Raw genomic sequence first — 103,984 nt, 5'->3', positions numbered from 1 at the left:
CTGCGCCAACGCCAAATTCACCAACCCCACATGCGACACCACCACACCCTTCGGCCGCCCCGTCGAACCCGACGTGTGAATGACATATGCGGCGTTGGTGACACGCAGCGGCGCCGTACGCTCGGCGTCGGTCACCGGGCCCGGTGTCTGCCGCGCCACCGCCGCCACGACCTCCGGGTCGTCCAGGGCGATCGCCCGCTCCCGGGCGTGCTCGGGCAACACCGTGCGGCCGGCCTCGGTGCACAGCACCGCAACCGGGTCGGCGTCCTCGAGCACCAGGGCCAGCCGGTCCGCCGGGTGCCGGGGATCCAGCGGGACGAAGGCCCCGCCGGCCATCGACACCGCCAGCAGCGCCACCACCGTGCCCGCGGACCGCTCGGCGACCACGGCGACCCGCTGCTCGGGTCCCACTCCCAGGGCGATGAGGTGCCGCGCCAGGCGGCCCACCTCGTCCTCCAACTCTGCGTAGGTGAGCGTCCGTTCGTCCGAGTCCAGGGCCATCGCATCCGGCGTCCGGCGCGCCTGCCCCGTGAGCAGGTCGGGCAGCGTCCCGGAGGGTGCTTCCGGCTGGATGTCCTGCCAGTCACGGATGACACGGGCCAACTCGTCGTCGGCCAGCAGTTCGAGGCGGGCCAGCGGCGCGTGCGGGTCGGCCGCGAACCCTTCGAGTACCCGTTGCAGCATGGCCAGCACCCGCTCGGCGTCGGCCCGGTCGAACAGGTCTGTCCGGTGGTCGAGTTGCAGCTCCATCCGCTCACCCGGCGCGACGATCAGGCCGAGCGGATAGTGGCTGGCGTCCCTCGTCCTGCCGTCCAGCCGGATGGTGAGGGCGTCAGGTCCGTCCGGCTCCGCGGCCGCCGAACGCGGATAGTTCTCGTACACCACCAGCGTGTCGAACTCCGCTCCCGGACCGGCGAGTTGCCTGATCTCGGTGAGTCCGAGGTGCTGGTGGCCCAGGAGACTCACCTGGCGCGCCTGCAGCGTCGAAAGCAGTTCGGCGACGGTGCTGCCCCCGGCCAGCTCGACCCGGACCGGCAGCGTGTTGATGAACAGGCCGACCAGCGAGTCGGCACCCGGCAGGTCCGTGGGACGCCCGGCGACGGTGGTGCCGAACACCACGTCCTGCCGCCCGGCCAGCCGGGCGAGGACCATCGCCCACGCGGCCTGCACCACCGTGGCCATGGTGACACCGCACTCGCGGGCCAGCGTGTCCAGCGCCCACGTCAGTTCCGCGCTGCACTCGGCGAGCACGGCCTCGGGCCTGAGCGGCGTCCGTGCGGGGTCGGCCGGGGCGACCAGGGTGGGCTCGTCCGCCCCCGCCAGCTCCGCGCGCCATGCGGTCCGCGCCGCCTCCCGGTCCTGACGGCCCAGCCAGGCCAGGTAGTCGCCGTAGGAGCGAATCGGGGGCAGTGCCCCGACGTCGCCTCCGGCCCGGTACACCGTCGACAGTTCGTCCACCAGGATGGGCAACGACCAGCCGTCGAGGACGATGTGATGGGTCGTCATCACCAGCCGGTGCCGCCGCTCGCCGAGGCGGATCAGCAGCAGCCGCAGCAGCGGGCCGCGCGCGACATCGAAGCCGACCGACAGCTCGGCCGCGGACAGCCGGGCCGCCTCGGCCTCCGCCTCGGCCTCCGGCAGGCCGCTCAGGTCGGCTTCCTGCCAGGGGAGTTCGGCATGCCGGGCGACGACCTGCACCGCCTGGCCCGACCTGCGCCGGCGGAAGCCCGCCCGCAGGGCGCCATGGCGGGCGATCAGGCCCTCCCAGGAGCGGCGCAGACGGTCGGCGTCCAGCGGCCCGTCGAGGGCGAGGGCCCGCTGTCCCGCGTACACGTCGGACGCACCTTCGCCGAAGGCCGCGTGGAAGAGCAGCCCCTCCTGCAGCGGGGACAGCGGCCAGATGTCTTCGATGGCGGTCCGAGTCCGGGTCATCGCGTAGGTCTCCTCACAGCGGTCACAGCTTCGGTTCGGCAGCGCGGACAGAGCGTCAGAGGTCAGGGGGGTAAGGGCAGGGGGTCAGGGGTCAGGGGTCAGGGGTCGAAGATCGGAGGTCAGAGGTCAGAGGTCAGAGGTCAGAGGCCATGGGTCGAAGACACGCACATCAGCCGTGGTCATCCGCGAACTCGGACTCCAGGGCCTCGATTTCGTCCTGGTCGAGATCGAGCAGCGCGAAGTCGGAGGGGGTGTGGCCGCCGGCCGCCGGATCGGCGGTATGCGCGGCGAGCCCCTCCAGTAGTTCCAGCCAGGCCCGGCCGAGGTGTTCGGCCCGGCTCCCGTCCAGCAGCGTTGCGGGCCAGCCGAGGGTGACGGTCAGCAGGGGTCCGTCCGGGGTGTCGGCCACGACGGCGCCGACCTCCAGCGGGTGCAGCACCGGCATGTCGGGATCCGCCGTACCGGACATCGCGCTGTCCCCGGCCGCCTGCCAGGCACGGACCGGACTCCCGCCCGGTCCGGCACCGGCGAACCGGCCCAGATAGTTGAAGCCGATCTCCGGCACGGGAAGGTCCGCCAACGCCCGTGCCGCATCGGGATTCGCCCAGCGCAGCAGGCCATGGCCCAGCCCGTCCCCGGGCACCGCCTGTACCTGTTCCTTCACCCGCTTGACCAGCACGCCGGCCGCGGCGCCGCCGGCCGCCGCGTCCTCCAGATCGAGTCCGGACACGTCCAGCCGCAGCGGATGCACCGCGGTGAACCAGCCCACCGTCCGGGATACGTCCATGCCCTCCGACAGCGGCTCCCGGCCATGCGCCTCGACCTCCACCAGCAGTCCGCCGGCACCGGCCTTCGGACACCACCGTGCCACGGCTCCGGCCAGCGTCGCCAGCAGCACCTCGTGCACCCCGCAGTGGAAGAGCGCTGGGGTACGGCCGACCAGGACGGCACTGCGGTCGGCGGGGATCGTCCACTCGCGGCGGGACAGGGTCCGTACGGTGTCACGGGCCGGGTCGAGGGGACGGGGTCCCACCACCGTGTGTCCGGCGGTCCCGGAGAGCAGGGCCAGCCAGTCGTCCAGCTCCGCCGCCCGTTCCGGGCTGCGCGCCGAGCGCTCCAACCCGCGGGCCCAGGAACGGAAGGAGGTGCCGGTCGGCTGCAGGACGGTTTCGGGCTTCCGGCCGGTGGCCACGGCCTCGCAGGCCGCCCGCAGGTCCGGCATCAGCACCCGCCACGACACCCCGTCGACCGCCAGGTGGTGCACCACGAGGACCACCCGTCCGATCCGGCCCGGACCGGCGTCCACCCACACCGCCAGCGCCATCACACCCGCCGCGGGATCCAGCCGCTCGACCGCGTCCCGGGCGGCGTCACCGGCCACGTCGTCCAGGCCGTCGTCGGAGACAGCGCCTGCGTCCACACGCAGGACTCGACCGACGCCTTCCGCACGGCCGACGCGTTCCGCATGGCCGACGCCTTCCGCACGGCCGACGCGTTCCGCATGGCCGACGCCTTCCGCACGGCCGACGCCTTCCGTACGGCCGTACGGATCCACCGTGCCGGGTTCCGGTACGACCAGTACCGGATCGTCGGGCCCGCCCTCGACCCGGGCCCGGAGCATGCCGTGCGCGGCCAGCACCGCTTCGAGAGCCGCCTCCAGCACCTCCGTCCCCAGCCCGGCGGGCGCGCCCACGGCCATCCACTGCGCGAACCGCGACCGCAGCGCGTCCGCGCCCATGGACCGCATCACCGGCGTCCACGGCACCTCGCCGGCACCGCCGTCCTCGGTCTCCTCGGATGCGTCCCCGGTCGCGACCGCCACCAGCGCGAGCCGCTCCGGGGTCTTCTCCTCGAAGACCTGGCGGGGCGTCACGGCCCAGCCTGCCCGCCGGGCGCGGGAGGCGAGCAGCATCGACAGGATGGAGTCGCCGCCCAGTTCGAAGAACCCGTCCCCGACGCCGACCCGCTCCAGGCCCAGTACCTCGGCGAACAGGGCGCAGAACGCCTCCTCGGCGGAGGTCCCGGGCGCTCTGGTGGCGACGGACACGACGGCGGGCGCGGGCAGGGCGGCTCGGTCGACCTTGCCGTTGGGGGTCAGCGGGAAGTCGTCCAGGACCACCACCGTCGACGGGACCATGTGCTCCGGCAGCCGCGTCGCCGCATGGGCCCGTACGGCGTTCACGTCCACCGAGCCGACGTCGTACCCGACGACGTACCCGACGAGCCTGCCGTCCCGCACCAGCACCGCTGCGCGCTCCACCCCCGGGTGGGCGGCCAGGACGGCCTCCACCTCTCCCGGCTCCACCCGGAACCCGCGGATCTTCACCTGCTGGTCGGCCCGGCCCACGAAATCCAGTTGTCCGTCCGCCGTCCAGCGGGCCAGGTCACCCGTCCGGTACATCCGCCCGCCGCGCTCGCCGAACGGGCAGGCGACGAACCGCTCGGCCGTCAGGCCCGACCGGTTCACATAACCGCGTGCCAGACCGTCCCCCGCGACATACAGCTCACCCGTGACGCCCACCGGCACCGGCCGCAGGCGTCCGTCCAGGACGTAGGTGCGGACGTTGGCCAGCGGAGAACCGATCGTCGGCGGCGCGTCCTCGCCCACGATGCCCTCACGCAGCAACACCGCCGTCGAGATCACCGTCGCCTCGGTGGGACCGTAGGTGTTCCACACCCGGGCACCCGCACGCCACTTCGCCGCCAGGCCGGCCTCCAGCCGCTCGGCACCCAGCACCCAGTTCCCGACACCGGGAACAGCCTCCGGCTCCAGCGCCCAGAGCAGCGACGGCACCACACTCGCCACCCCGATGCCACTGGCCTCGACCATGGCGGCCAGCGCGGAGGGATCCAGCCGCTCGTCGGACGACGCGATCGCCAGCGTGCCTCCCGCGGCCAGTGTCACCGCCACATCCAGCACCGCCGCGTCGAAGCTGAACGACGCGAACTGCAACGCCGTCACACCCGGCTCGACACCCAGGACAGGGCGCATGGCGGTGGCCAGGTTCGCCACCGAACCATGCCCGACCGCGACACCCTTCGGACGCCCTGTCGAACCCGACGTGTAGATCACATAGGCCAGCTGATCCGGATCGACGACGCCCTCGAGGTGATCGTCGGCTTCGGTCTCCAGCTCGTCGAGTCGGACCGTGTCGACATCCTCCGGCAGGCGATCCGCCGTCTCGGGCGTCACCAGCACCACACGCGCCTCGCTGTCGACGGCCATGTACGCCAACCGGTCGGAGGGGTACTCGGGGTCCAGCGGTACGTACGCCCCACCCGCCTTCCACACCGCAAGGATCGCCACCACCATCTCGACCCCACGCGGCAGACACAGCCCCACCCGCGACTCCCGACCCACACCACGCCCCACCAACCCACGCGCCCACACATCCGAACGCGCATCCACCTCCGCATACGACAACGACCGACCCCCCGACCACAACGCCACCGCACCCGGAGACTCAGCCACCCACCGCCCGAACCGCTCCACCACCGACGACGCACCCGCCTCCCGCGCCGTGGCATTCCACCCCTCCACCACCACGGCATGCTCGGACTCGTCCAGCAGCTCGATGTCGCTCAGCCGTGTCTGCGGATCGGCCGCCATCTGCTCCAGTGCCCGAACCAGTCGGCGGGCCGTCCGCCGGGCTCCTCGGTGTCCGAAGACGTCGGAGCGGTAGTCGAGGCGGATCGCGAGGCCGTCGGCCGGGGTGACCCCCAGCGCCATCGCGAAGTTGGTCGACTCCCGGAGCTCGGTGGCCGTGAGGGCGAGCCCGTCGGCGAGTGGCTGGGCGTCCAGGTCGCCCGGGTAGTTCTCGAAGGCCAGCAAGGTGTCGAAGGTCGCGCCGGGGCCCGCGGCCCGCTGCACCTCGCTGAGCCCGACATGCTGGTGGTCGAGCAGCGCCGACTGCCGCGCCTGCAACTCCTCCAGCGCCGCGGCCACCGACCGGGCCGGATCCAGTCGTACCCGCACCGGCACGGTGTTGATGAACAGCCCCAGCATCGCCTCCATCCCGGGAAGCTCCGCCGGACGACCCGCCACCGTCGTCCCGAACACCACCCCGTCACGGCCCGTCAGCTGGCCCAGCACCAGTCCCCAGGCCAGCTGTACCACGGTGTTCAGCGTCACCCCCGCCCCGCGTGCGACCCGTTCCAGCGCGCGGACGAGGTCGGCGTTCGCGCGCTCGCTCACCCGGTCCAGGACGACGGCTCCCGTCGCGTCCGAGCCGCCGGGTGCGACGAGCGTGGGCTCCTCGGCGTCCGCCAGTTCGGCCCGCCACGCCTCCAACGCGGCCGCGCTGTCGCGGCCGGCCAGCCACGCCCAGTACGGCCGTGTCGGCACGGGCGCGTCCAGCGCGTCCAGCGCGCCCGTCGCGTCCGCCCGGCCGCCGGCCGCGTAGAGCGCCCACAGGTCCCGCAGCAGCAACGGCAGCGACCAGCCGTCCAGCAGCAGGTGGTGGAGTGTCACCACCAGCCGGGACCGTCCGGCAGCGGTCCGGATCAGGGCCACCCGCAGCAGCGGGGGCGCGCCGAGGTCGAACCGCGTGGACCGTTCCTCGGCCGCCACCCGGTCCGCGGCGTCGTCGTCCAGTCCCGTCACATCGGCCTCGTGCCACGGCAGTTCGGCGCGTTCCACGACCACCTGTACCGGGCCCGCCGCGCCCGCCACCTGCACGAACCCGGCCCGCAACGCCGCATGCCGATCGATCAGGCTCTGCCACGACGCCCGCAGACGCTCCCCGTCCACCTCACCGTGGAGCGTCAGCACCATCTGCTCGACGTAGACGTCCACGCCGTCCTCGTCGAAGAGGGAGTGGAACAGCAGGCCCTCCTGCAAGGGTGCGACCGGCAGCACTTCCACCACACCCGGAACCGCCGCCTCGATCTCCTCCACCGCCGCCTGGTCCAAGGCCACCAGCGGAAAGTCCGACGGCGAATGCCCGCCCGCACCCGCCCGAACGTCCGCCACCAGGCTGTCGAGCGCGCCCGCCCACGCCTCCAGCAGCGCCCGCGCCCGTCCCTCGGGCAGCAGCCGCCCGGGCCAGGCCAGCACCAAGTCCAGTACCGGACCGTCCGCCGACACCCGTACGGATCCCAGGAGTTCCAGCGCGTGCATCACGGTGGCCTGCGCCGCGCTGCCCGCCGCGAAGCCTTTGCCGGTCCCCGTGCGGCCGAGGTAGTTGAAGCCGACCTGCGCTGCCGGCAGCTCCGCCAGCACCGGGGCCGTATCCGGGTTCAGCCGGCGCAGCAGGCCGTAGCCGAGCCCGTCCCCGGGCACCGCCCGCACCTGCTCCTTCACCCGGGGCACCGACACACCGTCGTCCGCGCCCAGCCGTACCGGGTGCGAGTCCGTGAACCACCCCACCGTCCGCGACAGATCCATCCCCTCGGACAGCGGAGTCCGGCCGTGGCCCTCGACGTCCACCAGAAGGCCGCCGGGCCCGGCCCACTCGGCCACCGCGCCCGCCAGCCCTGCGAGCAGCACCTCGTCCACACCGGTGTGGAACGCCTCCGGAACCTCCGTCGACAGCGCCGCCGTCACGTCCGCCGCCAAGGTCACCGACACCTCGCGAACCGTCGCGCCCACATCCACCGCCGGATCCAGCGGAACGTCCGTCAGCAGCACATCCGGGCCGTCATCACCCGCCACCACCGCCTGCCACGCCTCCAGCTCGGCCACCCGCTCCGGGCGACCCGCCTCCACCGCCAACTCCCGCGCCCAGGACCGGAACGGCACCGGCACGTCCTCGAGCTCCGGCTCGCGATCGCCGGTGCGCGCCTCGTACGCGGACCACAGGTCGGGCAGGAGCACCTGCCAGGACACCGCGTCGACGACCAGGTGACTGGCCACCACGACCAGTCGCCCGGGGACCTGGGGTCCCGCGTCCAGCCACACCGCCTGCACCATCACCCCGGCCGTCGGGTCCAGCCGCGCCACCGCGGCCTGGATCTCCGCATCCATCAGGGCCGCCGGATCCTGCCCGATCGCATCGACGCGCGCCACCAACCCGTCGACCGGCACCGCGCCCGCCGCCCCGGGCACCACCAGCACCCCGGAGTCCGCCACCAACCGTGCCCGCAGCACCTCATGACGTTCCGTCAGAGCTGTCACCGCGTCCCGCAGCGCGGCCTCGTCCAGCCGCGCGGGCGCCTGCACCGCGACCGACTGCACGACCGCGCGCACGCCGTCGGCACCGACCCGGTCAAGTACCTCCCGCATCACCGGTGTCAGCGGCACCTCACCGACCGCGGAGTCCGCCGGGCGAACCCCGTCCGCCACCCCGTCGACCGGCGTCACCACGGCGGCCAGCCGCGCCGGCGTCCGCAACTCGTGCACTTGGCGGGCACCGACGACCAGACCCGCCCGACGGGCCCGCGACACCAGCAGCATCGCCGTGATCGAGTCGCCGCCCAGCCCGAAGAAGCTGTCCCCGACCCCGACGGCGCCTGCCTCCAGACCCAGCACCTCCGCGAACAGCGCACACAGCGCCTCCTCGGTCTCGGTCGACGGGGCGCGCGTGTCGGCGGACCTTGAGCCGGGCGCGGGCAGGGCGGCCCGGTCGATCTTGCCGTTGACGGTCAGCGGGAAGGCGTCGAGGACGACGACCGCCGACGGCACCATGTACTCCGGCAGCCGGGCGGCGGCGAAGGCCCGTACGTCCTCGCCGTCCGCGGCCCCGACGGTGTAGCCGACCACCCGCCCGTCCCGGACCACCGCCGTGGCTCGCTCGACCCGCGGATGAGCGGCCAGGACGGCTCCGATCTCGCCGAGTTCGACCCGGAACCCACGGATCTTCACCTGCTCATCCGCACGCCCCACGAACTCCAACTGCCCATCCACCCGCCACCGCACCAGATCCCCGGTGCGATACATCCGCCCGCCCTCACCGAACGGGCAGGCCACGAACCGTTCGGCCGTCAAATCCGGTCGACTCACATACCCACGCGCCAGACCATCCCCCGCGACATACAACTCACCCGTCACACCTGCAGGAACCGGCCGCAGGTAGGCATCCAGCACGTAGGTACGGACGTTGGGAAGCGGGCGACCGATCGCCGGCCCAACGTCCTCACCCGTAATGCCCTCCTCCAGGAGAACCGCAGTGGTGATGACCGTGGCCTCGGTGGGGCCGTAGGTGTTCCACACCCGAGCCCCATCACGCCACTTCGCCGCCAGACCGGCCTCCAGCCGCTCCGCACCCAGCACCCAGTTCCCGATCCCGGAAACGTCCCCCGGCTCCAGCGCCCCCAGCAACGACGGCACCACACTGGCGACCTCGACACCGGAAGCTTCCAGCATTCCGGCCAGCGCGGAGGGATCCAGCCGCTCGTCCGCCGACGCGATCGCCAACGTGCCACCCGCAGCCAGCGTCACCGCCACATCCAGGACAGACGCATCGAAGCTGAACGACGCGAACTGCAACGCCGTCACACCCGGCGCCGCACCCAGCACCGGACACATCGCCGACGCCAGGTTCGCCACCGAACCATGCCCGACCGCCACACCTTTCGGACGCCCCGTCGAACCCGACGTATAGATCACATACGCCAACTGACCAGGCAGGACCTCGGGCAACTCACCCGCGCTGCCGTCCAGTTCCTCAAGCAGGACGGTCTCACCGCCCGACAATTCGGCCGTCTCCTCCACCACCAGCACCAGTTCGGCGCCACTGTCCGCGACCATGAACTCCAGCCGATCGGAGGGATACTCCGGGTCCAGCGGCACATACGCCCCACCGGCCTTCCACACCGCCAGGATCGCCACCACCATCTCGACCCCACGCGGCAGGCACAGCCCCACCCGCGACTCCCGACCCACACCACGCCCCACCAACCCACGCGCCCACACATCCGAACGCGCATCCACCTCCGCATACGACAACGACCGGCCGGCAGAACGAAGCGCCACCGCCGTGGGTGTCAATGCGGCCCACTCACGGAACCGCTCCACCACCGACGACGCGTCCTCCTCCCGCGCCGTGGCGTTCCACCCCTCCACCACCACGGCGCGCTCGTCGTCGGCCACCGTCGCGATCCGCCGCAGCGGCGCCGTCGGGTCGTCGGCGGCCCGCTCGACGAAACCGACCAGGGACCGGTGGACCGCCCGCACCCACGCCCGGTCGTAGCGTGCCGGGTTCGCCTCGACGACGATCTCGACGCCCGTGGCCGTGCGGTCGATCAGCACCCCGAAGTCCTCGACCAGGCGGGTCGACACGTCCCGTGCCACGCCCCGGCAGTCGCCGAAGGCCAGTTCGCCGGCCGACGGCAGGATGTTCACGTACGGGCCGAAGTGCCAGCGGTCGCCCTCCGGCCAGCCCAGCTCCCTGCGCAGCCGCTCGCCCCGGTACCGCTGGTGCCGGAGCAGTTGGCCGACGGCCTCGTCGGCGGTCCGGGCGAGGTCGAGCAGACCGGCCCCGGCCGGCACCGGGAATCGCAGTGGCAGCATGTTCGCCCTGGTGATGCGCGCCCGCCGGTCCCTCTCGCGCAGGCGCCCGGTCACGGGCAGGCTGAGCAGCGCCTCGGCCGACCCGGCCAGGCCGCTGACGAAGGCGCCGGCGGCGGCGAGGAGCAGCCGGGAGGTGCGCAGGCCGGCGCTGTCCGCCGCGGCGCGCAGCGCGGCCGCCGCGGCGGGTGCGAGACCGCCCGTCTCGCGCAGTACGGCGCCGCCGCCGGCTTCTTCGCGGAAGCCGGCGACGCCGGAAATGCGGGGGACCTCTGCCAATTCCGGCCGGTCCGAGAATCGGCCGGAGAGATACCGTCGGTCCTCGGTGAATTCGACCGAGTTCCGGTATTCCGCTTCTTCGTCGAGCATCTCGGTCAAGGAGACGTCATCGGAATCCGGATACACCCCGTCCCCGGCGAGTGCCGAATACACCTCGGCAACCCGGCGCGCCATGAGCGTGCACGAATATCCGTCGAGCAGGAGGTGGTTGTAGCCCTGGAACCAGCAGTGCCTGCGGGAATCGAGTCTGAAGAGCACGTGCGAGAAGAGCTGTTCTCCGAGCGGATCCTCCACACCGGCGAGTTCCTCGCGCATCCGGTTCTCGATCCACGCCCGCCGGTCGCCGCCCCCGTCCGGCACCTCGATGCGCAGCGCCGCCGGTCGCCGGGCGGTGTGCGGCACGGCGCGCACCCCGTCAGCCGCGTTCTCGGTGAAGTGCAGGCCCAGCACCTCGGTCTCCTCGACCGCGCGGTGCAGCGCGGCCTCGAACGCGGGCACGTCCAGCGGGCCCGTGATCTCGACGGCCTGCCCGACGCTGTACAGCGCACGCGGGCCGCCCAGTCGCTGCGCGTGCCAGATGCCCTCCTGGCTGTCGGACAGGGGAATGCCGCCACCGATTCGCTCGCTCATGCCTACCCTTCACCCTTATTCCGTCGCCATGGGCATGCAGGTGTGCCATACGCCATTTCGCAGGAAACGCAAGGCAGGAAGCTTCCGCTCGGAAAGCTTCCGGGAATACCGGTCCACGGGCCGGAATGCCCGCTGAAGCGCCGTCAATTCCCGGTGCAGCGCCCTCAAAGGCCGTTGGACGACCGGGTCGATCCCTCAGAACGATACCTATCGGACGGTGCCGTCCAACCTGCTGTTCTGGTCACTTGGACGCGATGGCGGCGCGTGTCTCCGGTCGGCCTTCGTATCGTTCTCCGCCCTTGACAAGGAGGGGAAAGGAGATGTCGACGACGAGCCCGCCCTCCGGCCTGGCGTGGGCGGTGAGTGTGGCGTCGTGGGCCGAGGCGATGGCCCGTACGATCGACAGGCCGAGGCCGTGGTGGCCGTCGCCCGCGGTGCGGTGCATACGCTGGAACGGCTCGAAGAGCTGGTCGACGCGGTCCTTCGGGACCTCGGGGCCGGTGTTGGAGACGGTGAGGACGGCGCGCCGGTCGTGGCGCCGGACGGTGATGTCCACGCTGCCGTCGGGCACGTTGTAGTAGGCGGCGTTGTGGGTCAGGTTGGCGACCAGTCGCTCCAGGAGCGCGGTGTCGCCGGCGACTGTCGCCGGTTCGGTGCGGTCCGTGATCCGTACGCCGTGCCGCTGGGTCTCCGGCACTTGGGTGAGCAGCACGGACTCGATGACCTCGGCCAGGTCGACGGGCTCGGTGCGGTCCATGCCCCGTTCGCTCACGGCCAGCGTGAGGAGGGATTCCAGCAGGGCTCCCTGGTGTGTGCTGATTCGCAGCAGGCGCTCGAAGTTCTCGCGGAACGCCTCGACGGTGGCGTCGCGGTCGAGGAGGGACTCCTCCAGGAGGGCGCGTTCCACCGTGAGCGGGGTGCGCAGTTCGTGGGCGGCGTTGGCGACGAAGCGTTTGTGGGACTCCAGGGCGGCTTCGAGCCTTTCGAGGAGCCCGTCGACGCTGTCGGCGAGTTCGCTGACCTCGTCGCGGGGGCCCTCGACGGCGAGCCGCTCGTGCACGTTGCTGGCGGAGATCCGGCAGATGCCGGCGGTGAGGGTGCGCATGGGCTGGAGGACCCGGCGGGCCAGCAGCCAGCTGAGCACGACGGAGATCGCCGCCATGATGGTGAGGGCGATGCCGGACTGCACGAGGAGTTCGTGCATCTGGGCGTCGTGCATCTTGGCGGTCTGCTTGCTCAGCTGGTCGTTGAGCCAGTCGGTGACGTCCGGTGGGGCCCCGGAGCCGGGGTCGGAGCCGGGCCGGATGATCGTCTGCGGTTGTGCACCGCCCTGCGGCGCCACGTGGAAGGCGGTGACGACGTTGTGGGTGGGGCGGTTGACGAGCAGGTAGGTGATGCCGAGCAGGACGGCGCCGGAGGCGATGAACAGCAGGCCGAAGAGCATGGCGAAGCGGACCCGGGCCCGGCGGGGCATGAGGCCGCGGATCAGGGCGCGCCCCCGGACGACGGCGGCCGAGCGGCGCAGCCGGGCACGGGCACGGGTCACGAGGGTGGTCGCCATGTCAGATCCGGTAGCCCTCTCCTGGCACGGTCTGGATCACGGAGCGGTCGACGAGTTTGGTCCGCAGCCGGTTGACCGTGGCCTTGACGGTGGTGGTGCCGGGGTCGGCGACCTCGTCCCACACCTTGGCCAGGAGTTCGTCGGTGGCCACGGTGCGTCCGCGGGCCCCGAGCAGGTATTCCAGGACCCCGAACTCCTTTGCGGTGAGCGGGAGCTGGGTGCCGGCGTGGCTTGCGGTGCGGCGGGCGGGGTCGAGGCGCAGGGGGCCGCATACGAGCTCGGGCTGCCGCACCGGGTGGGCGCGGCGGCCGAGGGCGCGGGTGCGGGCGAGGAGTTCGGCCCAGGCGAAGGGCTTGGCGAGGTAGTCGTCGGCGCCGAGGCCGAGGCCCTCGACACGGTCGGCGATGGAGGCGGAGGCGGTGAGCATGAGCACCTTGGTGCGGACGCCTTCGATGGCGAGTTCGGCGCAGACCTCGTCGCCGTGTACGTCGGGGAGGTCGCGGTCGAGGATGACCACGTCGTAGTCGACCTCCAGGATGAGGTCGAGCGCGGTCCTGCCGCCGTAGGCGGTGTCGACGGCCAGGCCCTCGCGACGCAGCACTCTGGTGATCGAGTCCGCGAGCTCCGTGTGGTCTTCCACCACCAGTACTCTCATTGCTCCCCCTACGAAACACGGGTCACCGACGGCAGGGTCCCCCACGCCGGGTCACATCCGGGTTACTCCGTTCACAGGCTGGCGTACCGCCTTGCCCCTCGCAACACCGTGCGGTGGCGTCAGATCCGGTAGCCGGCGTGCGGCAGTGTCTCGATGACGGGCGGGTCCCCGAGTTTGCGGCGCAGTCGGCTGACGGTGACCTTGACGGTGTTGCTGAACGGGTCGGCGTCCCGGTCCCAGGCACGCTCCAGGAGTTCCTCGGCGGAGACGACGGCGCCGCCGGCTGCGAGCAGCACCTCCAGGACGGCCATCTCCTTCGGTGACAGGTCGAGTCGGCGTCCGCCGCGCAGTGCGGTACGGCGGGCGGGGTCGAGTTCGATGTCGCCGCGGGTGAGGACCGGGGGCACGGCGGGCTGGTCGCGTCTGTCCAGGGCCTGGACGCGGGCGATGAGTTCGGCGAAGGAGAAGGGCTTGGCGAGGTAGTCGTCGGCACCGAGGCCGAGGCCCTCGACACGGTCGGCGAGGGTGCCGGAGGCGGTGAGCATCAGGACGCGGGACGGGCAGCCCTGCTCGACGAGGGCACGGCAGATGTCGTCGCCGTGCACGAGCGGCAGGTCGCGGTCCAGAACGACGACGTCGTACGCGCCGCTGGCGGCCCGGGTGAGTCCCTGCTCGCCGTCGTGCGCGAGTTCGACGTCCATGGCGTGCCGGCGCAGCCCCCTGGCAAGGCTCTCCGCGAGATCCCGGTGGTCCTCCACGATCAGTACGCGCATGTCCCCACCTTGGCAGCCGGAGGATCACACGGCGGTAACAGGGTCCGCGGGTGGCCGGTAACGGCCGTCCAGCCACGCGGAGTTGGCCATTCCGCCGCACGTAAACAGTTGGTCTAGTCCTCTTGACGGAGAGTCTGACCGGTTGTTTGGTATATACCAAAGCCTCCACGCCCCCTCCCCTCTCCACTCTCCCACGGGCCCCCGAAAGGGGTTTTCTGTCATGCGCCTGGCAAGATTCGCGGCCTCTGCCTGTGCCCTCGCACTCGCGGCCACCGGCGTCACCATCGCCCTGGCCCCCGCCGGCAGCGCCGCGGGGAGCAGCGTCTACTCCGTCGCTCCCTACGTCGACATGTCGAACGGTCAGGAAGGACTGCTCGACACCGCCATCACCGGACACGGGCTCAAGGCCTACACGGCGGCCTTCGTCCTCGGCGAAGGCTGCACCCAGATCTGGGGCGACACGCTCCCCATAGGCAACGACTCCTACACCGACCCCGAGATCGCCAGGGCGAAGTCCGAGGGCGCCTCCGTCATCATCTCCTCCGGCGGGGCGAGCGGTGAGCCGCTCGCCTGGACCTGCTCCACCCAGAGCAGCATCGACGCCGGATACCAGGCCATCATCAACGACTACGGCGTCACCCAGCTCGACTTCGACGTCGAGGGCGCCGCCATCGCGGACACCGCCGCCGCGGCCCGTCAGATGCAGGCGATGAAGGACCTCAAGGCGTCCAACCCGAACCTGAAGTTCTCCATGACCCTGCCGGTGCTGACGAGCGGGCTGACCGGCGACGGCGTCAACATCATCAAGGCCGCCAAGACCGCGGGCATCAAGATCGACGTGGTCAACATCATGGCCATGGACTACTACGCGGGCACCGGCACCGAGATGGGCCAGGCCGCGGTCTCCGCGGCCAAGGCCACGCTGGCGCAGATGCAGTCCGTCGACTCCGGCTACACCTACGCCAACCTCGGCATCACCCCGATGATCGGCAAGAACGACGACGGGTCCACCTTCACGCTCGCGGACGCCCAGACGGTGGAGAGCTTCGCCGCGCAGAACAGTGTCGGGCGGCTGTCGTTCTGGTCGGCCAACCGGGACCAGCCGTGCAGCGGAAGCGCCAACTCGCTGTCCACGTGCAGTGAGATCAGCCAGAACCCGCTCGCCTTCACCGACGCGTTCGTGCCCTACGAGGGCTCGGGCAGCGGCGGAGGCACCACCACCGACTTCTCCCTGTCGCTGTCGCCGGGTTCCGCCTCGGTCGCCCAGGGCGGTTCGGCGACCGCGACCGTCGCCACGGCCGTCACCTCCGGCAGCGCCGAGTCGGTCAGCCTCGCCGCCTCCGGCGCACCCTCCGGTGTCAGCGTCTCCTTCAGCCCCACATCCGTGACGTCCGGTGGCAGTTCGACGCTGACGGCGACGGTCGGCTCGTCCGTGGGCGCGGGCACCTACCCGATCACCGTCACCGGTACCGCCGCCACCGGCAGCCACAGCGCGACCTACTCGCTCACGGTCACGTCTTCCGGCAGCGGTGGGGGCGGCGGCGGAGGCTCGCTGACCAACGCGGGCTTCGAGACCGGCAGTCTGAGCCCGTGGACCTGCACGGGCGGCAGCTCGGTGGTCTCCAGCCCGGTCCACAGCGGCAGCCACAGCCTGCAGGTCACGCCGAGTTCCAGCAGCACCGGCGAATGCGACCAGACCGTCACCCTGTCCGCCAACCACACCTACACCCTCACCGCCTGGGTGCAGGGCCCGTACGCCTACCTCGGGGTCAGCGGCGGCGCCACCGCGAGCACCTGGTCCAACAGCAGCAGCTGGAACCAGCTCACGGTCAGCTTCACCACCGGCAGCAGCGGAACGGTCACCGTCTACACCCACGGCTGGTACGGCCAGTCCAACGTCAACGCGGACGACTTCACCCTGAGCTGAGTGCGGGCACATTGATGAGGGGGCCGGTTCCCCGGGCGTGTGCCCGGGGAACCGGCCCCCTCGTCCGTGCTGCCGTGCCGCCGTACGCCTTACTGGCCGAAGCCGTAGGCGAACAGGTGGTCGGTGCCCGAGGAGCCGGTCACCGGCAGCGTCACCGACGCCACCTGCTTGGACGGATCCAGCGGGACCTTCGTGGCGAAGACATAGGTCTTCACGCCGTCCCGGCCTCCGCTCCCGGTGTTCCGGTAGGCGGTGGTGACGGCCGTGGTGTCACCCGGCAGCGGCTTGCTCGGTCCGCCGTTGAGCGTCCAGTCCGAGAAACCGACCGTCGCCTGGGAGGTGGTGCCGTCGGTGTAGGTGACGGTCAGCGTGCCCGAGACCCCGCTGCCGTCGGTCGGCGCGTTGACCGCCGCGCCCAGCAGGCCCAGCGACGCCCCCGACGTGCCGGCCGGCATCGGGAGGGTCTGGCCGGCCATCTCCAGGTTGTCGAGCTGACCCGAGGTCACCGTCGGCCAGGTGTAGGAGATGCCGTCGACCGTGAGGGTGGAGCCGCTCGTGACGCCGGCCGCCGCCAGCGCGTTCTGCGAGTAGGCCCAGCCGCCGCCGTCGAAGCCGCCCGAGTAGGTGATGCCGTCGGCGTAGATGCCCTCGTTGGTGGCGTACGGCCACAGCGCGCCGGGCTTGGCGACGGCCACGCGGAGCGCCGCCCCGGACAGTGCCGTACCGGTGCCGTGGTCGGTGAGAGCGAAGGTGACCGGGTACGTCCCCTCGGTCGCGCCCGCCGTCACGTGGACCTTCGCCTCGGCGCTGCCCGAGGCGGGCACCGTCAGCGAGCCGGACGCGGTGTCGGGCGTGACGCCGGAGGGCGCCGTCGCCGTCCAGTCGACCGTGACGGCCTCGCTGCCGAGGTTGGTCACGTCGAGGGTGCCGTCACCGCCGGTGCCCGGCTGGAGGACCAGGCCGTTGGCGGGACCGGTCGCCGCCAGCACCCGGCCGCCGCCCGTGGTGTCCGACGGCGGCACCGCCGACGGACCCGACGCCCAGGAGGTGTTCGGCTGAGTGCCGAGCGTGTAGTCGAGCGTGCCCGCGCCCTTGAACTGCTGGAAGGTCAGCCAGGAGGCGTTCCATGCCTTGCCCTTGACGTTCAGTGACTGCACGTACGGCGCGTCGGGCGCGGCCTGCGGCGCGTCGATCTTCACCGTCTTGCCGTTCCCGAGGGTCACCTCGGCGACGGGGAACGCCGGGCTGCCGAGCACCAGGGTGTCCGTGCCCGGGGTCTCCGGGTACATGCCGAGCTCGGACCAGACGTACCAGGAGCTCATGGCACCCAGGTCGTCGTTGCCGAAGGAGCCGACGGGAGCGTTGAAGTACAGGTTCTGCTGGGCGTCGCGGACGGCCGCCTGGGTCTTCCACGGCTGACCGGTGTAGTCGTACTCCCAGGGGATCTCCACGCTGGGCTCGTTGCTCAGGTCGGCGTCGGTGCTGCCGGGGCTGGTGATGTCGTCGAGGAGGCTGTCCAGGTAGGACGAGTACGCCTTGGTGCCGCCGCGGGCCTGGATGAGCTCCTTCAGGTTGAACGGGACCATGGGGGTGTACTGGGCGGAGGTGCCCTCCACGAAGCCGTTGGAGGTGCCGGGGGTGAAACCGGTCGCGAACTGGCCGTCCTTGTTCCTGGCCTGGAGGTAACCGGTCTGCGGGTTGAAGACGTTCATCCAGTCCTGGGCGCGGGTGGCGAACTTCTCGTAGACGGCCGTCTTGCCCAGCGACTTCGCGAAGGCGGCGAGGGCGTAGTCGGCGGAGTCGTACTCCAGTTGAGTGGAGACCGGGCCGTAGAAGTTGCAGCAGTTGTAGTCGTTCTCGTCCAGCGGGAGGTAGCCCTTGGCGTCCCGCACCGGCTCGCCGGGGCGGTCGTTGTTCGGGACGGTGGCCTCGTGCTGGAGGGCTGCCAGGGCCTTGGACGTGTCGAAGTCCGTGGCGCCGAAGGCGTACGCGTCGGTGATGATGCCGGCGGCCGGGTCACCGACCATCACATAGCTCTCGCCGTTGTTCGAGGCCCACTTGGGCAGCAGGCCGGTCTGGTCGTAGCCGTTGAGCATCGAGGTGACGACGTCGCTGGCGACCTTGGGCTCGGTCAGCGCCATCAGCTGGGTCTGGGAGCGGTAGGTGTCCCAGCCCGAGTAGTTGGCGTACTGGGCCTTCTGCCCCTTGGCCAGTTTGTGGATCTGGTTGTCCATGCCCATGTACTGGCCGTTGTCGTCCGAGAAGACGTTCGGGTGCAGCAGGGCGTGGTAGAGCGCGGTGTAGAACTGCGTCTGCTGGTCGGCGGTTCCGCCGCCCACCTGGATCTTCTTCAGCACCGCGTTCCAGGCGTCGTGGTTGGCCTTCTCGACGGCGCCGACGTTCCAGTTCTTGATCTCCGTGCCGAGGTTGTCCGCCGCGTTGGCGTCACTCGTGTACGAGATGCCGACCTTCGCCGTCACCGTGGTGTTCGTCGAGGTGTCGAAGGTCAGGTACATGCCGTTCGCGCCGGTCGTGGGCGGCTGGGCGGCCTTTGCGGCCTTGGACAACCGGGACGCGGCCTTGGACAACCGGGATGCGGCACTGGCGCTGGGTGCCAGGGAGGCGGTGCCGGAGGCCTTGGCGGCGCTGCCGTGGATCGTCGGGGCCGGCTTCGCCGGGACGGTGAAGTGCTTCTCCTTCAGCGGCTTCGACGTGGACTTCTGCGGGGCCTGCTGAACCTTGCCCGCCTTCAGGGACTTGGCGTCGGGGGTGATGGTGCCGCCGACCCAGGTGCCGCTCGCGGCGAACAGCCGGTCGAACTTGATGTCGAAGTGCAGCGTGTACCGGTTGCTCGCGCCGCAGAAGTGGCCGCTGTCGATCGCGCCGCTGATCTCCTTGCTGTTCACCACCTGGACGCGGGTTCCGTCCACCTGTGTGGCGCCCCCGCTGAGCTTGAACAGCAGGTTCGCCTGCTGTCCGGCCGGGAAGGTGAAGGTGCCGAGACCGGCGCGGGTGGTGTCGGTCAGCTCGGTCTTCACCCCGTTGGCGTCGGTGACCTTGTAGGACCCGATGCCGGCCTTCTCGTCGCTGTGGCTGAAACCGACCGATGTGCTGCCGAGGTCGCCCGACAGCGCGCCGGTCACCGGCAGCACGGGCAGGTCGCCCGCGACCGGGCAGCCCGGTCCGGAGACGTGGGTGAGGCTGAAGCCGGAGAGCTTGTTGTCGGCGTACTCGTAGCCGCCGCCGTCGGGGCGGTTCGGCGTCGTGTCGGGGCCCCACTGCACCATGCCGGCCGGCATGTCGGGGCCGGGGAAGGTGTCCACCGCACCGGAGGTGCCGATGAGGGGGTTGACGAGGGACGCGGGGTCCGTCACGAGGGCCGGACTCGCCGTGCTCGCGGCCTGGGCGCTGCCGACCGTCGAGAGCGGCAGCGCTGCCATGCCCAGGACGCAGACCACGGCAAGGCGCCCGCGGAATCCTGCTCTGGTGGGGGGTGGTGCGGCTGAACGTCGGGGTCTCACCATCGGTTGCCTCCGCAGCAGTTCGTGCTTCGCACATCAGGTGTCGGCGCGCCGAGAAGCGCCGGAAAGCCAGGCGACAGGCAACGGATCGGGTCGCGCTCCCACGGCCTGACAACGTTGCCATACACGAGTGTTGAGTGAAACGCCTGCGCTTGCGGCATGTCAACGAGACCAACAGGACTTTCTGCGCGCGAAGTTCAAAGAGTGGGCCACGCCGGGATCAACGCCTGGTTTCCTTGCGGGAGTTACACCCACTCGGCAACGGCCCCGCGCGGCCCTACAGCCCCCGGGTGACGCGGCTCAGCGCGTCGGCGAGCTGTTCGCGGTGCCGGCGCAGCGCCTCGGGGGTGATGCCCTTCTCGGCCACGGCCCGGGCGAGGTCGTCGGTCGCCACCTTGAGCACGGCGCTCATGGTGGCGGCCCGCATACGGACGTCGAGCAGGTCGGCGGACCCGCCCGCACGTCCGGCGAGCACCTCGGCGAACGTCTCCTCCGCACGCTCCCGGAGCACCAGGTAGACGGCGCGCAGCGCGGGTTCGTCGTGGGTCATCCGGATCACGGTGAGCACCGCCTCGGCGTCCCCGTCGGACGACGCGTCAGGGGCGGCCCGGTAGGCGGCGCGCAGATGCTCCGTCAGATCGGCCTCGGGCGGCCAGGCGTGCAGGACCTCCTGGAAGGCCGCGACCGACTGGGTGAGCAGCGGCTCCACACAGCTTTCCTTGCTCGGGAACCAGCGCCACAGCGTGCGCTCCGAGACTCCGGCCGCCCGCGCTATCTGCCCGCCGGAGGTGGCGGCCACTCCCTGTTCGGCGAACAGCCGGACCGCGTGGCGGGAGATGTCGAGGCGCCGGCGTTGCCGTTGCCGGTCGCTCACCGGGGGCCGTCCCCGGCGGGGCGCTATCGGGCCGCTGTCCACCGTCACGTCCTCCATCGGGCGATCCAATCACGCCGGGGCCGCGGGGCGACTGGCCGAAAAGGTTATTGGCAGTCACTGACAATAAAGTGTTACGGTCGAAGTGCCGGAAGATCGCGTTCCGAGGTCCAGGAGGAGGACCATGAACGGTGCCGCCGAGCGTTCACGACTGCCCTTCGCACGGCCGAACGTGCTCGATCTCGCGCCTCTGTACGAGGTGCTGCGCCGGGAGGCGCCGATCACGCCGGTCACCACGCCGGCCGAGGATCCGGCCTGGCTGGTCACCCGTTTCGACGAGGTGCGCGAGCTCCTCGGCGACAAGCGGCTCGGCCGCTCCCATCCCGAGCCGGAACGGGCGTCCCGCATCACGACCGCCGCCGTGCAGGAGGGCCCGTCGGGCGACTACGCCACCGAGGAGGCCGACCACACCCGGATGCGCCGGCTGCTGACCCCGGCCTTCTCCGCCCGGCGCATGGTGATGCTCTCCGATCATGTACGGCACCTGGTCGACGGCTGCATCGACCGGCTGCAGGCCGAGCGGGCCGCCGCCCCGGACGGGGTGGTCGACCTGCATGCCGGGCTGGCCTTCCCGGTGCCGGTCGCCGTCATCTGCCGGCTGCTCGGTGCGCCCGAGAGCGACCGCGAACACTTCGCCGCGCTGTCGGCGCGCATGGCCGACTACGCCATCGGGGACGAAGCCGAACGGGCGCGGGACGAGTTCAACGACTACATGATCACTCTCGCCGAGGCCAAGCGCGCCCGGCCGGGCGAGGACGTCATCTCCGACCTCGTACGCGCGCAGAGCGCCGACGCGGACTTCGACTACGCCGAGATGATCAGGCTCTGCGTGGGGCTGCTGTTCGCGGGGCACGAGACCACCGTCAACCGCATCGGGCTGGGCACGCTCTTCCTGCTCACCCGCCCCGGCCAGTGGCGGGCGCTGACCGCCGACCCCGCCGGCCGGGTCAACGCCACCGTCGAGGAGATCATGCGCCTGGGCGCGCCCGGCGACCTCGGTCTGCTGCGTTACGCCCACACCGACGTCGACGTCGCCGGGGTCACCGTCCGGCGCGGCGACGCCGTGATCCTCTCCATCAACTCGGCCAACCGCGACGCGGCCGTCTACACCGACGCCGAGACGTTCGACCCCGACCGTCCGGAACGCAACCATCTCGGATTCGGCCACGGCGCGCACTTCTGCATCGGAGCGAGCCTGGCCCGCACGGAGCTGCGCATCGTCTTCACCGCCCTGGCCGAGCGCCTGCCCGGGCTGCGGCTCGCCAAGGACGTCGACGAACTCGAGGTCCGCACCACCCTCACCGGCGGGGTCAGCGAGCTGCCCGTGACCTGGTGAGGGCGGCGCACCCGTCGGGTCACCCCTCGTCGCGCAGCCGGGCCGCCAGGGAGGTCAGCGGCTCGGTCTCCTCGGTGTGCCCCAGGGCGGTGAGGCGGGACACCGCCTCGTCGAGGCGGGCCAGGGCGGGCGCGGGGCGTTCCAGGTAGAGGCCCTCCACGACGGCCGTGAGCCGGACGCACTCGGCCCACTCGCCGACGTGGTCCCTGTCGTGGGACTCGGGTTCGGGTTCGCCGAGGAGGGTGAGCGCCTTGTCCAGGGCGGTCAGGGCGGTCTCGTACTCACTGGCGTAGGCGTTGACCCGCCCGTGTTCGTAGGCCAGGGCACTGTCCAGGTCGCGGCCGCGAGACTCGTACCCCGCGGTGCGGGCCTCGTCGGCGATCCGGCCCGCGTCGGCGAGCAGCGCGAGGGCGTCGGCAAGGCCCTCGGCGCCCTGCCGCTCGGCCTGGAGGCGGGCGAGTTCGCGCAGGCAGTTGCTGAGCTGCTCGTAGCGCGGGTCCCGGGCGTGCGCGGCGAGAGCCTGGTCCGCGGCCTCGCGGGCCCGGCCGAACTCGCCGGACTCGGCCAGGAGTACGGCCGTCTCCGCGGCGATCATGGCATGGCTCCCCGGGTCGTCGTCCCAGCCCGCCGACTCGGCCGCGAGGGCGGCGAACTCCGCCGTCGCCGCCTTGAGGTCCTCCCCCGCGTGCAGCGCGCGGGCGCGGGCCAGACGCAGCTGGGCGACGAGCCGGTCGTCCAGCTCCCCGGCGGCTACGTCCGGTTCGGCCAGGAGGGAGTCGAGGAGCGCGATGCAGTCCTCGATCCGGCCCAGGTCGAGGCTGAGCTGCGCCGCGTTGCTGTAGGTGCAGAACGCGTCGAACCGGCTGCCGTGGCGCAGCTCCAGTTCCGCGGAGCGCGTCAGGTGCCGCAGTGCTTCGTCGGGGCGGCCCAGGTGCATGCAGGCCCTGGCCAGATCGCCGTGGAGGCCGGCCGTGTCGACCGTGTCGGCGGGCCATTCGGCGGCCTGGCGAACCGCCTCGGCCAGGTCCGCGTGCGCGGCCTGTGCGTCCTTGAGTCCGATTCGGATCTTGCCGCGCAGGCCGAGTGTGCGGGGCAGGTGCCAGGCCGGGCCGTGCGCCTTCAGCCGGTCGAGGAGGGCGTCGGTCTCCGTGGCCGCGGCGGGCAGATCGCCGACGATCGCGTACGAACTGGCCCGCAGCAGGTGGGCGGTGGAGACCTGCCCGGCGATGTCGTGCCGGGTGGCGAAGGCGAGCAGCAGGTCCAGCTCGGCGAAGACCGGCGCGATGTCCTCCTCGTTCCTCGACGTCTGCAGCCGCAGGCCGAGCGCGGACGTGCGCAGCCGCAGCAGCCGGGCCTCCTGGAACGGGGCCAGGCCGGGCGTCTCCTCGTGCAGACGGACGAGTGCCGCGTGGGTGGCGGTCAGCGCGGCGGCCTTCGTCTCGGCCCCCTCGGTGCCGTCGGCCTCGTCGGCCCCGTCGGCGCCCTGCGGGATGACCTGGGCGGTGGCGAGCAGGGCGCAGGCGCGGGCGAGCGCCGCGTGATCCGGCGCTCCGGCCTCGTCGTACCGGCCCGCGGCCTCCTCGTACAGAGCGGCGGACGCGTCGAACTCGTCCTTCTGGCCCGCCCGGCTCGCCTCGTCGTCCAGCAGGTCCGCGCGCAGCCGTACCAGCGGTCCCACGGCCGGGTCGTCGGGGTGGGCGTAGCCGGGGGAGGCAACGAGCGTGCGCAGCCGAGCCCAGCAGGCCGTCGCGTCCGGATGCCCCTGTTCTTCCAACTCCCGTGCCCGTGTGATGAGTTCGGGAAGGGACTCGGGGACGGCGGCGGACGCGGGAGTAGGCGCGGAGGCGGGGGCGGCTGCCGGGGTCACGTCGTCGAGGCCGCGGGTGCGCAGGGTCAGTTCGAGTGCGTCCAGGAGCGGGGCACGGTCGAGGCGGGCCCGGCGCCGGTCGGTGTGGGTCGTGGTGCCGTTGCGGGCGTCGAAGCGGGCGGCGAGGTCGTCGGCGCGGCCGCGGACCTCGGCGCGCAGGCCGGCCACCGTCCAGGTGCGGCCCGGGTATCCGGCGGCGGGCAGGTCGCCGTGGCCGAGGAGTTCGACGCGCTGGAGGAGGACCTCCACGCCGGTGAGGAAGCTGAGCAGGTCCAGCGGCGATTCGACCTCGTCGAACAGGTTCCGGTTCTCGGCGAGGAGTTCCAGGCCGCGTGCCTCGTTGCCGGTGAGCGCGCAGAACTCCAGGTGCCGGCCGACCTCGCCGGACATCGAGGGGTTGCGGCGGCAGGCGCGGTAGCCGGCCAGGTGCAGTTCGCGGGCCCGGTCGGCGCCGCCGGTGCGCAGCAGGGGGAGCAGCGCGTAGGAGACGGAGCGGGCGGGCTCCTCCTGGCAGGACTCCTTCCCGGCCAGCACGGGCTCCCAGGTGCGCAGCGCCCGCTCGTCGTCGCCCGCCGCGAGGTGGTGGCGGGCACGCTCGCAGATCTCGCAGGCCTCGCAGTCGCTGAGCCGGGTGCGGGTCCGTCCCGCCCACAGCTCGTAGGCCAGGTCGGTGTCCTCGCCGACGTGGGCGGCGAGGTGGTACGCCTGTCCGTAGTAGGGCTGGAGTCCGAGATCGGCCTTCTCGTACCGGTCGCGCATCTCGGTCAGCCACTGGCGCAGGCTCGCCAGGGGTATCTCGGGCAGGGCGAGCAGGGCGTTGGCGACCCACTTGAACCGCCAGAACAGGGTGTGCCGCAGCCGCTCGTCGAAGACGTCGGGCTGCTCGTCGAAGAGGGTGAGCACGCGGGCGAAGACGACGGGCGACTTCCTGGGCTCGGAGCCGTAGTTGTACGCCTTCTGGAGTGCGAGGAGCGCGTGGGCGAGCGGGCGGGGCTCCGCGAACTGCTCGGCGGCGTCGACGAGTTCCTCTGCGGTGACGGTGCGGGTGCGGCCGTAGGGGCGCCGGTCGTTCTCCTGGAGCGCCTGGTACAGCTCGTCCGTGTTCTGGGGATGGGGTGCGGTCGGCATCGTCAGCTGTCCTTGCGGAGGGCGTGGGCGAGGAGGTCGAGGAAGGAGCGGTTGATGAGGCTCGACTCGGCGGGCCTGAGCGGGCGGCGGGACAGCATCGCGGCCTGCCCGTAGAGGGCTTCGGCGCTGGTGCGGGCCAGTTCGGGCTCGTCGATGGTGACCGCGGTGCGGACCAGCGGGTTGAGCTGGTTCAGGATCAGCTGGGCCCGCGGGGCCTCCTGGCGCAGGTGGCCGAGGATGTCGCCCCACACGCCGCCCTGCTGTTCGCGGGCGAGCTGGGAGCGGGTGCGCTCGTGCCGGGCCTCGCGGCTGTCGAGGAGGAGGGCGGGGGCGGAGGCGGGCTGGAAGGTGCGCAGCGCGACGTCGCAGTCGAAAACGGCCAGGGCGTCGCGGGCCAGCGCGAGGTAGGCCGCGGCGGCGAGTTCCGTCTCCCGGTCGACGGGGTCGAGGTGGGCGGTGAGGGTGCCCGGGTCGAGGTCGGCGACGCTGACCTCGGGCCTGATCTCCGGCAGCCGGTGGACCAGTTCACGGTCGTAGGTGTAGCCGCCGTTGACGACGCCGAGCCCGGCGGCCGCGGCGATCGCCGCCACCTGCCGGAACTCCTCCACGCTGGCGGTCACGAGGACGGTGCGGTGGGTGCGCGCGAACTCGTCCAGGGTGGCGTGTCCGTCGGTGGTCTCGAACGGCAGCCACGGCAGCAGCATCCGCAGGATCTCGTCGTCGTGCACGGCCAGGGACTTGACGGCCAGGTGGTGGGTCTGGAGGAAGCGGCCGAGGAGGTCGGGGTCGCTGGCGGCGGTCCGGGCGATCCAGGCGCGGAGCCGTTCGGCGAGGGCGTCGCGGACCGCGGCGAGGGTGTCGTCCTCGTACAGGGACTCGCGGGACGCGGTCGGGCGCAGGCTCTCGGCGTCGAGGACGCAGCGGACGAAGAACGCCCACTCGGGCAGGATCTCCTCGGCCTGCTCGGACAGCAGCATGCCCTTGACGTGCACGCGGTGGCCGTGGCGGCGCCCGGCGGGCACCGCGTCGGGGAGCACGCAGGCGATGCCCTTGAGGCCCACTGCCGGCAGGTCGAGGTCGATGGTGTCCAGCGGGGTGAACCCGAAGACCTCCTCGCCGTACGCGGCCAGCGCGCGGGAGCGTGCGCCCGGCGTGGGGTAGGTACGCGCCCAGGGTGCGGGTTCGGGATTGACGGCCGCGCCGGGGCCGCCGGTGCCGTCGTCGAAGGTCACCGGGTGGCGCAGCAGGGAGCCGAAGTGCCGGGCCAGCGCGTGCACTTGGGCCGGTCGGGTCCACTCTCCCGCGTCGGCGCGGGGGGTGAGGGTGACGGTGGTGCCGGGGCGCGGGCGGGCGGCGGCGGGCAGGGTGCGGACGGTGTAGCTGCCGTCGCCGCGTCCCCGCCACTCCACGGCGGGGGCGTCCGGGGTACGGGCGGAACGGCTGACGACGTGGATCTCGTCGGCGACCAGGAAGCAGGAGAGCAGGCCGATGCCGAACTGGCCGATGAAGTCGGCGCGTTGCTCGGCGACCTGCTCGGCGCGCTTGCTGCTGCGGCCGATGGTGGCGAGGAAGGTGTGCACGTCGGCCTCGGTGAGACCGACGCCGTCGTCCTCCACCCGGACCACCGAACCGTCGGCGTACAGGCGGATGCCGAACGCGTCGGCGGGGGCGCCGGGTTCGAGGCCGTGCCGGGCGGTCAGCGCGTCCACCGCGTTCTGGAGGAGTTCGCGCAGGTAGACGCGGGGGCTGGAGTAGAGGTGGTGGGAGAGGAGGTCGACGAGGCCGCGCAGGTCCACCTGGAAGGTGCGGTCGGCGCCGGCCGGGCTCGCGGGGGTGTGGGGCAGAGTCATCAAGGCGTCCGGGGTGGAGTGGTCGAAGGGTGGCGGGAGAGACGTGCCGGGCGGTGTGAGAGACACCGGTGACGGCGGCCGTCGGCTCAGGCGCGGCGCCGGAAGCGGGCGTACGTCTTCTCCGGCTGCGCCATGTACGTCCAGGGCCACCGGGTGAAGGCGCCGTCCAGCTCGTGGTAGACGCGCGGGGCCACGACGCTCTCGGCGGCCAGCGCCAGGGCCATGGCGAAGATGTTGAAGTCCTCCTGCCAGCCCGGGCGCCGCTCGTAGTCGGGGTGGAGGATGCTGCGCTTGGCCAGGTCCTTCAGCTCGCCCTGGATCTCGGGGGTGTCGAGGCAGTTCTTGTCGTCCGACTCCACCCAGTCCTCGATGTGGGCCATGGCGACCGCGCAGCCGAGGCGATGGCCGTCGGGAGCGTCGGCGAACGCCTTGCGCGCGAACTCCAGGGCCTGGCCCGGCTCACCGTGCCAGCGCGGCTGGAGATGCGACACCCACTCGATGTGGGTCTCCAGGTCCAGCGGGTCGCGGCGCAGGGCGGCGTCGAGCCGCGCCTCGTTGACGGCGGTGCCCAGCGACATGCCACGGCCCGAGGTGAGCAGGCGGCGCCACGGCGTGATCCACTCCGGCCGCAGCTCGGCGGCTTCGAGCAGGTGCTCCTCGGCGATGTGGAGCCGCTCGTGGAAGATGCGCCACTGTTCCTGCGAGACGTTCGAGGCACGCGCGGAGGTGCGCGCCTCCCAGCCCCAGATGATGTGGCGCGAGCCGGATATGAGCAGGGCCGTCGCCCGGTGCTGCTCGTCCTCCTCGACGGCCCGGCCGATCCACTCCTCCAGCCCGTCCACGTCGGACAGTTCACCCAGCACCTGGTGGTCGCGGCCGAGATCGAAGTGGGCCGACGCCATCTTGACCGCGTCCCAGTCCCCCGACTCGGCGGCCACCACCAGCGCCATGACCCGGGTGTCCCCGAGGAACTGCAGCTTGTACACCCCGTTCTGCCGGCGCGATGCGGGCAGGGCATGCGGATCCGCCGCCGGTCTCTCCCCGCCTCTGCCGAACAGCTTGCCGAACATGCCGCGCCCTCCCCAGGTCCCGCGTGATCATTCCGGTGCAGCATAAGCGGCCCCACCGACATCGCCGCACAGGGTTTTCACCGGTGGCTCACGGGGGCCGGTCCCGCTCGCGCGCCCCTCCCCCGGCCTTCGACGATCAACCGAACAGCAAAGGCCTGTCAAAGGCATGGCCGCGCCGCCCCGCGCCCCACTCCAACCAGGGGGGTCTTGTCCGTACGATCAGGACCAGACCATGGGGAGATTCCGGGGAGATTCCGGGGAGGTTCCGGAGTGCTGTTCGACACCGGGAAAGTAGCTTTACGAGACGGGGAATTCGCCTCGTGGGTCCGGTCGCGACGTGCGGCGGCCCTGCTGACCCAGGAGGAACTCGCCGCACTGGCCGCCGTGTCGGTGCGCACGATACGCAACCTGGAGGCGGGGCGCGTCGGACGGGCACACACCCGGCGCCTGGTCGTCACGGCGCTGTCCGACCTGCCTCCCCAACCCCCGCCGGCCCCGGCCCCCGTCGCGGTGCCCGCCCAACTCCCGCCCGACGTGCCCGCGTTCACCGGCCGCGACACCGAACTGCGGTTCCTGGACGACCATCTGGCCGCCGCCACCGCGATCTGCCTGCTGTCCGGCCCCGCCGGAGTCGGCAAGACCGCGCTGGCCGTGCACTGGGGCCAGCGGGTCCGCGACGCCTTCCCCGACGGACAGCTCTACGCCGAGCTGCGCGGCTCCGTACCCGGCACGGGCCCGGCCACCACCGACATACTCGCGGCCTTCCTGCGCTCCCTCGGCGTACCCGGCGACGACCTGCCCCAGGCACCGGACGAACGGGCCGCCCGCTACCGCACCCTCCTCGCCGGGCGCCGTGTTCTGGTGGTGCTGGACGACATCGCGTCGGCTGACCAGATCCGGCCGCTGCTCCCCGGCACCCCGCGCTGCCCCGTGCTCGCCACCGGCCGGGGCCGCCTCGCGGACCTGGTCGCCCGGCACGGGGCGCACCGCATCGGGCTCGGCCCGCTGCCACCCGGCGACGCGCTGCGCCTGCTGCGCACCCTCGTCGGGGACCGGGTCGCCGCCGACAGCCATGGCGCCACCACCCTCGCCGAACGGTGCGGCCGGCTGCCGCTCCCGCTGCGCGCCGCCGCCGAGGCCGCCCTGACACACCCGGCGCTTCCGCTCTCCGCGGTCGACGTGGGCCTGGTGACGGCGGACGCCAGGGGGACGGGGGCGCAGGGGTGAGGTCGCGATGGGTGCCGCGGATCAGCCCCGCAGGAACGTGACCCGCTCCCCCGTCTCCGTCATCTGCCGGGCCAGCGCCCCCGCCGTGAACGCCGCCGGGTCCGTGCCCAGCCGTGTCGCCATCGCGTCGGCCAGTCGCCGCACCGGCACCGTGCCGCGCGGGCCGAGCGGCAAGGGGGCCGGCTCACCGGCGTCGGGGGCGGTGTCGGCCAGGCCGCGCAGCCGCTTGGTGAAGGTGCCCCCGGGCTGCGGTTCGACCCCGAAGTGCAGGGATTCCGGCTGCTGGTGGATGTCGAGACGGCCCAGGTCGCCCCGGTACAGGCAGAGCAGGACGCTCGGCGCCAAACGCTCCACCCGCACCGGCGTCAGCGACTGCGCCCCGGCCGGGTCGGCGTAGCCGTCGACCAGCAGCCCCGGATAGCCGGAGACCACGTCCGAGCGGATCAGCGCACCGGTGACCAGGGGGTGGTCCAGCGGCAGCGGATGCGCGGCGTCGAGCTCGGCGTCGGCCGTGCCCACCCGGCCGAGGCTGTAGGCGCCGTCCACCAGGTGGCGCATCCACTCCTGGTCCAGGTGGAAGAAGCGCACCGTCTCCACGGGCAGCAGCCGCTCGTCGGGGACGAGATAGCCGAAGGGGACGCCGTCGAGCCGGGCGAGCCCCGTCAGCCACTCGGTGACGCCGGACGGGAGCGCGTCGTCGATCGGCGCCACCGCCAGCGGGTGCGCGGCCGCCACGGTGCGTTTCCCGGCCTGGTCCCGGCGGCGCTTCCACTCGTACAGCGCCCCGGCGAAGCCCGTGCTGCGCAGCGCCAGCAGCCGTCCGGCCTCCCAGGCCGCGGCATGGCTGACGTCGAACATGCCGACGCCCGGGTGGTAGCGTAGCAGTTCGTCGGCGGCCCGGGCCGGGCCCTGGTCCGGGTCGGGGGAAGTGGCCGGTCCGATGGCGAACGGGCCCCGGTACCAGGCCACCGACCGGCCGCCGCCGCGCAGCCGGTGCCGTACCGGGACATAGCCCTGCCGCAGATACGTGTCGGCGTGCGGCTCGCCGCTGTCCGGCAGCCGCAGCGGGCTGCCCGCGTCGGTGAGCCCGGCCACCAGCCGGCCGAAGGTCTCCGCCTCGTCGAGGCAGGCGAACCGCCAGTCGGCCAGCGAGACCAGGCGGACCGGGGAGTCCGGCCCGCCGGGACCGAGATCGAAGTCGCCGCCTGCCGGGAACGCCGGGAACCGCCCCTCCAGCGAGACCAGGTGCACGGTGCTGGACGTGCCGGCCGGCGGCAGCCGCTTGCCGACCACCACCGCGCCGTCGGGCACGTCCCCGTCGCCGCGCCGCAGGTGTGCCAGCAGGGGCAGTTCGGCGCGGGTCGGCAGCAGGTCGGCCAGCAGGGCCTTGGGCACGTCGATGACCGTGACCTGGGGGTCGTCACCGGCCGGGAGCGCGGCGGGCACCGGGAAGTACGCGTCCGCGGTGCCCGTCGCCGCCGACAGGGGCATGACCCGCGGTTCGGGCCGCTCGTCCCCGGCGAACAGCAGCAACGCCAGCCACGGCAGCGGCGCGCCCTGACCGTGTACCGCCTCCGGAGTCCGCTCCCACGGCAGGCTGGAGCGGCTGAGCACCAGGTGCGGCAGCACATGGCTGTGGTCACCGGTGCTGCCGTCCGGCGGGAACACGGCCCCGACCAGCTCCGGCGGCAGCGCGAACCGCTCCCCAGCGACGGAGAAGGTCCGGGTCGCCGTGTACGGCTTGGGGTCGACGCCGATGGTCTGGGTGACCTTGACCGAGTAGTCCCCGGCGGCCAGCGAGGGCACCTGGTAGTCGACGAACAGCGTCCGGTCCGGCGGCGTCGTGCTCACTGCTCCACCCCCACCTGAGGTACGACCAGGAACCCGGCCGCGTCGAACCCGCCGAGATCCGGCGGGTCGTCGTCGGCGGCGCCGGTCAGCACCGCCGCGGCCACCGCCGACCGCACCGCCGCCGTGTCCGGGGCGGTGACAGAGTCCGCGATCGCCTGGCGGCGGGCCGCCGCGTCCCGCCCGTCCGGGACGAACGGCTGCCGGTCCAGCCACCGGTAGGCGTCCTGCTGAGTGTCCAGCGCCGTGGTGGCGCGCAGCACGGCACGCGGCAGATACGGCGGCGTGGCCGGCTCGGCCGGTGGCAGCGGCCGGATCGTGTACCCCGTCAGCAGGTCGTCTACCAAGGCGGGATCGGTCACGGACGGCAGCAGCCGGTCGCCCCACATGGCGGCCGGCAGGTTCTTGGTCACCGGTTGGTAGCGGAAGCCGTCGTCGGCGCGGCTGCCGTCGGCCCGGCGGATCTCGATGCGCTGGGTGGCCGCCACCGGGTTCTTGTGGTCCCGGCCGAGCGGCGCGATCCCGAACGCGGTCGCCGCGCCCGTGGTGTCCAGTGCCCGTCCGCCCTGCTCGGGGCCCCGGTAGGCGTCGTGGCTGGGGATGACCGAGTCGGTGCCCAGCACCAGTTCCAGCGGGTTGACGCTGCCCAGGTCGCCCTTGGCGGGTGCGCCGCCGGTGCCGGCCGCCCCGCCCTGGAGCACCACGGTGACCATGGCGTCGTCGGCCGCCGGCAGGAACGCCTTGCGGAACGCCGCCCAGTCGATCGGCCGGGGCCCGGCCCGGTCCCCCGCCCCGAAGGCCAGGTCGAAGGAGCAGATGCCGATGTCGATCGCGGCCCGCCCGCTGAACTCCGGTCCCCACAGGCTCACCTGGGCCCCGACCTGGGCCGAGACGGTGTGCGTACCGAAGAAGCTGAAGGTGTACGACGCCCCGATGTTCGCCCAGAAGTCCGCCTGGTAGTGGTACGGGCTCCAGCCGATCAGGAAGTCCATGGAGGCGTTGAACCACGCCTTGAGCGACCCGTCCTGCCAGGTCGCGCTGAAACTGCCGCCCGCCATCAGGGCCGACGGGGTCAGCGCGAAGTACGCCGACCCCTTCATCGTCAGCTGCGGTGTGACCTGCCAGGTGAACCCCAGCCTGGGGACGGCCGGGTAGTGGGCGGGGACGGTGAAGCGCGGGTGGTAGCCGCCGACGCTGAGCACGAAGTCGCCGTTGTGGTCCTCGCCGAACCACACTTGGAACGCGAAACCGCCGGTCAGCCGGCAGTCCCGGGACAGCAGATAGGAGTTCTCGGTCAGCTGGGCCCGCAGCGCGAAGTACCCCTCGTCGGGCACGAAGGTGGCGCGCAGCGCCAACTGCACCTGCGCCAGCGGTGTCGCCCCGGCCTTGACCGCGTCCGGGGACGGCAGCACCAGGGTGGCCAGCCCCAGCAGGTCGACCTCGAAGCGGTGCCCGAAGCCCACCGAGAGCAGCAGCACCGAGTCGATCATCCGGAACGAGCTGAAGTGCACGCCGATCGCCAGGAAGAAGTCCCCCGCCGACGGCGGCAAGTAGTCCTGGAGTGCCCGCAGTTCGTCGGCGAGCGCCCCCGGCGGCTGCGTCCCGGCGGCCTCGGCGACCAGCGGGAAGGTCGCGACGGCGGCCACGTCCGGGGCGATGAAACGCCGGTTGTAGCCGAACCCGGCGGCCAGTCCCTCGACGAAGAAGACCGGCGGCCCGCCGATCGGGTAGTCCAGGAAGGCGTACACGAACAGCGAGGGGCCTTCGGGCAGTTGGACGTACGAGCCCAGCGCGCCGAGCGAGAACGTCTTGGTCCGCAGCACCGCCTTGCCGCTGTAGGAGGGCAGTTCGCGGCCCTGGTAGGTGATGGTGTCGGCGAGGAACGCGCCGCTGATCTCCACCTCGCCCGAGCTGTACGACACCCCGAGCCCGCGGAGCTCGAACTGCGGTCCCCGGGCGGGGTCGGCGAGGTCGATGCCGATCGCGAGGCCGTCGAGGGTCAGGGCCAGCCCGGCCACGTTCAGCGAGGCGTCCAGCAGGAACGCCAGTTTGGCGGAGCCGCCGGGCGGGCGCTGGTAGGCGAAGCCGACGCGCTGGAAGGTGACCGGTCCGAAGGTGCGCTGCACCTTGTACCAGACCACGTTGTCGTCGGTCGCCTTCGGCTGCCCGGGGGCGGCCGCGGGGGTCTGGGGCTGGTCGGTTCCGGGCGCGGGCAGGCTCAGCGGCTGGGTGATCCCGCCCAGCTTCAGCACCGCGTCGGCGGTGAACCCGGCGGCCAGGTCCGCGGCCGCGGGCAGCGGGGCCACCTCCGCCGGAAGCAGGGTGTTCAGCCCGGCCGCTTCGGCGGCGGCCAGCGGCCCCGACACGGCAAGCAGCCGCAGCGGGTCGACCCCGAAGGTCCCGCCGCCGCCCGCGAACCGCTCGCCGACCAGGGGCAGGTCCGCCAGGTCGACGGTGCCGGCCAGGTCGGCGCCGAGCACGTGGACGCCGGTGAGCCCGGCCTTGTCGAAGGCGAACAGGGCGTCCTTGAGGTCGACGGTGATGCCGTCGGGTATGTATGCGGCGGCGGACGGCGACACCGCCTCGACCAGCCGTTTCAGCGTGGGCGCCGGGCCGGTGCCGGTGCCGTGGCGGTAGGTGGCGACGAACCGCTGGGCGTCGGGGCTGTCGGCGAACCGGACCGTGAAGGCGTAGGCGGTGCCGTCCACGTTGACGGTGAAGTCGCCGCTGTAGCGCCGTTCGGCGGTGTCGATGGTGACGGTGAGGTCCAGTTCGGTCGACCGGTCGACCGGGAGGGTGACCTCGGCGGTGACGAACAGCGCGCCGGTGCCGGTGCTGTAGCGGACGCCGACGTTCTGCACGGTCAGCCCGGCGAGGGGCGCGGGGAGGGCGAGTCCGGCGTAGTGCCGGGCGAGGTCGTCGGCGAGGTCCCCGATGGGGGCGGCGACACCCGGGCCGGTCTCCCCGGCGAAGGTCCAGCCCTTGGCGGGGTCGGGGTCGTGTGCGGCGGAGACCAGGACGGAGGTCGAGCCCACGTAGAAGTAGGCCAGGGCCGAGAAGGTGGTGGCCGCGTCCTGGTGTTGCAGTTGGAAGGAGACCTGGGTCAGGACCAGCCAGTCGGCGATCTGCCAGTCCGCGTCGAGCACGATCCGGCCCTCGTAGGCCAGTTGCCGCTGGTCGTCCGGCAGTGTCATGGAGAAGGTGAACGCCTGGACGGTGATGTCGGGCAGATGCCCCGCGTCCTGTTTGGTGAAGTGCTGGTAGACCTCGCGGATGTGGAGCGGCGGGTCGTCCTCGCGCAGTCCGCCGGAGAGCGTGCGGGATTCGGAGACGACGCTGAGTTCGAGCGTGCCGTACTCGCCGATGGCGACCAGCCCGGTGACGGAACCCCGCACCCTGCGGGCGGATGTCAGGGGCTGCTCCACCTGGAGGACCACGTCCACCGCCTGCAGAGTCAGCAGGTCCGGGACGATCGTCCACTCCTCCTGGGTCTCCAGCAGGACCCGTACGGAGTCGACCAGTCGGTCGCCGCCCGGGGTGAGGGTCACGGCCAGTTCGGCGAGCACCACCGGTAGGACGATGCCGGGCCCGATCGGCAACGACAAGCCCCCGGGCCCGGCCAGCGCCGCCACGTCGGACAACGGGAGGGCGCCGACGTCGCGGAAGTCGGCGGTCAGTCGGATCAGCCGTCCGTCACCGGAGACGTCCGTGTACACCAGTACCTGGTGGCTCTGCCCGGACGCGGTGGTGAACGGGATGACTCCGGTGATCCGCAGGAAGGCCGGGACGACCAGGTCGATACGGGCGTAGTCGAAACGCGGGTTGCCGTAGATCTCGTACCGCAGTCGCTCCACGGTGAACAGGCCGAGGTCGACCCGGCCGCCCGTCGGCCCGTCCAGGACGATGTCGGGCACGGTGGAGGTCGGTACCCGGGACCCGGGCAGCCCGGAGAGCATGCGTATCCCGCCGTCCAGGGCGTGCACGGCACCGGGCAGCAGCAGGTCGACCACCGCCAGCCGGGTGCCCACGATCAGGGTGCCGGTGAAAGCGGCGGCGCCGCTGCCCGCCTCGGCCAGTTCCGCGGCGGCGACGGCGGCGGAGTCCACGTGCAGCCGGGGCGCCGTGAACCGCTGGCCGTCGAAGAACGTGCCGCGCAGCACGGGGAAGTTGACGGCGAAGGACCAGTTCTCGTCGCCCTCGGCGTCCAGCACGGCCACCACCGTGCCGCTGTCCTGTGCGGGATCCACGGTGAGTGCGGCGGTGACGGTGACCATGCCCAGGAACGGCGTGGCCGCGCCGGCCCCGGCCACGGTGACGCCGTTCGCGGTGGGGGTGGCGGTGGCCGCGGTGAGCACCAGCCGGCCGCCGTCGAGCAGGCGGCCGAAACAGCCGGACGCGGCGGTCGGCAGCAGCCCGGCCAGGTCGAGGTCGAGGCGGCCGTCGTGGAGCACGGCGGCGACCGCGGACTGCAGTTCGTCGGGGGTCACCGGGCGTCCTCCTCGACCGCGCCCCGCAGCCCGCCGCCGATCGGTTTGGCCACGATGTGGGTGTACGGGGTCTGGTGGAGGGGGTAGCCGAGGATCGCGTCGTACAGGCTGCCGGTCCCGCTGGGGGTGGGGGTGAGACCGTTGATGCCCAGCGGGCGCTGGGCGCCCGACGTCGACGGAGGCGCGGTCACGGCGGCTTCCTCGGTCGCGAACCCGTGCCAGAACTGGAGCGGCAGGGTGCCGTGCGCGTCCGGTGGCGTGGCGGGCAGCCTCGACTTGAACTCGTTGAGATACCGGCGCACGGCCGCCCACCGGGGGTGGTGGTAGATGCTGTACTGCCGCCCCGAACTGATGACGGCCGTCTTGGCCTTCGCCGTCTCGATGAGGCTCCGGGTGGACGAGGTCTCCCCGCTGCCGTGGTGCGCGACCCGCAGCAGGTCCAGACCGGATATGCGGGCCGCGTGCTTGTCGACCAGGAACTGTTCGGTGCTGACCGTCGCGTCGCCGCAGAACAGCAGCTTCTTGCCGTACGCCTCCACGAGCGTCACGATGCTTCCGCAGTTGCTGCCGTCCGCGTCCCCGTCGTCGATCTTCATGTCATTGGTGTCCTGGACCTTGGGGTAGGAGTCCCGCGCCAGCCCGGCGGCCAGGACGGACACCGTGCAGTTCGGCTCGACCAGGATCTTGATCAGGCAGTTGCCGGTGTCCCGGACGTCGATGGTCCCGTCCGCCGCCCCGTAGGCGGTCTCCCCGTCGGCGGTCCTGAGCGCGACCTCCGTGGTCGTACGGCCCCCCGGTGTCCAGCGGCAGAAGACCTGCTTGGGCAGGCCCGTCCGGGTGGGGTCCTCGGGCAGCGGCCTGATGATGTCGAGCAGGCGCCGGCGGGCGGCCCGCTGGTAGTCGCCGTCCTTCCCGCTGAAGTAGACGCTGCCGACCTTCATGTCGGGCCGCAGGCAGCGCACGACCTCGTTGTGATGGTCCTTGTCCGGGTGCGTGAGGATGAGGATGTCGAGGTACTTGCCGGCTCCCAGGAAGCCGCTCACGGCATCCGCCAGCGCCGTACGCCGGAGTTCCTTGAACCCGGTGGTGTCGTTGACGACGGTGGCGTAGATCCCGCAGTCGATCATGATGCGGTGGCCCCCGGGTGTGGTGATCAGGGTGCAGTCGCCCTGGAGCGCGTCCAGGCAGTCGACCCTCAGGTCCCCTTCGTCGACCTCGTCCGTCGTGATCGGCTCACCCTCGGCGACCAGCGTTTCGGCGACCTCGCCGGCGTCCTCCAACTCCGCGGTGTCCACCTCGGCCTTCAGCTTCTTCGCCTCGGTGCGGTCGGTGTCGACGGTCAGGGGAGGCGGTGCTCCCCGCTTGCGGCTCCTGGTCCCGGGCATCACGACGTCACCAGCCTCAGCGTCCAGGTGCCCCCGCTCCGGCTGTGCGGGATGTCGTACAGCTCGACCTGGAGTTCGCCGGACGACAACTGGTTGAGGACCTCCGCGTCGTGCAGCCGCAACAGCAGCCCGCCCAGGTTGAGTTGCTGGGCGTACACGGTGGACGTGTAGAGGTCCACCAGGGCGTCGCTGGTCAGGTCGCCGGTCTTGAGGTGGAAGCCCTCGGGGCGGGCCTCGATGCGGTGCCAGAAGTTGTTCCACTGGTGGAAGCGGATGCTGGGGTTGGTCTGGGTGGTCGACTGGGCCTGGAAGAGCTCCAGGAAGAGCAGGTTGCCGGCCGGCGCGTCGACGATGTCGCGGCGCAGCTGGACGTGGGCGGAGGCGGCCGAGACGGTGAGCGGGTTGGGCGGCGAGGTGGTGCCGATGCCGACGTTGTTGCCGATGGGGTTGAGGGCCAGCGGCTTGATGCCGTGCGACTGGATCCAGCTGTAGGTGGTGTTGTAGCCCATCCGCAGGTTGGAGTTGGTGCCGTCGGTGGGGCCGAGGATGAGGCTGCCGGCGTCGGGGGCGCCGGGGGCGTCGATGATCTGCAGTTTGGCGTGCGGGGTCGTGGTGCCGAGTCCGGCGCGCTGACCGGCGAAGAGCAGGGGCGACTTCTCCACGGTGGCGGCGGTGGCGGCGTCGGCGTAGCCGGGCACGTTGACGTAGTTGACGTACACCTGGGCCTGGCCCAGGGAGGCGGGCGCGACGATGCCGCCCAGGGTCAGTTCGAGCCAGCCCGTGGGCGGCACGGTCACCGTGCGGGGCACGGTCAGCTTCCACTGGAGGCTCTGGGCGCCGATCTCCCGTACGGGCTGCGGGAAGGCGGTGACGGGGAGCGTGCGCGCGTCGGAGGTGCCGGTGACGGCGAGGGTGGCGGCGGGTGCGGACCCGGCCGTGAGGAGGGCCCAGTCCGTGGACTCGCCGGCGTGCTCGACGTCCACGGCGACGACGACGGCGGTGGCGCCGTCGGCCCCGTCGCCGCTGTCGGCGGTGCCGGTGAGGGTGATGGGCTGGTCGTGGGAGGCGTTGGCGATGCGCAGCCTCAGGGTGTTGGGCGTGGATCCGTCGCTGAGCACCCGGTTGCCGCCGGAGAAGGCGGCGCGCAGCGGGATGTCGGTACGGCCGAGGTGGTTGACGATGTCCAGGAACTGGAGCCGGGAGCCGGTCAGTTCGTCGGTCTCGCCGGTGAAGGACAGCTGCTGGTAGCCGAGTTCGACGCGGGTGCCCCGGGTGCCGCCGCGGCCGTCGGCGTTCATGCCCGTCAGGGGCAGGGTGAGGTGGGCGCCGGGGCGGAGCGGGGCGGGGGTGGTGCACAGGAAGTAGAGGGTGTCGCCGCCGGTGCCGGTGTCGGGGGCACGCAGCAACTGCCAGCCGGGGGCGGTCAGTACCGGCTCGGGGGTGGTGGCGAGGGTCTGCGGGCGGAACCGCAGCGCCAGGTGGTGGTTGCCGGCCGAGACGGGGCCGGTGAGCGGGCGGAGGGTGATCTCCTGCCGGGAGGTGTTGGTCACGGTCAGCGTCATCGGCTGGCCGGAGAGTCCGTCGTCGATGAACAGGACCGGGTGCTGGTCCTGGTTGGCGAGTTCGAAGTCGACCGGGTGGCTGCGGACGAACGCGGCCAGCTCCGCCTCGTCCTCGGCCATGTCGAGGCGGATCTCGGCCTCGGTGAGCGGGCCGTCGTAGACCCTGATGTGGACGAGGCGCCCGTCGTAGTGGCCGGCGGGGCCCTGGCCCTGCGCGAAGCGCCCGACGACCAGGGCGTCGGCGGCCGGGCCGGGCGCGGCGCCGGCGGGCAGCGGGCGTTCGGTGACGAGGGTGCCGTTGATGTACGTGCGCACCACCTGCCCGTCGGAGGTGGCGGCGATGTGCGTCCAGGCGCCGGGCGGTACGGAGCCGGGCGGGGCGGCAGCGGTGGCGGCCCCGGCGGCGCTGGTGTGGTCGACGGAGCCGTCGGCGGCGAGGGTGAGGGTGAAGACCTGGGCGGTGGTCGCGGCGATCCCGGCCCGGTCGGCGGGGAAGTGGCCGGGGTTGATCCAGGCCTCGGCGGTGTACCCGGCGGTCAGGGCCAGCCTGGGGGTCCGGCCCAGGGTCAGGGCGTCGGCCGCGCCGTCCAGTGCCAGGCAGCTGCCGAAGCGCTCGTCGGGAAGGCTCTTGGGGGCGCCCTCGGGGGCGCCGTTGAGGTGGTTGTCGGAGGCGTCGACGACGCCGTCGTCGGCGAGGACCTCGTCCAGGTGCCAGTGCAGGATGAGATCGGCGGTCGTCATGCCGGGGTCCCCCCGTCGGCCGGTTGGTTGGCGAGCTGCTTGTGGGCCTGCTCCTGGATGGCGGCGATCAGCTGGTAGACGCGGGCGAAGGGCAGCTGGCCCAGCGCTTCGAGGACCAGGTTGGTGTCGTCCAGGCCGAGGCTGAGGGTGATGCGGGGGGCGGTGTCCGGGGGCGGCGGCGTCGCGGGCATGGGTGGTCTGCGTCCCTACTGTCGGTCGGCGTTCGTCTCGTTCGGATGGGTGCTCGTCACTGCCGGTCGGCGTTCGTCGTCGGGCGGGGCCGCAGGGTCAGCCAGCCTTCCCGGGCGGTGGGCCGGGCGGCGAACGAGGCGTCCTGGCGCGGCTGGGCCAGCGCGGGCCGTTCCAGGAGTACGGTGAGCGCGTCGGCGTGGCCGGTCAACGCGGCGGGCAGCGGGGGGCGTTGTTCGGCGGGGGTGACCAGTGCGGTGTCGTCGTCCAGCGGCGCCAGCCAGCCCGCGTCGGCCAACTCCCGCCACAGGGACGGCTCGCCGGGGAAGGCGGCCAGGACCGCGGCCCGGTCGATCAGCGGCTCGCTGCCGGTGCGCAGCCAGCCGGTGCCGGACGGGGCGTCACGCTCCAGCCAGCACCAGACGAAGCCCGGCTCGTCCGGCAGCGGGAGGTCGGGGGCCGCGGCGGTGCCGTCCCCGAGCACGGGGGCGGTGAGGAAGGCGATCTCCAGCGCTGCAAGGGCGTCCCGGTAGTGGGCGTCGGGGATGCGCAGCGATTTCGCCGGGAGGATGCCGCAGCAGGCGTGCACGGCGCCGCGCGGGTCGACCAGCATGGTCAGCGCCTGGACCGGGGCGTCGATCGCCTGGAACAGCGCCGCGTCCTCGGTCTCGTCCCCGTCGGTCACCGCGTGCAGCACCGGGCCGAGCCGCCCGTCGGGTTCCTCGGGCCAGTAGCCGACCAGCCCGTCACCGAGCCGTCCGTGGTCGCCTAGCCGGACCGGGAACCGTACCCGGGTGAAGCCGTTGGACTCGCTGCCGCTGCGGCGCAGGTCCTGCCGGAAGACGTTCCAGTCCTGGTGGACCGCCCGGCGCCCGGCCAGTTCCAGGCTCACGGTGGCCCGGACCACCGCCACCGGGCGGCTGACCAGCAGCGCCCGGTTCCGGTTCAGGGCGTAGTCCTCGGGTTCGATGGCGGCCAGCGCCTGGTCCAGGGTGCCCAGGAAGGCGGCCACCCCGTCGGGGCCCGAGTCGCGCAGCCGGACCACGACCGCCCGCAGGTGCGGGTTGCCGATGCCGTCCACCGGCACCGGGGCCCGGCCGGGGGCGGGCTGCCACAGGGCGGGGGCGCCGGTCGGCCCAGGGTCGCCGGTCGGCCCGGGGACGTCGGTCGGGCCGGGGACACCGGGCAGGGCGTAGACCGCCCCGAGCGCGCTCCCGTCGGCGGCGTGCACGGCCACGCTGCCGTCGAGGTGGTTGGCGAGCAGCCAGCCGCACACGGGCGAGGTGGCGGGGACGTCGTTCATCTCGGCGAGGTCGCTGTCGGCGTCCAGCCAGCGCAGCGACAGCCGGGCCGGCTGGGCCAGCCGGGGCGGCAGGTCGACCCAGCCGGGATGCCCCGCGACCCTCAACTGGCTGGTTGTTCCGACGGTTTCGACGGGGACGTCCCGTACGGTGCCGAACGTGTCGACCATGCGGAGCCGCAGCAGCCGCAGCGCTCCGGCCCTGATGGGGTTGAAGTCGCTGAGCGGCTGCGGGGTGTAGCGGCTCTCGCCGGCCACGGCGGGGGCGACCTCGGTCTCGGTCACCGCCCGGTGGTCGGGGAAGCCCAGCGGGTCGGCGACCGGCAGCTGGCGGGTGAGCCGCCGCATCAGCAGCGCGTCGTCGAAGCCGCCGAGCGCCTGGGCGAGGTTGTTCTGTTCGTTGGCGGCCAGATGACGGTGGACGGCGACCAGGGTGACCGCCCGCTGATCGGCCTTTCCGGACGCCAGGAACCGGTCCAGGGCCGGCTCCGGGTCGGCGGTGAACGCGTCCTCCGTGACGGTGCCGTCCAGCGCGGCCAGCACCGGCCCGGCCAGGTAGCGCAGGATCCGGGCGGCGAGCAGCGGCCGGGCCGAGGGCGAGAGCACGGCGCCGCCGGTGTAGACGTTCGCGCCCTTGGCCAGCACCGCCCCGCCCGGCGCCCGGGGACGCAGTTCGGCCTGGTCGGCGGGCAGTGTGTAGGCGGCGGTGATGAAGTCGGTGCGGAAGTCGCGGTCGGCCGGGTCGAGGTTGCCGTTCGGGCCCGCCGGGAAGAACTCCGCCTCCCAGTGCAGCAGGAGCGGATGCCAGGGCTGCGTCTCCCAGACACGGGTGAGCGCGGCCAGGCCGGGGAGGGCGGCCACCGCGTCCCGCAGGGCCCCGACGGCCTCGGAATCGGCGTCGGCGGGGATGGCGCCGTCCATGACCTGGCACTCCAGCAGCCCGTCCTGCCCGAAGCGGTCGGACGGAGTCGCGGCCGGGCCGGTGAGCAGCACCACGGGCTCGTTCGGCAGGTAGTACTGCGGGGCCGGGCCCGGCAGCAGCCGGTAGCCGTCGGGCAGTACGGCCTCGGCGGCGGCCCGCGCGGCGTCGCGGTCCCGCCCCAGGGCCTCGGCTCGGGCGGCACGGCGGGCGATGACGGCGGCCTGGCGACTCAGGTGGAAGAGCACCTGGTCGGGGTCCGGGTAGCTGTCCCGGCTGGTGTCCGGCGGGTAGACGCACAGCATGTAGCGGTACCAGTCGGCGTACAACTCCTGGCGCAGTCCGGTGAGTTCGGCGGCCGCCCGGTCGCAGGCCGCCTGTGCGGTGTTCAGCGTGTTCAGCGCGGTGCCGGCGGCCCGCGGCAGGGCGGTCAGGTCGGCGTCCGCGCTCTGGCCGGCCCGGTCGTCCGTCACGGTCCACAGGTTCCCGGACGGCACGGCCCGGAAGGTGTCGGCGTGCCGGGCCTCCAGGAGCTTCAGCCCGACGTCCAGCGGCGCCGACTCCAGTTCCTCGGCGAAGGCCAGCGCCTCCAGCAGGTTCTCCAGGTCGTCGGCCGAAAGGCCGGTGTCGCCGAGCGCGGCGCCCAGATGGGCCGCGAGTGCCTCCGTCGGGGTGTTGCCGACCCACACCCCGGTGTCGTCGACCGCGATGTCCTGGAGCTCCTGCGCTCCGGGCGCGAACGCGATCCGCCCCCAGCACACCATCCGGTCCGGTCCGGCGCCGCTGTCCGCCGCGGCCGTCCAGCCGAGGGCGGTGCGCAGCACGTCGGCCCAGCCGGTCCCGGCATCCCGTGGCGCCCCCAGCGCGGCCGCCAGCACGTCCTGGCCCGGGTCCTCGTACCAGCCCAGCACGTCGTACGTCACGTCCTGCGGCGGCACCCCCTGGAACTCCGGGTCGTGCAGCCCGAACACGCTGTGGCAGTGCGGATAGAACGAGGCGAACGTCGGCTCCCCGTAGCCCACCGCCGTCAACGCCCGCAGATACCTTGCCCGTTCCGCCGGGTCGGCCGAGCCGGTCCGCCCCGCCGGCCGCCAGGCGGTCAGCGGCACCCGGCGCCCCAGCAGCCGGTACGGCAACCGCTCGGGCCCGTCCATCTGGTCCGCGATACAGGGGTACGGCACCCCGCCCGCGTTGTCCTCGGCCAGGAAGTCGCTCTCGACCACCCACTGCTGTGCCACGGCGCCGCCCGCGCTGCGGGTCACCAGCCAGCGGTTGGGCCCCACCGGCCCCCCGTCCACCGCGCCCGCCGCCCCCGCCGCACCCGCCGCACCCGCCGTGTCCTGCGACGCGGCCAGCCGGGTCAGCGCGTCGGGCAGCGACCAGTGCAGATGGACGCCCGCCTTCAGCCGGAACCCCTGGTCCTGGAACGGCACCGACAGCAGCGTCTCGCTGACGTACGGCAGGTCCGCCTGGTGGTCGTGCCCGTCGGCGGGGTCCTGGTACGGCAACCGCGTGAAGTCCGTGAATGGCTCCGTGACCTGGCGCTCCCCCGCCAGGCAGAGCGCGTCCAGATGTACGGGTACGACAAGCAGCCTGCCCAATGCGATCCCCCCAGCTCCGGCCTCCCGAAGTATGCGCACAGCGTCCCGCCCGGCAACGAGGCAGCAGACAGGCAAGAGAACGGCATTCCGGCGGGGCGGTGCTCCCGGCAACATGCGGATCCGCACCGGGAGATGAGCGCCGGAGACCCCCTGCTATGGTGCGCCGATGTCTTCGATCAAGCAGTTCCAGGTCACCTTCGACTGCGCGGAACCCGAGCGCGTCGCTCGCTTCTGGTGCGAGGTGTTGGGGTACGTCGTACCGCCGCCGCCGAAGGGGTTCGCCACTTGGGACGATTACGAGCGCTCCCTGCCTGCCGAGGAACAGGGTTCATGGTTCGCCTGCACCGATCCCTCGGGTGTGGGCCCTCGTCTGTACTTTCAGCGCGTTCCCGAAGGGAAGGTAGTCAAGAACCGGGTGCATCTCTGCGTGCGGGTCGGCACCGGACTCCTGGGGGAAGAGCGTCTGGCCGCGCTTGAGGCCGAGTGCGCACGGCTGCTCCCGCTCGGCGCGGTGCGCGTGCGACTGCTGTACGACGGCGGCGACGACTCGTGCATCGTGATGCAGGACATCGAGGGCAACGAGTTCTGTCTCGACTGAGGATCGCGAACGGCAGGTCGGACGTGTCCCAGCGGCTCCTCCCGCGCCGACCGACCTGTACCGCTCGCCGGACGGACGGGTGAGTCCTCTGACGGGAAGGAGCGCTACCCTCCCGTATCAGCTGTCAGGAGCCGGCTACGGTGACCTCCGGCAGTGTCCTCAAGGGGCGGCCGGACGGTCCACGGCGTACACCGTGACCGGGTTGCCCTGCAGAAGGTCCGCTCGCCGCGGCGCGAACCCCAAGCGCTCGGCCACCCTGGCCGACGCCTCGTTGCCCGGCCGTATGAGAGCCGTGAAGTAGGCGTCGTCAAGCGTGGCGAACCCCCACTCCAGGCATGCTTGAGCGGCCTCGGTCGCATACCCGTGACCCCAGTGATCCGCTCGAAGGGTCCACCCCAGTTCCACCTCGTCGAACTGCTCCCAGTACTGCAGACCGCTTCGGCCGATGAACTCCCCGCTCGACTTCAGCTCGATCGCGCACAGGCCATGGCCTCGCTCAGTCCACTGCCGTTCGATCGCGGTGAGTCGCTCCAGTGCCCGTTGACGCGAGTAGGACCCGACAAAACGGTTGACCTGCGGGTCCGCATGGAGTTCGACAAAGACGTCCACGTCGGACACGTGCAGAGGCCGCAGGAGCAGTCGCCCGGTCTCGATCACGCGTCCGAGCATAGGACTCGCCGCCGCCCCGACCGGGGCAGTCGCCGCAACAGCCCATCACGGCCCGTCACGGCCCGTCACATAGGGAGCGAGAACAGCCGCACTGCCCCTGAGGGCCAGCGGGCGTCGTCGCGCAGGGGGGTCACCATGGTCCGCAGTGGCATGGTGACCAGGCGGTCCTCGGGTTGTTCGACGAGTACGTCCCTGTCGAGCGGATGCCATCCAAGGCGCTGGTAGAGCGGCACCAGGGGAGGTCGGCAGAACAGGAGTGCGTGCCGAGGACCCATCGTGCGGGCGTGCTCCAGTGCGGCTGTGACGACGAGCCGCGCCAGCCCCCGCCCTTGCATGCGGGGTGCGACGGCCACCCCGCCGACGCCCACCACCTCTGTCTCGGCACCGTCGATCGCGACAGGCAGTCGCAGCAGGCCGGCGTGTGCCACAAGCCGGTCGTCGTGTCTGATGCCGAAGTGGTCTTCTTTCGGCAGCCAGGTCAGACCGGTCGAGGCGACACCGAAGGGATCATCGCCGGTGCCAAGGATCTCCTCCTGGTCAGCCTTCGTGTAGCCGGGTAGCCGCACCACAGTCGGTGCCACGGACGATCGGTTCTCAGACATCCCCACATGGTGATCTCTCCACCGGGCACGGGCCAAGCCATTCCCCAGCCGATCCGCGCCGCCCGGTGCTGGGGCAGCACCATGCTGATCTTCGATTAAAGAATCTCGCGCGGTTTCTGTTACGGCGGCGCCGGCGGCGGACCCTCCCTGCATATGGACACCTTCTCTCCCACCCCGGAGCCCTCCGTTCCCCTCTCCCACCGCGCTCCGACCTGGACGCGCCGCAAGCTGCTCGGCGCCACGGCGGGCGGCACCGCGATCGCGGCACTCGGCACGTTCGGCGTCCGCCGCTTCGCCTCGGCGGCCGATGCGAACGCCGGCGCCGTCGGTGACGTCGTGGGCAAGGTCACCGTCGGCTACCAGGGCTGGTTCGCCTGCAAGGGCGACGGCGCGCCGATCAACGCCTGGTGGCACTGGGCCCCCAACAGCGCCTCGACCCCCTCCCCGTCCAACAACGGCATCAAGGCCTGGCCGGACATCCGCGACTACACCAAGACGTACCCGACCGCCTTCGCGAACTTCGGCAACGGCCGCGCTCCGGGCCTGTTCTCCTCCTACGACCAGCAGACCGTGAACACCCACTTCCTGTGGATGCAGCAGTACGGCATCGACACCGCCGCCCTCCAGCGTTTCAACCCCACCGGCGGCGAGGGCCCGACGCGGGACGACATGGCGCAGAAGGTACGCTCCGCGGCCGAGGCCTACGGCCGGAAGTTCTACATCATGTACGACGTCAGCGGCTGGACGAACATGCAGTCGGAGATCAAGACCGACTGGACGAACAAGATGTCCGCGCACACGGCCAGTTCGGCGTACGCGACGCAGAACGGCAAGCCGGTCGTGTGCATCTGGGGCTTCGGATTCAACGACGACAAGCACGCGTTCAGCGCGGACGCCTGCCTCGACGTCATCAACTGGTTCAAGAACCAGGGCTGTTACGTCATCGGCGGAGTACCGACCTGGTGGCGCACCGGTACCGGCGACTCCCGCTCGGGCTTCTCGGACGTCTACCACGCACTCAACATGATCTCGCCGTGGCTGGTCGGCCGGATCGGCACCTCCTCCGACGCGGACAACTTCTACACCAACGCGACCGTCCCCGACGTCGCGGACTGCGCCTCCCACGGCATCGACTACCAGCCCTGCGTCCTGCCCGGCGACGTCTCCGAACGCCAGCGCGCGCACGGCGACTTCATGTGGCGGCAGTTCTACAACATGGTGCGGGCCGGGGTGCAGGCCGTCTACATCTCCATGTACGACGAGTACAACGAGGGCAACCAGATCGCCAAGACCGCCGAGACCCAGGCATGGGTCCCCACGGACGCAGGCCTGCTCGCCCTCGACGAGGACGGCACCGCCTGCTCCTCCGACTACTACCTGCGCCTCACCGGCGACGGCGGCCGCATGCTCAAGGGCGACCTCGCCCTGACCGCCACCCGCCCCACCACCCCCTACGTCAACGGCACCTCGGCCGGCACCCCCGCCACCGCCACCGTCACCCTGAAGGCGCGGGCCAACGGCAAGTACGTGACGGCCGAGAACGCGGGCGCCTCCGCCCTGATCGCCAACCGGGACTCGGCCGGCACCTGGGAGAAGTTCGACCAGATCGACCTGGGCAACGGCAACATCGCACTGCGCTCACGCGCCAACGGCCGGATCGTCTGCGCGGACAACGCGGGCGCCTCCGCGCTGATCGCCAACCGCACGGCCATCGGCAGCTACGAGACCTTCCAGCTGGTGAAGAACTCCAACGGCACCGTCAGTCTGCTGGCCGCCGCCGACGGCAAGTACGTGACCGCCGAGAACGGCGGCGCCGACCCGCTCATCGCCAACCGCACCGCGATCGGGACCTGGGAGCAGTTCGACCTGACGACGGTCTAGGCGCGTCCGCGCCCGTCCTGGCCGAGCGCGTCGAGCAGACGGCGTGGGCACGACGCGCCGGCCAGGACGGCGGGGACGGTCGGGCATCAGGCGCCGAAGACCTGGAACTCCGAGACCTGCCCGGCCGGCCAGCCGTTGTTCGCCGTGAAGGTGAGCCGTAGGTAGCGGGTGGTGGCGGTGGACGGGAGCGTGAGGGTCGCGGTGTTGCCGGTCGCCGGGTCGAAGGTGTAGCCCGCCGAGGCGAGCAGCTGGGCGAAGGTGCCGCCGTCCGTGCTGCCCTGGACGGAGATCGTCTGGGTGCGGGTGGTCCAGGCGGTTGCCGGGGGGAGGTTGAGGACGATCCGTCTGACGCCCGTGGAAGCGCCCAGATCGACCTGGACCCACTGCGGGAAGGCGTTGTTGGCGGACTCCCAGTAGGTGTTGGTGTCGCCGTCGGTCGCGTTGGACGAGGCGTAGACCTGGGTGTGGCTGCTCTCCGAGGTGGGGCGGTGCAGGGCGAGGTTGGTGGTGCTGGAAGGGGGATCGGTGGTGACGGTGACCTGGTTGGAGGGCTGCGACACGTTTCCCGCCGCGTCGTAGGCGATGACGTCGAAGGTGTACGCGGTGGCCGCACCGAGTCCGGTGACGGTGAACGAGGCGGCGCCGGTGGTGCCCACCTGGGTGCTGGTCGAGCCGGACACCTGCAGGACGCGGTAGCCGGTCACGCCGACGTTGTCGGTCGACGTGTTCCAGGCCAGCGAGACGGAGTTGCTGGTGTGCCCGGTGACGGTCAGGGCACCCGGCGCGGCGGGCGGTGTGGTGTCGCCGCCGGTGGGGACGACCGGCTGGGTGGGGCGGGTGGCGGTCAGCGCGATCTGCCCCTTGAGCATGCGGCCGCCGTCGCCGGTCAGGCGCAGGTAGTAGTCGGAGGAGCAGGCGGTGCCGTCCTCGTCGAGGGCGAGGAATCCGGAGTTGGTGGGCACCCATGCCTGGGTCTCGGCGGTCTTGGCGATCTGGTTGCCCTCGTTGTACTCGTCGAACATCGAGATGTAGATGCCCTGCACCCCGGCCCGCACCATGTTGTAGAACTGCCGCCACATGAAGTCGCCGTGCGCGCGCTGCCGGCCGGAGACGTCGCCGGGCAGGACGCAGGGCTGGTAGTCGATGCCGTTGGCGTTGCAGTCGGCCTGGTCGGGGACGGTGTAGGTGTTGTAGGCGTTGTCGGCCTCGGTCACGTTCCCGATGGCGCCGACCATCCACGGCGAGATCATGTTGAAGGCGTGGTAGACGCCCAGGAAACCGGGTTGCGAGCCCCCGGTCCCCGTCCGCCATTCGCGCGGGACGCCACCGATGACGTAACACCCCTGGCCCTTGAACCAGTTGACGACGTCGAGGCAGGCGTCGGCGGTGAAGGGGTGGTTGGGGTCGTTGAAGCCGAAGCCCCAGATGCAGACGACCGGCTTGCCGTTCTGCTTCGCGTAGGCGGAGGACGCGGTGTGCGCGGACATCTTGTTCGTCCAGTCCGTCTTGATCTCGGACTGCATGTTCGTCCAGTTGGAGACGTCGTACATGATGTAGAACTTCCGCCCGTACGACTCGGCGGCGCTGCGCACCTTGGTCGCCATGGCGTCGCGGGTGGGGCCCTCGCCGCCGGTGGGGTTGAAGCGTTGCAGGCCGGCGGTGTCGATGCCGTTCTGCTGCATCCACAGGAAGTGGGTGTTCACCGTCTGCTGGTCGTACGAGGAGAACAGCGTGGCGGGCTGGCCGTTGCCGAGGGCGGCGTACGACGTCTGGTACGTCTTGGCGAAGTCACGTACATCGGGCCAGCACTTGATGTTGGTGTTGGTCGGGGACGGCGACTGGCCCCAGTTCTGGCTCCAGTGCCACCAGCCGTTGATGGGCGCGCCGTCGCCGATGCAGGCGAACCAGCCCTGGTAGCCGACGCTGATCTTGCCGACGACGTCGCCCGGCGAACTGGCCGCCGACGCGGGCTGGGCGAGTACGGTTTCGGTGGCGCCCACGGTTCCCACCGCGGTGGCCGCGATCGCGGCCCGTAAGAAGACTCTGCGTGTGACACCCATCTGGACTCCTCTGGTCGAGTGGCCTTCGGTGGTCGGTGCCGCCGGGCGCACTCGCGCCCGGCGGCACCGACCGATCGGGTCAGGTGTTCCAGACCTGGAACTCGGAGACCTGGCCGGCCGGCCAGCCGTTGTTCGCCGTGATGTTCACCCGGAAGTACCGCTGGGTGGTCGCGGTGAACGTGATGGTGACCGTGTTGTTGGTGGTGGGGTCGAAGGTGTACGTGGCCGACGACTTGATCGTCGAGAAGCTTGAGCCGTCGGTGCTGCCCGAGAGGGACAGCGTCTGGTTACGGGCGCCCCAGGTGGCGGGGAGCTGGAGGACGACGCGGCTCGCGCTCTGCGCGGATCCGAGGTCGACCTGGACCCACTGCGGGAAGGCGTTGTTGGCGCTCTCCCAGTAGGTGCCCTGGTTGCCGTCCGTCACGTTCGACGACGGGTAGACGTCGGTGTGACTGGACTCCGTGGTGGCCGCGCCTGCTGCCAGGTTCCTGCTCACCGTGCCGGCCCCGGTGCCGGTCAGCGCGACCGTGGTCGTGCCGTTCGACGCGTTGCTGGCGATGCCGAGGTCGCCGGTGCGGGTACCGGACGCGGTGGGCGTGAACGTGACGGCCACCGTGCAGGAGGCCCCTGCTGCGATCGACGCCCCGCAGGTGTTGGTCTGCGAGAAGTCGCCCGTGACGGTGATGCCGGAGACGGTCGCGGCCGCGGTTCCGGTGTTGGTCACCGTGACCGTCTGCGCGCTGCTCGCGGTGTTGAGCGCCTGAGTGGCATACGTCAACGAGGTCGGGCTGGCCGACAGGGTCGCGTTCGAGGAGCCGCCGTCGCTGGGGAACACCTCGAAGTCCGACAACTGGGCGGCGTTCCACCCCGTGTTGGCGGTGATGTTCACCCGCACGTATCTCGCCGTGGCGGCGCTGAACGTGATGGTCACCGTGTTGTTGTTGGAGTTCGGGTCGAAGGTGTACCCGGCCGATGCCTTGATCGTCGAGAAGCTGGAGCCGTCCGTGGACCCCTGCACCGACAGCGTCTGCGTGCGAGCCGACCACGCCGTCGCCGGCGGGAGCTTGAGCACGACCTTGCCGACGCTGTAGTTCTGGCCGAGGTCGACCTGGGCCCATTGCGGGAACGAGCCGTTCGTGCCCTCCCAGTACGTCGAGGCGTCCGGGTCGGTGAGGTTCGAGGCGACGTACGGGCTGTTGCTCGAACTCGCCGACGCCGGCCGCCCGGCGGCGATGTTGGTGGCGCTGTCGATGCCGCTGCCGGTCAGGGAGACGACGGTCGGGCTGTTGTTGGCGTTGCTGGTGACGGTCAGGTTGCCGGTGCGCGATCCGCCGGCGGTGGGCTTGAATCCGACGGTCACCGTGCAGGACGCGCCGACCGCGAGAGTGGAGCAGTTGTTGGTCTGGCTGAAGTCGCCGGTCGCCGCGACGCCCGAGACGGTCGCCGATGTGGTGCCCGAGTTCGTCACCTTCACCGTCTGTGTGTCGGCCGAGGAGCCGACCACCGTGGCGGCGAAGGCCAGGCTCGCCGGGTCGGTGTTCAGGACCGGGCCGGGCGCGGTGCCGGTACCGGAGAGGGTGACCGTGTTGGTGACCCCGCCCGCGTTGACGGTCAGAGTGCCGCTGCGGCTGCCGGTCGCCGTCGGCGCGAACTTCACGCTGACGGTGCATGATCCGTTCGCCGCGATCGACGAGCCGCAGGTGTTGGTCTGGGAGTAGTCACCGCTGGTGGAGATCGACGAGACGGACGCGGCGGTGCTGGTCGGGTTGGAGACCGTGACGGTCTGTGCATCGCTGGTCGAACCGGTGGGAACCGAACCGAAGTTGAGCGCGCCGGGGGTGGCCGTCACGCCTTCGGACGGGTAGGGCGGGTAGACCGGAGCCGGCCACCCTCCGCAGTAAGGCGTGCCGCTGATACCGGAGTTGCCGCCGCCGTCGGTCACCGTGAAGCTTCCGACCGAGCAGCTGTACACCGGGGAGGAGTAGCCGACGCCGGTGGCCGTGACGTTGGTGAACTTCGCGGCGCCGCCGGTCTGTTCCTGCAGGGCGAAGGTTCCGGTGCCGGCGATGGTCACGTTGTTGAGGTTGACCCCGCTGATGGTGCCCTCGACCCACTGGACCGCCTCGTACGGGCTCTGCTGGATCAGCGCGTTGGTCACGTTGATCGGGCCGGTGATCGCGCCCTGGCTGCCGTCGAACCACAACGCGCCGACACCGAACTGCCAGTTCGGGTCGAGGCTGCCGTCCCGGATCATGGTGTTGTCGGAGATCGTGGTGGTGCCGACCGGCGTCGAGGAGAAACGTTGCCCCACGTGGATGCCGCCACCCTGGGTGATGCCGCTGTCCACCACCCGGTTGCCGCTGACGGTGTTGTCGTGGCCGCCGTAGATCGCGATGCCGTTGGCGAGGATCTGCAGTGACACGGTGTTGTTGGAGATCGTGTCGTTGGCGTCGGCTCCGATACCGGAGTCCGCCCAGGTGGCGATGCCGTCGTCGCCGGTGTTGCGGATGTCGCTGTTGGTGACCTTGGAGTTGGTGACGGCGCCGTGGAAGTTGATGCCGTCGGCGGTGGTGTCACGGATGCGCATGCCGGTGAACGTCAGCCCGTCCATCGGACCGTCCATCCAGGCGCCGACCTTCATGTGGTCGATCCACACGCTGGAGACGGTCGAGTTGCTCATCGCGCCACCGATGCCGTTGACCTGGGCGCTGTCGTTGCGCTCCTGCACATCGCCGAAGATGGCGAAGTTCTGGAGGTGCACGCCGGTGCTGGCCGAGGGTGCGGAGTTGCCGTAGAAGCCGGGGGCCGTGCCGGTGACGGTCGAGTACCACATGCCGGCGCCGGCGATCGTGACGTTGTTGACGCTGATGTGGCCGGGGATGTTGTAGGTGCCCGGCGGGATCCACACGGTGCCGCCGGGTCCTGCCGCGCTGATCGCGGCGTTGAACGCGCTGGTCGCGTCCGCCGCACCGGTCGAGTCGGCGCCCTTGCTGGTCACCGACACCGACCCGGAGGGGGCGGCCAGGGCGGCGCCGACCTGTTCGAAGTCGGCGAAGTCGATGGTGTAGGAGGAGGCGGTGTCCCCCGAGTCGACCTGCAGCTTGAAGGTCGTGCCCGCCGGATAGGTGGTGGAGAACAGGCGGTGGGCCTCGTCGAAGAAGTGGTGCGGGTTGCTGCCCGGCGTGTTGGTGAAGGGGTAGCTGCCGTAGTACCAGCTGTAGGCGTTGGTCAGGGTGAAGTCGGGCTGCTTGACGCCGTTGATGTACAGGGACAGCGCGGCGGTGTAGACCGAGCCGCCCGAGGTGTCGGGGATGCTGTACCGGAAGTTGATCGAGTTGGTCGCCACCGGCGTGGTGAACGTGACGTACTGGCCGGTGCCCTGGAGCGTCGTCGCCTTTCGGTACGACGCCTCGTCGGCCAACTGGCCCTGGGTGTAGCTCGGGCCGATGGGTGTGCCGTTGGTGGCGGAGTTCTCCGCCTGCACCTCGACGTACGGCAGGCTCGCGCCGCTGCCGCCGGTGGCGGCGGCCGCCGCCAGGGCGGGTTGGACGGCCAGAGCGACGATGCCGACGGCAGCCACCATCGCGGTGCTGACCGCCCAGACGAGGGCTCGTCTCAGATCTCGGATGGAATGGAACACTTACCACTCCTTTCATCAGGACATGCCGGAAATGCCCTGCTGACACCGCCAGAGAGGGAGGGACGTGGCGCAAGGGGAGACGGGAGGCAGGGGGAAGGCAGGGGGTGCTGATGACGCGAGGGGGACCGTAATGTCCTCGACAGGGCCGCGCAAGAACTAGACAGAACATTGCAACAATAAAAATTCAGCCTGCAAGATCTAATGTGCCGCGTTGGGGCTGCAGCCGGCACCCGGCCGCACACATGGCGGTGCCGCCGGACGGGGAGTCCGGCGGCACCGTGGAGAGGGTGGGGTCAGGTGGTCCAGATCTGGAATTCGGACACCTGGCCCGCGGGCCAGCCGTTGTTGGCGGTGATGGTGACGCGGTAGTAGCGCTGGGTGGTGGCGGGGAAGGTGAGCGTGACGGTGTTCTTGGTGCTCGGGTCGAAGGTGTAGGCGGCCGGGGACTTCAGGGTGGTGAAGGTGGTGCCGTCGGTGCTGCCGGCGAGGGTCAGGGTCTGGGTGCGGGCGCCCCAGGCGGCGGGCAGCTGCAGGACCACGCGGGAGGCGCTCCGGGCCGAGCCGAGGTCGACCTGGACCCACTGCGGAAAGGTGTTGTTGGCGCTCTCCCAGTAGGAGCCCTGGTTGCCGTCCGTCACGTTCGACGACGGGTACACGTCGGTGTGGCTGGACTCGCCGGTGGGTTTGCCGGCGGCGAGATTGGTTCCGGTGGTGCCGTTGTCCGCGGTGAAGCCGAGGTGGTTGATGTTCCAGCCGCCGGTGTCCTGGCCGAGCGTCAGGACCTGCCGCCCGGCGGGCAGGGTCACATGGGTGGTCACGGTGGCCCAGGTCTGCCAGTCGCCGGTGGCGGGCAGGTCGACGGCTCCGGTGAGATCGGTGCCGGCGGCGTCCGACAGGTGCAGCGCGCCGGCCACCGCGGACGGGGCCGCGACGCGCAGGCCGAGGGTGTAGGTGCCGGCCGTGGCGACGTCCACGGTGTAGCGGAACCACTGCCCGCCGCCGGTCCAGCCCAGGTTGTAACCGCCGCCGGTGTCCGAGGTGTTGTCCAGGTCGACGCCGTCGGCGCGGTAGGAGTTGGCGTTGCCGTTGACGGAGGTGACGTTGTAGGCCACCCCCTGGCCGCCGGTGTCGTAGTCCTCCGCCTGCACCGTGCCGGGCACGGCGGCCGGGGTGCCGCCGTAGGGGCCCTCGGGAGCAGGCGGCGGCCAGTGGTTGCCACTCAACGCCGCGACGAACCCGGTGGAGTTGTTGACGAAGGCCGAGGCGCCGGCGGTGAGCCCGGTGACCGTGTTGCCGGTGATCGTCGCGGAGCCGGTGGGCGCCGGGTAGAACGACGGCGAGATCGCGATGCCGTTGCGGCCCGGGGCGTTGACGGTGTTGTCCTGGAGCAGGGTGTCGGTCGAGGTGGAGAAGGCGATCCCGTCGTAGAGGGAGTCGGTGACGGTGTTGCCGGTCACCGTGACCTTGTCGACGATCCCGGTGTTCTGTCCGTCGCCGCCGTTGCCGACATGCAGGGCGGGCTGGCCCTGGCTGTAGGCGTTGCCACCGGAGCGGACCACGGTGTTGCCCGTCACGGTCGCGGACAGCAGGTCACTGCCGTTGACACCGAAGCGCCCGGCGCCCAGACCGATGTAGCGGGCCGTGTCGCTGATGTAGTTGTTCTTGACCTGGTGGCCGCTGCCCCCGTAGATCCCGACACCCTTGCCGCCCCACGGTGCGATCGAGGTGTTGTCACTGACGGTGACATTGCTCATCGGGTTGTAGTAGGTCCTGGAACCGTCGCTGTTGGTGTTGTAGTTCACCGAGTTGATGGCGATCGCGTCGTCCCCGGTGCCGCGGACGAAGTTGTTCGTGACCGTCAGGTCGTTCCCCGTGTCCGCGCCCAGCGACACGTTGTTGACGTTGATCCCGTCCGCCCAGATCGAGGTCAGCCGGCTGTTCCGTACCGTCCCGCCGGTGCCGGAGGCCCAGAAGCCCGACATGGTGTGCTGGGTCCAGATGCCGTCGGCGAGCCAGTCGGTGCCGGTGGTGTCCATCGCGCCGCCGTCCCCGCCGATGGTGCTGCGGCTGACGGCGTTGGCGTCGATGTGGAAGTTCCGTACGGTGCAGGAGGTCAGGTCGAACAGTGCCGCCAGCGGCGTGCTGTTGGGGACCGGGACGTCACGGTAGACCGTGCTGTACCAAAGGCCCGCGCCCGCGATGGTGATCCCCTGTGCGTTCAGTCCCTCGGTGCCCTTCACGTAGAAGGTGCCCTGGGGGATCCACAGGGTTTTGCCCTGCTGCTGGGCCTGGTCGATGCAGTTCTGGATGGCGGCCCGGCTGTCCACCGACTGGCCGTCGGCCGCGCCGTTGGTCGGCGTGTTGTCCGCCACCGCACCGCAGCTCGTGATCGAGATCGAGTTCGCCGGCTGCGTCAGCGGCGCCGGCGGCTGCTCCACGTCGACGGAGTCCAGGTCGTAGAAGGACGCGCTGTTGTCGGAGTCCTTCCGCAGCGAGAACGTGGCGCCCGCCGGGATCGGGGACCCGGTGACGAAGGTGTGCGACTCGTCCCAGAAGACCCTCGGGTCGCCGTCGGCCGGGTTCTGGTTGTCGCTCGTGTTGTAGTTGCCGTTGCCCTCGTACACCCAGCTCTGCCGCGAGTTGAGGTTCAGCGCCTGCCGGAACACCCCGTTGACGTACAGGTTCAGCGTCCCGGTGAGACCGCCTCCGGACGCCGAGTCCGGGATGCCGGCACGGACGTTGAGGAAGGAGATCGGCTGCCCGGTGGTGTTCGTCCACTGCACCGACTGGCCCGTGCCGTCCAGGTGGACGTACGAATGGCCCGAGGCCTCCAAGGCCGCGCTCGAGTACTGCGTCGTCGGCGCCGAGGTCAGCGACCGGACGGCCGCACCTCCGGCCGGCGTTCCCGCCTCGGCCTCGTAGACCGAGAACGGCGTCGTCGCACCTACCGCCGTGCTGGCCGCCGCCTGCGCCTGCGCCTGCTGTGTGGCTGCGGCCGGTAAGACGGACACGCACATCGCGCCGACCGCGGCGACGGCGGCCGCCGCCAGTCGCCGGGGTCTGGGAATCGTCAGCATGTGAAGCTCCTTCGAGGAATGCGGGAAACCGGGGCCCTGACCGTACAGAGCACCCATTCAGCCCGCTAGATTCCGACGAAGTAAAGAATGAATCACGCAGGTTCTCGCAAGTTCCTTACTCGAAGTCCGCAAATCCTGGATGCCGCACTGGGCCGAACCGAGGACCGAGAGGAATGCGCAGAGCTCGCCCCCGTCCCGACGTGATCGGGTGCCCTCGGGTTCGCCCTTCACCTGGTGATCTGCTATTCAGAGGCGCCCGCTCATGTGCCCGCCACGGACTCGGAGCGATGCCCTTTCACATAGGAGGACTGCTTGATGAACGACAGGCCCTTGACACTCATGGCGGTACACGCACACCCCGACGACGAGGCCACCGGAACGGGAGGCGTCCTCGCGCGGTACGCGGCGGAGGGCATCCGCACGGTCCTCGTGACGTGCACCGACGGGGGTTGCGGTGACGGACCGGAAGGTGTCAAACCGGGCGATCCCGGGCACGACCCGGCGGCCGTCGCCCGGATACGGCGTCAAGAACTCGAGGCGAGCTGCGACATCCTGAAGATCGGTCACCTGGAGATGCTGGACTACGCCGACTCCGGGATGATGGGCTGGCCGGCCAACGACGCCCCCGGATCCTTCTGGCGGACGCCCGTGGAGGAGAGCGCTGCCCGACTCGCGGAACTCCTGCGGCGCTACCGACCCGATGTGGTCATCACCTACGACGAGAACGGCTTCTACGGCCACCCCGACCACATCCAGGCAAACCGCGTCACGATGGCCGCGCTGGCGATGACCGCGCCGACACCGAAGGTGTACTGGACGACGGCGCCCCGCTCGATGATGCAGCGGTTCGGGGAGGCCATGCGCGAGTTCGGTGCGGACGTGCCGGAGCCCGATCCCGCCGAGGCCGCCGCGATCGCGGAGATCGGACTCCCCGACGAGGAGATCACCACCTGGGTGGACACCACCGCGTTCGGCGGCCAGAAGTTCGACTCGCTGGCCGCGCATGCCAGCCAGGGCGAGAACATCTTCTTTCTCAGGATGGGCCGGGAGAGGTTCACCGAGTTGATGGGCGTCGAGACCTTCGTACGCGTCCAGGACACCACCGGCGCGGCCGTGCCCGAGAACGACCTCTTCGCCGGACTGCGCTGATCCGCCCGCCCACCGGGACCGGGGCCGCGGGTCGGGCGCCTCGGCTCCGGACCCGACGGGGTCGGCGGCAGAGTGGGATCAGCCGCCGGCTTCCCGCGCCACGCGCTCCAGGCGGCTCCGGTGGCCCTCCCACCACTCCTGGTCCCCTGGTGGCAGGTTCTCCTTGCCGTACAGGTATCCGACGGACCCGTCGATGAGCTCTCGCACGATGTCCGCGTGGCCGGCGTGCCGCTGGGTATCGGAGATCACGCGCACCAGGATGTGGTGCAGCGTCACCTCTCGGCGTTCCTCCGGCCACCACGGGACGTGACCGGTGGCGTCGAGGGCGAGCGTCGCGATCGTGCTGTCGGAGTGCTCCCACGCCTGGCGATACAGACCGACGATCTGTTCCCGCGATTCGTCCGCACTGGCCCACATGTCCGAATTGGGCTCCGACTCCTCGGTATACCACCAGGACGGCGGTTCCGCTTCGAAGAACGGCCTCCCGAAGGTGTCACCGAAGTACCCCAGCTCCACGCCGGCTACATGTTTGACCAGCCCCAACAGGTTCGTGCCCGTGGGTGTCAGCGGACGGCGGACGTCGTACTCCGAGAGGCCGTCGAGCTTCCACACCAGGGCGTCACGCGCCTCTTGCAAGTACCGGAGCAGGTCCGCCTTCGGGTTCGCCTCGATCATGCCGGGCAGTCTCCCACCCGGCGCTGACAGCCGGGTGGGACGGCCGGATTGACCCGCGGGGCAGAGCCATGCTCCATTCGGTCATGAGACGAGCATGAGACGACGTCCAAAGCCGAGGTCAGTGGCGTAGGAGTGGTGGTAGCCCCCGAGGGGTCGGGAGGCAGTCCCCCTGCAGATCCGGTGGCCTGCCCGCTGTCGGCGCGGTGCGGCCATGCCCAGACTCAGCGGCATGACGTTCTCCATCGACGATCCAGTCGCGACCGCACCGCTCGCCGCCCCTGCGCGGCCCTCCGGTCCCGGCAGCGACTTCGCCAGACTCTCCCGACGCATCAGCGAGGCAGGCCTGCTGGACCGGCGCCCGGGCTACTACACGGTGCGGCTGGGCCTGGTGATCGCGGCTCTGCTGGGTGGCGGGGCGGCCTTCTTCGCGCTCGGCGACACCTGGTGGCAGCTGGCTGTCGCCGCCGCCATGGCCCTCGCCTTCGGCCAAGTGGCGCTCGTGGCGCACGATCTGGCCCACCGGCAGGTCTTCCGTAGGCGCCGCCCGAGCGAGACATGGGGCCGCCTCTTCGGCAACCTCGCCATCGGCATGAGCTACGGGTGGTGGATGAACAAGCACACCCGTCACCACGCCAACCCCAACCACGAGGAACTCGACCCCGACGTCGCTCCGGACCTCTTGGTGTGGTCCGCCGACCAGGCACGCGACAGCAGCGGCCTGGCCCGGTTCATCGGCGGCCACCAGGCGTTCCTGTTCTTCCCACTGCTGACGCTGGAGGGTTTCAACCTGCATGTGTCGAGCCTGCGGGCGCTGCGCTCGCCGTCCATGAAGAACCCGGTGCTGGAGGGCGCGCTGCTCCTCCTGCACCTGGCGGCCTACCTGTCCGCGCTGTTCCTGGTGCTGTCTCCCGGCAAGGCCGTGGCGTTCCTCGCCGTGCACCAGTGTCTCTTCGGTGTCTACCTCGGCTGTACGTTCGCCCCGAACCACAAGGGCATGCCCACCTTCACCGGCGACGAGCGGCCCGACTTCCTGCGGCGTCAGGTGCTCACCTCCCGCAATGTGAGGGGCGGTCGGTTCACGGACATGATGCTGGGCGGGCTCAACTACCAGATCGAGCACCACCTGTTCCCGAGCATGCCCACACCTCATCTGCGACGCGCCCAGGTGATCGTGCGGGAGTACTGCGCGGAGATCGGTGTGCCGTACCACGAGACCGGCCTGCTGCGGTCCTACTGCGAGGCCCTCACGCACCTGCACCGGGTGGGAGAACCCATCAGGCGGCAGCGCAAGGCGTCTTGACCGCGCTGCGAGTACGTGGCCCGTTGCGGGCTCTCAGTCGTCCGTGGCCAGAACCTTCACCAGTGCCTCGACGGCGACCACGACCTCCGGGGTGGCCAGTACGAGCACCGGATCAGGGGTCTGCAACAGGAATCCGCTCCAGACTCGGAAGACAGCGCTGCCGTCCGCGCCGTTCTTTGCGAAGGAGATACATCCCGGCAGATATCTCACGTCGTCCCGCCCTCCGGGCACCCCGGGCGGAGGACCGTCCAAGAACCGGAGGTAGTTATGACTGGTGGATGGATACCACCGGCTCAACGCACTCGCCCGGGAGGCCAGCGCCAGTTCCTCCTCGACAGGAGGCACCCACGAGTCCGTGCCACGCAGCAACGCATCATGGGCCCGCGCGCATTGCATCTGCCAATCCCAGTCATCGTCCAGCGACCATCGGGCGTCCTCTGCCATGCGCCGAGTCTGGCCGAACTCCTGAGTGCGGGTAACCCCCGACGACCCCGTCGTCACCGCTCTCGCCCTCCGGCGGGTGGCCCGCTCGACGCCGAGTCGGGCGCCGGACACGGAACCGACAGGGTGCCGGTGATGCCGGACACAGCCGGCCGACCCTGCTCAGGTGGCTGCTGAGCAGAGTCCCCTGGGGCGCAGACGCATCTCCGTGATTCGGGCGGTGTCCTTCGGCGGGTCAGATCACTGGGACGGGTTCCTCCAGAGCCGCCAGCACCGCGGCCGGAAGCTGGATGTCGGCGGCCTCGATGTTCTGGGCGAGATGCTCGCGAGTCGATGTGCCGGGGATGAGGCAGATGGTCGGGGAACGGTGCAGCAGCCAGGCGAGGGCGATCTGCCGGGCGGAGGCGCCCAGGTCCGCGGCGACGTCCTCCAGGACCTGGAGCTGGAGGGGACGGAACCCTCCCAGCGGCCAGAAGGGCACGAAGGCGATGCCCTGTCGGGCGCACCAGTCCACCAGGCTGTCGTCCAGCCGGTGGGCGATGTTGTAGTGGTTCTGGACGGCGACCACGGGTGCGATCTCCTGCGCGGTCCTCACCTGGTCCATGCTGACGTTGCTGACGCCCAGGTTGCGGATCAGCCCCTGGTCGCGCAGCTCGGCCAGCACGGTGAACGGCTCGATGATGTCCGCCGGTTCAAGGGTGTCGGTCATCCGCAGGTTGACCAGGTCGAGCGCGTCCAGGCCGAGGTGTTCCAGGTTGTCCTGGACGGCCCGGATCAGCTCGCGACGCGAGAGCACGACGGGCCAGCCGCGGTCGGGGCTCCGGCGGGCACCGACCTTGGTGGCGATGTGCAGTCCGTCGCGGTAGGGGTGAAGGGCTTCACGGATCAGCCCGTTGACGAGGTGAGCGCCGTAGTAGTCGCTGGTGTCCAGATGGGTGAGCCGGCACACGCTCCAGGACGGCCGTCTCGTGGCCATCTGAACCGCGGGCAGGCCGGCATGCATCTCCTGCCTGCCCGAGCCGTTGCCGCCACCGAGTCCCTCGTCCTGGACCGCCGTATCCGCCTCGACTGCCACCGGCGGTCGACGCCTCGCCCCGCTCTCAGCCGACCGCGGAACACGGCCATGACAACGGAAGCGGCGGCTTCCCGGACCGGCCCGAGCCCACCGCGGCCGTCGGTGGGCTCGGATCGTCCGTGCGGCTGTTTTCCGTTACTTCCCGAATGCCTGTCGGAACGCGGCGACGGTCTCGTCGTCGGCCCCGTTCGCGCCGCACACCGGGACGACACCGTTCTCGGCGGCCACGATGTAGCGCTCACCCTCCGAGAACGTCAGCGTCTCCGGCCGGCTCGTGTCGCTGTCGAGCACGACCGTCTCCTTGTCGCCGCCCTTCAGCCAGGAGTCGACGCGGAAGGTGACCGTGGAGCCCTTGATGGAGGTGACCGTTCCCACGAAGAGGGTCGGGTACCCGCGCAGGGTGTCGGGACTGGGTGCCGCACACTTCTGGCTGCCGAAGCCGCCGGCGGTGGTGAGTGTCAGGGGGCCGGCCGAGGCCGGGTGCCCGTTGCCGTTGTTCGCCATGACTCCTCCGGCGATGCCGCCGCCGAGCAGAAGCAGACCGGCCGCCGCCGCGAGTCCGAGCAGCTGACGGCGGCTCCGTCGCGCGGTGGTCTTCACGGGGGCCGTATTGCCGGTCTGGAACGCGGTGTCGGTGGTCAAGATGTCCTCCACAAGTCGGTCGATGTCGGGCAGCGGAGCATGTGGGGTCAGCGCCGGGTCCGCGGACTTCAGCCGGGCCAGCAACTCGTCGTCATTCACTGACCGCTCCTTCCTTCATCCCTCTTGTGTCCGGACAGTTCGTCATGCTTTCGAGTTAATTGCGTGGCGAGTTTCTTTTTCGCCCGGTGCAGCCGGATGCTCACCGCGTTGGACGTCAGCCCGGTCGCCTCCGCGATCTGCCGGGGCGCCAGCCCCTCCCACGCCCACAGCCGCACCACCTCGCGGTCCAGCGTCCCGAGGGCGGCGAGCGCGGCGTACAGATCGCTGTGGTCGGTGCCCCCGGCCGGCTGCTGCTCCTGCGTCCGGATCAACCGCTCCACCAGCCGGAGCCGGCGCCCGTCGGCACGGCGGGCGTTCGCCAGGCAGCCCCGCGCCACCCCGTAGCACCACGGCAGCACGTCATCGGGGTCGGGCGGGGAACCCGGTGCCTGCCCCAGGCCGGGGACGTCGTCGATACGGCGCCACAGCACCAGCATCGCCTCCGCCAGGATGTCGTCGACCATGTCGGCGCTCGTCCGTCGCAGCAGATACCGGTGCAACGGTTCCGCCACCACATGCGCCAGTCTTTCGAAGCGCGCCCGCTGCCTCTGGCGCGACTCCTCTTCCGTCATGGATTCCACAACCCGTCCTGTCCGGCACATGCCGGATCCTGTCAGGCGAGGGCGTACGGATCCGTACCCGGTTCGGGACGTCGACCACGGTCCGCTGCCAGTCCCCGCGCGACAGCGCTTCGTTCTGAAACGATCAGCAAACCCGGGAGACCGTCCCCGTGACGGGGGCGAGAGCGACAAGGCGCGTGACCTGGGCGCGGCGGTGAAGGCCGCGGTCGGTCCGGTGATCTCGGCCGGATCGGCCAGTAAGCGGGAACCGAAGGGCTTGGGGCGCGACCGGGTGGTGTGCACGCAGAAAGTGCCTGTCGAAGGCGGAACCCGGATCAGGCTCACCCCGATTCCCGCGCCGAGGCTCTTCCTCTGCGCCGGGTACCACGGCACGCCCAGGGAGAGCAGCGCCAGCAGGGGGTTGGCGGCGGTGCACGAGTCCAACGCCATGGGGGACATCGGCATGGTCGCGTGTGCAGCGCTAAAAGACGCCCACCCGCTGTTCGGGCAAGGCCCGAGAGCCGAGAGCGGCAACGCCGTCTCGCGCCTCTCGTGTTTCTCGCGCCTCTCGTGGCCGAGACGATCGGCCTGCGGGCTTCACGTTCTCGACGGCCTCGGCCGAGACGGTCACGTCTGTCATCAGGTGTCACTTCCTGCTCAGAGCTCCGGCGTTGACCGTACGGACCCCACGCCGGAGCTCGGCGTGAGGGCAGGGTCCGGGTCGCTGGGGTCCGGACCCTGCCGTGTGCCGTACAGCGTGCGCCGTTCAGTGACGGGGGACGCGAGCGGTCACGGGATCTTGCTGAAGTCCGCCTGGATCGTGCGGTTGGCGTCCATGGTGATCTGGTACTCGGTCGTGCCGATAACCGGCAGGCCGTCGACCTCCCAGCCGGTGAACCGGTAACCGGCGGCGGGCTGGGCGGTGACCGTCACCTGCGTCCCTGGGTCGTAGGGACCGAACTCACTGACGGTGATGGTCCCGCCCGCGGCCGGGTTGGTGGACAGGCCGAGGGTGTGCCGGCCCACGGCCTTCGAGGCGCGGTAGCCGGCCACGATGGGGGTGCTGACCTGGGCGGTGGCGGCGTTGTTGTTGTTCGCGTCGCCCAGCGCCTGCCCGCCGATCTTGTTCACGGTGTTGGAGTACTGGTTGATGACCTTGCAGTTCTGGGGGGCGCAGGCCGAGGAGTAGGCCATGAGTGTGTGGTGCAGCTTGTCGGCGGTGACCCATCCGTAGTCGGTGGTGCCGGCCGGCGGCGTGTAACCGCCGTCGATCAGCGTCTTGCGGTCGTGCTGCAGGCCGAGGTTGTGGCCGATCTCGTGCGCGAGGTTGTCCCACTCCTTCACCGACAGGACGCTGGTGACGGAGTAGGCGAGATTGTCGGTCGTCGACGTCGCCGGCAGGGGCAGATCGGCCTGCCCGGAGCTGTTCTCGATGGGAATGGAAGCGAGGAGCGCCACCAGGTCGGCGCCGAACTCCTCCCGCTTCGCGTGTGCGGTGGCGCCGAGGGTCGGGTCCTGGGGGTTGGTGAGCTTCGCCATCATCTGCCCCGCGGCCTCGTCGGGCACGCCGGACGGCGCCGTCTCGTACGAGTTGACGACGTGCACGCTGGCCGGCACATGGCTGGTGGCGAAGGCCTTGTTGAGCTGGCTCACGCCGTAGCGGATACGGGCCTGCACCTCCGTGACGCCGCCTAGCTCGGCGACGGCGGGGGGGGTGTACGGGACGACGACATCGATGGCGACGGGGTTGGAGATGTCGACGGCCTTCGGCTTCGTCCGACCGGGGTGGGTCCGTGGGGCCGTCGTGACAGTGTCGACCCCGTGCCCGCTGGGTGGCAGCTTCAGGGTGTCGATCTCCGTCAGGCTGTACTCGCCGGGATGCTTGGGCAACGGCTCGAACAGATAGTCCTTGAAGCCGATCTCGATGACGCCTTCCAGGGTGACCGGGCCGCGCTTGCAGGCTCCCATGATGGACAGGGAGACCGTGTCCTCGGTCCGCTTCGGGTCGTGGCCGTCCCAGTACACGGTGCCGTCCGCGTCCTTGTGCAGGTAGTCACGCTCCGCGGTGATCTTCGGTCCGTCGTGGAAGAGCCGGAACGTACGGAGCTCGGGGACACCTTCCTTCTGCTTGCGGCACAGCCCGGCGAATTCCTTGGCGTCCGCGCGCAGGACGGCGCTCCGTACCACCCACGGCTCATGGGTGCCGCCCGCGGCGAACGCGGCGGGGCTGGTCAGCGTCAGGGGGAGGGTGCTCAGGAGAGCGGACGCCGCGGTGCAGGCGGCGAACGTGGGACGGCGCATGAGGGACATCAGCCTCTCTATTGGGAAATATTCGCCTCATAATCGGATGATCGGCACGTATCGATTCATCGAACGCGCGCGGGAGAGGGATTCCGACGGTGAGGTTCACCCGGTCATCCGCGCTCCGCGTTCGGCGTTCGGCGTTCGGCGGACGGCCGAAGCCTGTCCTGCCCTGTCCGGCTGCTCGATCACGTGTGGGGCAGCTTGGGCCCGTACCCGTGGTCCTCACCGGCCGCGGGACGACGGTCGCGTCAAACGAAGTGATTGGGCTGCTCGGATGCCGTTAGGCTGCCCGCGGAGGTCGCCCGTGGGGATGTCGTTGCTGTACGAGGTCTTGGAACCGCTGCCGGACGCGGAGAGCGCTCTGCGTCGCGCACGCGAGCTCCTGAGGGATTTCGCCGATTGGGCGGACGACCCGGACATCCCGGAGATCGGCCAGGTCGTCACGGCGGAGCAGTACGTTCACGCGCTCAGGTTCTTTCGCGAGGGCCGGTTCATGACACGGGCCGGCAGGCGCTTTCCGGAGACGGGCCTGGAGGACTTCTGGAGGCGGCTGCACGCGCTGGGCGTGCCGCGTGGCGAGAGTCCGTACGAGGTGCAGGTGGAGCTGAAACCCGAGTTTGAGGGGCTTTGGCCGCTTCCCCCGGATATATGTCTGGAACCGATTCGGGACGCCTGGCCGCCGCTCGTACTCTCCCGCCTGGAGGAAAACTGCAGGGAGGCCGACATCGACGCCCTGGTCGCGGATGTCGGCCCGTTGTCCTTCGACGTGGGCTGGTACGCCGCGCTGCGCGGACTGCCCTCCAGCAAGCTGTGCGGTGTCCAGCTGTGCCTCAACAGCGTCTGGACATCCCAGTGCGCCGAGCCGGCGCAGGGCACGCACGGTGTCTACCTCTCCATCGGAACCAAGAACCGGGACGTACAGGACGAGTGGCTCGCCGCCACTGGCCTGCCTCTCGGCGAGCCTCTGCTGGGTTGGTAGCCGTCAGCTCGTGTCGGCCCCGGTCTCCCATCTCTGACCCACGGGTCAAAGCAGCTGCGGGGCTACTTGCCCCCTTCCCATCAGAATGAAGTGCCTGGCCCGGCGGGCACGCAGGGCGAAGCTGCGATTCCGACTCGACGGTGGAGGACAGGGGCGTCTGATGACGCGGTGGCATCTCTTGCGGGGGAACGTCCTGATCGGTGAGCTCAGTGAGTACGGCTGCGATCAGCCGTTCTTCCTGGCACGCTTCACGCCGGGGCCAGGCTGGGAGAGCGTGAGGGCGTTGTTCGAGGCATTGGCGGCCCTCAGGGGCCCGGACCCGGATGGATCTCGGACCGTCGCTGCGCTCAAGCCATTGCAGGACTTGGAGCTCAGACTGGTTCCGGTTGACGGCCGGCAGCCTTCGCTGCAGGTCCTCAAGAACTGCATGCTGCGTATCGACGGGTCTGAAGCTCGCCTCCGCTACTGACCCGGTGGTTGGCGCGTCTGCCGAAGCCGTCGTGGACAGATGAGGCCACAAGCCAGTTCGAGCAGTCCGTGGTGGAGGTCGGCGCGTCGCTCGTAGCGGACGCGGAGCCGTCTGAACCGGTGCAGCCAGGCGAAGGTGCGCTCGACCACCCACCGCACCTTGCCCAGCCCTGGGCCGTGGGCGCCACCACGCCGGGCGATCACCGGCTTGATACCGCGTCTCCACAGCAGGCGGCGGTATCTGTCGAGGTCGTAGCCCCGGTCTGCATACAGCCGCCGAGGCCTGCGGGGCCGTCCTCGAAACCCCCGGATCGTCGGCATTGCGTCCAGCAGAGGCGGGAGTTGTGTGCCGTCGTGGCGGTTACCGCCGGTGAGCGTCACGCGGAGCAGAGTCCCGTGACGGTCGACGGTCAAGTGCTGCTCGTTTCGGCTCGTGCCGCCCTTGCGGGCGTCTTGTACGTCAGGAGCCGACCGCAGTAGGAGCCACGCGTTGCCACAGGTCGTCCGGAACAAGATGAGCAATCCGGGTCATGAAGGGGCCGCTTGTGAATACGCTCGGTGACGGCGAAGAGGTCGGGTGAAACGGACCGCGACGGATCGGCAGGGTCTGCCGGGGTGCCCTAGATCTGTCCGCGCCGCACTGTCTGGCACCCGATCCGGAGGTCCGTCTCCCGTCCTTGTCGATCCCGCCTCCTACCGGCCGGTTCAACAGCGCCGCCAGTGGGCGAAGCCGTGCTCGCCGCAGCAGTGAGGAAGGAACGGAGCCGTAGGTCGGCTGCGGGAGCGACGATGGCGTCGCCAAGGGAGACGAGCCCCGGAACGGGTCCGGAGAACTCGGTTGCCTGGATACCCCTCTTCGAAGGCCGGCTCTGCCACAGGGCACTGCCGCCCCTCACGCCGAGACGACAGGAGAGCCGGCGTTGGCGGGTGGGCCAGGTGCCATGTGCGCTTTCGCCCACCCGGTACCGGCATTCCGCATGCACCACCAAATTTCCGGTATGCGAGAACAGCCGGCGAACCGGGCAAGGCATGTCACGCGCTTTTCAATTCGATTTAACCGCCGCGAAAAAAGCGTCGTCGGAGTTACCGACAGACGACACGACAGGCGACAGAGATTTTACCGACAGAACGGCTCACCGGCTCCCGCGTCGATCACCCCAGCGATCGACGCACGGTCGGCCACGACAGCTGCACCCCCGAGCGCAAGCTACTGGCCAAGAACATATCTCCAGAACAACCCCACGAAGATATGACTTAGGTCACGTTTAGCAGTCCACCGGACCTCAAACCGACCCCAACAACCCACGAAGAGTTCCGCCCGGAATGGGAGTCAATCGCTCCGCTAAATATGTCCGTTGCCCGAAGGCGAGTGGCCGGTATTTACTGGCCCCACCCAAGAGAACGCGGACACTGATCGGCACCCCCGCCTCAACCAAATGATCAAGCTGATATGAAGCGGAGTCGAAGGAATGCCTGCAACCGGAGCGCTGGTCGCCTTGGAGGGTTTTGACGGCCTGCCCCCGAGAGACACGGAACTGTACGAGCGCGAGGAGCAGTTATCTCTCCTCCACAACCTGCTGCAGGACTCTCTCCAGGGGAACACCCACCTGGCCGTCGTGAGCGGGGCCGCCGGCCACGGAAAGACCGAACTTCTCGACGCGTTCGCCGCACAGGCCCAGCACCTGGGGGTGGTCCATGTCGCCGCGACGGCCTCCCGTGCCGAGCAGCCCGTCCCGTTCGGCGTACTGGCCCAGCTGTTCCAGGCGATGGACCTGCCCCAGCACATCGGCTCCCGTGTGTCCCGCCTGCTGGACCAGGCCATGGGCTCGGGCGGCTCGGCGCCGCCCCACGAGCCGGGGTCCATACCCCCGCAGCTGTTCCACCAGATGGGCACGGTCCTCCACGATCTCGTGGAACTCTCGCAGCCCCTGCTGATCATCGTCGACGACGTCCAGTACGCGGACGCCCCGTCCCTGCTGTGCCTGTCCACCCTGGCACGCCGGCGGCGTACGGCCCCCCTGCTGCTCGTCCTCAGCGAGCACCCCTCCCCGCAGTCCGCCAGCGTCCTGCTGAACGCGGAGCTGCCGCCGGAGCCGCTGTCCCACCGGGTGCTGCTGCCTCCCCTGTCCCGCGGCGGGGTGCGCGCCCTGCTGGCCAGGCGGCTCGGCGAATCCGCGGCCTCGCGCCTCGCCGAGGACTGCCTCGCCGTCACGGGGGGCAACCCGCTGCTGGTACGCAGGCTGATCGAGGACACCGTCGCGCGGGGAGAACCGTTCGCACTGCATGCCGGCCCCCGTTTCGAGCAGGCCATCCTCGACTGCCTCTACCGTTGCGATCCGTATGTGCGCACCGTCGCACGGCAGATGGCCGTCCTCGACGACCCGGAGTACATCCCGCTTTTGTCCCGGCTGCCGGACGTGGACCCGCGGTACCTCTCCCTGACACTCGGCGTCCTGGAGGAGACCGGCTTCCTCAGGGAGGGCGCCTGGCGCCATCCGCAGGCCAGCGCGGCCGTCCTGCACGAGATGACCGCCGAGGAGCGCGCCACCCTGCACACGAGGACCGGAACCCTTCTCTTCAAGAACGGCGCTCCGGTGACCGCGGTGGCCCACCACCTGGTCGCCGCCAGCCGGATCGACAACGACTGCGCGGCGAGCGTGCTGCTGGAGGCGGCCGAGGAGGGCCTCGCCACCGGTGACACGGCTCTCGCGTTGAACTGCCTGTCCATCGCCTACCAGTACGGCCGGAGCGAGCAGCACCGCGCCACCACGACCGCGATGCTCTTCCGTACCGAGTGGCGAGCCGATCCACGCACCGCGGCCCGCCGTATCCCGACGCTCGTGGAAGCGGCGCGGGAGGGCCACCTGTCGGGACGGCACGTCTCGGCCCTGGTCGACGCCCTGCTCTGGTTCGGCCGTCCCGAGGCGGCACTCGACGCGCTGGAGCGGATGGAGCGGTACGCCTGGCAGCGGCAGGACGTGGAGGCGTCCGCGCATCTTCAGACCCGCCGCGCCACGCTCGGCCTGCTGTATCCGGCGACGGCGTACGGCGACGGCGCCTCCGCCCCGGTCCTCGGGGAGGACGGTCCGCGGTGGGCGTCCTCCCGGAGCCAGGTCCTGAGCGAGCTGATCCGCGTGCTGCAGGTGGGCCCCAACACGCCGTCGACCCTGACCGCGGAACAGACGCTGGTCAGCCACCAGTTGACCGACGAGACCGTGCCGAGCCTCGCCGCCGCGATCGACATCCTGCTCATCAACGGCCGCCACGCGTCGGCCGAGCGGTGGATCGACACGCTCGTCTCGGTCACCCGGAAACAGTCGGCATCCGCTTGGCATGCGCTCTTCACCAGCCTGGAGGCCAGGCTGGCCCTCCAGCGCGGCAACCCGGCCAAGGCCGCACGCCTTGCCGAGGCGGCCTTGGCCGAGATCCCCACCGCGAGCTGGGGCGTCATGATCGGCCTGCCGCTGAGTGTCGCGCTCGAGGCCCACAACCTCCTGGGCGCGCACGGCGCCGCCCTCGCCCAGCTCCAGGCACCGACCCCGGACGCGATGTTCCAGACTCCGCTGGGCCTGCGCTACCTGCGCGCCCGCGGCCGTGCCCTCCTGGGGAACGGGCAGTCGCAGGCGGCCCTGGACGACTTCCTCGCGGTCGGCGAGCTGGCCAGACGCTGGCGGATGGACGTTCCCGCGGTGCTGCCCTGGAGAACCGACGCCGCCCTGGTGCATCTGCTGCGCGGCGACACCGCGCGGGCGCGGGAACTGGCCACGGAGCAGCTGGGTCTGGTGCGCCAGGACCAGCACCAGGTACGCGCGGTGACCCTGCGGGTCCTCGCCGCGACCGCGTCCCCGGAGGAGCGCGGCACGCTGCTCGGTCATGCGCTGGAGGCGGCGCAGCAGTGCGGCAACCCGGTGGTTCTCGCGTACACGCTCCACGAGATGGGCCGGTACGACCAGGAGGCGGGCCAGTACAGCAAGGGCCGGATGGCCCTGCTGCGGGCCCGCCAACTCGCCGAGGAATGCGGCGTGCAGTTGCCCGCCCGCACGCTTCCGGAGGCACCGCGCGGACAGCAGCCGCCCGCCGTGGTGGGCGGCAGCGACGAGCTGGTCGGCATGCTGAGCGACGCGGAGATGCGGGTGGTCACTCTGGCGGTTCGCGGTCACAGCAACCGGCAGATAGCGGCCAAGCTCTTCGTCACGGTGAGCACCGTCGAACAGCACCTCACCCGGGTGTACCGGAAGCTGGGGATCAAACGGCGGAGCGATCTCACGCTCGCCCTGCACGGAGGCGACTACGCCCGCCGCGCCTCCTGACGCGGGTCCGGCCGGGCGCGGCGACCACGGCGGGACCGGGCCTTCGCCGTACGCCGGCGGCGGTGCGGGCCTGGAGCCTGCCGCTCCAGGCCCGCACCGAAGCGCCGTTCAGGCTCGGCCGGGGCCGGCGGGGAAGGGCGTGAGAGCCCCACGGATCTCGCGGGCCACCGCGTCGGACTGTCCGTCGAGGTAGAAGTGGCCGCCCGGAAGGACGCGCACGTCGACGTCGCTCGTGGAATGGGCCCGCCACGCCGTCGCGTCCTCGATCGTGGCGACCGGATCGGCGTCGCCGACCAGCACGGTGATCGGGCAGCCGATCCGGGCGTCCTGCGGTGCGAGGCGGTACGTCTCGATCGCCCTGTAGTCGGCCCGCAGCGCGGGTAGGAGCATGGCCATCAGCTCCTCGTCCGCGAGGAGGGCCTGGTCGGTGCCGCTCAGGCGCCGCAGCTCCGCGATGATCCCGGCGTCACCGCGCAGATGGACCCGGTCGTCCCGGCGCAGGGAGGGTGCCCGGCGGGCCGACGCGAAGAGCCGTACCGGGCCCGCCGTGTCCGGCCGCCGCTCGTAGCGGCGGGCCACCTCGAAGGCGACGACCGCGCCCATGCTGTGGCCGAAGAACGCGCAGTCACGCGGCAGTTCGGGGCCGAGCGCCCCGAACACCGCGTCCGCCAGCTCCTCGATGCTCTCGGCCGGGGGATCCTGGCGCCTGTCCTGGCGGCCCGGGTACTGGACCGCAACGACTTCCACCTCGGGAGCGAGCGCCCGGGAAAGCGGGACGAACGAGCTCGCCGCACCTCCTGCGTGCGGAAAGCAGACCAGGGTCGCCGAGCTGCCCGAAAGCGGAGTGAATCGGCGCAGCCAGTCGCTCGTGTTCTCGGTCGGCATGTTCACGGACACAGCGTAGGACGGTCCCAAAGCGGTCCGGAACCCCTACCCGCGGGCTGGGACCGGAATATCGATCCGACCCGCCGGCTTGTGGCACAACCCCTCTTCCGACCCCTGAAAGCAGCCCCTACTCCGATATTCGGCACCCCCAGATCGGTCCGTGAGTGCTTGTCCCGGTCGCGTCGGCCGGGTGAGGGTTGAGGGCGTATCTGCCATCGTGACGGCCGGCTTCCGGATGGCCGGGGACCGGCAGGAAGGAAACTGCGTACCCGTGAGAAACGAGCGAGAACGTGCGCGCCCGATAAAAGAGGTGGAGGCCGAGGAGCTGCTTCAGGGAATCTGCTTCAAGAACGGTCCCCCACGGCGTACCGGTGTGGAACTCGAATGGTTGCTGCACGACCCCGAGGACCCGCTCTGTCCCGTGGGTCCCGAAAGGCTCTCCCCGGCGGTCAGCTCGAACTCAGCTCTCCGCCCCCCTCGCTGGACGACTGCATCGCGGTCGTGGACAGTGATCTCGCCCTGGTGCGAGGCGGGCTGAAGGGCCACGGACTCGTGCTCACGGGTCACGGGTCACGGGCACGACCTGTGGCGCGCGCCGCGTCGCGTACTGACCGAACCTCGCTACGCGGCGATGGAGACCTACTTCGACAGGTCCGGGTCCGCGGGACGCTCCATGATGTGCGGCACCGCCTCCGTGCAGGTGTGCGTGGACAGCGGAGACGACACGGACGGACCGCACGGCTACCGGTTCCGCTGGCGGCTGGCTCATCTCCTGGGACCCGTGCTGGTGGCGGCCTTCGCCAACTCCCCGCTCGCCGGGGGCAGGCCCGCCGGGTGGAAGTCCACCCGTCAGCGCGTCTGGGCCTCGCTCGACCCCGCGCGCACCCTCGCCCCCGCGCCCGCCGCGGACCCCCGTACCGCCTGGGCCTCCTACGCCTTGGACGCGCCGGTGCTGTGCGTCAGGACCGACGGCGCTGACTGGACCGCACCACGTTGTTCCCGCCGGTCCGCCCGCGTGGTCACCCCGGCACGACGACCACAGGGCCGCTGCCGCCTGCGTCGCAGGCGGCAGCGGCCCTTCCAGTGGCGCACGAGCGGAAAGGGTTCGGGACCCGCGGCCGGTACGGGGGATTCCCGGCCACGGGTCCCGAGTCGGTGACGAGGTGTCCGGAGCGGCACCTCGTGGTGTGGTCGCCGCGTCAGCGGGAGACGGGCGCCTCGGCCTCCTCCGCAGCCGGGACGGCCGGCTGCTGGGCGGGAGCCTTCTTCAGGTTCAGGGCGGCCAGGGCACCGAGCAGCGCGGCCGCCGCGGTGACCCAGCCGGCCGTGCGGAGACCGTCGACGACGTCGGCGGCACTCGGGGCCGGCGCACCGGCGGACAGGTCCAGGCCGGAGTTGGCGATGACCAGGATGACGGCCAGACCGACGGCGGCACCGATCTGCTGGGCGGTGGAGGCGAGCGCCGAGGCCACGCCCTGCTCGGCCGGGTCCACCCCGGCACCGGCGGTGGCGAAGATCGAGGTGAAGGCGAGACCGCCGCCGAAGCCGTAGATGGCGACTCCGGGCAGCACCGCCCAATAGCTGCCGCCGGTGACCATGCCGAGCGCCATGGCGCCCATGCCGATGCCGTAGATGAGCATTCCGAGCGAGAGCGTCCCGCGCAGACCCGTCTTGTTCAGCATGGAGGCGGCGATCTTGCCGCCGGCCAGCATCGCCAGCACACCCAGCGGCAGGAAGGCCAGGCCGGCCTCCAGGGCGTTGTAGTGGAGGATGTTCTGGATGTAGGTGGTGAACAGGTAGTAGCCGCCGCTCAGGGCGCTCATGTGCAGGAACGCCACCATCATCGAGGTGATGAGGCTGCGGTTGCGGAACATCCGCAGCGGTGCCAGCGGGGCGCTGGTCCTGGCCTCGATGGCGAAGAACGAGGCGATCAGCAGCAGACCGGCGATCAGCGAGCCGAGCACGCGGGGGGCGGTCCAGCCGTACTCGGGGCCGCTGACCAGACCGAAGACCACGAGCGTGGCACCGATGGTGACCACCAGGGCGCCTGGGATGTCGAAGCCCTGGCGGGGGCCCGTACGCGGGGCGTCGGGAGCGAGCAGGCTGGGCACGCCGAGCAGCGCGACGGCGACCAGCGGCACCATGAAGAAGAAGACCCACTCCCAGCCGAGGCTCTGGGTGAGCACACCGCCGAGCAGCGCGCCCGCGGCGAGACCACCGCTGCCGGTGGCACCCCAGACCGCGAGGGCCCGGTTACGGGCCGGTCCCTCGTCGAAGCTGGTGACGATCAGGGTGAGCGTCGACGGGAAGAGCAGCGCACCGCCCAGACCCTGCACGGCGCGGGCCGCGACCAGCACCTCCGCCGAGCCGGCGAGACCGCCGACCAGGGCCGAGGCGCCGAAGAGGATTAGCGCGGTGACGAAGACGCGACGGGCGCCCAGACGGTCGGCGGCGCGACCGCCGAAGAGCAGGAAGCCGCCGAAGGCGACCGCGTAGGAGCTGACGACCCACTGCAGGGTCTGCGGCGAGAAGTCCAGGGCCTTCCCGATGTCCGGCAGCGCCACGAAGACGATGTTGTAGTCGACGGCGATGATGAACTGGGCCAACGCCAGGAGCGCGAGCCTCAAGCCCGATCGCTGATGCGAACTTACGGAACGTTCCACTGGATGTAAGCCCTTCTGCAAAGGATCGTCCCGGCCGCGGGTCGGCCGGCGAAACGGGGATTGAGCGGCGAGTCAGCGCATGCAAGAAGGAGAACGGCAGACCGTTCGCTGCATGTCGTTCGATTGCTGAGCAGTGTTCAGAGTTAACACTGGAGATATTACTGACACACCGTTGACTGTCAAGCGAACGGCGCTCGGCCCCGGTCCGCAAGCGCGGTCCGGGGCCGAGCACTTGAGGGGGGATCAGGCGGAGACGGAGGGGGCGATGACGATCGGCAGCTTGCCGATCACCCGGAGGGAGATGCCGGGCCACCGCTCGACCGGCTTGTCGTCGAGGCGTATGTCGTACTCGAGGAGGGCGGCCAGCGCCTCCTGCGCGATCATGCGCGCGACCGGAGCGGCGACACAGAAGTGAATGCCGTGCCCGAAACCGAGGTTGCGGCTCTGGGTACGGCTGACGTCCAGCCGCTCGGGGTCGTCGAAGGCGGCAGGGTCACGGTTGGCGGCGGCCATCATCACGACGACGTACTCGCGGGCCCGCACCGGGATGCCGGCCACGTCGGCGTCCTCCAGGGCCGTCCGCGTCACCATGGCCAGGGTGCTGTCGGAGCGCAGCAGTTCCTCGACCGCCGAGGGCACGTGGTCCGGGTGCGAGCGCAGCCACTCCACCTGCTCCGGGTGACTCAGCAGGTTGTACACCTGGTTACCGATCAGGGCGGCCGTCGCGCCGAAGCCCGCTGCCAGCAGGTTCATCAGGAGCATGGCCAGCTCCCACTCGGACAGCCGGTCGCCCTCCTGCTCGGCCCTGGTCAGTTCGCTGATCAGGTCATCGCCCGGCTCGGCGCGCCGGGCGGCGACCAGCTCGATGCCCGCGTTGATGAAGACGTCACGGGCGGCGTTGCGGCCGACCTTCTGATCGTCGGTGAGGGTGAAGCCGGGGTCGAGGCCCCGGCCGCTCTCCATCGTGTTGGCGAAGAAGAGCGGGTGGTAGTGCTCGGGGATGTCCATCATGTCGCCGAGGACCTTGGCCGGCAGCGGACGGGACAGTACCTCCTGCAGGTCCACACGGCCGTCGGGGCTCTCCTCGACCGCCTTGGCCAGCAGCTCCCGTGCGTACTGCGCGGCCTTCGGGCGAAGCAGGTTCATCATCTTCGGCGTGAACGCCTTGGACACCAGACCGCGAATTCGCGTGTGGTCCGGCGGGTCCATGAACATGAGGATGCGACCGGACTCGCCGCTCGCGGGGTTCTCCACGAACTGGTCGGCCACCATCGGGTTGACCCCCCAGCCGAACCGGGGGTCCTTCATGACCGCCGCGGCCTCCTCGTAGCCGAACACGGCTACGACCCCGCCCGTGGTCCGGAAGGCCGAGCCGGACTGCTCCCGGATCTTCCGGTAGTGCGGAAACGGATCGGCATGGAAATCAGGGTCGAACGGATCGAAGGGAAGCGTCTGCCGAGCGGCTTCCGGGTTGTACGTGATGACATCGGGAATTTTTCCCGTCGCCGCCTCGCTCATATCCACATCCCACTTCCCTGAGAGTCGTTTTCCTAGGATCTGGAAACTACTGACTCTCACCCCCTATGACCAACCCCTCTCACGGATCCCGGACGTTAGGGGGTGCCCGGGTGAAATCTGGGGTTGGCAGTAGGGGTGACCTGCCGATAGCTTCGCCAGGAAATTCGCAGGATATAGCATTTGGCACTCGTTGACATGAGGTTCCGTATGGAAAAGGAAAGCCGCACGGGAACGGTCACAGAATACCCGGAGGTCCTGGGCGGATTCGACCTGACAGATCATTCAAGATTTGCCGAGGGAATTCCGTACGACCTGTTCGCCAGGCTCCGGCGTGAGGCACCCGCGCTGTACCACCCTGCCGGCACGCTGCCGGACGGCGAGGGTTTCTGGGTGCTGACCCGGCATGCCGACATCGCGGCCGCGTCGGTGGACCCGGTCTTCTCCTCGCAGGGCGGCGGCGGCCGGGCCGGAGGCGGCTCCCACCTGGAGGACCTGCCTTTCGGCGGCGGCCTCACGGGCACCGTGCTCGCCATGATGGACAACCCCCGGCACGAGGTCTTCAAGCATCTGCTCGGCCCGGCCGTCGGCCGGGCGGTGTCTGCGCTGGAGCCCGAACTGCGGGCCGTCGCCGCCGCCCTCGCCGACGATCTGGTCGGGCGCGGTACCGGCAACCTCGTCGACGACTTCTCGGAGCCCTTCTCGCTGCGTTCCGTGGCGCTGCTGCTCGGCGTGGAGCGCGAGGACTGGCAGAAGCTCACCGAATGGGTGCACACGGTCCTCGGATTCACCCACCGCAGGACCGGAAAGGTGGACGACGAGTCGCGGGCCGTTTACGCGAGCCTGCGCGGTTACTTCACCACGCTGCTCGAAACGAAACGCGCGCACCCGGCCGACGACCTGGGCACGGTGCTCGCGATCGGGGAACTGCCCCTGGAATCCGGTCAGCCGCCCCTCACCGAAATGGAGCGGGAGGCCAATGCGAGCGTGATGCTGGTCAGCGGTTTCGAGCAGCCCCGCAACACCATCGCCGGCGGCCTGCTGGCTTTCGCCCGGAATCCCGACCAATGGCGGGAGCTGCGGAAGGACCGGTCGCTGCTGCCCACCGCGGTCGAGGAAGTACTGCGCTGGCTTCCGGCGAATCCCTACAACCGGCGCACCCTCACCCGGGATGTGGAACTGCACGGTCGACACATGCGGGCCGGCGAGAAGGTGACGCTCTGGTGGCCCGCCGCCAATCGCGACGAGGCGGTGTTCCCGGACCCGGACCGTTTCGACGTCCGGCGCGACCCCAATCCGCACCTCTCCTTCGGTCACGGCGTGCACTACTGCCTCGGCGACGCCTTCGGCCGGCTCGAGATCCAGCTGGCGCTGGAGGCTCTGCTCGACCGGGTCGAGGAGATCCGGCTGACGGCACCGGAGACGTGGGCGCCCAACAACAAGCACACCGTGCTGCTCGACGTTCCCGTGGAGCTGGTCCCCGCGGAGGACGCGTGACCACCGCGGCCCTGAGTTTCGTCGATGCCCTGTACTCGGGACGGCTCAGCCGGGACCTGTTCCGGTACCCGGTGCAGAGCGCCTCGGACCGGGCGGAGGGCGACGCGGCCGTGGCCGGGCTGACGGCGTTCCTGCGCGACCGGCTCGACCCCGACCAGGTGGACCTCACCGGCACGCTGCCGGAGGGGTTCCTCGACGACCTGCGCGCGAGCGGGTACCTGAAGCTGCGCCTGGGCATGGAGATCGGCGGCCTGGACCTGTCGGCGTACAACGCCTTCCGTGCCATCGAGCACGCCGCCGACCACTGCATGCCCGCGGGCCAGATGCTGGCGATCCAGGCGGGCGTCGGCGCACCCGCGCTGCTTCCCGCGCTGCCGCCGGGTCCGCTGCGGGAGTTCGTCGCCAAGCAACTCGCCGACGGAGCGGTCTCGGGCTTCGGGCTGACCGAGCCGGCCGGCCAGAACAACGCCTGGCCCGGCACGACCGCCACCCGGTCCGCCGACGGCTCGGTCTACGTCCTCAGGGGCGAGAAGGTGTTCACGGGTCACGGTCCGGTGGCGAACCTGCTGCCGGTCGCGGCGACCGAACACACCGAGGACGGGCGGAGGTTGTGCATCTGCTTCGTGGACACGTCCGCCGCCGGCTTCGAGGTGACCTCGTCCATCGAGTTCACGGGCAGCCGGGGCCTGCCCAACGGAGCACTGCGGTTCGACGGCTTGGAGGTGCCGGCCGAGTACGTGGTGCGGAGCGATCCGGAGGACCCGCGTTTCCCCGACCGGATGGCCTCGGCCGTCCTCATCGGCCAGCTGTACTTCACCGCGGCTCCGGCTGTGGCCATCGCCAAGCTGTGCCGTCGCTGGTCGGGCGAGTTCGTCACCCGGCGCAGGATCAACGGCCGCGCGCTGAGCGAGTACGACGAGATCCAGCGGATGCTCGGCGAGACCCTGGCCGAGGTGTACGCCATGGAGAGCGTCGCCCAGTGGAGTCTCCTCGGCTCGGGGCCGGAAGAGCGCTGGTTCGAGAGGCTGACGGCCAAGAACCTGGCGGTGCGGACCTGCTGGCGGATCGTGGACCGGACGGTCTCGCTGTACGGCGCGGAGGGCATCGAGACGCTGCCGAGCAAGCTGCGACGCGGTGCGGTCCCCGTGCCGCTGGAGCGCAGGCTCAGGGACGCCCGGGGACTGCGCATCGCCGGCAACGTGGACTTCCAGCTGGACAGCCTGGCCGCTCGACGCGTGCTGACCTGGTTCGCCACGAGGACCGAGGACGAGTCCGGGGCCCTCGCCCGCGGACTCGGTGCGGAACACACGGACGAGGACCGCCTGTCCGGGGCGAACGCGGCTCATCTGGCAGCGGTACGGGAGCAGGTGCTGCGGTTCCACGAGGTCTGCCGTGAACTGACCCGCAGCCATCCCCGGCAGGAGGATCTCTTCGAGCAGGAGCACACCGTGATCCTGCTCGGCCGGGTCGCGGCGGAACTGTTCGCGATGTACGCGGTCCTCGCCAGGGCCGGGACCGAGCAGTCCTGCGACGACGGCGAGCAGGACGGTCAGCGGCTCGCGGACGTGTACTGCACCTCGGCCCGGCATCGTCTCGCCGACCACTGGCGACGGCTCGGCATGGTCACGGAACCCGACTACGCCGGGATCAGCACCCGTTGGCTGGCCGAAGGGCTGACCCGACTCCGCAACGAGGCCTGACCACACACGGAACGGCCGGGGGCGCGTCGCGCGGGCGACGCCCCCCCGGCCGTCCGGCAGCTCAGCCCGCGACGACGCCCTGCGGGTCGCCGACCGCGACGTGCCCCAACGACCTGGACAGGTCGGCCAGTTCGGCGCGGTACAGCTTCTCCGGGTCGCGCACCTGAGGGCTCAGGTGGCCGTAGACCTCCAGGGAGACAAGGCCGTGCATGCGGCCCCAGACCCGCAGCGAGAGGGCCACCGCCGCCGGCGGCAGATCGGGGAACGACTGGCGGATCAGCTCGGCGAACTCGGGGGCGAAGTCCGACCAGGTGTGGTCACTGCCGATGTACAGGTGCTGGGCCTTGGGCCAGGCGGCGGCCACGATCCCGGTGAGCACGGCGCAGGAGCGGTGCTCCGCCTCCGCCGCCGCACCGCCCTCCGGCGGCTGGTAGTCGGGCGCCGCTTCGCCGTACACCAGCCGGAACTCCTCCGGGTTGGCGACGGCCCAGTTGCGGTAGGTCTGGCCGAACGCCATCACCTGGGCGGCCGCGTCGTCCTGGGGGCACTCCTCGATGGCGGCCTCCAGGGCGGAGGCGAGGTCGCTGTAGACGTCCGCGATCAGCACGCTGACGAGGTTGTCCCGGGTGTCGAAGTAGCTGTAGATCGCACCGGCGGTCATCCCCATGTCACGGGCGATGGCACGCAGCGAGATCGCGGCTGTCCCGCTGGAGGCCATGTGCTTGAGAGCTGTGGCTTTGATTTCCGCCGTCGTGGCCTCGCGAAGACGCGTCCTCCGGCTCTGAGTCACCTGTCCCATGCTCTGCATCTTAGCAGTGTTGAAACATAAGCGGTCCACTCTGATTTTTGACAGCATTCAATTGACACGCTCAGTGTAGTTAGTGAACGCTGTTCAGAGAGCGATCGCTTGCATCTTCCCATGACTGTCCGCGACAGTCCTGCTGAAAGGCTTACGCCGATGAGCACCAGTCTCACCAACGCCCCTGCCGCCGCAGGCGGCACCCTCCGGCTGGGGGATGACCTGACCGTCAACCGGCTGGGATACGGGGCCATGCGACTCACCGGCCCAGGCTTCTGGGGCGAGCCGGCCGACCCCGACGAGGCGGTCCGCGTGGTCCGTCGCGCCGTGGAGCTGGGCGTGAACTTCATCGACACGGCCGACGCCTACGGCCCGTTCAGCAGCGACCGGATCATCAAGGAGGCGCTGCACCCCTACGCCGACGATCTGGTCATCGCCACCAAGGTCGGTCTCACCCGCCCCGGCCCCGACGACTGGCGCCCGGTGGGACGCCCCGAATACCTGCGCCAGCAGACCGAGCTGAACCTGCGCCACCTCGGCCTGGAGGCCATCGACCTGCTCCAGTTGCACCGCATCGACCCCGCGGTGCCGCTGGAGGACCAGGTCGGCGAACTGGCCGAACTCCGCAACGAAGGCAAGGTCCGGCACATCGGGCTGTCCGAGGTGACGGTGGAGGAGCTGGAGAAGGCCAGGGCGATCACCTCGATCGTCTCGGTGCAGAACCTCTACAACCTGGCGGAGCGCAAGTCGGAGGACGTGCTGCGCTACGCCGAGCAGCACGGCCTCGCCTTCATCCCCTGGTTCCCCCTCGCCATGGGGCAGCTGGCCGGGCCCGACAGCCCGCTGAAGGCGGTGCTCCAGGACCACGACGCCACCCCGGCACAGCTCGCCCTCGCCTGGCTGCTGCGCCACTCGCCGGCCCTGCTCCCGATTCCCGGCACCGCGTCGGTCGCGCACCTGGAGGAGAACGTCCGCAGCACCTCGATCCAGCTGTCCGACGCCGCCTACCAGGCCATCACCGACGCCTGCTGAGACCGGAGACCCATGCCCACGGCACAGCCCGGCCACCGCGTGGTGGCCGTCCGCGGTACACAGACGGTGAGGGTGCGCATCCACGGCCGTCCGGTCTCCTCGTCGGACCGGCCCGTGCTGGTCTACGAGACCGGACTGCCGGTGCGCTACTACCTTCCTCCGGAGGACGTGGACCTGACACTCTTCGACCCCTCGGACACCCGCACCACCTGTCCCTACAAGGGTGAGGCGTCGTACTGGTCGTTCCGCGGGGACGAGGGGACCGACGGAACGGCGCAGGGCCACCCGGACGTGGCGTGGTCCTACGTCGATCCGATCGACGCGGTCCCCGAGATCAAGGGGTACATCTCGTTCTACGGCGACGTCGCCGAGATCGAGGTGACCGGCGCACCTCCGGAGGCCCCGGCCATGTGAACAGGGCGAGGGGGGACTCCGCGTCCCCCCTCGCCCTGTCCGTCTCCTCGGCGCCTACACGGTCCAGGTGTCCCCGCCGGCGAGCAGGGCCGCCAGGTCGCCCTTCCCGTGCAGTTCGACGGCGGTGTCGAGCTGGTCGGCCATGAGGGTGTCGTAGACCGGCCGTTCGACGTCCCGGAACACGCCGATGGGGGTCGGGTGGTGCAGACGGGAGAGAGCGAAGGCGCGGGTGGGGTCCGGGTCGTGGGCGTCGTGGACGATCTCCTCGCCGTCCGGGGCGAGCCGGTAGGGCCGGCCCTGTTCCAGACGGAGCAGGGCGCTGTCGCGGGTGGCGGGGTCCTTGAGAGAGTCGAAGGCGCCGTCGTTGAAGATGTTGCAGTTCTGGTAGATCTCGATCAGGGCGGTGCCGGGGTGGGCGGCGGCCGCGCGCAGCACCTCGGTGAGGTGTTTGCGGTCGGAGTCGATCGTGCGTGCGACGAAGGACGCTTCCGCGCCGATCGCCAGCGATACCGGGTTGAACGGTGCGTCGAGGGAGCCCATCGGTGTCGACTTGGTGATCTTGCCGACCTCGGAGGTCGGGCTGTACTGGCCCTTGGTCAGGCCGTAGATCCGGTTGTTGAAGAGCAGGATCTTGAGGTTGACGTTGCGGCGCAGGGCGTGGATGAGGTGGTTGCCGCCGATGGACAGGGCGTCGCCGTCGCCGGTCACGACCCACACGGACAGGTCCCGCCGGCTGGTGGCGAGCCCGGTCGCGATCGCGGGGGCGCGGCCGTGGATGGAGTGCATGCCGTACGTGTTCATGTAGTACGGGAAGCGGGACGAGCAGCCGATGCCCGAGACGAAGACGATGTTCTCCTTCGCCAGCCCCAGCTCCGGCATGAACCCCTGCACGGCCGCCAGGATCGCGTAGTCACCGCAGCCCGGGCACCAGCGCACCTCCTGGTCGGACTTGAAGTCCTTGACGGACAACGTGAGTTCAGTCTTCATGGTGGATCTCCCGCAGTGCGTCGGCGAGCTGTTCCGCCTTGAACGGCATGCCGTTGACCTGGTTGTAGGAGTGGGCGTCGAGCAGGTATCTCGACCGGATCAGGGTGGCGAGCTGTCCGAGGTTCATCTCGGGGATCACCACCTTGTCGTACGACGTGACCACCGCTCCGAGATTGCGCGGGAAGGGGTTGAGGTGGCGCAGATGGGCCTGGGCGATCGACTCGCCGGCCTTGCGCAGCCGCCGTACCGCGGCCGTGATCGGCCCGTACGTCGAGCCCCAGCCCAGCACCAGCGTCTTCGCCCCGTGCGGGTCGTCGACCTCGATGTCCGGTACGTCGATGCCGTCGATCCTGGCCTGCCGGGTGCGGACCATGAACTCGTGGTTGGCCGGGTCGTAGGAGATGTTGCCCGTGCCGTCCTGCTTCTCGATGCCGCCGATCCGGTGCTCCAGGCCCGGGGTGCCCGGAACGGCCCACGGGCGGGCCAGCGTCTGCGGGTCCCGCTTGTACGGCCAGAAGACCTCGGTGCCGTCCTCCAGTGTGTGGTTCGGGCCCGACGCGAACTGCACACGCAGGTCCGGCAGCTCGTCCAGGTCCGGTATCCGCCACGGCTCGGAGCCGTTGGCCAGATAGCCGTCGGAGAGCAGGAAGACCGGGGTGCGGTAGGTCAGCGCGATCCGGGCCGCCTCCAGGGCCGCGTCGAAACAGTCGCCCGGGGTCTTCGGCGCGATGATCGGGACCGGAGCCTCGCCGTTGCGGCCGAACATCGCCTGCAGCAGGTCCGCCTGCTCGGTCTTGGTCGGCAGGCCGGTGGACGGGCCGCCGCGCTGGATGTCCACGATCAGCAGCGGCAGCTCCAGGGAGACCGCCAGACCGATGGTCTCCGACTTCAGCGCCACACCCGGCCCCGACGTCGTCGTCACCGCCAGCGAACCACCGAACGCCGCGCCCAGCGCCGCCCCGATCCCCGCGATCTCGTCCTCAGCCTGGAAAGTCCGCACCCCGAAGTTCTTGTGCCGGCTCAGCTCGTGCAGGATGTCCGAGGCCGGCGTGATGGGATACGAGCCCAGGAACAGCGGCAGATCCGCCTGCTCGGACGCGGTGATCAGGCCGTGAGCGAGGGCGAGGTTGCCGGTGATGTTGCGGTAGGTGCCGACCGGGAAGGTCTCGGTCGCCGGCGCGACCTCGTAGGAGGCCGCGAAGTCCTCGGTCGTCTCGCCGAAGTTCCAGCCCGCCCGGAACGCGGCGATGTTGGCGGCCGCGATCTCGGGCTTCTTCGCGAACTTGGTCCGCAGGAACTTCTCGGTGCCCTCGGTGGGACGGTGGTACATCCAGCTCAGCAGGCCGAGGGCGAACATGTTCTTGCTGCGCTCGGCCTCCTTGCGGGAGAGGTCGAACTCCTTCAGCGCCTCGACCGTGAGCGTGGTCAGCGGCACCGGATGCAGGTTGTAGCCGTCCAGCGAGCCGTCCTCCAGCGGCGAGACGTCATAGCCCACCTTCCGCAGGGCACGCTTGGTGAACTCGTCCGTGTTCACGATGATCTCGGCACCGCGCGGCAGGTCACCGATGTTGGCCTTCAACGCGGCCGGGTTCATCGCGACCAGCACAGTGGGCGCATCGCCCGGAGTCAGGATGTCGTGATCGGCGAAATGCAACTGGAATGACGACACACCCGGCAAAGTCCCCGCGGGCGCACGGATCTCCGCGGGAAAGTTCGGCAGGGTCGAGAGGTCGTTGCCGAAAGACGCGGTCTCCGAGGTGAACCGGTCACCGGTGAGCTGCATACCGTCACCCGAGTCCCCCGCGAACCGGATGATCACCCGGTCCAGGCGCCGCACTTCCTTGCTCACTGCCACGGTTCAGTCCTTGATCTCGCAAAGGGCGGCGCCGGAGGTGACGGTGGCGCCGACCGTGGCGTCGAGGTCCTTGATGGTGCCTGCCTTGTGGGCGTTCAGCGGCTGTTCCATCTTCATGGCTTCCAGGACGACGATCAGGTCGCCTTCCTGGACTTCCTGGCCTTCCCCGACGGCGACCTTGACGATGGTGCCTTGCATGGGTGAGGCGAGGGTGTCACCGGAGGCGACGGGCCCGGACTTCTTCGCCGCGCGCCGTTTGGGCTTGGCCCCGGCCGCCGGACCCGTACGCGCCGGCGACATGCCCAGCGACGCGGGAAGGGAGACCTCCAGGCGCTTGCCGCCGACCTCGACGACGACCGTCTCCCGGCCCCCCTCCTCTTCCGTCTCGGTGTCGGCGGAGGCGGCGAAGGGCTTGATCTCGTTGACGAACTCCGTCTCGATCCACCGGGTGTGCACGGTGAAGGGCTCGGCGGAGCCGGTGAGCTCCGGGGCGAAGGCGGGGTCGGTGACGACCGCGCGGTGGAAGGGGACCGCGGTGGCCATCCCCTCGACCTGGAACTCCTCCAGCGCGCGGGCGGCGCGCTGCAGGGCCTCCTTGCGGGTGCGGCCGGTGACGATCAGCTTGGCGAGCAGTGAGTCCCAGGCCGGGCCGATCACACTGCCGGACTCCACGCCGGCGTCCAGGCGGACACCCGGACCCGACGGCGCGGCGAAGGTGGTGACGGTGCCGGGGGCGGGCAGGAAGTTGCGGCCCGGGTCCTCGCCGTTGATGCGGAACTCGAAGGAGTGACCGCGCAACACGGGATCGGTGTAGCCGAGTTCCTCGCCGTCGGCGATGCGGAACATCTCCCGGACCAGGTCGATGCCGGCGACCTCCTCGGTGACCGGGTGCTCGACCTGCAGACGGGTGTTGACCTCCAGGAAGGAGATCGTGCCGTCCTGCCCGACGAGGAACTCACATGTCCCCGCGCCCTCGTAGCGGGCTTCCCTCAGGATCGCCTTCGACGCCCGGTACAACTCCGCGACCTGCTCCTCGGAAAGGAACGGCGCCGGCGCCTCCTCCACAAGCTTCTGGTGGCGGCGCTGCAGGGAGCAGTCACGGGTGGAGACGACGACCACGTTGCCGTGGGAGTCGGCCAGGCACTGCGTCTCCACATGCCGCGGCTTGTCGAGGTAGCGCTCGACGAAGCACTCACCGCGGCCGAAGGCGGCGACCGCCTCGCGCACCGCCGACTCGTACAGCTCGGGCACCTCTTCCAGGGTGCGGGCGACCTTCAGGCCGCGCCCGCCACCGCCGAAGGCGGCCTTGATCGCGACCGGCAGCCCGTGCTCCCGGGCGAAGGCGACGACCTCGTCCGCCCCGGACACCGGGTCGGGGGTGCCGGCCACCAGGGGGGCGCCCGCACGCTGGGCGATGTGCCGCGCGGCGACCTTGTCGCCGAGGTCGCGGATGGCCTGCGGCGGCGGGCCGATCCAGATCAGCCCGGCGTCCAGGACCGCCTGGGCGAACTCCGCGTTCTCCGAGAGGAAGCCGTAGCCCGGGTGGACGGCGTCCGCACCGGACTCCCGGGCGGCGGCCAGGACCTTGCCGATGTCCAGATAGCTGGTGGCCGGGGTGTCACCGCCCAGGGCGAACGCCTCATCCGCGGCGCGGACATGCAGAGCGTCCCGGTCCGGGTCCGCGTAGACGGCCACACTCGCGATCCCGGCGTCCCGGCACGCCCGGGCCACGCGGACAGCGATTTCACCACGGTTGGCGATCAACACCTTGCGCATGCGTCTTCCGTAAGTTGTCGGGTGGCCCCACGGGCCATGGACTGATGGATGGTTCCTCGTCACACGTGCTGCCAGGAACCGGCCGGCAGATGAGCGGACCGCAGGCCCCGGGCCCAGCCGGCCCGGCGTCGCGGCCCGGCCGTCCCGTCCGCGTCTCCCCCGGGCCCCGCCGTCCCGCCGGACTGCTGCCTGGCGAGCAGCACCGCGAGGAGGGCGGCCAGGTCCTCCTCGCTGGGACTGCCGCGCAGCACCAACAGATCGTTCATCACCACTCCTCACACCGGGGGGTTGCCATGCTTGCGGGACGGGAGGTCGGCATGCTTTGAACGGAGCATGTCCAGCGACCGGATCAGTACCTGCCGGGTGTCGCACGGGTCGATCACGTCGTCGACCAGGCCACGCTCGGCCGCGTAGTACGGATGCATCAGCTCCGCCTTGTACTCCTTGATCTTCTGCCTGCGCACGCTCTCGGGGTCGTCCGCGGCGGCGATCTCCCGCCGGAAGATCACGTTGGCGGCACCCTCGGCGCCCATCACCGCGATCTCGTTGCTGGGCCACGCCAGGGAGATGTCCGCGCCGATCGAACGGGAGTCCATGACGATGTAGGCGCCGCCGTAGGCCTTGCGCACGATCAGCTGCACCCGGGGCACAGTGGCGTTGCAGTACGCGTACAGCAGTTTGGCTCCGTGCCGGATGATGCCGTTGTGCTCCTGGTCGACGCCCGGCAGGAAGCCCGGCACGTCGACCAGGGTGACCAGCGGGATGTTGAAGGCGTCGCATGTGGAGACGAAGCGTGCCGCCTTCTCCGACGCGTGGATGTCCAGGACCCCGGCCACCGAGGCCGGCTGGTTGGCGACGACACCGACCACATGTCCGTCCAGGCGTGCCAGCGCGCACACGATGTTCGTCGCCCACAGCTCGTGAACCTCGAAGAACTCGCCGTTGTCGACGATCTCCTGGATCACCTCGCGCATGTCGTACGCCTGGTTCGGGTCGGTGGGGACCAGGTGCAGCAGGGAGTCGTTGGGGCGGTCGGCCGGGTCGGCGCTCGACTCGACCGGCGGCAGCTCCCGGTTGTTCTGCGGCAGCAGCGAGAGCAGGTACCGGACCTCCTCCAGGCAGCTCTCCTCGTCGTCGTAGACGAAGCCGGCGACGCCGGAGGTGCCACCGTGGACGTCGGCGCCGCCCAGACCGTCCATGGACACCTGTTCGCCGGTCACGGCCTGCACGACATCGGGTCCGGTGATGAACATCTGCGAGGTCTCGCGGACCATGAAGACGAAGTCGGTGAGCGCGGGCGAATACGCCGCACCGCCCGCGCAGGGACCGAGCATCACGCTGATCTGCGGGATCACCCCCGAGTTGCGGGTGTTGCGCTGGAAGATCCCGCCGTAGCCCGCCAGTGCGGTGACTCCTTCCTGGATCCGCGCGCCGGCACCGTCGTTGAGGGACACCAGTGGTGCCCCCGCGGCCTCGGCGAGATCCATCAGCTTGTGGATCTTGGCGGCGTGGGCCTCGCCCAGCGCGCCGCCGAAGATGCGGAAGTCGTGCGCGTACACGAACACCGTGCGTCCGTGCACCTTTCCCCATCCGGTGACCACGCCGTCGGAGTGCGGTCGGCGCCGTTCCATGCCGAACGCGGTCGACCGGTGCCGCCGCAGGGTCTCGATCTCCTGGAACGTGCCGTCGTCCAGAAGGAGTTCGATACGTTCACGGGCGGTCAGCTTGCCCTTGGCATGCTGACGCTCGGTCGCTTGCGGGTCGGGACCCTGACGGGTCAGCGACTTCAGTTCGATCAGTTCTGCCAGGCGCTCATGGGCCAGCATCGCTACGCTCCTTCGCGGCCTGAGGTCGTGGACGGGTCTGACAGCGCGATACGGGCCAGCAGGCGCCCGGCATCGGCGAGTTCGGCGGGGCTGGTGCCCGAGGCGGCGACATAGCCGTCGGGCCGCAGAAGCAGGAAGCCCGAGGATCGCCGAACCATGTGGTCGTGGCGGAGCAGCACGGGTGACGCTCCGGCGAACGCCCGGCCGCGCCGGTCCGCTCCGCCGTCGGCCGGCCCCAGCGTCAGCAGCCGGAATCCAGGAGGACCGTCCACCACGGCGGGCGGCACCCAGTGCGGAGCCCGCAGACCGGGCTCGGGCAGTCGGCCCGGCCGGGCGGCCGCGAGCCGGTCCGCCTGCCGTTCTCCGTGCGGCGGCCGCTCGGACAGCGTGTCCGGGTAGTGGACCCGCCACCCGGCCAGCAGCGGCACGAACCAGCGGCGGAGCAGGCCCGTTGCCTCGAGGGCGCGCCACGCCGTGTTGCGTACCCGGGCCGCCGCGGGGCCGAGTGTGAAGACCTTCAGGAACCGGTGGGTGGCACGGACGATCTGCTCGGCGGCCTGGCGCCGCTCGGGCTCGTAGGTGTCGAGAATCCGCGGATGCAGCTCCCCGTTGATGACACCGGCCAGCTTCCACGCCAGGTTGTGGGCGTCCTGGAGCCCGAGGTTGAGGCCCTGTCCGCCGAGGGGTGAGTGTGTGTGGGCCGCATCTCCCACCAGGAAGCAGCGCTCGGTGTGCAGGACCGAGGCGATCCGCTCCTGGCTGGTGAACCGGTTGACCATGTCGAGGTCCTCGATCGTGATGCCGCCGGGGCCGCGTTCGTCGAGGAGTTGCTGCACGCCCTCGGCCGTGACCGGATGGCTGTCCGGGACCGCGCCGGAGACCCGGATGCGGTCACCGGGCATGGCGGCGAAGACGACCGAGCCGGTACGGCCCAGGAAGTAGTGCACCGCGTCCCGTTCGAGCGCGCCGTCGATCCTGCCCTCGGCGAGCAGGAAACCCGTGGACACCGGGGAGCCGACGAAGTCGATGCCCAGCTTCTCCCGGACGATGCTCCGCACTCCGTCGGCGGCGACGAGCCAGTCGGCCTCGATCGCCTCCGGGCCGTGCGGTGTCTCGGCCTTCACGGTGACGACACCCGCGGTGGTGGCCACGTCGGTCACGCGGACGGATCGCTCCACCCGGCCACCGGCCCGTTCCAGAGCGGCCTCCAGCAGCCGGCTGGTGTTCTCCTGGGGGAGCATCAGGGGCTCGTTCTCCGTGCCGAGCGCCACGCGCAGGGTGCGGCCGCCGGCCAGGTGGTAGCTGGTGGAGCGGATCCGCAGTCCCTCCCGCTCGGCCTCGTCGAGGATGCCGACCTCCCGGAAGACACGCAGGGTGGGCGGGTGGAGCTGGACGGCCCGGGAGCCGGTGTGCGGCTCGGTCTGGGCCTCCACGATGCGCGCCTCGATGCCGCGCTGCCACAGCGCGCTCGCGACGGCCAGCCCGACCGGTCCCGCGCCCACGATCAGGACGGGGCTCCGTTTCATGCCGACTTCTCCTTTGCCGAGGTGGTGGGCGCGGACACTGCGGGGGACGTGCTGTCGAGCCATGTGCGGACGGTCCGTGCGGTGGTCGTGGCGTGCTCCTCGATCATCGAGAAGTGGTCGCCCGGCACCTCGACGGCGTCGTGGCGCCACTGCCAGGTGGACTGCCCGCCGCCGTCGCGCGGCGGGGGGGCACCGGGCACGGGCTCGGCGGGCCGCACGAGCAGGACGGACGCCTTGACGTCGGCCGGCTGCCAGCCGGAGAGGAGATCCAGGTAGCGGCCCATGGCGGTGATGCGGTCGGTGCTGAGGGGCGCGAACTCCCCAAGTCGCTCCGCCATGCCCGCCAACAGCGCGGGGCCGATCTCCGTGAGCGCTTCGCTGTCGGGCAGGAAGGTATCGAGGAGGATCAGCGCCTCGGGGAAGACGCCCCCGGCCTCCAGCCGCGCGGCGACCGCATGAGCGAGGAGACCGCCGGACGAGTAGCCGACGAGGGCGAACGGGGCGCCGTCCGCGCGGCGGATCACCGCTTCGGCCGCCGCGCCGGTGATCGCGTCGAGGGTCGCCGGCAGGCGTGTGCCCTCCACGAAGCCGGGCAGCGAGAGCGCCGAGACATCCCGGTCACCGCCGAAGGGGGCGGCGAACCGGGCGAGCTGGTGCGGGCCGGAGGTGGCGAGGACGGTGGGGAAGCAGATCAACGAGGGCTGCCGGCCACCGGTGGCGACGGCCACCGGGTGGGGGACGTCGGCGGACTCGGGGACCTCGAAGGACGGACGGCCGCTCGCTGCCTCGGCGATCCGGTCGTGCAGCGTGTCGGCCCGGCCCTCGGCGGCGGCGCGCACGTACTGCGCCGCCAGGTCGTCCACCGTATCCGTCGGGGCGCCGTTTCGGTCGAGTTCGTCGCGCAGGAAGCGGGCCAGAGCGTCCGGGGTGCGCCGGTCCAGGATGACCCGGGCGGGCAGCTTGAGCTGCAGTACGGCGTCCAGGCGGTTGCGCAGGGCGACGGCGCCCACGGAGTCCATGCCGAGTTCGAGGAAGTCCCTGTGGGCGTCGACGGCCTGCGGGTCGTCGTGTCCGAGGAGGTCGGCGATCTCGGTCCGCACCAGGTCGTGCAGCAGCGTGAGACGCTCGGCCGGGCTCGCCTCCCGCAGTTTCACCAGGACCGTCGCCGTGGCGCGGTCCGCGTCCGCGGAACCCGCGCCCTGCAGCGCCCGCCTGACCTCGGGGATGCCGCCGAGCAGCGGCCCGGGGCCTCCCGCGGCCAGCACCCGCAGATAGGTGTTCCAGTCGACGTCGGCGAGGACCAGGACCGAGGCGTCCTCGTCGAGTGCCTGGCGCAGCGCGGTGAGGGCCCGCTGCGGGTCGATCGGCGGCAGTCCGCGCCGGGTCAGCCGTTCGCGCCGGGTCTGTGCGGCGGCCGCCGCCTCGGACTCGGCGGGTTCCTCGTCCCAAACGCCCCAGGCCAGCGAGGTCGCGGGCAGGCCGTGCGCCCTGCGGTGCTCGGCCAGCGCGTCCAGGTAGGCGTTGGCCGCCGCGTAGCCGGCGAGTCCGAGACCGCCGCCGAGGGCGGTGGTGACCGAGGAGAACAGGACGAACGCCGACAGGTCCAGGGTGCGTGTCAGCTCGTGGAGATGACGCGCGCCGAGCGCCTTGGTGCGCAGTACGGCCTCCAGCCGGGCGGGGGTGAGCGTGCCGAGCGCCTCTTCCTCCAGCAGGCCCGCGGTGTGGAAGACGGCGGTGAGCGGCGCCTCGTCCGCCAGGTGCGCCAGCAGGCCGGCCAGGGCGTCGCGGTCGGCCGGGTCGGCGGTCGACACGGTCACCCGGGTGCCCGAGGCGTGGAGTTCGGCGACGAGGTGCTCCGTGGTGTCGGAGGGGGCCTCCGGCGCGACGGTCAGCAGCAGGTGTTCGGCCCCGGCCCCGGCGAGCCGGCGGGCCAGGTGCGCGCCAGGTCCGTGGGTGCCCGCGGTGATCAGGACGGTGCCCCGTGTCGGCAGGCCGGCGGAGGCGGTGCCGTCACCGCCCCGCGGGGCACGCACCAGCCTGCGGGCGAAGAGCCCGTAGGGCCGCAGCGCCAGCCGGCTCTCCTCCCCCGCTCCGGCGAGGACCGCGGTCAGTCGGCCCAGGTCCCGCTCCGCGGGTGCCTCCGGCAGGTCGACGACACCGGCCCACAGGTGGGGCACCTCCAGCAGCGCGACCTCGCCCAGCCCCCATACCTGGGCCTGCACGGGGTCCTCAACGCGGGCGGCGGTGCCGGTGGCGACGGCCCCGCGGGTCACCGACCACACGCGGCGGTCGAAGCCCGCGTCGGGCACGGCCTGCAGGAGCAGCAGGGTGCCGGCCAGGCCGTGCGGCAGCGCGGGGTGCGACTCGTCGGCCGTGCCGTCCAGCGGCAGCAGGGACAGCACGCCGGCGGGCGGCTCGTCGCCGGTCTCCTCGCGCAGCCGGGTGGCGAGGTCCGCGCGGTCGGTGCCGGGTTCGACGACGACGGTGCGGGGGCGGGCCCCGCCGTCCTCCAGTGCCCGGACGACGGCCCGGACGAGCGGCCTGTCCGCGGCGCCGGCGGGTACCGCGACCAGCCAGGTGCCGGCGAGCGCCGTCGGCAGGGGGTCGCCGACGGGCTGCCAGACGGCCTTGTAGCGCAGGGAGTCCAGCTCCGCGTGCTGGCGGTTGTCCCGCCACCAGGACGCGAGGGCGGGCAGCACCGCGCCGAGCGGTCCCGTGTCCACGCCGAGCGTGACGGCGAGGGACTCCAGGTCCTCCCGTTGCACGGTCTCCCAGAACGCGGCCTCCATGGCGTCGGCGGAGGCGGGGTGCTGTTCCGCGGTGGCCTCCACCCAGTACCGGCGGCGCTGGAACGCGTACGTCGGCAGCTCCACCCGGCGGGCCGTGCTGCCGGCGAAGGCGCCGGTCCAGTCGACGGGGACGCCGCGTACGTGCAGTTCGGCGAGCGAGGCGTGGAAGCGCTCCAGGCCGCCGTGGTCCCGGCGCAGTGTCCCGATGACGGTGGCCTCGGCCTCGGTGCCCTCGGCGGTCTCCTCCACACCGAGTGCGAGCACCGGGTGGGCGCTCGACTCGACGAAGACGTCGAACCCGTCGGAGAGGAGCTTGCGGACCACCGGTTCGAAGCTGACGGGGCGCCGGCAGTTCTCGAACCAGTAGTCGGCGGTCAGTTCGGAGCCGTCCAGCACCTCCCCGGTGACCGTGGAGTACAGCGGGACGCGACCGGCCCGGGGGCGTACGAATTCCAGCAGTTCGGCGATACGGTCCCGGAGGCGGTCGACCTGGGAGCAGTGCGAGGCGACCGTGGCGGGGATGACCCGGGCCCGTACGCCCTCCGCGGTGAGGGTGGCGACCAGCTCCTCCAGGGCCTCGGGTTCGCCCGCCACGGTGACCAGGCTCGGACTGTTGATGCCGGCGATCGACAGTGCGTCGCCGTAGGGCTGGAGCCTCGGCTCCACTTCGGCCCGCGAGGCTCCGACCGAGGCGACCGCGCCCCGGCCGACGAGTTCGTCGGCGAAGAGCTGCGAGCGCAGGACGATGAGCCGGGCCGCGTCCTCGAGGGTCAGGGCCCCGGAGACGACGGCCGCCGCTATCTCTCCCTGGGAGTGGCCGACGACCGCGTCCGGCTCCACACCGTGGGAGCGCCACAGTTCGGCCAAGGACACCATCACCGAGAACAGCACCGGCTGGACCACCTCGATGCGGTCCAGTGAGGGGGCGTCCTCCCGCTCGCGCAGGACGTCCTCCACGTCCCAGTCGACGTGGGCGCCTACGGCCCTCGCGCACTCGCGCAGACGGTCCGCGAAGACGGGTGCACTGTCGAGGAGTGCGACGGCCATGCCGGCCCACTGGGAGCCCTGGCCCGGGAAGACGAAGACCGTCCGGCCGTGGTCCTGCGCGGTTCCGCTGACCACCTGGGCGCGGGTCTCGCCGGTCGCGAGAGCCGTCAGACCGGCCGTCACGGAGTCGCGGTCGCCGCCGATGACGACGGCCCGGTGGTCGAGCACGGCGCGGGTCGTGACGAGGGAATGACCGATGTCGGCGAGGTCGTCCCCGGGGTGCGTGGACAGGTGGGCGGCGAGCCGGGCGGCCTGGGCCTTCAGGGCGTCCCGGCTGCGCGCCGAGACCAGGATCGGCAGCTCGGCCGGTGGGCTTCCCCCGGTCCGCTGCTCCTGTGCCGCGGCGGGGTCTTCGGCGGGGGCCTGTTCGAGGATGACGTGCGCGTTGGTCCCGCTCATTCCGAACGCGGACACGGCGGAGCGGCGGGGGCGGCCGGTGTCGGGCCACCGCCGCTGCTCGGTGAGCAGTTCCACCGCCCCCGACTCCCAGTCCACGAACGGAGACGGCTCATCCACATGCAGCGTCCGCGGCAGCACACCGTGCCGCATCGCCATCACCATCTTGATGATGCCGGCCGTGCCGGCGGCGCCCAGGGTGTGGCCGATGTTCGACTTGACCGACCCCAGATACAGCGGCTCGCCCTCACGACCCTGCCCATAGGTGGCCAGCAGCGCCTGCGCCTCGATCGGATCACCCAACCGCGTACCCGTACCGTGCGCCTCGACCGCATCCACCTCCTGCACACCCAACCCCGCACCCGCCAGAGCCCGCTGGATCACCCGCTGCTGCGACGGACCATTCGGCGCCGTCAGACCATTGGACGCACCGTCCTGGTTCACCGCACTGCCCCGCACCACCGCCAGCACCCGATGACCCAACCGCCGCGCATCCGACAACCGCTCCACCACCAGCACACCCACACCCTCGGCCCAGCCCGTACCATCAGCCGACGCCGCAAACGCCCTGCACCGACCGTCCGGGGAGAAGCCCCGCTGGCGGCTGAAGTTCACGAACTCGGTCGGTGTGGCGAGAATCGTCACACCGCCCACCAGCGCCATGGAGCAGTCGTCCCGGCGCAGGGCCTGCGCCGCCAGGTCGAGCGCCACCAGCGAGGAGGAGCAGGCCGTGTCCACCGTCACGGCCGGGCCCTCCAGGCCCAGGGTGTAGGAGACCCGGCCCGACAGCACGCTGCGTGCGGCGCCCGTCATCTTGTAGCCCTCGATCTCGCCGGGGGCCTGCTGGAGCGTGAGCTGGTAGTCGTCGGTGACGCAGCCGGCGTAGACGCCGGTGCGGCTGCCGCGCAGGGTGAGGGGGTCGATGCCCGCCCGTTCCAGCGCCTCCCAGGCGACTTCCAGGAGAAGCCGCTGCTGCGGGTCCATCGCCAGTGCCTCACGCGGCGAGATACCGAAGAACTCGGCGTCGAACTCCGCCGCCTCGTACAGGAATCCGCCCTGCCTGGTGACGGTCCGGCCGGTCCGGTCCGGATCGGGGTCGTAGAGGTTCTCGTCCCATCCCCGGTCGGTGGGGAAGCCCGCGATCACGTCGGCCCCGGACTCGACCACGTTCCACAGGTCCTCGGGGGACCGCACACCGCCCGGGTAGCGGCAGCCCATCCCCACGATCGCGAGGGGTTCGCGGCGCTTGTCCTCGGAGTCCTTCAGGCGGCGGCGCGACTCCGTCAGCTCGACGGTCACGCGCTTGAGGTATTCCCGGAGCTTTTTCTCGTCAGGTGTGGCGTTCATTCGTTCCTCGCTGATGTCTGGCAGGTGTCCTGCCGTGCCGCCGGGTCAGGGGGTGCCGAGCTCGCTGTCGATGAAGGCGAAGATGTCCTCGTCGGAGGCCTCCTCCAGCTGCGCCGCGACGGCGGCGACCTCCGTGTCCTGGCCGGTCAGCTCCGCCAGGAGGGACTGGAGGCGGGCGCCGATCCGCTCCCGCACGGTCTGGTCGCCGGAGTGCGTGGCGATCAGGGACTGCAGCTTGTCCAGCTCCTCGTCGACAGGGGTGCCCGCCTCCGCCGGCGCGATCTCGGCGCGCAGGAAGGCGGCCACCGCGGCCGGGTTGGGATGGTCGAAGACGAGCGTGGCGGGGAGCCGCAGCCCGGTCACCACGCCCAGCCTGTTGCGCAGCGACACCGCGGCCAGGGAATCGATTCCCAGGTCCTTCAGGGCTCGGGTGGCGGGGACCGCCTCAGGACCGGAGTGCCCCAGGACGGCCGCGATCTCCGTGCGGACCAGGTCGGTCAGCAGACGTTCCTGTTCCGGCTCGGGCAGCCCGGCCAGGGACTGCAGCAGTGTGTCCGCGGCCTCGGAGGTGCGGGCCCCGCTCTCGCCCTCCGCCTGGCTCAGCGCCTGGTCGGCCTCGGGCAGTCCGCTGATCAGCGGGCTGGGCCGGACGGCGGTGAAGGCCGGGGCGAACAGCTCCCAGTCCACGTCGGCGATGACGTAGGCCGCTTCGGCCTGTCCGATGCTCTCGGCCATGGCGTCGAGAGCGAGGTCGGGTGCCATGCCGGCGAGTCCGCGGCGGCGGAGCTGTTCCCGGCGGAGCTGCTCGGTGGCCGGGTCCGGCGCCTCTACCGCGGTGGACGGGGTGTCCGCCCACAGGCCCCAGGCGAGCGCGGTCGCGGTCCGGCCGCTGTCCCGGCGGTGCTCGGCGAGCGCGTCGAGGTAGGCGTTGGCCGCGCCGTACGCGCCCTGGCCGCCGCTCCCCCACACGCCGGCGATCGACGAGAACAGGACGAAGGCGTCCAGGGTCTCGGCATCCACGAGGTGGTGCAGATGGGCCGCGCCCGCGGCGACGGCGCTCACCGTGGCGGCGAACTCCGCCGGGTCCGTGTCGGCCAGCGCGGCGGTGCGCGGGTCGCCGGCGGTGTGGAACACGGCGGTCAGCGGCTGCTCCGCCGGGATGCCGTCCAGCAGTGCGGCCACGGCGGCCCGGTCGGCGAGGTCGCAGGGGACCACGGTCGTCTGCGCGCCCGCCGCGGAGAGTTCTTCCAGGGTTTCCGGCAGACCCGGGCCCTCGGCGCCCGGGGAGTGGGTGAGCAGCAGATGCCGGGCGCCGAGGGCGGCGAGCCGGCGCGCGACCCGCGCGCCCATCCCCCAGGTGCCCTCGGTGACCAGCACGGTGCCGCGTGGCTGGTACGTGTCGCCGCCCGGCCTTCCCGTCGCGGCGCGTACCAGTCGGCGCACGAGCGTACCGGCGGGCCGGATGGCCAGCTGGTCCTCTCCGGCGGGCTCGGCGAGCACGGCCGTCAGGCGTCGCAGCGCGCTGTCGTCCGCGACGGCCGGCAGGTCGACCACGCCGCCCTGGAGCTGCGGGTGTTCGAGGGCCGCGGTCCGGTGCAGGGCCCACACCGCCGCCTGGGCGGGGTCGTCGAGCGTGTCCGATCCTCCCGTCGATACCGCGCCCTGGGTGAGGAGCCAGAGCCGGGGCGGCTCGGCCGTCTCGGTGACCGCCTGGATCAGCAGCAGGCTCGCGAGGATGCCCCGGGTCACCGTGGGGTGGTCGCCGTGTGGGGCGGTGTCCAGCGCGAGCAGCGACAGAACGCCTTCAGCGGGTGTGTCGCCGGCGGCCTCGGCGAGCTGCCGCGCGAGCGTGTCCCGGTCGGTTCGCTCCGGGTCGACGGTCACCCGGAGGACCCGGGCGCCCCGTCCGGCGAGTGTCGCCTCGGCCGAGGCGGTCAGGTCGGGCTCGGAGAGTGCCGCGGGTACGACGAGCAGCCAGGTGCCGGTGAGCGTTCCCTCGGCGGGCACGGCAGCGGGCCACCAGGCGGCCCGGTACCGCCAGGATCCGGTGACGGAGCGCCGGGCGCTGTCCTCACGCCATGAGGCGAGCACCGGCAGCAGCTCCGCGAGTGCGCCGGAGCTGCCGGTGCCGAGCAGGTCCTCCAGCGCCGCAAGGTCGCGCTCCCGGACCGCGCTCCAGAACTGCTCGTCCTGGCCGCCGTCGCCGTCGGCCTGCGGGGCGGGCGTCTCCAGCCAGTACCGATGCCGTTGGAAGGGGTAGGTGGGCAGTTCCACCCGCCGGGCGCCGGAACCGGCGAACAGCGCCGGCCAGTTCGCCCGGACGGCTCCGTTCGCGTGGGCCTCGGCCACCGCGGTGGTGAGCGTGCGGGCCTGCGGCCTGCCGCGTCGCTGGGTGGCGAGCAGCAGCGGCTCGGTGTCTCCGGTCCCGCTCAGGCAGTCCTGCGCCATGGCGGTGAGTACGGCGTCCGGTCCCAGCTCGACGTAGGTCTCCACCCCTTCGGCGTGCAGGGTCCGTATGCCGTCGTGGAAGCGCACCGCCCGGCGGATGTGGTCGGCCCAGTAGGCCGCGGAGCAGGCCTCGTCGGCGGTGAGGACGCGGCCGGTCACGTTGGAGACGATCGGTGTGACCGGCCGGGAGAACTCCAGCTTTCCGGCGGTCGCGCGGAACTCGTCCAGCATGGGGTCCATGCGGGGCGAGTGGAAGGCGTGGCTGACGTTGAGCCGGCGCGTCTTGACGCCGGCGGCGTCGAGTTCGGCGGTGATCCGCAGCACCGTGTCCTCGTCGCCGGAGATCACCACGGACGCGGGGCCGTTGACGGCGGCGACGGACACCTCGGCCTCGTGGCCCTTCAGCAGGCCGGTCACCTCGTCCTCGGTGGCCAGCACCGACACCATGGCACCTCCCGCGGGCAGGGCCTGCATCAGGCTGCCGCGGGCGGCCACCAGGGCGGCGGCGTCGTCCAGGGAGAGCACCCCGGCGACGTGCGCGGCGGCGAGTTCGCCGACCGAGTGGCCCATCAGGAAGTCCGGGCGCAGCCCCCAGGACTCCAGGAGGCGGAACAGTGCCACCTCGAGGGCGAACAGCGCCGCCTGGGTGTGGACGGTCCGGTTCAGCAGTCCGGCGTTCTCCGTGCCGTCCTCGGCGAACATGATCTCGCGCAGTGGGCGGGCGAGGTGGCTGTCCAAGGCGTCGCAGACGGCGTCCAGGGCTTGGGCGAACGCCGGGTACGCGGCGTACAGTTCGCGTCCCATTCCCGGTCGCTGGCTGCCCTGTCCGGTGAACAGGAAGGCCACCTTGCCGCTTCGGTCGGCGACGCCCGTGACGACTCCGGGAGCGGGTCGTCCTTCGGCCAGTGCGGCGAGGCCGTCCCGTAGTTCCGCCTCGTCGGAACCGAGCACCACGGCGCGGTGGTCGAACACCGAGCGCGCGGCGAGGCTGAACGCGACGTCCAGCGTCAGGGCGCCGGCGGCGGGCGTGGTGACGTGTTCGCGCAGCCGCCCGGCCTGGGCGGTGAGCGCCTCGGTGTTCCTGGCGGACAGCACCAGAGGCAGCACCGCCGGGCCGGTGTCGGTGTCGGTGCCGGTGTCGGTGCCGGTGCCGGTGTCGGCGTCGGCGGGGTCTTCGGCGGGGGCCTGTTCGAGGATGACGTGCGCGTTGGTCCCGCTGATACCGAACGAGGACACCGCGGAGCGGCGGGGGCGGCCGGTGTCGGGCCACCGCCGCTGCTCGGTGAGCAGTTCCACCGCCCCCGACTCCCAGTCCACGAACGGAGACGGCTCGTCCACGTGCAGCGTCCGCGGCAGCACACCGTGCCGCATCGCCATCACCATCTTGATGACACCACCGACACCCGCCGCAGCCTGCGTGTGCCCCATGTTCGACTTGACCGACCCCAGATACAGCGGCTCGCCCTCACGACCCTGCCCATAAGTGGCCAGCAGCGCCTGCGCCTCGATCGGATCACCCAACCGCGTACCCGTACCGTGCGCCTCGACCGCATCCACCTCCTGCACACCCAACCCCGCACCCGCCAGAGCCCGCTGGATCACCCGCTGCTGCGACGGACCATTCGGCGCCGTCAGACCATTGGACGCACCGTCCTGATTCACCGCACTGCCCCGCACCACCGCCAACACCCGATGACCCAACCGCCGCGCATCCGACAACCGCTCCACCACCAGCACACCCACACCCTCGGCCCAGCCCGTACCACCAGCCGACGCCGCAAACGCCCTGCACCGACCGTCCGCGGAAAGCCCCTTCTGCCGACTGAACTCCACGAACGTGCCCGGCGTCGACATCACCGTCACCCCACCCGCCAACGCCAGCGTGCACTCACCCCGCCGCAACGCCTGCACCGCCATGTCCAACGCCACCAACGACGACGAGCACGCCGTATCCACCGTGACCGCCGGACCCTCGAAACCGAAGGCGTAGGAGACCCGGCCCGACAGCACGCTGCCCAGCCCGCCGGTCAGCCGGTAGCCCTCGACGCCTTCCACCGGGTGGTGCAGCTGGGGGCCGTAGTCGTGGTACATCTGCCCGGCGTAGACGCCGGTGCGGCTGCCGCGCAGCGAGACCGGGTCCAGACCCGCACGCTCCAGCGCCTCCCAGGCCACCTCCAGCAGCAACCGCTGCTGCGGATCCATCGCCAACGCCTCACGCGGGGAGATACCGAAGAACTCCGCATCGAACTCCGCCGCCTCATGAAGGAACCCACCCTCACGCGTGTACGACGTCCCCGCACGCTCCCCCTCCGGGTCGTACAACCCCTCCAGATCCCAACCACGATCCACCGGGAACCCCGAAATCGCATCCCCACCCGACACCACCAACCGCCACAGATCCTCCGGCGACCCCACACCACCCGGATACCGGCACCCCATCCCCACAATGGCTATGGGTTCCTGGCCGGCGGCGGCCAGTTCCTGGTTCTTGCGACGCAGTCTGGCGTTCTCCTTGAGCGAGTCTCGCAGCGCTTCGACCACAGCGTCGGATGCCGTGTTCGTCATCATTTCTCCCGTTCAGCACTATCAGGTCTCGGAACTGGCACGGACCATGCGAATGAGGGCGTCGACATCCATGTCGTCGATGAGGTCGGCACCGTCCTCCGGCTCGTCGGAGCCACCGCTCCGCTCGCCGGCCGGGGCGTCGACGTCGTGGGCGAGCCGGAGCAGTCCGTCGAGCAGGCCCGCCTGCCGGAGGCTGTCCACCGGGACGGATGCGAGCACGCGGCGGATCTCTGTCTCGTCGGGTGTGTCGGCGACCGCCGTCGACGGCTCGGGGGCGAGCACCGTCAGCAGGTGTCCGGCGACGGCCCCGGGGGTCGGGTAGTCGAAGACGAGGGTCGCGGACAGCCGCAGCCCGGTCGCCTTGCCGAGTCGGTTGCGCAGTTCCACGGCGGTCAGCGAGTCCAGACCCAGTTCCTTGAATCCGCGCGTGGCGTCGACCGTGTCCGATGCGCCGTAGTCCAGCGTCGCCGCGATCTCGGCGCACACGAGGTCCAGCAGGACCTGCTGCTGCTCGTCCGCCGTGAGCGCCGTCAGCCGCTCGGCGAGGGTCGGCCCGGAGGGGGCCTGCCCGGTGGCCGGGCCGGCGGACGCGGCGCGGCGGGCCGGCGCCCGGACCAGGCCGCGCAGCAGGGGCGGCGCGTCGGCGCCGAGCGCCCTGAGCGCCGTCGTGTCGAGCGGCAGCGGCACCAGGGCGGCCGCGTCCGTCCCGAGTGCGGCGTCGAACAGTTCCATGCCCTGAGCCGAGGTGATCGCGACCATGCCGGTCTTCGCGAACCGGTTGCGGTCGGCCTCCGTGAGTTCGGCCGCCATGCCGCCTTCCGCCCAGGGTCCCCAGGCGAGCGAGGTGGCCGGCAGTCCCAGGGCCCTGCGGTGCTGCGCCAGGGCGTCGAGGAAGGTGTTGGCCGCCGCGTAGTTGGCCTGGCCCGCGCCGCCGGCGAGTCCCTGGATGGAGGAGTAGAGGACGAACACGGACAGCCGCAGGTCGCGGGTTGCCTCGTGCAGGTTCCAGGCGGCGTCGGCCTTGGGCCGCAGGACCCGGTCGATCCGCTCGGGGGTCAGCGACTCCAGGACGCCGTCGTCGAGCACGCCGGCCGCGTGCACCACACCGGTCAGCGGATGCTCGTCGGGGATGCCGGCGAGCAGTGCGGCCAGGGCGTCCCGGTCGGCGACGTCACAGGCCGCGACGGTCACCTCGGCGCCCAGGGCCGTGAGGTCGGCCTGGAGTTCGGCCGCGCCGCCGGCCGCCGGGCCCCGGCGGCTCGTCAGCAGCAGGTGCCGTACACCGTGGTCGGTGACGAGATGGCGGGCCAGCATGCCGCCCAGCGCTCCGGTGGCACCGGTGATCAGCACCGTTCCGTCCGGGTCCCAGGGTGCCGAGGCGTCGGCCGGGACCACGGCCCGCTCCAGCCGGAGGGTGCGCGGGGTTCCGGCCCGGACCGCGACCTGCTGCTCGTGCGCGGCCAGCGCCTCGCCGATCGCCTGCTCGGCGTCGGTGCCGGCGTCGGCGGTGTCCAGGTCCACCAGCACGATCCGGTCCGGGTTCTCGGTCTGCGCCGTGCGCAGCAGACCCCATACGGCGGCGTGCGGAAGGTCGAGCACGTCCTCGTCCGGGGCGGCGGCGACCGCCCGCCGGGTCACGACGGCCAGCCGGGACGCGGCGAGCCGCTCATCGGTGAGCCAGTCCCGCGCCAGTGTCAGGGCGCGGTGCACGGCGTCGCGTACGGAGGGGGCCCGTGTCGTCAGCGGCGCCACCACCAGGCCGGGAACCGGGGCTCCGGCGGCGACGGCGGCGCTCAGTGCCGCCGGATCGGTGAACCGTTCGGCGCCGGGCAGCTCCAGCGGGTCGTCGCCCAGGACGGTCCAGGGCCGGGCCGGCGTCTCGGTGCCGGCGTTCACCGCCACCCAGGAAGGCCGGAACAGCGCCTCATGGCTGCGCCCGCCGGCCGCGCCCAGCTGCTCGGCGGACACGGCCCGCACCGCGAGCGACTCGACCGTGGCAACCGGCATGCCCGCCGCGTCGGTGACCTCGATGGTCACCGCCCCGGAACCGGCGGGGGCCAGCCGTGCCCGTGCCGCCGCCGCGCCCAGGGCGTGGTGGCGCACCCCGCTCCACACGAACGGCAGTCGTGGTTCGCCGGTGCCCGGCAGCACCCCCAGCTCGATGGCGTGCAGGGCCGAGTCCAGCAGGGCCGGGTGCAGCCCGAAGGCGGACGCCTGTTCCTTCTGGTCGTCGGGCAGGGCGAGTTCGGCGAAGACCTCGTCGCCCCGGCGCCAGACGGCCCGCAGTCCCTGGAACGCCGGCCCGTAGTCGAAGCCCTGACGGGCGAGGTCGTCGTAGCGGCCGGTCAGGTCCACCGGCTGCGCGTCGCGCGGCGGCCACACCACCAGGTCGAAGCCGGCGGGCGGCTGCTCGGGTGCCAGCGTGCCGCCGGCGTGCCGGGTCCACGGTTCCTCGAAGGTTCCGCCCTCGGGGCGGGAGTGAACGGTGACGGAACGGCGTCCCGACTCGTCCGGTGCTCCGACCGCAACCTGCAGCCGCACAGAGCCGGTCTCGGGCAGGACCAGGGGCGCTTCGAGGGTGAGTTCCTCCAGTTCCCCGGCACCGCCCTCGGCGCCGGCGCGCAGCGCCATGTCCACGAAGGCGGTGCCCGGCAGCAGTACCCGGCCCAGTACGGCGTGATCGGCCAGCCAGGGGTGGGTCCGCAGGGAGAGCCGGCCGGTGAGGACGGTCTCGTCGGTGTCGGCCCGGGTCAGGATCGCGCCGAGCAGCGGGTGGTCGGCCGGGGACAGCCCCGCGTCGCCGACGTCGGCGGTACGGGCCGTGGGCCTGGCCCAGTAGTGCTTGCGCTGGAAGGCGTAGGTGGGCAGCTCGACCCGGTGGGCGCCGGAGCCGTCGAACAGCGCGTCCCAGGACGGGCTCAGGTGCCTGACGTGCAGTCGTGCCAGCCCGTGGGTGACCGCCAGGGTGTCCGTGCGGTCCTTGCGCAGCAGGGGGACGAATTCCGGTTCCGTGCCCTCCGCGTCCTCGACGCAGTCCCGGCCCATGGCCGACAGCACGCCGTCCGGGCCGAGTTCCACGAACGTCGTGACGCCGGCGCTCTGGAGCGTACGTATTCCGTCGTTGAACCGAACGGCCTGGCGCACGTGCCGGACCCAGTACTCCGGTGAGCAGACCTCCTCGGCCGTCAGGAGCCCGCCGGTCACGTTGGACACGATCGGGATGACCGGCGGCGCGAAGGCGAGCCGGTCGGCCACGGCACGGAACTCGTCCAGCATGGGGTCCATGCGGGGCGAGTGGAAGGCGTGGCTGACGTTGAGCCGCCGGGTCTTGCGGCCCCGGCTCTCCAGTTCCTTGGCGACGACGAGCGCGGCCGCCGTGTTGCCGGAGATCACCACGGAGGCGGGCCCGTTGACGGCGGCGACGGACACCTCGTGCTCGCGCCCCGCCAGCAGCGCCGCGACCTCGTCCTCGGGTGCGAGGACGGAGACCATGGCGCCGTCCTGCGGCAGGGCCTGCATCAGCTTGCCGCGGGCCGCGACCAGCGCCGCCGCGTCGCCGAGGGACAGCACGCCCGACACGTGGGCGGCCACGAGTTCACCGATCGAGTGACCGGCTACGTAGTCGGCGTGCAGTCCGAGGCTCTCGGCCAGCCGGAACAGGGCCACTTCGAGGGCGAACAGGCCGGTCTGCGTGAACACCGTCTGGTGCAGCAGCGGCCCCTCCCACTCCTCGGAGTCCGCGAAGATCACGTCCCGTACCGAGCGCCCCACGTGCCGGTCGAGTTCGGCGCACACGGCGTCGAGGGTCTCGGCGAACACCGGGAAGGCGTCGTACAGTTCGCGTCCCATTCCGGCCCGCTGGCTGCCCTGTCCGGTGAACAGGAAGGCGGTCCTGCCGCTCGCCGGCGCGCCGGTGACGAGCCGGGCGGACGGGCTGCCCGCGGTCAGCGCGTCCAGGGCCTCCAGCAGTTCCTGGCGGTTGTCGGCGAAGAGCGCCGCGCGGTGGTCGAATGCCGTCCGGGTGGTGGCCAGCGAGTAGGCGAGGTCCTGCAGGTCCACCTCGCCGGCCGTCTCCAGGTGTGCGCGGAGCCGGCGGGCCTGCTCTGCCAGTGCCTGGGGCGACTTGGCCGACAGCAGCAGCGGCGCCGTGACGGGCGTGCGTCCGTCGTCGGTGTCGGTGGGGTCTTCGGCGGGGGCCTGTTCGAGGATGACGTGCGCGTTGGTCCCGCTGATACCGAACGAGGACACGGCGGAGCGGCGGGGGCGGCCGGTGTCGGGCCACCGCCGCTGCTCGGTGAGCAGTTCCACCGCCCCCGACTCCCAGTCCACGAACGGAGACGGCTCGTCCACGTGCAGCGTCCGCGGCAGCACACCGTGCCGCATCGCCATCACCATCTTGATGACACCACCGACACCGGCCGCAGCCTGCGTGTGCCCCATGTTCGACTTGACCGACCCCAGATACAGCGGCTCGCCCTCACGGCCCTGGCCATAGGTGGCCAGCAGCGCCTGCGCCTCGATCGGATCACCCAACCGCGTACCCGTACCGTGCGCCTCGACCGCGTCCACCTCCTGCACGGCCAACCCCGCACCCGCCAGAGCCCGCTGGATCACCCGCTGCTGCGACGGACCGTTCGGCGCCGTCAGACCATTGGACGCACCGTCCTGGTTCACCGCACTGCCCCGCACCACCGCCAGCACCCGATGACCCAACCGCCGCGCATCCGACAACCGCTCCACCACCAGCACACCCACACCCTCGGCCCAGCCCGTACCACCAGCCGACGCCGCAAACGCCCTGCACCGACCGTCCGCGGAAAGCCCCTTCTGCCGACTGAACTCCACGAACGTGCCCGGCGTCGACATCACCGTCACCCCACCCGCCAACGCCAGCGTGCACTCACCCCGCCGCAACGCCTGCACCGCCATGTCCAACGCCACCAACGAGGAGGAGCACGCCGTGTCCACCGTCAGCGCGGGGCCCTCCAGGCCCAGGGTGTAGGACACGCGGCCCGACAACACGCTGGCCGCGCTGCCGGTCATCCGCTGGCCCTCGGCGCCCCCTTGTTCCGCGGTGTCGTCACGGAACATGAACGTTCCGGCGTAGACGCCGGTGTGGCTGCCGCGCAGCGAGACCGGATCCAGGCCCGCACGCTCCAGCGCCTCCCAGGCCACCTCCAGCAGCAACCGCTGCTGCGGATCCATCGCCAACGCCTCACGCGG

Annotated in this window: 53 protein-coding genes and 2 pseudogenes; 14 read left to right on the top strand and 41 right to left on the bottom strand. The window is 71.2% G+C overall.

Features of this window, described 5'->3' with window-relative positions; translation table 11 throughout:
* The 5 genes from KVT45_RS40345 to KVT45_RS40325 all read right to left on the bottom strand — a co-directional run.
* The coding region (locus tag KVT45_RS40345) for a condensation domain-containing protein (RefSeq protein ID WP_217554346.1) at positions 1-1,932 on the bottom strand (1,932 nt) is incomplete at its 3' end.
* A 169-nt stretch (positions 1,933-2,101) separates the two neighbouring features.
* A complete protein-coding gene (locus tag KVT45_RS40340) occupies positions 2,102-11,287 on the bottom strand; it encodes a non-ribosomal peptide synthetase (RefSeq protein ID WP_217554345.1) in 9,186 nt (3,061 codons plus the stop codon).
* A gap of 241 nt (positions 11,288-11,528) precedes the next feature.
* A complete protein-coding gene (locus KVT45_RS40335; RefSeq protein ID WP_254648064.1) occupies positions 11,529-12,848 on the bottom strand; it encodes a HAMP domain-containing sensor histidine kinase in 1,320 nt (439 codons plus the stop codon).
* A gap of 1 nt (position 12,849) precedes the next feature.
* A complete protein-coding gene (locus tag KVT45_RS40330; protein ID WP_217554344.1) occupies positions 12,850-13,503 on the bottom strand; it encodes a response regulator transcription factor in 654 nt (217 codons plus the stop codon).
* Between the two features lie 119 nt (positions 13,504-13,622).
* Complete coding sequence (locus KVT45_RS40325; protein ID WP_217554343.1) at positions 13,623-14,276, bottom strand: response regulator transcription factor; 654 nt, start codon at positions 14,274-14,276, stop codon at positions 13,623-13,625.
* A gap of 220 nt (positions 14,277-14,496) precedes the next feature.
* Here KVT45_RS40325 and KVT45_RS40320 point away from each other — a divergent pair, with 220 nt between their 5' ends.
* Positions 14,497-16,203 carry a carbohydrate binding domain-containing protein gene (locus KVT45_RS40320; protein ID WP_217554342.1) on the top strand — a complete coding sequence of 569 codons (1,707 nt, stop codon included), beginning with the start codon at positions 14,497-14,499 and terminating at the stop codon, positions 16,201-16,203.
* Between the two features lie 89 nt (positions 16,204-16,292).
* Here KVT45_RS40320 and KVT45_RS40315 read toward each other — a convergent pair whose 3' ends face one another.
* Positions 16,293-19,643 (bottom strand): lectin, encoded by a 3,351-nt coding sequence (locus tag KVT45_RS40315; protein ID WP_254648063.1) that lies wholly within the window; start codon positions 19,641-19,643, stop codon positions 16,293-16,295.
* 358 nt (positions 19,644-20,001) lie between these two features.
* A complete protein-coding gene (locus KVT45_RS40310; protein WP_254648062.1) occupies positions 20,002-20,655 on the bottom strand; it encodes a TetR/AcrR family transcriptional regulator in 654 nt (217 codons plus the stop codon).
* Between the two features lie 124 nt (positions 20,656-20,779).
* Here KVT45_RS40310 and KVT45_RS40305 point away from each other — a divergent pair, with 124 nt between their 5' ends.
* Positions 20,780-21,991, top strand: coding sequence for a cytochrome P450 (locus tag KVT45_RS40305; protein WP_217554340.1), 1,212 nt, complete (start codon positions 20,780-20,782; stop codon positions 21,989-21,991).
* Between the two features lie 19 nt (positions 21,992-22,010).
* On the opposite strand, the gene KVT45_RS40300 is transcribed toward KVT45_RS40305, so the two are convergent.
* The 3 genes from KVT45_RS40300 to KVT45_RS40290 form a co-directional block, all read right to left on the bottom strand.
* Positions 22,011-24,986 carry a hypothetical protein gene (locus tag KVT45_RS40300; RefSeq protein WP_217554338.1) on the bottom strand — a complete coding sequence of 992 codons (2,976 nt, stop codon included), beginning with the start codon at positions 24,984-24,986 and terminating at the stop codon, positions 22,011-22,013.
* A gap of 2 nt (positions 24,987-24,988) precedes the next feature.
* Positions 24,989-26,836, bottom strand: a complete 1,848-nt coding sequence (locus KVT45_RS40295; protein ID WP_217554337.1) for an HSP90 family protein — start codon at positions 26,834-26,836, stop codon at positions 24,989-24,991.
* A gap of 86 nt (positions 26,837-26,922) precedes the next feature.
* Positions 26,923-27,906: a hypothetical protein gene (locus KVT45_RS40290; RefSeq protein WP_217554336.1), complete on the bottom strand. Its 984-nt coding sequence runs from the start codon at positions 27,904-27,906 to the stop codon at positions 26,923-26,925.
* A gap of 270 nt (positions 27,907-28,176) precedes the next feature.
* Between KVT45_RS40290 and KVT45_RS40285 the strand changes: the two genes are divergently transcribed.
* Positions 28,177-29,133, top strand: a complete 957-nt coding sequence (locus tag KVT45_RS40285; protein ID WP_217554335.1) for a helix-turn-helix domain-containing protein — start codon at positions 28,177-28,179, stop codon at positions 29,131-29,133.
* A 21-nt stretch (positions 29,134-29,154) separates the two neighbouring features.
* On the opposite strand, the gene KVT45_RS40280 is transcribed toward KVT45_RS40285, so the two are convergent.
* From KVT45_RS40280 to KVT45_RS40255, 6 genes are read right to left on the bottom strand one after another with little or no spacing between them, the layout of a single operon-like run.
* Positions 29,155-30,984 (bottom strand): hypothetical protein, encoded by a 1,830-nt coding sequence (locus tag KVT45_RS40280; RefSeq protein ID WP_217554334.1) that lies wholly within the window; start codon positions 30,982-30,984, stop codon positions 29,155-29,157.
* Positions 30,981-35,468, bottom strand: a complete 4,488-nt coding sequence (locus KVT45_RS40275) for a DUF6603 domain-containing protein (RefSeq protein ID WP_217554333.1) — start codon at positions 35,466-35,468, stop codon at positions 30,981-30,983. The genes KVT45_RS40280 and KVT45_RS40275 overlap by 4 nt, the downstream gene beginning before the upstream one ends.
* Positions 35,465-36,853, bottom strand: coding sequence for a ComEC/Rec2 family competence protein (locus tag KVT45_RS40270; RefSeq protein WP_217554332.1), 1,389 nt, complete (start codon positions 36,851-36,853; stop codon positions 35,465-35,467). The genes KVT45_RS40275 and KVT45_RS40270 overlap by 4 nt, the downstream gene beginning before the upstream one ends.
* Positions 36,853-39,156 (bottom strand): LamG domain-containing protein, encoded by a 2,304-nt coding sequence (locus tag KVT45_RS40265; RefSeq protein ID WP_217554331.1) that lies wholly within the window; start codon positions 39,154-39,156, stop codon positions 36,853-36,855. Before KVT45_RS40265 ends, KVT45_RS40270 begins: the two co-directional genes overlap by 1 nt.
* Complete coding sequence (locus KVT45_RS40260) at positions 39,153-39,347, bottom strand: hypothetical protein (RefSeq protein WP_217554330.1); 195 nt, start codon at positions 39,345-39,347, stop codon at positions 39,153-39,155. The genes KVT45_RS40265 and KVT45_RS40260 overlap by 4 nt, the downstream gene beginning before the upstream one ends.
* 56 nt (positions 39,348-39,403) lie before the next feature.
* The gene (locus tag KVT45_RS40255; RefSeq protein WP_217554329.1) at positions 39,404-43,165 is read right to left on the bottom strand and encodes a hypothetical protein; all 3,762 of its coding nucleotides are present in this window, start codon (positions 43,163-43,165) and stop codon (positions 39,404-39,406) included.
* Between the two features lie 166 nt (positions 43,166-43,331).
* Here KVT45_RS40255 and KVT45_RS40250 point away from each other — a divergent pair, with 166 nt between their 5' ends.
* Positions 43,332-43,763 (top strand): VOC family protein, encoded by a 432-nt coding sequence (locus KVT45_RS40250; RefSeq protein WP_217554328.1) that lies wholly within the window; start codon positions 43,332-43,334, stop codon positions 43,761-43,763.
* Positions 43,764-43,922: 159 nt separating this feature from the next.
* Here KVT45_RS40250 and KVT45_RS40245 read toward each other — a convergent pair whose 3' ends face one another.
* Together KVT45_RS40245 and KVT45_RS40240 are read right to left on the bottom strand one after the other, a co-directional pair.
* The gene (locus KVT45_RS40245) at positions 43,923-44,420 is read right to left on the bottom strand and encodes a GNAT family N-acetyltransferase (protein WP_308311011.1); all 498 of its coding nucleotides are present in this window, start codon (positions 44,418-44,420) and stop codon (positions 43,923-43,925) included.
* 77 nt (positions 44,421-44,497) lie between these two features.
* Positions 44,498-45,034 carry a GNAT family N-acetyltransferase gene (locus tag KVT45_RS40240; RefSeq protein ID WP_217554326.1) on the bottom strand — a complete coding sequence of 179 codons (537 nt, stop codon included), beginning with the start codon at positions 45,032-45,034 and terminating at the stop codon, positions 44,498-44,500.
* A gap of 153 nt (positions 45,035-45,187) precedes the next feature.
* Here KVT45_RS40240 and KVT45_RS56865 point away from each other — a divergent pair, with 153 nt between their 5' ends.
* Positions 45,188-46,915, top strand: coding sequence for a xylosidase (locus tag KVT45_RS56865; protein WP_254648061.1), 1,728 nt, complete (start codon positions 45,188-45,190; stop codon positions 46,913-46,915).
* 86 nt (positions 46,916-47,001) lie between these two features.
* Here KVT45_RS56865 and KVT45_RS40230 read toward each other — a convergent pair whose 3' ends face one another.
* From KVT45_RS40230 to KVT45_RS40220, 3 genes are all read right to left on the bottom strand, one after another.
* Positions 47,002-48,975 (bottom strand): discoidin domain-containing protein, encoded by a 1,974-nt coding sequence (locus KVT45_RS40230; RefSeq protein WP_217554325.1) that lies wholly within the window; start codon positions 48,973-48,975, stop codon positions 47,002-47,004.
* 79 nt (positions 48,976-49,054) lie between these two features.
* Positions 49,055-52,615, bottom strand: coding sequence for a choice-of-anchor D domain-containing protein (locus KVT45_RS40225; protein ID WP_217554324.1), 3,561 nt, complete (start codon positions 52,613-52,615; stop codon positions 49,055-49,057).
* A 293-nt stretch (positions 52,616-52,908) separates the two neighbouring features.
* Positions 52,909-55,692, bottom strand: coding sequence for a discoidin domain-containing protein (locus KVT45_RS40220; protein WP_254648060.1), 2,784 nt, complete (start codon positions 55,690-55,692; stop codon positions 52,909-52,911).
* A gap of 315 nt (positions 55,693-56,007) precedes the next feature.
* Between KVT45_RS40220 and KVT45_RS40215 the strand changes: the two genes are divergently transcribed.
* Positions 56,008-56,841, top strand: a complete 834-nt coding sequence (locus KVT45_RS40215; RefSeq protein ID WP_217554322.1) for a PIG-L family deacetylase — start codon at positions 56,008-56,010, stop codon at positions 56,839-56,841.
* Between the two features lie 78 nt (positions 56,842-56,919).
* Here KVT45_RS40215 and KVT45_RS40210 read toward each other — a convergent pair whose 3' ends face one another.
* Positions 56,920-57,516 carry a DinB family protein gene (locus tag KVT45_RS40210; protein ID WP_217554321.1) on the bottom strand — a complete coding sequence of 199 codons (597 nt, stop codon included), beginning with the start codon at positions 57,514-57,516 and terminating at the stop codon, positions 56,920-56,922.
* Between the two features lie 229 nt (positions 57,517-57,745).
* On the opposite strand from KVT45_RS40210, the gene KVT45_RS40205 reads away from it, so the two are divergent.
* Entirely contained in the window at positions 57,746-58,816 is a 1,071-nt protein-coding gene (locus KVT45_RS40205) for an acyl-CoA desaturase (protein ID WP_217554320.1), read from the top strand.
* 33 nt (positions 58,817-58,849) lie between these two features.
* Here the strand turns inward: KVT45_RS40205 and KVT45_RS40200 are convergent, their stop codons facing one another.
* The 5 genes from KVT45_RS40200 to KVT45_RS40180 all read right to left on the bottom strand — a co-directional run bounded on the left by KVT45_RS40200 (position 58,850) and on the right by KVT45_RS40180 (position 63,934).
* Entirely contained in the window at positions 58,850-59,260 is a 411-nt protein-coding gene (locus tag KVT45_RS40200) for a hypothetical protein (RefSeq protein WP_217554319.1), read from the bottom strand.
* 232 nt (positions 59,261-59,492) lie between these two features.
* Entirely contained in the window at positions 59,493-60,332 is an 840-nt protein-coding gene (locus KVT45_RS40195; RefSeq protein ID WP_308311010.1) for an oxidoreductase, read from the bottom strand.
* A gap of 135 nt (positions 60,333-60,467) precedes the next feature.
* Entirely contained in the window at positions 60,468-61,073 is a 606-nt protein-coding gene (locus tag KVT45_RS40190; RefSeq protein WP_217554318.1) for a hypothetical protein, read from the bottom strand.
* Entirely contained in the window at positions 61,070-61,645 is a 576-nt protein-coding gene (locus tag KVT45_RS40185; RefSeq protein ID WP_254648059.1) for an RNA polymerase sigma factor, read from the bottom strand. Before KVT45_RS40185 ends, KVT45_RS40190 begins: the two co-directional genes overlap by 4 nt.
* Before the next feature lie 777 nt (positions 61,646-62,422).
* Entirely contained in the window at positions 62,423-63,934 is a 1,512-nt protein-coding gene (locus tag KVT45_RS40180) for a reprolysin-like metallopeptidase (RefSeq protein WP_217554316.1), read from the bottom strand.
* 313 nt (positions 63,935-64,247) lie between these two features.
* Here KVT45_RS40180 and KVT45_RS40175 point away from each other — a divergent pair, with 313 nt between their 5' ends.
* Positions 64,248-64,916 carry a hypothetical protein gene (locus KVT45_RS40175; RefSeq protein ID WP_217554315.1) on the top strand — a complete coding sequence of 223 codons (669 nt, stop codon included), beginning with the start codon at positions 64,248-64,250 and terminating at the stop codon, positions 64,914-64,916.
* 462 nt (positions 64,917-65,378) lie between these two features.
* Here the strand turns inward: KVT45_RS40175 and KVT45_RS40170 are convergent.
* A pseudogene (locus KVT45_RS40170) lies at positions 65,379-65,780 on the bottom strand (IS5 family transposase); the annotation flags it as partial.
* Positions 65,781-66,853: 1,073 nt separating this feature from the next.
* On the opposite strand from KVT45_RS40170, the gene KVT45_RS40165 reads away from it, so the two are divergent.
* Positions 66,854-69,694: an AAA family ATPase gene (locus tag KVT45_RS40165; RefSeq protein ID WP_217554314.1), complete on the top strand. Its 2,841-nt coding sequence runs from the start codon at positions 66,854-66,856 to the stop codon at positions 69,692-69,694.
* A gap of 108 nt (positions 69,695-69,802) precedes the next feature.
* Here KVT45_RS40165 and KVT45_RS40160 read toward each other — a convergent pair whose 3' ends face one another.
* Positions 69,803-70,579: a thioesterase II family protein gene (locus KVT45_RS40160; RefSeq protein ID WP_217554347.1), complete on the bottom strand. Its 777-nt coding sequence runs from the start codon at positions 70,577-70,579 to the stop codon at positions 69,803-69,805.
* A gap of 235 nt (positions 70,580-70,814) precedes the next feature.
* On the opposite strand from KVT45_RS40160, the pseudogene KVT45_RS40155 reads away from it, so the two are divergent.
* Positions 70,815-71,549: pseudogene (locus KVT45_RS40155) on the top strand (glutamate-cysteine ligase family protein); the annotation flags it as partial.
* Between the two features lie 229 nt (positions 71,550-71,778).
* Here KVT45_RS40155 and KVT45_RS40150 read toward each other — a convergent pair.
* Together KVT45_RS40150 and KVT45_RS40145 are read right to left on the bottom strand one after the other, a co-directional pair.
* Complete coding sequence (locus KVT45_RS40150; protein ID WP_217554312.1) at positions 71,779-73,206, bottom strand: MFS transporter; 1,428 nt, start codon at positions 73,204-73,206, stop codon at positions 71,779-71,781.
* 279 nt (positions 73,207-73,485) lie between these two features.
* Positions 73,486-74,760, bottom strand: a complete 1,275-nt coding sequence (locus KVT45_RS40145) for a cytochrome P450 (protein ID WP_217554310.1) — start codon at positions 74,758-74,760, stop codon at positions 73,486-73,488.
* Positions 74,761-74,967: 207 nt separating this feature from the next.
* Here KVT45_RS40145 and KVT45_RS40140 point away from each other — a divergent pair, with 207 nt between their 5' ends.
* Positions 74,968-76,254: a cytochrome P450 gene (locus KVT45_RS40140; protein ID WP_217554308.1), complete on the top strand. Its 1,287-nt coding sequence runs from the start codon at positions 74,968-74,970 to the stop codon at positions 76,252-76,254.
* Entirely contained in the window at positions 76,251-77,954 is a 1,704-nt protein-coding gene (locus KVT45_RS40135) for an acyl-CoA dehydrogenase family protein (RefSeq protein WP_217554306.1), read from the top strand. The genes KVT45_RS40140 and KVT45_RS40135 overlap by 4 nt, the downstream gene beginning before the upstream one ends.
* Before the next feature lie 61 nt (positions 77,955-78,015).
* Here the strand turns inward: KVT45_RS40135 and KVT45_RS40130 are convergent, their stop codons facing one another.
* Positions 78,016-78,753 carry a TetR/AcrR family transcriptional regulator gene (locus tag KVT45_RS40130; RefSeq protein WP_217554304.1) on the bottom strand — a complete coding sequence of 246 codons (738 nt, stop codon included), beginning with the start codon at positions 78,751-78,753 and terminating at the stop codon, positions 78,016-78,018.
* A 159-nt stretch (positions 78,754-78,912) separates the two neighbouring features.
* Here KVT45_RS40130 and KVT45_RS40125 point away from each other — a divergent pair, with 159 nt between their 5' ends.
* Positions 78,913-79,785: an aldo/keto reductase gene (locus KVT45_RS40125; RefSeq protein WP_217554302.1), complete on the top strand. Its 873-nt coding sequence runs from the start codon at positions 78,913-78,915 to the stop codon at positions 79,783-79,785.
* A gap of 12 nt (positions 79,786-79,797) precedes the next feature.
* Positions 79,798-80,199, top strand: a complete 402-nt coding sequence (locus KVT45_RS40120) for a DUF427 domain-containing protein (RefSeq protein WP_217554300.1) — start codon at positions 79,798-79,800, stop codon at positions 80,197-80,199.
* Positions 80,200-80,253: 54 nt separating this feature from the next.
* Here KVT45_RS40120 and KVT45_RS40115 read toward each other — a convergent pair whose 3' ends face one another.
* The 9 genes from KVT45_RS40115 to KVT45_RS40075 all read right to left on the bottom strand — a co-directional run.
* Positions 80,254-81,186 carry a 2-oxoacid:ferredoxin oxidoreductase subunit beta gene (locus KVT45_RS40115; protein ID WP_217554299.1) on the bottom strand — a complete coding sequence of 311 codons (933 nt, stop codon included), beginning with the start codon at positions 81,184-81,186 and terminating at the stop codon, positions 80,254-80,256.
* A complete protein-coding gene (locus tag KVT45_RS40110; RefSeq protein WP_217554298.1) occupies positions 81,176-83,041 on the bottom strand; it encodes a 2-oxoacid:acceptor oxidoreductase subunit alpha in 1,866 nt (621 codons plus the stop codon). The genes KVT45_RS40115 and KVT45_RS40110 overlap by 11 nt, the downstream gene beginning before the upstream one ends.
* Before the next feature lie 3 nt (positions 83,042-83,044).
* On the bottom strand, positions 83,045-84,817 hold the full coding sequence (locus KVT45_RS40105; RefSeq protein WP_217554297.1) for a biotin carboxylase N-terminal domain-containing protein: 1,773 nt from the start codon (positions 84,815-84,817) through the stop codon (positions 83,045-83,047).
* A gap of 59 nt (positions 84,818-84,876) precedes the next feature.
* Positions 84,877-85,083 (bottom strand): acyl-CoA carboxylase epsilon subunit, encoded by a 207-nt coding sequence (locus tag KVT45_RS40100; RefSeq protein WP_217554296.1) that lies wholly within the window; start codon positions 85,081-85,083, stop codon positions 84,877-84,879.
* A gap of 9 nt (positions 85,084-85,092) precedes the next feature.
* Positions 85,093-86,643, bottom strand: coding sequence for an acyl-CoA carboxylase subunit beta (locus tag KVT45_RS40095; protein WP_217554295.1), 1,551 nt, complete (start codon positions 86,641-86,643; stop codon positions 85,093-85,095).
* Between the two features lie 2 nt (positions 86,644-86,645).
* Positions 86,646-88,169 carry an FAD-dependent monooxygenase gene (locus tag KVT45_RS40090; RefSeq protein ID WP_217554294.1) on the bottom strand — a complete coding sequence of 508 codons (1,524 nt, stop codon included), beginning with the start codon at positions 88,167-88,169 and terminating at the stop codon, positions 86,646-86,648.
* Positions 88,166-93,748, bottom strand: a complete 5,583-nt coding sequence (locus KVT45_RS40085; protein ID WP_217554293.1) for a type I polyketide synthase — start codon at positions 93,746-93,748, stop codon at positions 88,166-88,168. The genes KVT45_RS40090 and KVT45_RS40085 overlap by 4 nt, the downstream gene beginning before the upstream one ends.
* Positions 93,749-93,793: 45 nt before the next feature.
* Positions 93,794-98,761, bottom strand: coding sequence for a type I polyketide synthase (locus KVT45_RS57850; protein ID WP_217554292.1), 4,968 nt, complete (start codon positions 98,759-98,761; stop codon positions 93,794-93,796).
* Between the two features lie 21 nt (positions 98,762-98,782).
* The coding region (locus KVT45_RS40075) for a type I polyketide synthase (protein WP_217554290.1) at positions 98,783-103,984 on the bottom strand (5,202 nt) is incomplete at its 5' end.

Source organism: Streptomyces sp. GbtcB6 (genome assembly GCF_019091475.1).
Classification (GTDB): domain Bacteria; phylum Actinomycetota; class Actinomycetes; order Streptomycetales; family Streptomycetaceae; genus Streptomyces; species Streptomyces hyaluromycini.
This window is presented reverse-complemented; position numbering and strand designations above follow the sequence as displayed.

Excerpts from the sequence above, each read along its gene's own strand:
- KVT45_RS40340 (WP_217554345.1), bottom strand. The coding sequence starts at position 11,287 with ATGAGCGAGCGAATCGGTGGCGGCATTCCCCTGTCCGACAGCCAGGAG.
- KVT45_RS40335 (WP_254648064.1), bottom strand. The coding sequence starts at position 12,848 with ATGGCGACCACCCTCGTGACCCGTGCCCGTGCCCGGCTGCGCCGCTCG.
- KVT45_RS40330 (WP_217554344.1), bottom strand. The coding sequence starts at position 13,503 with ATGAGAGTACTGGTGGTGGAAGACCACACGGAGCTCGCGGACTCGATC.
- KVT45_RS40325 (WP_217554343.1), bottom strand. The coding sequence starts at position 14,276 with ATGCGCGTACTGATCGTGGAGGACCACCGGGATCTCGCGGAGAGCCTT.
- KVT45_RS40320 (WP_217554342.1), top strand. The coding sequence starts at position 14,497 with ATGCGCCTGGCAAGATTCGCGGCCTCTGCCTGTGCCCTCGCACTCGCG.
- KVT45_RS40315 (WP_254648063.1), bottom strand. The coding sequence starts at position 19,643 with ATGGCAGCGCTGCCGCTCTCGACGGTCGGCAGCGCCCAGGCCGCGAGC.
- KVT45_RS40310 (WP_254648062.1), bottom strand. The coding sequence starts at position 20,655 with ATGGAGGACGTGACGGTGGACAGCGGCCCGATAGCGCCCCGCCGGGGA.
- KVT45_RS40305 (WP_217554340.1), top strand. The coding sequence starts at position 20,780 with ATGAACGGTGCCGCCGAGCGTTCACGACTGCCCTTCGCACGGCCGAAC.
- KVT45_RS40300 (WP_217554338.1), bottom strand. The coding sequence starts at position 24,986 with ATGCCGACCGCACCCCATCCCCAGAACACGGACGAGCTGTACCAGGCG.
- KVT45_RS40295 (WP_217554337.1), bottom strand. The coding sequence starts at position 26,836 with ATGACTCTGCCCCACACCCCCGCGAGCCCGGCCGGCGCCGACCGCACC.
- KVT45_RS40290 (WP_217554336.1), bottom strand. The coding sequence starts at position 27,906 with ATGTTCGGCAAGCTGTTCGGCAGAGGCGGGGAGAGACCGGCGGCGGAT.
- KVT45_RS40270 (WP_217554332.1), bottom strand. The coding sequence starts at position 36,853 with ATGCCCGGGACCAGGAGCCGCAAGCGGGGAGCACCGCCTCCCCTGACC.
- KVT45_RS40265 (WP_217554331.1), bottom strand. The coding sequence starts at position 39,156 with ATGACGACCGCCGATCTCATCCTGCACTGGCACCTGGACGAGGTCCTC.
- KVT45_RS40260 (WP_217554330.1), bottom strand. The coding sequence starts at position 39,347 with ATGCCCGCGACGCCGCCGCCCCCGGACACCGCCCCCCGCATCACCCTC.
- KVT45_RS40250 (WP_217554328.1), top strand. The coding sequence starts at position 43,332 with ATGTCTTCGATCAAGCAGTTCCAGGTCACCTTCGACTGCGCGGAACCC.
- KVT45_RS40240 (WP_217554326.1), bottom strand. The coding sequence starts at position 45,034 with ATGTCTGAGAACCGATCGTCCGTGGCACCGACTGTGGTGCGGCTACCC.
- KVT45_RS56865 (WP_254648061.1), top strand. The coding sequence starts at position 45,188 with ATGGACACCTTCTCTCCCACCCCGGAGCCCTCCGTTCCCCTCTCCCAC.
- KVT45_RS40230 (WP_217554325.1), bottom strand. The coding sequence starts at position 48,975 with ATGGGTGTCACACGCAGAGTCTTCTTACGGGCCGCGATCGCGGCCACC.
- KVT45_RS40220 (WP_254648060.1), bottom strand. The coding sequence starts at position 55,692 with ATGCTGACGATTCCCAGACCCCGGCGACTGGCGGCGGCCGCCGTCGCC.
- KVT45_RS40215 (WP_217554322.1), top strand. The coding sequence starts at position 56,008 with ATGAACGACAGGCCCTTGACACTCATGGCGGTACACGCACACCCCGAC.
- KVT45_RS40210 (WP_217554321.1), bottom strand. The coding sequence starts at position 57,516 with ATGATCGAGGCGAACCCGAAGGCGGACCTGCTCCGGTACTTGCAAGAG.
- KVT45_RS40205 (WP_217554320.1), top strand. The coding sequence starts at position 57,746 with ATGACGTTCTCCATCGACGATCCAGTCGCGACCGCACCGCTCGCCGCC.
- KVT45_RS40200 (WP_217554319.1), bottom strand. The coding sequence starts at position 59,260 with ATGGCAGAGGACGCCCGATGGTCGCTGGACGATGACTGGGATTGGCAG.
- KVT45_RS40185 (WP_254648059.1), bottom strand. The coding sequence starts at position 61,645 with ATGACGGAAGAGGAGTCGCGCCAGAGGCAGCGGGCGCGCTTCGAAAGA.
- KVT45_RS40180 (WP_217554316.1), bottom strand. The coding sequence starts at position 63,934 with ATGCGCCGTCCCACGTTCGCCGCCTGCACCGCGGCGTCCGCTCTCCTG.
- KVT45_RS40175 (WP_217554315.1), top strand. The coding sequence starts at position 64,248 with ATGTCGTTGCTGTACGAGGTCTTGGAACCGCTGCCGGACGCGGAGAGC.
- KVT45_RS40165 (WP_217554314.1), top strand. The coding sequence starts at position 66,854 with ATGCCTGCAACCGGAGCGCTGGTCGCCTTGGAGGGTTTTGACGGCCTG.
- KVT45_RS40160 (WP_217554347.1), bottom strand. The coding sequence starts at position 70,579 with ATGCCGACCGAGAACACGAGCGACTGGCTGCGCCGATTCACTCCGCTT.
- KVT45_RS40145 (WP_217554310.1), bottom strand. The coding sequence starts at position 74,760 with ATGAGCGAGGCGGCGACGGGAAAAATTCCCGATGTCATCACGTACAAC.
- KVT45_RS40140 (WP_217554308.1), top strand. The coding sequence starts at position 74,968 with ATGGAAAAGGAAAGCCGCACGGGAACGGTCACAGAATACCCGGAGGTC.
- KVT45_RS40130 (WP_217554304.1), bottom strand. The coding sequence starts at position 78,753 with ATGGGACAGGTGACTCAGAGCCGGAGGACGCGTCTTCGCGAGGCCACG.
- KVT45_RS40125 (WP_217554302.1), top strand. The coding sequence starts at position 78,913 with ATGAGCACCAGTCTCACCAACGCCCCTGCCGCCGCAGGCGGCACCCTC.
- KVT45_RS40120 (WP_217554300.1), top strand. The coding sequence starts at position 79,798 with ATGCCCACGGCACAGCCCGGCCACCGCGTGGTGGCCGTCCGCGGTACA.
- KVT45_RS40115 (WP_217554299.1), bottom strand. The coding sequence starts at position 81,186 with ATGAAGACTGAACTCACGTTGTCCGTCAAGGACTTCAAGTCCGACCAG.
- KVT45_RS40105 (WP_217554297.1), bottom strand. The coding sequence starts at position 84,817 with ATGCGCAAGGTGTTGATCGCCAACCGTGGTGAAATCGCTGTCCGCGTG.
- KVT45_RS40100 (WP_217554296.1), bottom strand. The coding sequence starts at position 85,083 with ATGAACGATCTGTTGGTGCTGCGCGGCAGTCCCAGCGAGGAGGACCTG.
- KVT45_RS40095 (WP_217554295.1), bottom strand. The coding sequence starts at position 86,643 with ATGCTGGCCCATGAGCGCCTGGCAGAACTGATCGAACTGAAGTCGCTG.
- KVT45_RS40090 (WP_217554294.1), bottom strand. The coding sequence starts at position 88,169 with ATGAAACGGAGCCCCGTCCTGATCGTGGGCGCGGGACCGGTCGGGCTG.
- KVT45_RS40085 (WP_217554293.1), bottom strand. The coding sequence starts at position 93,748 with ATGAACGCCACACCTGACGAGAAAAAGCTCCGGGAATACCTCAAGCGC.
- KVT45_RS57850 (WP_217554292.1), bottom strand. The coding sequence starts at position 98,761 with ATGACGAACACGGCATCCGACGCTGTGGTCGAAGCGCTGCGAGACTCG.